This window comes from Stenotrophomonas sp. YJH_SMC_135 (genome assembly GCF_059372355.1).
Genome location: NZ_JCAFVN010000009.1, coordinates 1 through 105,352 on the forward strand (window position 1 = coordinate 1; position 105,352 = coordinate 105,352).

97 protein-coding genes, 1 other RNA gene, 1 pseudogene and 1 riboswitch are annotated in these 105,352 nt (G+C 67.9%); of the genes and pseudogenes, 45 read left to right on the forward strand and 54 right to left on the reverse strand.

Annotated features, from left to right (window positions below; genetic code table 11):
* Window positions 1-3: 3 nt before the first annotated feature.
* From AC5P98_RS20300 to prmC, 3 genes are read right to left on the reverse strand one after another with little or no spacing between them, the layout of a single operon-like run.
* Entirely contained in the window at window positions 4-144 is a 141-nt protein-coding gene (locus AC5P98_RS20300) for a hypothetical protein (protein WP_154583310.1), read from the reverse strand.
* 31 nt (window positions 145-175) lie between these two features.
* On the reverse strand, window positions 176-1,117 hold the full coding sequence (pip, locus tag AC5P98_RS20305) for a prolyl aminopeptidase (protein ID WP_053451487.1): 942 nt from the start codon (window positions 1,115-1,117) through the stop codon (window positions 176-178).
* A gap of 48 nt (window positions 1,118-1,165) precedes the next feature.
* Entirely contained in the window at window positions 1,166-2,023 is an 858-nt protein-coding gene (gene prmC, locus AC5P98_RS20310; RefSeq protein ID WP_046429016.1) for a peptide chain release factor N(5)-glutamine methyltransferase, read from the reverse strand.
* A gap of 322 nt (window positions 2,024-2,345) precedes the next feature.
* On the opposite strand from prmC, the gene ahpC reads away from it, so the two are divergent.
* The 5 genes from ahpC (at window position 2,346) to AC5P98_RS20335 (ending at window position 7,309) form a co-directional block, all read left to right on the forward strand.
* Complete coding sequence (ahpC, locus tag AC5P98_RS20315) at window positions 2,346-2,909, forward strand: alkyl hydroperoxide reductase subunit C (RefSeq protein ID WP_005408159.1); 564 nt, start codon at window positions 2,346-2,348, stop codon at window positions 2,907-2,909.
* A 224-nt stretch (window positions 2,910-3,133) separates the two neighbouring features.
* Window positions 3,134-4,726, forward strand: a complete 1,593-nt coding sequence (ahpF, locus tag AC5P98_RS20320; RefSeq protein WP_049408707.1) for an alkyl hydroperoxide reductase subunit F — start codon at window positions 3,134-3,136, stop codon at window positions 4,724-4,726.
* An 85-nt stretch (window positions 4,727-4,811) separates the two neighbouring features.
* Window positions 4,812-5,774, forward strand: coding sequence for a LysR substrate-binding domain-containing protein (locus AC5P98_RS20325; protein WP_014646003.1), 963 nt, complete (start codon window positions 4,812-4,814; stop codon window positions 5,772-5,774).
* Between the two features lie 123 nt (window positions 5,775-5,897).
* The gene (gene rnk / locus AC5P98_RS20330) at window positions 5,898-6,302 is read left to right on the forward strand and encodes a nucleoside diphosphate kinase regulator (protein WP_014036052.1); all 405 of its coding nucleotides are present in this window, start codon (window positions 5,898-5,900) and stop codon (window positions 6,300-6,302) included.
* 50 nt (window positions 6,303-6,352) lie between these two features.
* Entirely contained in the window at window positions 6,353-7,309 is a 957-nt protein-coding gene (locus AC5P98_RS20335) for a transaldolase (RefSeq protein ID WP_032956985.1), read from the forward strand.
* Window positions 7,310-7,863: 554 nt separating this feature from the next.
* Here the strand turns inward: AC5P98_RS20335 and msrA are convergent.
* Both msrA and AC5P98_RS20345 read right to left on the reverse strand, forming a co-directional pair.
* Window positions 7,864-8,529: a peptide-methionine (S)-S-oxide reductase MsrA gene (msrA, locus tag AC5P98_RS20340; RefSeq protein WP_049404168.1), complete on the reverse strand. Its 666-nt coding sequence runs from the start codon at window positions 8,527-8,529 to the stop codon at window positions 7,864-7,866.
* 30 nt (window positions 8,530-8,559) lie between these two features.
* Window positions 8,560-8,823 (reverse strand): putative signal transducing protein, encoded by a 264-nt coding sequence (locus tag AC5P98_RS20345; RefSeq protein ID WP_049404164.1) that lies wholly within the window; start codon window positions 8,821-8,823, stop codon window positions 8,560-8,562.
* 190 nt (window positions 8,824-9,013) lie between these two features.
* On the opposite strand from AC5P98_RS20345, the gene AC5P98_RS20350 reads away from it, so the two are divergent.
* From AC5P98_RS20350 to AC5P98_RS20375, 6 genes are all read left to right on the forward strand, one after another.
* Complete coding sequence (locus AC5P98_RS20350; RefSeq protein ID WP_014645999.1) at window positions 9,014-10,762, forward strand: glutamine--tRNA ligase/YqeY domain fusion protein; 1,749 nt, start codon at window positions 9,014-9,016, stop codon at window positions 10,760-10,762.
* 43 nt (window positions 10,763-10,805) lie between these two features.
* On the forward strand, window positions 10,806-11,459 hold the full coding sequence (locus AC5P98_RS20355) for a membrane protein (protein WP_049404162.1): 654 nt from the start codon (window positions 10,806-10,808) through the stop codon (window positions 11,457-11,459).
* Window positions 11,460-11,507: 48 nt separating this feature from the next.
* Complete coding sequence (locus AC5P98_RS20360) at window positions 11,508-12,230, forward strand: DUF6348 family protein (RefSeq protein WP_049404160.1); 723 nt, start codon at window positions 11,508-11,510, stop codon at window positions 12,228-12,230.
* Window positions 12,231-12,327: 97 nt separating this feature from the next.
* Window positions 12,328-12,888: a nucleoside deaminase gene (locus AC5P98_RS20365; RefSeq protein WP_004154307.1), complete on the forward strand. Its 561-nt coding sequence runs from the start codon at window positions 12,328-12,330 to the stop codon at window positions 12,886-12,888.
* Entirely contained in the window at window positions 12,872-13,939 is a 1,068-nt protein-coding gene (gene rlmM / locus AC5P98_RS20370; protein WP_046428937.1) for a 23S rRNA (cytidine(2498)-2'-O)-methyltransferase RlmM, read from the forward strand. The genes AC5P98_RS20365 and rlmM overlap by 17 nt, the downstream gene beginning before the upstream one ends.
* A 64-nt stretch (window positions 13,940-14,003) precedes the next feature.
* Entirely contained in the window at window positions 14,004-14,402 is a 399-nt protein-coding gene (locus AC5P98_RS20375) for an EF-hand domain-containing protein (protein ID WP_049404156.1), read from the forward strand.
* Window positions 14,403-14,637: 235 nt separating this feature from the next.
* Here AC5P98_RS20375 and AC5P98_RS20380 read toward each other — a convergent pair whose 3' ends face one another.
* Together AC5P98_RS20380 and ubiH are read right to left on the reverse strand one after the other, a co-directional pair.
* Window positions 14,638-15,819: a UbiH/UbiF family hydroxylase gene (locus AC5P98_RS20380; RefSeq protein ID WP_495230191.1), complete on the reverse strand. Its 1,182-nt coding sequence runs from the start codon at window positions 15,817-15,819 to the stop codon at window positions 14,638-14,640.
* Window positions 15,816-17,024: a 2-octaprenyl-6-methoxyphenyl hydroxylase gene (ubiH, locus tag AC5P98_RS20385; protein WP_049404153.1), complete on the reverse strand. Its 1,209-nt coding sequence runs from the start codon at window positions 17,022-17,024 to the stop codon at window positions 15,816-15,818. Before ubiH ends, AC5P98_RS20380 begins: the two co-directional genes overlap by 4 nt.
* Before the next feature lie 109 nt (window positions 17,025-17,133).
* On the opposite strand from ubiH, the gene AC5P98_RS20390 reads away from it, so the two are divergent.
* The 10 genes from AC5P98_RS20390 (at window position 17,134) to AC5P98_RS20435 (ending at window position 27,047) form a co-directional block, all read left to right on the forward strand.
* The gene (locus AC5P98_RS20390) at window positions 17,134-17,718 is read left to right on the forward strand and encodes a hypothetical protein (RefSeq protein WP_014036042.1); all 585 of its coding nucleotides are present in this window, start codon (window positions 17,134-17,136) and stop codon (window positions 17,716-17,718) included.
* Window positions 17,719-17,726: 8 nt separating this feature from the next.
* Entirely contained in the window at window positions 17,727-18,281 is a 555-nt protein-coding gene (locus AC5P98_RS20395; RefSeq protein ID WP_014645991.1) for a cob(I)yrinic acid a,c-diamide adenosyltransferase, read from the forward strand.
* Window positions 18,282-18,290: 9 nt separating this feature from the next.
* Window positions 18,291-19,229 carry a histone deacetylase family protein gene (locus tag AC5P98_RS20400; protein WP_014645990.1) on the forward strand — a complete coding sequence of 313 codons (939 nt, stop codon included), beginning with the start codon at window positions 18,291-18,293 and terminating at the stop codon, window positions 19,227-19,229.
* An 89-nt stretch (window positions 19,230-19,318) separates the two neighbouring features.
* A complete protein-coding gene (lptD, locus tag AC5P98_RS20405) occupies window positions 19,319-21,826 on the forward strand; it encodes an LPS-assembly protein LptD (RefSeq protein WP_168708230.1) in 2,508 nt (835 codons plus the stop codon).
* The gene (locus AC5P98_RS20410) at window positions 21,823-23,169 is read left to right on the forward strand and encodes a peptidylprolyl isomerase (RefSeq protein WP_032959016.1); all 1,347 of its coding nucleotides are present in this window, start codon (window positions 21,823-21,825) and stop codon (window positions 23,167-23,169) included. Before lptD ends, AC5P98_RS20410 begins: the two co-directional genes overlap by 4 nt.
* 3 nt (window positions 23,170-23,172) lie before the next feature.
* Window positions 23,173-24,153 carry a 4-hydroxythreonine-4-phosphate dehydrogenase PdxA gene (pdxA, locus tag AC5P98_RS20415; protein ID WP_032959015.1) on the forward strand — a complete coding sequence of 327 codons (981 nt, stop codon included), beginning with the start codon at window positions 23,173-23,175 and terminating at the stop codon, window positions 24,151-24,153.
* Window positions 24,150-24,953 carry a 16S rRNA (adenine(1518)-N(6)/adenine(1519)-N(6))-dimethyltransferase RsmA gene (gene rsmA / locus AC5P98_RS20420; RefSeq protein ID WP_014645986.1) on the forward strand — a complete coding sequence of 268 codons (804 nt, stop codon included), beginning with the start codon at window positions 24,150-24,152 and terminating at the stop codon, window positions 24,951-24,953. Before pdxA ends, rsmA begins: the two co-directional genes overlap by 4 nt.
* A 13-nt stretch (window positions 24,954-24,966) precedes the next feature.
* Window positions 24,967-25,350: a Co2+/Mg2+ efflux facilitator ApaG/CorD gene (gene apaG / locus AC5P98_RS20425; RefSeq protein ID WP_008268668.1), complete on the forward strand. Its 384-nt coding sequence runs from the start codon at window positions 24,967-24,969 to the stop codon at window positions 25,348-25,350.
* 15 nt (window positions 25,351-25,365) lie between these two features.
* On the forward strand, window positions 25,366-26,391 hold the full coding sequence (locus AC5P98_RS20430; RefSeq protein ID WP_049404141.1) for a symmetrical bis(5'-nucleosyl)-tetraphosphatase: 1,026 nt from the start codon (window positions 25,366-25,368) through the stop codon (window positions 26,389-26,391).
* Window positions 26,388-27,047, forward strand: coding sequence for a DUF1287 domain-containing protein (locus tag AC5P98_RS20435; protein WP_049404140.1), 660 nt, complete (start codon window positions 26,388-26,390; stop codon window positions 27,045-27,047). Before AC5P98_RS20430 ends, AC5P98_RS20435 begins: the two co-directional genes overlap by 4 nt.
* A 112-nt stretch (window positions 27,048-27,159) precedes the next feature.
* Here AC5P98_RS20435 and AC5P98_RS20440 read toward each other — a convergent pair whose 3' ends face one another.
* From AC5P98_RS20440 to AC5P98_RS20480, 9 genes are all read right to left on the reverse strand, one after another.
* Window positions 27,160-27,651 (reverse strand): dihydrofolate reductase, encoded by a 492-nt coding sequence (locus AC5P98_RS20440; protein WP_049404166.1) that lies wholly within the window; start codon window positions 27,649-27,651, stop codon window positions 27,160-27,162.
* Window positions 27,652-27,656: 5 nt separating this feature from the next.
* Window positions 27,657-28,451, reverse strand: coding sequence for a thymidylate synthase (locus AC5P98_RS20445; protein WP_014645982.1), 795 nt, complete (start codon window positions 28,449-28,451; stop codon window positions 27,657-27,659).
* Window positions 28,448-29,335: a prolipoprotein diacylglyceryl transferase gene (gene lgt / locus AC5P98_RS20450; RefSeq protein WP_014645981.1), complete on the reverse strand. Its 888-nt coding sequence runs from the start codon at window positions 29,333-29,335 to the stop codon at window positions 28,448-28,450. The genes AC5P98_RS20445 and lgt overlap by 4 nt, the downstream gene beginning before the upstream one ends.
* Window positions 29,336-29,430: 95 nt before the next feature.
* Window positions 29,431-29,925, reverse strand: a complete 495-nt coding sequence (locus AC5P98_RS20455) for a TPM domain-containing protein (RefSeq protein WP_049404137.1) — start codon at window positions 29,923-29,925, stop codon at window positions 29,431-29,433.
* The gene (locus AC5P98_RS20460) at window positions 29,925-30,812 is read right to left on the reverse strand and encodes a TPM domain-containing protein (protein WP_049404135.1); all 888 of its coding nucleotides are present in this window, start codon (window positions 30,810-30,812) and stop codon (window positions 29,925-29,927) included. Before AC5P98_RS20460 ends, AC5P98_RS20455 begins: the two co-directional genes overlap by 1 nt.
* A gap of 3 nt (window positions 30,813-30,815) precedes the next feature.
* The gene (locus AC5P98_RS20465) at window positions 30,816-31,436 is read right to left on the reverse strand and encodes a LemA family protein (protein WP_049404134.1); all 621 of its coding nucleotides are present in this window, start codon (window positions 31,434-31,436) and stop codon (window positions 30,816-30,818) included.
* 545 nt (window positions 31,437-31,981) lie between these two features.
* The gene (locus AC5P98_RS20470) at window positions 31,982-33,142 is read right to left on the reverse strand and encodes an MFS transporter (protein WP_014645977.1); all 1,161 of its coding nucleotides are present in this window, start codon (window positions 33,140-33,142) and stop codon (window positions 31,982-31,984) included.
* Window positions 33,143-33,370: 228 nt separating this feature from the next.
* Window positions 33,371-34,120: a TerC family protein gene (locus AC5P98_RS20475; RefSeq protein ID WP_049406113.1), complete on the reverse strand. Its 750-nt coding sequence runs from the start codon at window positions 34,118-34,120 to the stop codon at window positions 33,371-33,373.
* 33 nt (window positions 34,121-34,153) lie between these two features.
* The gene (locus tag AC5P98_RS20480) at window positions 34,154-34,549 is read right to left on the reverse strand and encodes a diacylglycerol kinase (RefSeq protein WP_049406112.1); all 396 of its coding nucleotides are present in this window, start codon (window positions 34,547-34,549) and stop codon (window positions 34,154-34,156) included.
* 213 nt (window positions 34,550-34,762) lie between these two features.
* On the opposite strand from AC5P98_RS20480, the gene AC5P98_RS20485 reads away from it, so the two are divergent.
* On the forward strand, window positions 34,763-35,464 hold the full coding sequence (locus tag AC5P98_RS20485; RefSeq protein WP_014645976.1) for an SGNH/GDSL hydrolase family protein: 702 nt from the start codon (window positions 34,763-34,765) through the stop codon (window positions 35,462-35,464).
* 135 nt (window positions 35,465-35,599) lie between these two features.
* Here the strand turns inward: AC5P98_RS20485 and AC5P98_RS20490 are convergent, their stop codons facing one another.
* The 3 genes from AC5P98_RS20490 to AC5P98_RS20500 form a co-directional block, all read right to left on the reverse strand.
* Complete coding sequence (locus tag AC5P98_RS20490; protein ID WP_014645975.1) at window positions 35,600-36,871, reverse strand: sensor histidine kinase; 1,272 nt, start codon at window positions 36,869-36,871, stop codon at window positions 35,600-35,602.
* A 154-nt stretch (window positions 36,872-37,025) separates the two neighbouring features.
* The gene (locus AC5P98_RS20495; protein ID WP_002811889.1) at window positions 37,026-37,739 is read right to left on the reverse strand and encodes a response regulator transcription factor; all 714 of its coding nucleotides are present in this window, start codon (window positions 37,737-37,739) and stop codon (window positions 37,026-37,028) included.
* Window positions 37,740-37,826: 87 nt separating this feature from the next.
* Window positions 37,827-38,468: an arylesterase gene (locus AC5P98_RS20500; protein ID WP_049406109.1), complete on the reverse strand. Its 642-nt coding sequence runs from the start codon at window positions 38,466-38,468 to the stop codon at window positions 37,827-37,829.
* 75 nt (window positions 38,469-38,543) lie between these two features.
* Here AC5P98_RS20500 and AC5P98_RS20505 point away from each other — a divergent pair, with 75 nt between their 5' ends.
* Complete coding sequence (locus tag AC5P98_RS20505; RefSeq protein ID WP_075076551.1) at window positions 38,544-39,191, forward strand: ABC transporter ATP-binding protein; 648 nt, start codon at window positions 38,544-38,546, stop codon at window positions 39,189-39,191.
* Window positions 39,188-41,701: an ABC transporter permease gene (locus AC5P98_RS20510; RefSeq protein ID WP_088475581.1), complete on the forward strand. Its 2,514-nt coding sequence runs from the start codon at window positions 39,188-39,190 to the stop codon at window positions 41,699-41,701. The genes AC5P98_RS20505 and AC5P98_RS20510 overlap by 4 nt, the downstream gene beginning before the upstream one ends.
* A 103-nt stretch (window positions 41,702-41,804) precedes the next feature.
* On the opposite strand, the gene AC5P98_RS20515 is transcribed toward AC5P98_RS20510, so the two are convergent.
* The 5 genes from AC5P98_RS20515 to AC5P98_RS20535 form a co-directional block, all read right to left on the reverse strand.
* Complete coding sequence (locus AC5P98_RS20515; protein ID WP_032956723.1) at window positions 41,805-42,740, reverse strand: DUF6607 family protein; 936 nt, start codon at window positions 42,738-42,740, stop codon at window positions 41,805-41,807.
* A gap of 73 nt (window positions 42,741-42,813) precedes the next feature.
* The gene (locus AC5P98_RS20520) at window positions 42,814-43,413 is read right to left on the reverse strand and encodes a hypothetical protein (protein ID WP_049406105.1); all 600 of its coding nucleotides are present in this window, start codon (window positions 43,411-43,413) and stop codon (window positions 42,814-42,816) included.
* Between the two features lie 4 nt (window positions 43,414-43,417).
* Window positions 43,418-45,610, reverse strand: coding sequence for a TonB-dependent hemoglobin/transferrin/lactoferrin family receptor (locus AC5P98_RS20525; protein ID WP_425603919.1), 2,193 nt, complete (start codon window positions 45,608-45,610; stop codon window positions 43,418-43,420).
* 152 nt (window positions 45,611-45,762) lie between these two features.
* Window positions 45,763-45,957 (reverse strand): hemin uptake protein HemP, encoded by a 195-nt coding sequence (hemP, locus tag AC5P98_RS20530; RefSeq protein ID WP_005412278.1) that lies wholly within the window; start codon window positions 45,955-45,957, stop codon window positions 45,763-45,765.
* A 193-nt stretch (window positions 45,958-46,150) separates the two neighbouring features.
* Entirely contained in the window at window positions 46,151-47,122 is a 972-nt protein-coding gene (locus tag AC5P98_RS20535) for an aldo/keto reductase (protein ID WP_049406102.1), read from the reverse strand.
* A gap of 193 nt (window positions 47,123-47,315) precedes the next feature.
* Here AC5P98_RS20535 and AC5P98_RS20540 point away from each other — a divergent pair, with 193 nt between their 5' ends.
* From AC5P98_RS20540 to AC5P98_RS20560, 5 genes are all read left to right on the forward strand, one after another.
* Window positions 47,316-48,614 (forward strand): NupC/NupG family nucleoside CNT transporter, encoded by a 1,299-nt coding sequence (locus AC5P98_RS20540; RefSeq protein ID WP_014645968.1) that lies wholly within the window; start codon window positions 47,316-47,318, stop codon window positions 48,612-48,614.
* A gap of 25 nt (window positions 48,615-48,639) precedes the next feature.
* Entirely contained in the window at window positions 48,640-49,605 is a 966-nt protein-coding gene (locus AC5P98_RS20545; RefSeq protein WP_049406099.1) for a ribokinase, read from the forward strand.
* A gap of 149 nt (window positions 49,606-49,754) precedes the next feature.
* Window positions 49,755-50,186 carry a hypothetical protein gene (locus tag AC5P98_RS20550; protein ID WP_049406097.1) on the forward strand — a complete coding sequence of 144 codons (432 nt, stop codon included), beginning with the start codon at window positions 49,755-49,757 and terminating at the stop codon, window positions 50,184-50,186.
* Window positions 50,187-50,333: 147 nt separating this feature from the next.
* Complete coding sequence (gene dusB / locus AC5P98_RS20555; protein ID WP_046428891.1) at window positions 50,334-51,329, forward strand: tRNA dihydrouridine synthase DusB; 996 nt, start codon at window positions 50,334-50,336, stop codon at window positions 51,327-51,329.
* 64 nt (window positions 51,330-51,393) lie between these two features.
* A complete protein-coding gene (locus tag AC5P98_RS20560; RefSeq protein ID WP_005415318.1) occupies window positions 51,394-52,221 on the forward strand; it encodes a class I SAM-dependent methyltransferase in 828 nt (275 codons plus the stop codon).
* A 57-nt stretch (window positions 52,222-52,278) separates the two neighbouring features.
* Here the strand turns inward: AC5P98_RS20560 and AC5P98_RS20565 are convergent, their stop codons facing one another.
* From AC5P98_RS20565 to olsF, 3 genes are all read right to left on the reverse strand, one after another.
* Complete coding sequence (locus AC5P98_RS20565; RefSeq protein ID WP_014645964.1) at window positions 52,279-53,346, reverse strand: metal-dependent hydrolase; 1,068 nt, start codon at window positions 53,344-53,346, stop codon at window positions 52,279-52,281.
* Window positions 53,347-53,465: 119 nt separating this feature from the next.
* Window positions 53,466-54,266: a UDP-2,3-diacylglucosamine diphosphatase gene (locus AC5P98_RS20570; RefSeq protein WP_005412268.1), complete on the reverse strand. Its 801-nt coding sequence runs from the start codon at window positions 54,264-54,266 to the stop codon at window positions 53,466-53,468.
* Window positions 54,263-55,978 carry a bifunctional ornithine lipid synthase OlsF gene (olsF, locus tag AC5P98_RS20575; protein ID WP_049406095.1) on the reverse strand — a complete coding sequence of 572 codons (1,716 nt, stop codon included), beginning with the start codon at window positions 55,976-55,978 and terminating at the stop codon, window positions 54,263-54,265. The genes AC5P98_RS20570 and olsF overlap by 4 nt, the downstream gene beginning before the upstream one ends.
* Before the next feature lie 336 nt (window positions 55,979-56,314).
* Here olsF and metK point away from each other — a divergent pair, with 336 nt between their 5' ends.
* Window positions 56,315-57,526, forward strand: coding sequence for a methionine adenosyltransferase (gene metK, locus AC5P98_RS20580; RefSeq protein WP_010481882.1), 1,212 nt, complete (start codon window positions 56,315-56,317; stop codon window positions 57,524-57,526).
* Window positions 57,527-57,667: 141 nt separating this feature from the next.
* A complete protein-coding gene (locus AC5P98_RS20585) occupies window positions 57,668-58,174 on the forward strand; it encodes an acyl-CoA thioesterase (protein WP_010481883.1) in 507 nt (168 codons plus the stop codon).
* A gap of 116 nt (window positions 58,175-58,290) precedes the next feature.
* Here the strand turns inward: AC5P98_RS20585 and ppc are convergent, their stop codons facing one another.
* Together ppc and AC5P98_RS20595 are read right to left on the reverse strand one after the other, a co-directional pair.
* Window positions 58,291-61,002, reverse strand: a complete 2,712-nt coding sequence (gene ppc / locus AC5P98_RS20590; RefSeq protein WP_049406093.1) for a phosphoenolpyruvate carboxylase — start codon at window positions 61,000-61,002, stop codon at window positions 58,291-58,293.
* Between the two features lie 237 nt (window positions 61,003-61,239).
* On the reverse strand, window positions 61,240-63,756 hold the full coding sequence (locus tag AC5P98_RS20595) for a S9 family peptidase (RefSeq protein WP_495230193.1): 2,517 nt from the start codon (window positions 63,754-63,756) through the stop codon (window positions 61,240-61,242).
* A gap of 120 nt (window positions 63,757-63,876) precedes the next feature.
* Window positions 63,877-63,960: riboswitch (S-adenosyl-L-homocysteine riboswitch) on the forward strand.
* A 36-nt stretch (window positions 63,961-63,996) separates the two neighbouring features.
* On the opposite strand from AC5P98_RS20595, the gene ahcY reads away from it, so the two are divergent.
* The 5 genes from ahcY to AC5P98_RS20620 all read left to right on the forward strand — a co-directional run bounded on the left by ahcY (window position 63,997) and on the right by AC5P98_RS20620 (window position 68,945).
* Window positions 63,997-65,442, forward strand: a complete 1,446-nt coding sequence (gene ahcY, locus AC5P98_RS20600) for an adenosylhomocysteinase (RefSeq protein ID WP_014645960.1) — start codon at window positions 63,997-63,999, stop codon at window positions 65,440-65,442.
* 260 nt (window positions 65,443-65,702) lie between these two features.
* Complete coding sequence (locus AC5P98_RS20605) at window positions 65,703-66,491, forward strand: lysozyme inhibitor LprI family protein (RefSeq protein ID WP_049406088.1); 789 nt, start codon at window positions 65,703-65,705, stop codon at window positions 66,489-66,491.
* A 50-nt stretch (window positions 66,492-66,541) separates the two neighbouring features.
* On the forward strand, window positions 66,542-67,876 hold the full coding sequence (locus tag AC5P98_RS20610; protein ID WP_100449378.1) for a peptidoglycan-binding domain-containing protein: 1,335 nt from the start codon (window positions 66,542-66,544) through the stop codon (window positions 67,874-67,876).
* 110 nt (window positions 67,877-67,986) lie between these two features.
* On the forward strand, window positions 67,987-68,460 hold the full coding sequence (gene ybaK, locus AC5P98_RS20615) for a Cys-tRNA(Pro) deacylase (protein WP_014645957.1): 474 nt from the start codon (window positions 67,987-67,989) through the stop codon (window positions 68,458-68,460).
* Window positions 68,460-68,945 carry a hypothetical protein gene (locus tag AC5P98_RS20620; RefSeq protein WP_100449348.1) on the forward strand — a complete coding sequence of 162 codons (486 nt, stop codon included), beginning with the start codon at window positions 68,460-68,462 and terminating at the stop codon, window positions 68,943-68,945. Before ybaK ends, AC5P98_RS20620 begins: the two co-directional genes overlap by 1 nt.
* Before the next feature lie 70 nt (window positions 68,946-69,015).
* Here the strand turns inward: AC5P98_RS20620 and AC5P98_RS20625 are convergent, their stop codons facing one another.
* From AC5P98_RS20625 to AC5P98_RS20645, 5 genes are all read right to left on the reverse strand, one after another.
* Complete coding sequence (locus AC5P98_RS20625; RefSeq protein ID WP_495230194.1) at window positions 69,016-69,651, reverse strand: energy transducer TonB; 636 nt, start codon at window positions 69,649-69,651, stop codon at window positions 69,016-69,018.
* Between the two features lie 101 nt (window positions 69,652-69,752).
* A complete protein-coding gene (locus AC5P98_RS20630) occupies window positions 69,753-70,337 on the reverse strand; it encodes a DUF3228 family protein (protein WP_014645954.1) in 585 nt (194 codons plus the stop codon).
* Window positions 70,338-70,387: 50 nt separating this feature from the next.
* Complete coding sequence (locus AC5P98_RS20635; RefSeq protein WP_100449346.1) at window positions 70,388-71,119, reverse strand: LytR/AlgR family response regulator transcription factor; 732 nt, start codon at window positions 71,117-71,119, stop codon at window positions 70,388-70,390.
* A complete protein-coding gene (locus tag AC5P98_RS20640) occupies window positions 71,116-72,165 on the reverse strand; it encodes a sensor histidine kinase (RefSeq protein WP_100449345.1) in 1,050 nt (349 codons plus the stop codon). The genes AC5P98_RS20635 and AC5P98_RS20640 overlap by 4 nt, the downstream gene beginning before the upstream one ends.
* 36 nt (window positions 72,166-72,201) lie before the next feature.
* Window positions 72,202-73,128: an alpha/beta fold hydrolase gene (locus AC5P98_RS20645; RefSeq protein ID WP_100449344.1), complete on the reverse strand. Its 927-nt coding sequence runs from the start codon at window positions 73,126-73,128 to the stop codon at window positions 72,202-72,204.
* A 202-nt stretch (window positions 73,129-73,330) separates the two neighbouring features.
* Between AC5P98_RS20645 and metF the strand changes: the two genes are divergently transcribed.
* On the forward strand, window positions 73,331-74,158 hold the full coding sequence (gene metF / locus AC5P98_RS20650; RefSeq protein WP_032956691.1) for a methylenetetrahydrofolate reductase [NAD(P)H]: 828 nt from the start codon (window positions 73,331-73,333) through the stop codon (window positions 74,156-74,158).
* A gap of 40 nt (window positions 74,159-74,198) precedes the next feature.
* Window positions 74,199-74,783: a DUF4124 domain-containing protein gene (locus tag AC5P98_RS20655; protein ID WP_100449343.1), complete on the forward strand. Its 585-nt coding sequence runs from the start codon at window positions 74,199-74,201 to the stop codon at window positions 74,781-74,783.
* Window positions 74,784-74,886: 103 nt separating this feature from the next.
* On the opposite strand, the gene AC5P98_RS20660 is transcribed toward AC5P98_RS20655, so the two are convergent.
* From AC5P98_RS20660 to AC5P98_RS20670, 3 genes are all read right to left on the reverse strand, one after another.
* Window positions 74,887-75,840, reverse strand: a complete 954-nt coding sequence (locus AC5P98_RS20660) for a Nudix family hydrolase (RefSeq protein WP_049406070.1) — start codon at window positions 75,838-75,840, stop codon at window positions 74,887-74,889.
* A gap of 102 nt (window positions 75,841-75,942) precedes the next feature.
* Entirely contained in the window at window positions 75,943-78,675 is a 2,733-nt protein-coding gene (gene secA / locus AC5P98_RS20665) for a preprotein translocase subunit SecA (protein ID WP_014645947.1), read from the reverse strand.
* Window positions 78,676-78,962: 287 nt separating this feature from the next.
* A complete protein-coding gene (locus tag AC5P98_RS20670; protein ID WP_014645946.1) occupies window positions 78,963-79,919 on the reverse strand; it encodes a M23 family metallopeptidase in 957 nt (318 codons plus the stop codon).
* A 12-nt stretch (window positions 79,920-79,931) separates the two neighbouring features.
* Here AC5P98_RS20670 and AC5P98_RS20675 point away from each other — a divergent pair, with 12 nt between their 5' ends.
* Window positions 79,932-80,381 (forward strand): DciA family protein, encoded by a 450-nt coding sequence (locus tag AC5P98_RS20675; RefSeq protein WP_032956682.1) that lies wholly within the window; start codon window positions 79,932-79,934, stop codon window positions 80,379-80,381.
* A gap of 281 nt (window positions 80,382-80,662) precedes the next feature.
* Here the strand turns inward: AC5P98_RS20675 and lpxC are convergent, their stop codons facing one another.
* From lpxC to mraZ, 15 genes and pseudogenes are all read right to left on the reverse strand, one after another.
* Window positions 80,663-81,574 carry a UDP-3-O-acyl-N-acetylglucosamine deacetylase gene (gene lpxC / locus AC5P98_RS20680; protein WP_495230196.1) on the reverse strand — a complete coding sequence of 304 codons (912 nt, stop codon included), beginning with the start codon at window positions 81,572-81,574 and terminating at the stop codon, window positions 80,663-80,665.
* A gap of 205 nt (window positions 81,575-81,779) precedes the next feature.
* Window positions 81,780-83,015 (reverse strand): cell division protein FtsZ, encoded by a 1,236-nt coding sequence (gene ftsZ, locus AC5P98_RS20685; RefSeq protein ID WP_005415297.1) that lies wholly within the window; start codon window positions 83,013-83,015, stop codon window positions 81,780-81,782.
* A 170-nt stretch (window positions 83,016-83,185) separates the two neighbouring features.
* Window positions 83,186-84,421, reverse strand: a complete 1,236-nt coding sequence (gene ftsA / locus AC5P98_RS20690; protein WP_005408083.1) for a cell division protein FtsA — start codon at window positions 84,419-84,421, stop codon at window positions 83,186-83,188.
* A 68-nt stretch (window positions 84,422-84,489) separates the two neighbouring features.
* Window positions 84,490-85,167, reverse strand: a pseudogene (locus AC5P98_RS20695) (cell division protein FtsQ/DivIB); the annotation flags it as partial.
* A complete protein-coding gene (locus AC5P98_RS20700; RefSeq protein WP_495230197.1) occupies window positions 85,164-86,126 on the reverse strand; it encodes a D-alanine--D-alanine ligase in 963 nt (320 codons plus the stop codon). The pseudogene AC5P98_RS20695 and the gene AC5P98_RS20700, both read right to left, overlap by 4 nt.
* Window positions 86,123-87,559, reverse strand: coding sequence for a UDP-N-acetylmuramate--L-alanine ligase (murC, locus tag AC5P98_RS20705; RefSeq protein WP_014645942.1), 1,437 nt, complete (start codon window positions 87,557-87,559; stop codon window positions 86,123-86,125). Before murC ends, AC5P98_RS20700 begins: the two co-directional genes overlap by 4 nt.
* A 40-nt stretch (window positions 87,560-87,599) precedes the next feature.
* Window positions 87,600-88,688 (reverse strand): undecaprenyldiphospho-muramoylpentapeptide beta-N-acetylglucosaminyltransferase, encoded by a 1,089-nt coding sequence (gene murG, locus AC5P98_RS20710; RefSeq protein ID WP_049406067.1) that lies wholly within the window; start codon window positions 88,686-88,688, stop codon window positions 87,600-87,602.
* Window positions 88,685-90,010, reverse strand: coding sequence for a putative lipid II flippase FtsW (ftsW, locus tag AC5P98_RS20715; RefSeq protein ID WP_014645940.1), 1,326 nt, complete (start codon window positions 90,008-90,010; stop codon window positions 88,685-88,687). The genes murG and ftsW overlap by 4 nt, the downstream gene beginning before the upstream one ends.
* A gap of 1 nt (window position 90,011) precedes the next feature.
* Complete coding sequence (gene mraY / locus AC5P98_RS20720) at window positions 90,012-91,097, reverse strand: phospho-N-acetylmuramoyl-pentapeptide-transferase (RefSeq protein WP_004154219.1); 1,086 nt, start codon at window positions 91,095-91,097, stop codon at window positions 90,012-90,014.
* On the reverse strand, window positions 91,087-92,481 hold the full coding sequence (locus AC5P98_RS20725) for a UDP-N-acetylmuramoyl-tripeptide--D-alanyl-D-alanine ligase (protein ID WP_032956672.1): 1,395 nt from the start codon (window positions 92,479-92,481) through the stop codon (window positions 91,087-91,089). The genes mraY and AC5P98_RS20725 overlap by 11 nt, the downstream gene beginning before the upstream one ends.
* Window positions 92,478-93,986 carry a UDP-N-acetylmuramoyl-L-alanyl-D-glutamate--2,6-diaminopimelate ligase gene (locus tag AC5P98_RS20730; protein ID WP_049406062.1) on the reverse strand — a complete coding sequence of 503 codons (1,509 nt, stop codon included), beginning with the start codon at window positions 93,984-93,986 and terminating at the stop codon, window positions 92,478-92,480. The genes AC5P98_RS20725 and AC5P98_RS20730 overlap by 4 nt, the downstream gene beginning before the upstream one ends.
* Window positions 93,983-95,827, reverse strand: a complete 1,845-nt coding sequence (locus tag AC5P98_RS20735) for a peptidoglycan D,D-transpeptidase FtsI family protein (protein ID WP_049406060.1) — start codon at window positions 95,825-95,827, stop codon at window positions 93,983-93,985. Before AC5P98_RS20735 ends, AC5P98_RS20730 begins: the two co-directional genes overlap by 4 nt.
* Window positions 95,824-96,087, reverse strand: coding sequence for a cell division protein FtsL (gene ftsL / locus AC5P98_RS20740; protein WP_005415286.1), 264 nt, complete (start codon window positions 96,085-96,087; stop codon window positions 95,824-95,826). Before ftsL ends, AC5P98_RS20735 begins: the two co-directional genes overlap by 4 nt.
* Complete coding sequence (gene rsmH, locus AC5P98_RS20745) at window positions 96,084-97,052, reverse strand: 16S rRNA (cytosine(1402)-N(4))-methyltransferase RsmH (protein WP_049406058.1); 969 nt, start codon at window positions 97,050-97,052, stop codon at window positions 96,084-96,086. Before rsmH ends, ftsL begins: the two co-directional genes overlap by 4 nt.
* 14 nt (window positions 97,053-97,066) lie before the next feature.
* Entirely contained in the window at window positions 97,067-97,513 is a 447-nt protein-coding gene (gene mraZ / locus AC5P98_RS20750; RefSeq protein ID WP_004143635.1) for a division/cell wall cluster transcriptional repressor MraZ, read from the reverse strand.
* Between the two features lie 324 nt (window positions 97,514-97,837).
* On the opposite strand from mraZ, the gene AC5P98_RS20755 reads away from it, so the two are divergent.
* Window positions 97,838-98,626: an NRDE family protein gene (locus tag AC5P98_RS20755; protein WP_049419225.1), complete on the forward strand. Its 789-nt coding sequence runs from the start codon at window positions 97,838-97,840 to the stop codon at window positions 98,624-98,626.
* Window positions 98,627-98,985: 359 nt separating this feature from the next.
* Window positions 98,986-99,465 (forward strand): DM13 domain-containing protein, encoded by a 480-nt coding sequence (locus AC5P98_RS20760; protein ID WP_049405822.1) that lies wholly within the window; start codon window positions 98,986-98,988, stop codon window positions 99,463-99,465.
* A gap of 88 nt (window positions 99,466-99,553) precedes the next feature.
* Here the strand turns inward: AC5P98_RS20760 and rnpB are convergent.
* Window positions 99,554-99,905, reverse strand: an RNA gene (gene rnpB, locus AC5P98_RS20765) — RNase P RNA component class A.
* Between the two features lie 126 nt (window positions 99,906-100,031).
* Window positions 100,032-100,850 (reverse strand): 16S rRNA (cytidine(1402)-2'-O)-methyltransferase, encoded by an 819-nt coding sequence (gene rsmI, locus AC5P98_RS20770; RefSeq protein WP_014645933.1) that lies wholly within the window; start codon window positions 100,848-100,850, stop codon window positions 100,032-100,034.
* 81 nt (window positions 100,851-100,931) lie between these two features.
* Here rsmI and AC5P98_RS20775 point away from each other — a divergent pair, with 81 nt between their 5' ends.
* The 4 genes from AC5P98_RS20775 to AC5P98_RS20790 all read left to right on the forward strand — a co-directional run bounded on the left by AC5P98_RS20775 (window position 100,932) and on the right by AC5P98_RS20790 (window position 105,190).
* Entirely contained in the window at window positions 100,932-102,653 is a 1,722-nt protein-coding gene (locus tag AC5P98_RS20775; protein ID WP_049405819.1) for a penicillin-binding protein activator, read from the forward strand.
* Entirely contained in the window at window positions 102,643-103,011 is a 369-nt protein-coding gene (locus AC5P98_RS20780) for a YraN family protein (protein ID WP_024957270.1), read from the forward strand. Before AC5P98_RS20775 ends, AC5P98_RS20780 begins: the two co-directional genes overlap by 11 nt.
* Before the next feature lie 110 nt (window positions 103,012-103,121).
* Entirely contained in the window at window positions 103,122-103,808 is a 687-nt protein-coding gene (locus AC5P98_RS20785) for a metal-dependent hydrolase (RefSeq protein ID WP_049419226.1), read from the forward strand.
* On the forward strand, window positions 103,805-105,190 hold the full coding sequence (locus tag AC5P98_RS20790; RefSeq protein WP_049406655.1) for an FAD-binding oxidoreductase: 1,386 nt from the start codon (window positions 103,805-103,807) through the stop codon (window positions 105,188-105,190). The genes AC5P98_RS20785 and AC5P98_RS20790 overlap by 4 nt, the downstream gene beginning before the upstream one ends.
* The last annotated feature ends 162 nt before the right edge of the window (window positions 105,191-105,352 follow it).

Genomic DNA, 105,352 nt, shown 5'->3' on the forward strand with positions numbered 1-105,352 from the left:
CGATCAGGCGAAGCCATCGGTGGCGCGCACCAGCGCGTCCACGTTCTCGGCTTCGAACGCCGAATGGCCCGAGGCCTTGGCTATCCGGTAGCGCCGGCCGCTGGCCGGCGAGCCACATCGGGCGGCGGCGAAACGGACCGGCAAGGCATTGCCGGCCAGCGGCCGGCACTACCGATCAGGCGAAGCTATCGGTGGCGCGCACCAGCGCGTCCACGTTCTCGGCTTCGAACGCCGAATGTCCCGAGGCCGCGGTGATTTCCAGCTTCGCCTTCGGCCACGCCTTGGTCAGGTCCCAGGCGTTGGCCAGCGGGCAGACCACGTCGTAGCGGCCGTGCACGATCACGCCCGGGATGTCGGCGATGCGGTGCGCGTCGCGCAGCAGCTGGTCTTCCACCTCGAAGAAGCCACCGTTGACGAAGTAGTGGTTCTCGATGCGGGCGAAGGCGAGGGCGAAGTGCGGGTCTTCGTGGCTGTTGATGAAGTCGTCATCGACGTGCAGGAAACTGGTCGCGCCTTCCCACACCGCCCAGGCCTTGGCGGCTTCCAGGCGGGTGGTTTCGTCGTCACTGGTCAGGCGGCGGTGGAAGGCCGAGATCAGGTCATGCCGCTCCACCGGCGGGATCGGCTTCAGGTAATGCTCCCACGCATCCGGGAACAGGCGGTTGGCGCCTTCCTGGTAGAACCATTCCAGCTCCCAGCGGCGCAGCATGAAGATGCCGCGCAGGACCAGTTCGGTCACGCGCTGCGGATGGGTCTCGGCATAGGCCAGGGCCAGGGTCGAGCCCCAGCTGCCACCGAACACCTGCCAGCGATCGACCTTCAGGTGCTCGCGCAGCTTCTCGATATCGGCGACCAGGTCCCAGGTGGTGTTGTCCACCAGGTCCGCGTGCGGGGTGGATCGACCCGCACCACGCTGGTCGAACAGGATGATGCGGTACTTGGTCGGGTCGTGGAACTGGCGCATCTTGTCGCTGCAACCACCGCCCGGGCCACCGTGCAGCATCACCACCGGCTTGCCGTCCGGGTTGCCGCACTGTTCGAAATACAGCGTGTGGCGGTCGTCGACCTTCAGGGTGCCGACGTCGTAGGGGGTGATGGCGGGGTACAGCGTACGCATGCTTGCAGCTCCAGGGTGATGCCCTGCCGGGGCAGGAGAACCCCCATTCTAGGCCGGTCGCCGGCCCAGGGTGATGCGGTCGCGCTGCTCCAGGTCCTGCACGGTCTGCACCTCGGCAAAACCGGCGGCGTCGAACAGCGCGCGGATCGCCGCGCCCTGGTCCCATCCGTGCTCGATCAGCAACCAGCCACCGGGCAGCAGATGCGCCTGGCCGCCGTCGATGATGCGGCGGATGTCATCCAGACCGTCCACACCGGACGCCAGCGCGGAGGCCGGTTCGAAGCGCAGGTCGCCCTGTCGCAGGTGCGGGTCGTCGCTGGCGATGTACGGCGGATTGCTCGCAATCAGGTCGAAGCGCATGCCCTGCAACGGCGCGTACCAATCGTGCCCGCCCTCGGCGAAGCGGACGTTGCGCAGTTCATGGCGCGCAGCATTGCGCGCGGCCACGGCCAGCGCACCCGGGCTGGCATCGGTGGCCAGCACCTGTGCCTGTGGCCGCTCGCTGGCCAGCGCCAAGGCGATCGCGCCGCTGCCGGTGCCCAGGTCAGCCAGCCGCAGCGCACGGTCCTGCGGCAGGCGTTCCAGCGCCAGCTCGACCAGCAGTTCGGTCTCCGGGCGCGGGATCAGCGTGGCCGGATCGACCTCCAGATCCAGCGTCCAGAATCCGCGGCGGCCGGTCAGGTAGGCGACCGGCTCGCCGGCCACGCGGCGGGCCAACAGCGTCTCGAAGGCGGCCTGGTCGGCGGCGGCCAGCGGATCGGTGGCATGCGCGAACAGCCAACTGCGTGGGCGTTCCAGCACATGCAGCAGCAGCAGCTCCGCCTCATGGCGGGCTTCGACGCTGCCGAGGCGGACACTGGCCTCGGCCACGATCTGTCGCAGGGTGGGTTCGGTTTGGAAAGACATTCCGCAATTGTAGAGCCGAGCCCGCGCTCGGCTGCTTCTGGAGCAGCCGAGCGCGGGCTCGGCTCTACAAAATCGGAATCCGTTCAGGTTCCGCCGGACGGGATAAGGAGGGGCTATCGGCCCCAGGCAGCGGTCCGGCGAGATTTTCCTTGTCACACAGTCAGTTGCAGGATGAAAGCGGCCGGGTTCAGTGCCTGCTCAGTGCATTTTGATAGACTCCATCTATCAAATAGATGCAATCAATGCATTGTTCTTATCGCCAGCGAATGGGTAACCTAGCTCCTGTCGATTCACCCACTCCCCTTCACCAAGAGGAAAAATGATGTCCCTCATCAACACCCAGATCCAGCCGTTCGAAGCCAACGCTTACCACAACGGCGAGTTCATCAAGGTTTCCGACGCCAGCCTGAAGGGCCAGTGGTCCGTCCTGATCTTCATGCCGGCCGCCTTCACCTTCAACTGCCCGACCGAGATCGAGGACGCAGCTGACCACTACGCCGAGTTCAAGAAGGCCGGCGCCGAGGTCTACATCGTCACCACCGATACCCACTTCTCGCACAAGGTGTGGCACGAGACCTCGCCGGCCGTCGGCAAGGCCCAGTTCCCGCTGGTCGGCGACCCGACCCACCAGCTGACCAACGCTTTCGGCGTGCACATTCCGGAAGAAGGCCTGGCCCTGCGCGGCACCTTCATCATCAATCCGGAAGGCGTGATCAAGACCCTGGAGATCCACTCCAACGAGATCGCCCGTGACGTGTCCGAGACCCTGCGCAAGCTGAAGGCTGCCCAGTTCACCGCCGCCAACCCGAACCAGGTGTGCCCGGCCAAGTGGAAGGAAGGCGAGAAGACCCTGACCCCGTCGCTGGACCTGGTCGGCAAGATCTAAGGCAGTACCGGCCTGCCGTGGCCCCACGCCGCGGCGCGCCCTTCATCCCCGTGCCGGTCCCCCCGCCGGCGTGGGGGTGAACCCAAGACAGCCAACGCTCGCCCGCCTTGGCCAGCCAGCCCCTTCCACGGTCGCTGTCTTGGGTTCACCCCTACCCCCAGCTGGTCCGCTACCTTGTACAGCGGTGCCACGCCCTCTGTTTGCCTGAAGCCAGGAGAAGACCGATGTTGGACGCCAACCTGCAGTCGCAGCTGAAGACCTATCTGGAGCGCGTGACCCGCCCGATCCAGATCACCGCGCACGCCGACGACGGCGCCAAGTCGCAGGAAATGCTGGAACTGCTGCAGACCCTGGACAGCCTGTCGGACAAGATCTCGCTGCAGGTGCTGCGCGATGGGCAGGGCCGCGTGCCGTCCTTCGACCTGGGCACCCCGGGCCAGGACATCCACCTGACCTTCGCCGGCCTGCCGATGGGCCACGAGTTCACCTCGCTGGTGCTGGCGCTGCTGCAGGTCGGCGGGCACCCGTCCAAGGCCACCGCCGAGCTGATCGAGCAGGTGCAGAACCTGGAAGGCGACTACCGGTTCGAGACCTACTTCTCGCTGTCCTGCCAGAACTGCCCGGACGTGGTGCAGGCGCTGAACCTGGCCGCGGTGCTCAACCCGCGCATCCAGCACGTGGCCATCGATGGCGCCCTGTTCCAGGACGAAGTCGAGAAGCGCGAGATCATGTCGGTGCCGACCGTGTACCTCAACGGTGAAATCTTCGACCAGGGCCGCATGACCCTCGAGCAGATCGTGGCCAAGCTGGACACCAACGCCGGCAAGCGCGATGCCGAGAAGATCGCCGCCAAGGACGCCTTCGACGTGCTGGTGGTGGGCGGTGGCCCGGCCGGCGCTGCAGCGGCGATCTACGCCGCACGCAAGGGCATCCGTACCGGCATCGCCGCCGAGCGTTTCGGTGGCCAGGTGCTGGACACCATGGCGATCGAGAATTTCATTTCGGTGAAGGAGACCGAGGGCCCCAAGCTGGCCACGGCGCTGGAGCAGCACGTGCGCGAGTACGAGGTGGACATCATGAACCTGCAGCGCGCCAGTGCGCTGGTGCCGGCCGGCGAGGACGGCCTGGTGCAGGTGCAGCTGGAAAACGGCGCGGTACTGAAGTCGCGTTCGGTGATCCTGTCCACCGGCGCGCGCTGGCGGCAGATGAACGTGCCGGGCGAAGACCAGTACCGCAACAAGGGCGTGGCCTACTGCCCGCACTGCGATGGCCCGCTGTTCAAGGGCAAGCGCGTGGCGGTGATCGGCGGCGGCAACTCCGGCGTGGAAGCAGCCATCGACCTGGCCGGCATCGTGTCGCATGTAACCCTGCTGGAGTTCGATTCCAGCCTGCGCGCCGATGAAGTGCTGCAGAAGAAGCTGCGCACACTGGGCAACGTGACCGTGCTGACCAGCGCGCAGACCACCGAAGTGCTGGGCGACGGCAGCCGCGTCACCGGCCTGGTCTACAAGGACCGCGTCGGCGGCGATGCCCACCGCGTCGAGCTGGAAGGCATCTTCGTGCAGATCGGCCTGCTGCCCAACACCGAGTGGCTGAAGGATGTGGTGGCGCTGTCGCCGCGCGGCGAGATCGTCATCGACGACCGCGGCCAGACCAACCTGCCGGGCGTGTTCGCCGCTGGCGATTGCACGACGGTGCCCTACAAGCAGATCATCATCGCCATGGGCGCCGGCTCGACCGCCGCACTGAGTGCGTTCGACCACCTGATCCGCTCGTCGGTGAGCAACAGCAGCGGTGCCGTTGCTGAAGCAGCCTGATCCACCGTTCCCAGATCACCGGGAACATTGTCTGCCTGTCGGGTAACCACGCCGTCAGCCGGTCCGTTACCCCTGGGGTGTAAGGATGAACCTACGTGATCTGAAGTACCTGGTAGCCCTGGCCGACCACAAGCATTTCGGCCGGGCTGCCGCCTCCTGCTTCGTCAGCCAGCCCACGCTGTCGACGCAGATCCGCAAGCTGGAAGAAGAGCTGGGCCTGCCGCTGGTGGAACGCGCACCGCGCAAGGTGATGCTGACCCCGGCCGGCCAGGAAGCGGCGGCACGGGCGCGGGTGATCGTGTCCGAAGTGGAACAGCTGAAGGAAGCGGCGCGACGCAGCCGCGATCCGGAAGCCGGCACGGTGCGCCTGGGCATCTTCCCGACCCTCGGCCCGTACCTGCTGCCGCATGTGATCCCGCGCATCCGCGAGCGCTTCCCGGAGCTGGAACTGCTGCTGGTCGAGGAAAAGAGCGACGTGCTGCTGGACCGCCTGCGCGAAGGCAAGCTCGACGCCGCACTGCTGGCCCTGCCGGTGATCGACGACCAGCTGCATGCCGAATTCCTGTTCGAGGAACCGTTCCTGCTGGCCGTGTCCGGGCGCCACCCGCTGGCCCGCCGCGAACACCTGGACGTGCAGGAACTGGCCACGCAGAAGCTGCTGCTGCTGGAAGACGGGCATTGCCTGCGCGACCAGGCGCTGGAAGTCTGCCGCCTGTTCGGCGCCAACGAGAAGTCCGAATTCCGCGCCACCAGCCTGGAAACGCTGCGGCAGATGGTCGCCGCCGACGTCGGCATCACCCTGCTGCCGAGCCTGTCGGTGCAGCCGCCGGTGCCGCGCTCGAACAACATCCGCCTGCTCGATTTCACCGGCGAAGGCCGTCCCAGCCGCCGCATCGCCATGATCTGGCGCCGCAGCTCGGCCATGAACGACTTCCTGATGGAGCTGGCCGACCAGTTCAAGCGCCTGCCGCAGGCACTGTTCACGCTGGAGGCGCTCGATGCCGGCAGCGATGCACCGGCCCTGCCCGGCCCCGCGCTGAACGGCTGAGCCCCCGCAGCACCGGCCCGGAATCGGCAGGAGTCGATTCCGGCCGCATTTGTCCCCACAATACAGACAGGCGGCGCCAGCAGGTGCCGCCTTTTGCATGGCTTTCAACCAAGGAGCTTCACCATGAACACCGCCAGCGGCCTGCCGCCGTCGATCACCGTTTCTACCTTCGACATGGACCGCCTGGACGCCATGCTCGAATCCCCTGCGCTGAGCCAGACGCCTGCCGCGCTCGCGCTTGCTGAAGAACTCAACCGGGCCACCGTGCTGGCACCGGACCAGATTCCCGAAGGCATCGTCATGATGCATTCGCGCGTGGAGTGCGAAGATGAAGTGTCCGGCGAAAAGCACGTCCTGACCCTGGTCTTCCCCCGCGAAGCCAATGTCGATGAAGGCAAGGTCTCCGTGCTGGCCCCGGTCGGCAGTGCCCTGCTCGGCCTGGCCATCGGCCAGAGCATCGACTGGAACGCGCCCGGCGGCCGCAAGCTGCGCCTGCGCGTGACCGCGGTCCACAACGACCGCCCCTGATTACCGCTGCGCACCGCGCGCGATTCGATCCCCCTGCACCAGGAGCCGTAATGAGTACCCCGTCCAAACTGTCCCAGCTGCGCGAACTGTCCGTGGTCGTTGCCGATACCGGTGACTACGAGGCGATCAAGCGCCTGCAGCCGGTGGACTGCACCACCAACCCGACCCTGGTGAAGAAGGCGCTGGACCTGCCGGTCTACGCCGAACTGATCGAACGCGAACTGGCCTGGGGCCGCCAGCAGGCGGGCGACCGCGAAGCCGTGGTGCACGCCGTGGCCGACCGCCTGACCATCGGCGTCGGCGCGCTGTTGAGCACGCTGGTGCCGGGCCGCGTGTCCACCGAAGTGGACGCCGACCAGGCCCACGACACCGCCGCCACCGTGGCCAAGGCCCGCCAGTTCATCCAGATGTACGCCGATGCCGGGGTGCCGCGCGAGAAGATCCTGATCAAGATCGCCGCGACCTGGGAAGGCGTGGAAGCCGCGCGCATCCTGCAGGCCGAAGGCATCGACTGCAACCTGACCCTGATCTTCAACCCGACCCAGGCGCTGGCCTGCAGCGAGGCCGGCGCGTTCCTGATCTCCCCGTTCGTCGGCCGCATCCTGGACTGGTACGTGGCCAACGGCCAGACCCCGGCCAGCATCGACGAAGACCCGGGCGTGAAGTTCGTGCGCGGCGTCTATGCCGAATTCAAGCGCCGCGGTTCGAAGACGGTGGTGATGGGCGCCTCGTTCCGTTCGACCGCACAGATCGAAGCGCTGGCCGGCTGCGACCGCCTGACCATTTCGCCGGACCTGCTGGAGAAGCTGGACGCCGACCACGGCGCGCTGCCGCGCAAGCTGGTGGCCGGTGCCGCTGATGGCGCGGCGGTGCCCCCGATCGATGCGGCGAAGTTCGCGGCGGATCTGGCTGCTGATCCGATGGCGACCGAGAAGCTGGCGACCGGTATCGATGCGTTTGCCAAGGATCTGGAAGCACTGCGCGAGCGGATCCGCGCGGCACTGTGAGGATTCTGGCCAACGGCTGAGCCCCTCGTGGCGGGGGGCTCAGAGCAAAAGCCGTGCTGGGTCGGGCGGGTTGGGTTCGCGGGAGACGCCGTGAATCCATCCCTGGAGGCTTGGCCGCCGCATCCATGCGGCGGACACTCCCGCGAACCCAACCCGCCCGCCCTCTGACAGTTTCCGGTGGCCACCCGCCACGGAAGAAAGAAAGAAGAGCAACAGCGGGTCGCGCGCTTCGCTTGCTCGGAGCCGAGCATGGCTCGGCTCTACAAGGACAATGCAGAACCAAATAAAAAGGACGCGGCGAACGCCGCGTCCTTTTTCTTTTCCATCAGTTCGTCACCAACCAATGCTCTTGCCCACCGTCACCGGGAAACTGTCGAAGGTGGGACGGGGGCGGCTGGCAGGACCGTTGGCGCCATGGATGGCGCCATCGAGCCCCCAGGGATGGGTTTACGGCGTGTCCTGCCAGCCGCCCCCGTCCCGCCAAACCGTCAGCAACCCAGAGCCGCTTTGGCTTTGGCTTTGGCTTCTGCCCGCCGCAGGCGGACCACCGCGCGTCAGCGCGGCGCCTCCACATCCAACCCGATCGGGCAGCTCACGCCGGTGCCGCCGATGCCGCAGTAGCCGTTCGGATTCTTCGCCAGGTACTGCTGGTGATAGTCCTCGGCGTAGTAGTACGCCGGTGCCGGGTACACGATCTCGGTGGTGATCGGGCCGTAGCCGGCCGCATCCAGCTGGGCCTGGTAGGCCTCGCGGCTGGCCAGCGCGGCAGCGTACTGTGTCTCGTCGGTGGCGTGGATCGCCGAACGGTACTGGGTGCCGGTGTCGTTGCCCTGGCGCATGCCCTGGGTCGGGTCGTGGCTTTCCCAGAACAGCTGCAGCAGCCGTTCCAGGCTCACCACCGCCGGGTCGAACACCACCTGCACCACTTCGGTGTGCCCGGTCAGGCCCGAGCACACTTCTTCATAGGTCGGGTTCGGGGTGATGCCGCCGGCGTAGCCGACCGAGGTGCTGTACACGCCCGGCTCGGTCCAGAACTTGCGCTCGGCGCCCCAGAAACAGCCCAGCGCGAAGCGGATCTGCTGCAGGCCGGCGAAGCGGTCCTTCAGCGGATGGCTGTTCACGAAGTGCTGGTTGCTGTGCAGCGGCAATGGCTGCTCGCGCCCCGGCAGTGCCTCTTCCGGGCGCGGCAGGCGCTGCTTGAAGGCCCCGATGCCGAGGATGCCCTGGCCAATTCCCAACATGATGCGCTCCTACGCCGGCAGTCCGGCCATATCGTCTGCATCGGAAATGGGGTCGGCGGCGGCCTGGCCCAAGCCCAGCGCCGCGATGATGTCCTCCGCCTGCGGCCGCGCCGCGTCGGGGATGCCGACCCGCAACACGCCGAACAACGGCAGCTCGCCCATGCCCCCCAGCAGCTGCTCGCCGAACACGAAGGCGGGGATGCCGGCGTTTTCCAGCGCGTGCTTGACCAGATGGGCGTCGAACAGGTTGTCGGCCTTGTACACGATGTGCATGCGGCGGCTCCTCGGGGCAGGGGTTCAGCATACGCCCGGGGGCTGAATGGTGCCGGGGGCGGGATCGGAGAGTTGCCGGCCAACGGCCGGCACTACCAGAGGGCGGGGCCGGCATCCCCACACCCCACCGGGCAGCCCTGCCCCGTACGCGCTAGACTGTTGGTCTTTCTGCCTTTCTTTTCGCCGACTCATGTCCGAGCACACCCCCGCCAGCCCCGAGACCCCCGCCGACAGCCACGAAAAGCGCGATTTCATCCGCCAGATCGTGCGCGAGGACCTGGCCAGCGGAAAGCACCAGGCGATCAAGACCCGCTTCCCGCCGGAGCCGAACGGCTATCTGCACATCGGCCATGCCAAGTCGATCTGTCTGAACTTCGGCATCGCCGGTGAGTTCAGCGGCGTCTGCAACCTGCGCTTCGACGACACCAACCCGGCCAAGGAAGATCCGGAATACGTGGCCGCGATCCAGGACGACGTGCGCTGGCTGGGCTTCGAGTGGAACGAGCTGCGCCACGCCTCGGACTATTTCCAGGCCTATTACCTGGCCGCCGAGAAGCTGATCGAACAGGGCAAGGCCTATGTCTGCGACCTGTCGGCCGAGGAAGTGCGCGCCTACCGCGGCACCCTGACCGAACCGGGCCGCCCGTCGCCTTGGCGCGACCGCAGCGTCGAGGAAAACCTCGACCTGTTCCGCCGCATGCGCGCCGGTGAATTCCCGGATGGCGCGCGCACCTTGCGCGCCAAGATCGACATGGCCAGCGGCAACATCAACCTGCGCGATCCGGCGCTGTACCGCATCAAGCACGTCGAGCACCAGAACACCGGCAACGCGTGGCCGATCTACCCGATGTACGACTTCGCCCACGCCCTGGGTGATTCGATCGAGGGCATCACCCACTCGCTGTGCACGCTGGAATTCGAAGACCACCGCCCGCTGTACGACTGGTGCGTGGACAACGTCGATTTCGCCCATGACGATGCGCTGACCCAGCCGCTGGTCGACGCCGGCCTGCCACGCGAAGCGGCCAAGCCGCGCCAGATCGAGTTCTCGCGCCTGAACATCAACTACACGGTGATGAGCAAGCGCAAGCTGATGGCGCTGGTCACCGAGCAGCTGGTGGATGGCTGGGAAGACCCGCGCATGCCGACCCTGCAGGGCCTGCGTCGCCGTGGCTACACCCCGGCCGCGATGCGCCTGTTCGCCGAGCGCGTGGGCATCAGCAAGCAGAACTCGCTGATCGACTTCAGCGTGCTGGAAGGCGCGCTGCGCGAGGACCTGGACAGTGCCGCACCGCGCCGCATGGCAGTGGTCGATCCGGTCAAGCTGGTGCTGACCAACCTGCCGGAAGGCCACGAAGAGCAGCTGACCTTCAGCAACCACCCGAAGGACGAAAGCTTCGGCAGCCGCGAAGTACCGTTCGCACGCGAAGTGTGGATCGACCGCGAGGACTTCGCCGAAGTGCCGCCGAAGGGCTGGAAGCGCCTGGTCCCGGGGGGCGAAGTCCGCCTGCGCGGCGCCGGCATCATCCGCTGCGACGAAGTGATCAAGGATGCCGACGGCACCATCACCGAGCTGCGCGGCTGGCTGGATCCGGAATCGCGTCCGGGCATGGAAGGCGCCAACCGCAAGGTCAAGGGCACCATCCACTGGGTCAGCGCCGTGCACGGCGTACCGGCCGAGATCCGCCTGTACGACCGCCTGTTCTCGGTGCCGAACCCGGACGACGAATCGGAAGGCAAGACCTACCGCGATTACCTCAACCCGGAATCGCGCCGCACTGTCACCGGCTATGTCGAGCCGGCCGCGGCCAGCGCCGCGCCGGAGCAGTCGTTCCAGTTCGAGCGTACCGGCTACTTCGTGGCCGACCGCCGCGACCATACCGCAGCCACGCCGGTATTCAACCGCAGCGTGACCCTGCGCGATACCTGGTCGGCCTGAGGGCCTGCGCGGGCGCCTGGATGGCGCCCGCACGACCGCGACGATGATCACCGCCCTTTCCGTCCTGCTCTGGTTCATCTCGCAGCATCCGCTGCTGACGTTCTTTGCAGCAATGGTGCTGGCCGGGCTGGTCTCGTGGTGGCGGCGCTTTCCGGGCTACGCCATCGTGGTGTTCCCGCTGGCGATGCTCAACATGTTCCTCGGCCACTTCCTCAACGCCGCCTTCCTCAACGTGGTGGGCGAGCGTGGTGAAGCGGTGATCGTCAAGGCCGAGCGAACCAGCTCCACGCTCAACGAACAGTACATCTGGCGCTACGAAGCGGTGCTGCGCACGGCCGAGGGCCGCGACGTGGACGTGGTGTTCCACACCAACACGGCTTCGCTGTGGCCGCTGGAAAACGCCATCCGCATCCCGGCGCGCGACCAGCCGTTCGTGGTGAAGTACACGCCGGGCTTCCCGCGCAACATCGTCATCCTCACCAACGAGTCACCGCACGGCATCGCCCAGGCCCGGGCCAGCGCGCGCGAGCGGGTGGAAGTGGCGGCGCGCAAGCTGCACTTCAGCCCGGGCAATGCCGAGTTCCGCGCCGACTATCGCCGCGAGCTGGAAACCTGGCTGCGCAACCACGGCAGCGACCCGCAGCAGCAGCCCGACGCGCAGCGATATCGCGCCGAGCTCGACGCACTCGACCGCTAGCCCCAGGCCCTGCCTGGATGTTCCGCCCCATCCATCCACAGGCCTGACATGACCACGAGCGCCACCGCCCTCCTCCCGCTGCTGCAGCAGGCCCTGCAGGACACCGGCACCGCCAGCCGCATCGACGGCAACGCGCTGCTGCTCGACAGCGGCCTGCGCCTGACCCCGCATGCGATGGCCGCGCAGCCGCGCGACAACGGCGGCTGGCAGACCTCCACCGTCATTGAAAGCCAGCATCCGCAGTTGTTCGCCGATGGCCTGTTCGAGTACCAGCACGCAAATGGTGCCGATGAGCAGGCATCGCTGTTGTCCGGCTTCCAGGCCTGGGCCCGGGTGGACCTGGTGACCCTGCAGACCGCGATCGGCGCCCAAGACGCACAGGGCCTGCCGATGATGGGCCTGACCTATCCGGCCGGTGACAATGGCGAGGAACACGAGCGCACTGTGGTGCTGGGGCCGTTGGCGCACTACCGTGCACAGGACGTGGATGCCTCCACCTGCAGCGAAGACGATCATGGCTCCTGCCCCTGCTGCCTGTTCACCCGCAGCATGGAGGCCTTCGACGAGCTGCTGAAAGCCCGCCAATTCCTGGCCATCCGCCTGTTCGCCTCGCGCGATACCGATGGTCTGTGCGAGGCCGATTGCCGGGTCAACGGCCACGACTTCGCCGCCGCCCTGCCCCTGCTGCGCGCCTATGCCGCCAGTTGGCCGCAGGCCGGGCTGGAATTCCGCAAGCAGTACGTGGTGATCCGCACCGGCTCGCCGGGCTGAGCCACGCCCACACCCGGTACAGGCCGGTGCGGCTACACTGCGCGCCGGTTTCCCAAGCAACCGCACTTTCTTCCATCCACTACGAGGCACCACCGCGATGCTGTACGCGCAAGTCCACCTGACCCTTCCCGCCTGGATCCACGACCAGATCGACCTGGATCGTCGATATCCGGGCGATGAGGCCAAGGTCGCGCTGGCGATCGAGCTGTCGCGGCTGAACGTCGAGCACGCCAGTGGCGGTCCGTTCGGTGCGGTGGTGTTCGGACCGGACGACAAGGTCATCGCCGCCGGCGTGAACCGGGTGATGCCGCACGCGACCTCGCTGGCGCACGCCGAGAACATGGCCTACATGCTGGCCCAGCAGCGCCTGCAGACCCCGCGCCTGAACGCGGTGCTGTCGCCGGTCACCCTGGCCACCAGCTCGCAGCCGTGCTGCCAGTGCTACGGCGCCACCGTGTGGGCCGGCATCGACCGCCTGCTGATCGGTGCCAACTCGGCCGACGTCGAGGAACTGACCCCATTCGATGAAGGCCCGCTGCCGGCCGACTGGGTGGGTGAACTCAACAAGCGCGGCATCGAAGTGGTGCAAGGCCTGAACCGCGACGCCGCGCGCAGCGTGCTGCGTGCCTATGGGGAAAGCGATGGCGCCCGTTACTGAAACTGGCATCGGCCTGCTGTGCCTGTGCCGGCAGGGCTTCGAGCCCGAGCTGGCCGGCGAGCTGCAGTTCCGCGCCGGTGAAGCCGGTTTCGCCGGCTATGCGCGCACCCAGCGCAATGACGGCTACGTGCTTTTCATGTGCGACGAAGCCGCCGCGCTGGCGCCGCGCCTGCGCTGGCGCGAGCTGATCTTCGCGCGGCAGAAGCTGGTGGTGCTGGCCGAACTGCCGCAGCTGGACCCGGCGGACCGGATCACCCCGATGCTGGAAGTGCTGGCCGATGCGCCGCGCTTCGGCGACCTGTGGGTGGAACACCCCGATTCGGACGCCGGCAAGCCACTGTCCGGTCTGGCCCGTGCCTTCGGCAATGCACTGCGCCCGGCGCTGCGCAAGGCCGGCAAGCTCACTGATAAGCCGAACAACCGCCTGCCGCGCCTGCACGTGGTGTTCGTCGACGGCACCCATGCCTTCGTCTGCGTGGCCGACCCGGCCGACAGCGCGCCGTGGGCACTGGGCATCCCGCGCCTGAAGCTGCTGCCCGAGGCGCCTTCGCGTTCGGCACTGAAGCTGGACGAAGCACTGCTGACCCTGCTGACGCCGGAAGAACGCGAAGCACTGGCCAAGCCCGGCATGCGTGCGGCCGACCTGGGCGCCGCCCCCGGCGGCTGGACCTGGGTGCTGACGCGCCAACACATGCATGTTCTGAGCATCGACAACGGCCCGTTGCGCCAGCATGTGCTGGACACCGGCCTGGTCGAGCACCTGCGCGCCGATGGCTTCCACTGGCACCCGGAACAGCCGCTGGACTGGATGGTCTGCGACATGGTCGAGCAGCCGCGCCGCGTGGCCGAACGCATGGCCACCTGGTTCCGCGAGGGCTGGTGCCGGCATGCGATCTTCAATCTGAAACTGCCGATGAAGAAGCGCTGGGACGAAACCCGGCTGTGCCTGGACCTGTTCCAGGACCAGGCCGGCAAGCCGCTGGTGGTCCGCGCCAAGCAGCTCTATCACGACCGTGAAGAGATCACCGTGCTGGCTTCGCCGCTGCGCTGATCCGTCATCGGCGGCACAGGTTGCCGGGAGTACGCTCCCGGTACCCTCTGGCAAGGAGCCTGTCATGAACCTTCCGCGTGCTGCCCTGCTGTTGACCATCCTGCTGGCCTCGGTACCGGCCATCGCCCAGCACGGCCCGTCCACGCCGGCGCAGAGCCAGCCGCTGGGCCCCACCGGCGGCGCGATCCGCCAGCAACCGCTGGATGCCGGCCGGGTCAGCGGCAGCGTCGAGATTCCGCAGCCGGCCGGCGTGGCGCAGGTGACCGTGCGTTCGCTGGAACCGAGCAGCGTGGTCGGCCAGTACCGCATCCGCTTCAGCGACCTCGACGTGAACGGCGACGGTTTCATCAGCCGCGAGGAAGCACAGGCCAATCCGGCGCTGGCCGACGAATTCAATTCGCTGGACCGCAGGCACCGCGGCAAGCTGGACCGCACCGACCTGGCCGGCTGGCTGGTGGATTGAATCCACCCGCGGTCTTCATCCACGCATGGCGTGGATTCACTGGATCAACGGCGGTAGCAGCGCCCGCTTTCGGTAGGTGCCAACCTTGGTTGGCACAACGTCGGAACGCCGTCGCCCCATCTGGGCCGACGTGACCTGGCAGACGTGCCAACCAAGGTTGGCACCTACCAGAGCGGGATCCCGTGGTTGCTAACGCGCCAGCGGTGCCCGCAGCATCGTGCGGTTTGCGTTCCGGCTACACCCCGGCGGCGCGCTTCCAGAACGCCTGTACCAGCGGCGGCCATTTGCCGACACAGCCCAGCGCGCGGCCACGGGCCAGGGTCAAGTGCATCTCGTCGTTGGAGAACAGGCGGTTGATCGCATCGAAGCTGTAGGCGGCGATCTGGTTGTCGCTGCGCCGTTCGCGTGCCCAGCGCTGCAGGCGCTGCGGCGACAGCCGCGGCTGGCCACGGCGCTCGGCCGACGGCGCCAGCCACTGCTGCAGGGCGGCGACATCGCGCAGGCCCAGGTTCACGCCCTGCCCGGCCAGCGGATGCACCACATGCGCGGCATCACCCAATGCCAGTACTCGGCCGGCCACGTAGTGACGGGCCAGTTGGCGACGCAGCGGGAAGGCCGCACGCGGTGACGCCAGCCGCAGCTCACCCAGCCGCGCCGCGAAGGCGCGGGTCAGTTCGCGGTTGAAGCTGTCTTCGTCAAGCGCCAGCACGCGCGCCGCCTCGTCCTCGGGCAGGGTCCAGACGATCGAGCTGCGGCGCTCGGCCACCGGCAGCAGCGCCAGCGGCCCGCTCGGCAGGAAACGCTGCCAGGCGGTGGCCTGGTTGGGAAGATCGCTGTCCACGTAGGCCACCACGCCACGCTGGTGGTAGTCATGCTTTTCAACCTCGATCCCGGCCAGTTGGCGCAGGGTCGATTCGGCGCCGTCGGCGGCCACGGCCAACGCCGCTTCCAGGCGACGCCCGTCATCCAGGCGCAGGCGCACGCCGTCGTCGTCCTGCTCCAGCGCGTCCACCCGCGCCGGGCAGTGCAGCTGCACGCCCGCCGCCGGCAACGCCGCCCACAGGCGATCCTGCAGCAGGCCGTTCTCGACGATGTAGCCCAGCTCGCGCCGACCGAAGCGATCGGCGTCGAACAGCAGATCCTCGCCACCGGCCGCGTCCCACACCTGCATGCGCCGGTAGGGCCAGGCGCGGGCCTGCGCGATCGCCGGCCACACGCCCAGGCGGCTCAACAGTTGTACGTTGTCAGCAGCGAAGGCGAACACGCGCAGGTCAGGCTGTGCGGCCTGCCACGGCGCGGGCTCACGACCTTCCACCAGCGCAACCGACAGGCCGGCATCGGCCAACGCCAGCGCACAGGCAGCGCCGACCACGCCACCTCCGACGATGGCCACGTCCAGGCGCACACGCCGGCTCATGCCGCTTCTCCACGGCACAGCCGCGGCACTTCGCCACGGAAGCCCATCGCACCACCGACCAGCATCGACTGCACCGAGGCGCGTTGCGCGGCCACCAGGCCGAGGCTGCGCAGCGGCCGCATCAGCGGTGCCGGATTGCTGGTCAGCCGTGCCAGGCCACCCGAGAACGCCACCGTCTGCCGTCGGTCTTCCTGGCGGCGCGCAACATAGGCCTGCAGCAGCACATCGCTGCCGGCATCCTCGTGCGCATCCTCCAGCAGTTCGGCCAGGGTCAGCGCATCGCGCAGGCCCAGGTTGAAGCCCTGCGCACCCAGCGGATGGATGGTCTGCGCGGCATTGCCCAGCAGCACCGTGCGTTCACCGGCCAATGCGCGCGCCAGCACCTGGATGAGCGGGTAAGCGCTGCGCGGGCCGGATTCGAGCAGCCGACCGGCACGCCAGCCGATCGCATCCTGCAGGCGCTGCAGCCAGGCCGCATCGTCCAGCGCCATCACCGCATCGGCCTGGTCCCGCGCCACGCCGTGCACGGTGCCGAAGTGGCGGTCGCCGCGCGGCAGCAGGGCGGTCGGGCCGGTATCGGTGAAGCGCTCCCAGGCCGTGCCATCCGGCGCACGCTGGCTGCGCACGCGGGCCACGAACAGGGTCTGCTGGAAATCATGCCGGTCGACCTCGATGCCCAGCGCGCCACGCACACCGCTGGTCGTGCCATCGGCACCGACCACCAGCCGTGCCAGCAGTACGCGCTCGCCGGTCTCGTCGGCCACCCGCACCTGGCGGTAGCCGTCGACCACCTCGCCCAGGCCCAGGAACCGCATCGGCCGGTAGCGCCGCAGCTGCGGCAGCTCCTGCAGGCGCGCTTCCAGCGCCTGGCCGAAGTCACGCGCGACAACCACCTGGCCGAACCACGGCCGGTCGTAGCCGGAAGCCTCCAGCTGCACGCGGCCGAAATCGCCGGCGCGGCTGACATGGATGCGGCGGATCGGGCCCGGCGCCATCGCCAGCTTCTGCATGACCCCCAACGCGGTCAGCGCGTTGACGGTCGCCGCGGCGAAACTGAGGTTGCGCTGGTCGAACACCGCCGGCAGCTCGCCGGCCGGGCTGGCTTCGAGCAGGCCCACGTCGCGGCCCAACCGGTCCAGGGCAATGGCCAGGCTGGCACCGACCAGGCCGCCACCGACGATCAGCACGTCATGTCGTTCACTCATGGTGTTCATGATACGCGCTCGCCCCGCCCGAACACCCAACAGCCCCCGACCTGCGCCAACCGGCGCGGCGGGCTAGAATGAAACCTGAATCCGCTCCGGGCCCGCTGCCATGTCCGCCACCGCCAACCGTGCCTTCGTCCTGTCCGTACTCGTGCTGTTGCTGGCGGCGACCCGGGTCAACCACTTCGCGGCGATCCCGGATGCCTCCTGGGCGGTGTTCTTCATCGGCGGCTTCTACCTGGCTGGCTGGACCCGCTGGGCGTTCCCGCTGCTGATGGTGTTCGCGGTGCTGGTGGACTGGATCGTGATCCGCAGCAGCGGCCTGGATTTCTGGCAGCACTACTGCGTGTCGCCGGGTTACTGGCTGCTGCTGCCGGCGTATTTCTCGCTGTGGGCCGGCGGCATGCTGCTGGGCCGCAACTACCAGGGGGCACGCTGGCCGGTACTGGCCAAGGGCGCGCTGCTGCTGGTGGCCTCGGTGGCGGTCTGTCACCTGCTCGCGCAGGGCGGCTTCTACTGGACCAGCCGCAACGTGGCCGAGCCGACGCTGGCCGGCTGGGCACAGAACTACGCACAGTGGTTCGGGCCGTACCTGCGCACCACCGCCATCTACGTGGCGCTCGGCGCCGCCCTGCAGCTGGCCGTGGAGCAGGTGCTGAAGCTCCAGCAGGCCCGCCGCGACATCCGGCACTGAGCCGCGCCATGGGTCATCGCCTCTCGCGCATCTATACCCGCACCGGCGACGACGGCAGTACCGGCCTTGGCGACGGCCAGCGCGTGGCCAAGGATGATGCCCGCGTGGCGTCCTACGGCACTGTCGACGAAGCCAATGCCGCACTCGGCCTGCTGCTGGCCACGGCGCTGCCCGACGACGTGCGCGCGCTGGTGGTGCATCTGCAGCACCAGCTGTTCGACCTGGGCGCCGAACTGTGCATCCCCGGCCACGCCGCGATCCACGCCGCCGATGTGTCGGCACTGGAACAGCAGCTGGACCACTACAACGCCAGCCTGCCGATGTTGAAGGAATTCATCCTGCCAGCCGGTGGCGAGGCCGCCGCACGCTGCCACCTGGCGCGCACCATCGTCCGCCGGGCCGAGCGCGAGACGGTCACCCTGGCCCGCCACGACGCCGTGCGCAGCGAGGCGCTGCAGTACCTCAACCGGCTGTCGGACCTGTTGTTCGTGCTGGCCCGGGTGCTGGCCCGTGCCGATGGCCATGGCGAAGCGCTGTGGCAGCCACAGCAGCGCCAGCGCTGAGTCGGCACGATGCTGGTCTTCACCCATCCGTCCTGCCTGCTGCATGACCCCGGCCCTGGCCATCCGGAGTGCCCGCAACGCCTGCAGCATGTGCTCGATGCCCTGCACGCCGCCTTCCCCGGCCAGCTGGACTGGCGCGAGGCGCCGCCGGCCAAGTTCGGCGAACTGACCCGGGTCCACGACAGCGCCCTGCTCGACTTCGTGCTGCAGCCGCAGACCGCGCCGCTGCGCCAGCTGGACATGGACACCTGGACCTCGCCCGGCTCGGCCAGTGCCGCCGTGCATGCCGCCGGCGCCGGCGTGGCGGCGGTAGATGCGGTGATGCTGGGCGAGGACCCGCTGGCGTTCTGCGCGGTGCGGCCACCGGGCCACCACGCCACCAGCAGCACTGCGATGGGCTTCTGCCTGCTCAACAACATCGCCATCGCCGCCGCCTACGCCCGTGACCGTCATGGCCTGGAGCGCATCGCGGTGGTCGATTTCGATGTCCACCATGGCAACGGCACCCAGGACATCTTCCAGCACGACGCCCGGGTCTCGTACTACAGCACCCACCAGGCCGGGCTGTTCCCCAACTCCGGCCTGCGCCGCGACCGCGGTGCCGGCAACCTGATGAACATCCTGCTGCCCCCCGGCAGCGGCGGTTTCCGCTTCCGCAATGTGTGGGCCGACGAGATGCTGCCGGCCATCGACGACTTCCGCCCGCAGCTGCTGCTGATTTCGGCCGGCTTCGATGCCCACCTGCGCGATCCGCAGGCCGATCTGATGCTGGAAACCGACGATTTCGCCTGGATCACCCGCGAACTGCATGCGCTGGCGCGCCGCCATGCGGCCGGCCGGGTGGTCTCGATGCTGGAAGGCGGCTATGACCTGCAGGCCCTTGCCGAGTGCAGCGTGGCCCATGTCCGGGCCCTGCTGCCCCCCCCACCGGGCAGCGTCTCCGGATGAACCCGAACCGGCAGGATCCGACGCCCTTCATTGCCCCTATGCAAGGGATGGGGCAAGCTACCGTCCGTTTTCGCCCGAATCCGAACCGCGTGCGCCGAGCCCTCCGCCTGCTTCCCCTGCCTCTGAGCATCGCCATCTGCCTGCCGGCAATGGCCGATGAAAAGCCGCTCAACTGGGGCCTGTGCCCGGCTACCGACGTGATTCCCGCGTTCACCGATGCCCCTGTCCCTGTCCCGGTCCCAGGGCAGGACAAGGCCGCCGCCAGCGCCGCGCGCGAGCAGCAGCCGACCGACATCGAGGGTGACCAGCTGCTGGGCACCACCACCGTGCCGCAGTACGAAGGCAACGTGGCCCTGCGCCGTGGCGACCAGTTCGTCGGCACCGACAAGCTCAGCTTCGATACCGAGACCGGCAACTACATCGCCGACGGCAATGTCCGCTACCAGGACTCCTCGATCCGCATGGTCGCCAAGCGCGCCGAGGGCAACCAGGAAAGCGACACCCACAAGATCACCGACATCAAGTACCAGCTGGTGTCGCGCCGCGGCAACGGCGATGCCGAATCGGTCGACCTGCAGGGTGCGGTCGGCCAGATGCACCGCTCCACCTACACCACCTGCGACCCGTCGCAGCCGGTGTGGAAGCTGTCGGCGCCGCAGATCGAAGTGGACAACGACGAAGGCTTCGGTACCGCCCGCAACGCCGTGCTGCGCATCGGCAAGGTGCCGGTGCTGTGGGCGCCGTACTTCAAGTTCCCGATCGACGACCGCCGCAAGACCGGCCTGCTGTTCCCGCAGCTGGGCATGTCCGGCCGCAACGGTTTCGATTACGCACAGCCGATCTACTTCAACCTGGCGCCGAACTACGACGACACGTTGACCCCGCGCTACATGAGCCGGCGCGGCCTGATGCTCGACAACGAATTCCGCTACCTCTACAACGGCGGCCGCGGCGAACTGCTGACCGCGTTCATGCCCAACGACAAACTGCGCGACCGCGACCGCGGCCGGGTGATGTTCGGCGGCTACCACAACCTCGACGACCACTGGCAGGCCCGCGCCAACCTGGCCTGGGTCAGCGACGAACGCTATGTGGAAGACTTCGCCAACCGCCTGGTGGGGGTCACCGCGTCGAACCTGCAGAGCACCATCGGCCTGTACGGCACTGGCAGGAACTGGACGGCCGGCATCATGGCCGACCGCTGGCAGCTGACCGACTACACCCTCAACGAGGGTGCGCTGGCCTACAACCGCCAGCCGCGCCTGTATTTCAACTGGGACAAGCCGGTCCTGCCGTGGCTGGAAACCGGCATCTACGCCGAAGCCGTGCGTTTCACCCACGACGACATCAACTTCAAGTACGGCGCTGATGCGGGACCGGACCTGCAGTACACCCGCAACGGCAGCCGTCAGACCGACGGCATCGGTGTCAGCGGCGGCTCGCGGCTGGATGTCAAACCCTACGTGTCGTTCCCGATCAGCGGCGCGGCCTGGTATGTCACGCCGACCCTGGCCTACCGCTATACCGGTTACCAGCTGGACCGTGGCCTGGTTGATGGCGTGAACGGCATCCGCGGCCAGATCCTGCGTTCGCAGGGCATCGACCCGAACACCGCCACACCGGAACAGCTGCGCGGCAACACCTCGCCCAGCCGCAGCCTGCCGATCGGCAGCATCGACGCCGGCCTGTTCTTCGATCGCGAGACCCGCATCGGTGGCAAGTCCTTCCTGCAGACCCTGGAACCGCGCCTGTTCTACCTGCGCACGCCCTACCGCGATCAGGACGAGCTGCCGATCTTCGACACCCGCGACTTCACCTTCAGCTGGGGCCAGCTGTTCCGCGATTCTCGCTATACCGGCGCCGATCGCCAGAACGACGCCAACCAGCTGACCATGGCGCTGAGCACCCGCTTCATCGACCAGACCACCGGCAAGGAACGCTTCTCGGCCTCCATCGGCCAGATCCAGTACTTCGACGAATCGCGGGTGACCGTCACCCCGGGTGGCGCGCCGGTGGAGAAGGGCAAGTCGGCGTGGATCGCTGACGGCAACTACATGATCAACGACCGCTGGACCCTGGGTGCCACCTACCAGTGGGACCCCAAGTACAAGCGCGAGGATCTGGCCAGCGTCCGCGCCCGCTACCTGATGCCCAACGATGGCGTGATCAACCTCAGCTACCGTTACCGCATCAACTCCGGCGCCCCGGCCACCGCCAACAAGCATGACCGCACGCTGCTGGAACAGGCCGACCTGTCGTTCCTGTACCCGCTGAATGCGCGCTGGAGCCTGGTCGGCCGCTACTACTACTCGCTGCAGGACAAGGAACCGCTGGAGATCATCGCCGGCGTCCAGTGGGACAGCTGCTGCCTGGCCGTGCGTGCGGTCGCCCGCCGCTACGTCCGCAACCGCGAAGGCGAGATGAACAACGCCATCCAGCTGGAGTTCGTGCTCAAGGGCCTGAGCTCCCTGGGCCAGGACACGGACCGTACCCTGCGCCGTGCTATCCTCGGCTACAACCGCGACGACCTCTATCTCGTGCCGCCGAGCAACACCGGGGCGACCCGGGATGACTACGATCCGAACCTGATCCCATGACCAAGCGCTTCCCCGTTCTTCTCGCCTCGCTGCTGGCGGTGTCCAGCGTGTCCGCCCCCCTGCAGGTGCTTGCCCAGGAGGCGCAGCCGCTTGACCGCATCGCCGCCGTCGTCGATGAGGACGTGATCCTGCAGAGCGAGCTCCAGCGTGCGATCGCCAACATCAAGGCGCAGTACGCCGGCCGTGAAAACCAGCTGCCGCCGGAAGACGTGCTCAGCCGCCAGGTGCTGGAGCGCCTGGTGCTGGTCAAGCTGCAGGTGGCCCGCGCCCAGGGCAGCGGCATCCGGGTCAGCGACCAGGAGCTGAACCAGGCGATGAACTCCATCGCCCAGCAGAACGGTTCGAACCTGGACGCCCTGCGCCAGCGCCTGGCCCATGACGGCATCGACTTCAACGATTTCCGCGCCTCGGTGCGTGACGAGATCACCGTGCAGCGCCTGCGCCAGAGCTTCGCGCAGAGCCGCATCAGCGTCAGCGAGGGTGAAGTCGACGCCGCGCTGAAGCAGCAGGCCACGGTGGGCAACCAGTACCACCTGGCGCACATCCTGATCGCCCTGCCCGACGGCGCCAACGCTGACCAGATCGCCACCGGCCAGAAGAAGGCCGATGGTGTGAAGACCCTGCTGGACAAGGGCGAGCTGGACTTCAACGCAGCGGCCGTGCGCTATTCGGATAGCCCGAATGCACTGGAAGGCGGCGACCTGGGCTGGCGCAGCCTGGATGAAATCCCGCAGGCCTTTGCCCAGATGATGGAAAAGATGAAGCCCGGCGAAGTGGTCGGCCCGATCCGTGGCCCGAGCGGCTTCCAGCTGCTGAAGCTGGTGGAAGTGCGTGACGCCAGCTCCGCCGCCGCCGGTGAGCATACGGTCACCGAATTCCACGGCCGCCACATCCTGGTGCGCGTGGACGACCACCAGACCGACGCCGCCGCCAAGGCCAAGATCGACACCCTGCGTGCCCGCATCGCCGGTGGTGCCGAGTTCCAGACCGTTGCCAAGGAATCCTCCGAGGACAACAACAGCAAGGGCCAGGGCGGTGACCTGGGCTGGTTCCCGGCCGACGCGTTCGGTCCGGCCTTCGGCCAGCAGGTGGAAGGTCTCCAGGACGGTGGCGTCAGCCAGCCGTTCCGTACCGATGCCGGTTGGCACATCGTGCAGCGCGTGGCGACCCGCCAGACCGACGTGACCACCGACAACCAGCGTGCCCAGGTCCGCGAGACCATCGGCCGCCGCAAGCTGGAAGACGAGTACAACCGCTTCCTGCAGGAACTGCGTGGCGAAGCCTACGTCAGCTTCCGCAGCGGCGACCGCGCGGAAAACACCGCCACCCCGCCGCAGTCCTGACCGATGCGCCCCGAGCTCGCTCTGGTACCGGGCGAGCCCGCCGGGATCGGCCCGGAGCTATGTGTCCGCCTCGTCCAGCAGCCGCGTGAAGATTGCCGGCTGCTGGCCTTCGCCGATCCGGACACCCTGCACGCGGCCGCGGCCGCGCTGAACCTGCCCCTGCAGCTGCTGCCCGAGGACGCCGAAGCACGCGCCCCCGGCGATCTGCGCCTGCGCGCTGTCCGCAACGCTGCGCCCAGCCGCTTCGGCCAGGCCGATCCGGCCAATGCCGGCGCGGTCATCGGCGCCCTGCTCGGCGCCGGCCAGGCCTGCCTGTCCGGCGAACTGCACGGTGTTGTGACCGGCCCGGTGCACAAGGCGGTCATCAATGAAGGCGGCATCGCCTACAGCGGCACCACTGAACTGCTGGCCGACCAGGCCGGGGTGAAGGTGGTGATGATGCTGGCCAACCACATCGTGCGCGTGGCCCTGGCCACCACCCACCTGCCGCTGCGCGAGGTGGCCGATGCGATCACCGCGCCCGGCCTGGAGCACGCGCTGCGCACGGTGCACGCCGCACTGCGCCGTGAGTTCGGCCTGCCTGCGCCGCGCATCGCCGTGCTCGGCCTGAACCCGCACGCCGGCGAAGATGGCCACCTGGGCCGCGAAGAACTGGATCTGGTCATCCCGCTGCTGCAGCGCCTGCGCGCGGAGGGCATGGACCTGGTCGGGCCGCTGCCGGCCGATACCGCCTTCCTGCCCGCCAAGCTGGCCGGCTTCGACACCGTGCTGGCGATGTACCACGACCAGGGCCTGCCGGTACTGAAGTATTCCGGCTTCGAACAGGCGGTGAACCTGACCCTGGGCCTGCCCTATCCGCGCGTGGCGGTGGACCATGGCACCGCGCTGGAGCTGGCCGGCCGCGGCATCGCCGATCCCTCCAGCCTGCAGGCGGCAACGACGCTGTGTGCGCAGCTTGCGCGGCAACGTACACTGGGCGCATGAATTCCCCGCATTCCCCCTCCGGCCCGGTGTTCACCGCACCGGCCAAGAAGCAGCTTGGCCAACATTTCCTGGCCGACCGCCACTACATCGACAAGATCGTGATGGCGGTCAACCCGAAAGACGGCGACCGCCTGGTCGAGATCGGCCCTGGCCAGGGCGCGATCACCCTGCCGCTGCTGCGCGTGCACCCCACGCTGACGGTGATCGAGTTCGACCGCGATCTGATCGCGCCGCTGACCGCCGCCGCCGAGCCGCTGGGCGAGCTGACCATCGTTCATCGCGACGTGCTGCGCGTGGACTTCACCGAACTGGCCGCCGGCCAGCCGATCCGCCTGGTCGGCAACCTGCCCTACAACATCTCCTCGCCGATCCTGTTCCATGCGCTTGAGCATGCCGCGGTCATCCGCGACATGCACTTCATGCTGCAGAAGGAAGTGGTCGACCGCATGGCGGCCGGCCCCGGCAGCAAGGTGTATGGCCGCCTCAGCGTGATGCTGCAGGCCTACTGCCAGGTGACCTCGCTGTTCGTGGTGCCGCCGGGCGCGTTCCGGCCGCCGCCGAAGGTCGATTCGGCCGTGGTGCGTCTGGTGCCGCGTGACCCGGCCGCGATCAACATCAACGACCACAAGCGCTTCGCCGAGGTGGTCAAGGCCGCCTTCGGGCAGCGCCGCAAGACCCTGCGCAATGCCCTGAACAACGTGGTGTCCGCCGAGCAGTTCATCGCCGCCGGCGTGCGTCCCGATGCCCGCGCCGAACAGCTGGACGTGGCCGAATTCATCGCTTTGGCCAATGCCTCCTGATTACACTGCCGGTATGGAAGACGCTGACGTTTATGCCATCTCCGTCGAAGTCGCGCCGCGCTTCCTCGACGATCAATCCGCGCCGGAAGACGGTCGCTTTGCGTTCGCCTACACGATCCGCATCCACAACCAGGGGCGGGTCGCGGCACGCCTGGTCGCGCGCCACTGGCGCATCACCGATGCCAATGGCCGTGTCGAGCATGTCGATGGCGACGGGGTGATCGGCGAGCAGCCGCGGCTGCGCCCCGGTGAAGACTTCCGTTACACGTCCGGTGTCATGCTGGGGACCGATCACGGGACCATGCAGGGGCACTACGACATGGTCGCCGACGATGGCACCGAATTTGCCGCGCCGGTCGCACCCTTCGTGCTGGCCGTGCCGCGTACCCTGCACTGACACGGAGGCCGAACGATGAGTGTGTGGGCGATCGGCGACCTGCAGGGCTGCTATGACGTCACCCAGCGATTGCTGGAGAAGATCCGCTTCGACCCGGCGCAGGACACCCTATGGTTCTGCGGCGACCTGGTCAACCGCGGCGGGCAGTCGCTGGAAACGCTGCGGCTGGTGCACTCGCTGCGCGAGCACAGCGTGGTGGTGCTGGGCAACCATGATCTTTCGCTGCTGGCCGTCGGTTCGCGTACCGAAGAGGAACAGCGCAAGGTCAACCCGGACCTGCTGCGCATCGTGCAGGCCGAGGACCGCGACGAACTGCTGGACTGGCTGCGCCTGCAGAAGCTGGTGCACGTGGACCGCGAGCTGGGCTGGATGATGGTGCACGCCGGCCTGGCGCCGAAGTGGACCACGCAGATGGCCGAGAAGCATGCCGCCGAGGTCGAGGTGCAACTGCATGGCGCCGGCTACCGCAAGCTGTTCCGCAACATGTACGGCGACAAGCCGAGCTGGGCCCCGAACCTGTCCGGTTACGACCGCTCGCGCGCGATCATCAACGTGCTCACCCGCATGCGCTACTGCACCCCGCGGGGGCGCATCGGCATCGAGGACAAGGGCACGCCGGGCACGCAGGAACAGGGGCTTTATCCCTGGTTCGAAGTGCCCGGCCGGGTCGAGCGCGACCTCAAGGTCGTCTGCGGCCACTGGTCGGCGCTGGGCTTGACCATCACCCAGGGCGTGCACGCCATCGACACCGGTGCGGTCTGGGGCGGCAAGCTGACCGCGCTCCAGCTTGATACCGACGAGCTGCGCGTGGTGCAGGTCCCGGGCCGCGACGTACCGGCACCCGTGCCCAACGCCCGCCCGCCGGCGCGACCGGCGCACGAGCGCCCCGGCGCCGCGACGCAGGGCAAGGAACAGGGCGGCAACGCCGCTGCCAGCCCGGGCAACCGTGGCCCACGCCGCCGTCGCCGTCGTGGTGGCGGAGGGGGCGGCGCGGGTGGCGCGGGTGGCGGCACCCACAACAGTCCCCCGCCGCAGGCGTGACGCGGCGCGGCTGGGCACCAGGGACGGTGCTGCTGACGCTGGCCCTGGCCAGCGGCTGCCAGCCCGGCTCGCCGCCTGCTCCCACGGCTGCGGATGGTGCTGCACATGCGCCGACGCAGCCGCAGGCCCCTTCGCCGCCACTGGTGGCCGCAGCCCGCGCGCAGGTCGGCGTCACCACCCGTTACGATCCTGCTTACCAGGTACTGGCCTATCCTGGCGGCGACGTGCCACTGGATCGGGGCGTGTGCACGGACGTGGTGGTGCGCGCCCTGCGCGATCTGGGCCTGGACCTGCAGGCACGCGTGCATGAGGACATGCGCGGCAGTTTCAGTGCCTATCCGGCGATCTGGGGCCTGTCACGGCCGGACCGCAACATCGATCATCGTCGTGTACCGAACCTGATGCGCTGGTTCGAGCGCCAGGGCTGGCAGCAACCGGTCACGGCCCTCGCCGCCGACTACGCGGCCGGCGACATCGTTGCCTGGAAGCTCAATGGCAACGGCCTGCTGCACGTGGGTATCGTTTCTGACCGGCGCCTGGCCAACGGCACACCGCTGGTGCTGCACAACATCGCGCGCGGCACGCGCGAAGAGAACCTGCTGTTCCAGCACGCGATCATCGGGCATTACCGGATGCCGTTGCGACAGTCCCGGTAGAGTCGACTGTTAGTCGACTGCTCCTGACGCCCCCTGAAAACCCCGCGCTGCGCGCGATAGTCGACCAACAGTCGACTCTACCCCGTCGGTGTTTTCGTTGGTATTTCCGCGATCAGCGGCGCACGTAGTGCACGAAGCGGAACGCGTAGGCGTGCCGTTCGTCGGCCGGGTGCGGCTCGCTGCTCACTTCCTGCCAGTCCTGCACGTCCACGCCGGGGAAATGGGTATCGGCGGGGACTTCGGCATCGACCCAGGTCAGGTACAGGTCACTGGCCTGGTCCAGCAACTGGTGGAAGATCTCGCCGCCGCCGATGATGCACAGCTCGCTGGCGCCCTCGCCTTCGGCAATCGCCTTCGCCTCGTCCAGCGACGCCACCGCACGCATGCCCTCGAACGGCACCTGGCCGCTGCGGGTCAGTACGAGGTTGGTCCGCCCCGGCAGCACGCGGCCGATCGACTCGGCCGTCTTGCGCCCCATCAGGATCGGCTTGCCCAGGGTGAGCGCCTTGAAGTGCTTGAAGTCATCCGGCAGGTGCCAGGGCATGGCATTGTCCTGGCCGATGCCACGGTTGCGGTCCAGCGCCACGATCATCGACAGCTTCAGGGCGCTCATACCGCCACCGGCGCCTTGATCGCCGGGTGCGGGTCGTAGCCGTCGATGCGGATGTCGTCGAACTGGAAGCCGAACAGGTCGGTCACCTCCGGGTTCAACCACAGCTTCGGCAGCGCGCGCGGCGCGCGCGACAGCTGCTCGCGGGCCTGCTCGAAGTGGTTCGAGTACAGGTGCGCATCGCCCAGCGTATGCACGAAGTCGCCCACGCCCAGGCCGGTGGCCTGCGCCACCATGTGGGTCAGCAGCGCGTAGCTGGCGATGTTGAACGGCACGCCGAGGAAGATGTCACCGCTGCGCTGGTAGAGCTGGCAGCTGAGCTTGCCGTCCACCACGTAGAACTGGAACAGGTTATGGCATGGCATCAACGCCATCTGCGAAAGCTCGCCCACGTTCCAGGCACTGACCACCAGCCGGCGCGAATCGGGGTTGCGCTTGATCTCGTCCACAAGCCACTGCATCTGGTCGATCTGGCGGCCGTCGGCGGTGGCCCAGCTGCGCCACTGCTTGCCGTAGACCGGGCCGAGGTCGCCGTTCTCGTCGGCCCACTCGTCCCAGATGCGCACCTGGTTGTCCTTCAGGTAGCCGATGTTGGTGTCGCCCTTCAGGAACCACAGCAGCTCGTGGATGATCGAGCGCAGGTGCAGTTTCTTGGTGGTGACCAGCGGGAAGCCTTCGTTGAGGTCGAAGCGCATCTGCCAGCCGAACACGCTGCGGGTGCCGGTACCGGTGCGATCACTCTTCTCGGCGCCGTGCTCGAGCACGTGCGCCAGCAGGTCCAGGTAGGGCTTCATGCCTTGCCCTCGGCAGCCACCGGCAACTGCGGCTGCAATACCGGCGCGCGGCGCGACATCACCAGCAGCACCAGGCCGAAGGCGATCAGCGGCAGGCTGAGGATCTGGCCACGGGTCAGCCAGTCGAAGGCCACGTAGACGCCGTTGTCCGGCATGCGCACGAACTCCACCGCGAAGCGGAACAGGCCGTACATCAACGCGAACAGGCCACCCACCAGGTAGCGGTGGCGCGGCTTGGCCGACACCGCCCACAGCACCACGAACATCACCAGGCCTTCCAGGAACGCTTCATACAGCTGCGACGGATGGCGGGCGTACGGGTTCAATGCGCCGGTGGCGAACTGCGCCTGCAGCGTCGCGTGGTCGAGCTGGTTCAGCGGGGCCGGCAGGCCGGACGGGAACACCACGCCCCAGGTCCCGTCGGTGTACTTGCCCCAAAGCTCGGCGCCGATGAAGTTGCCGATGCGGCCGAAGCCCAGGCCCAGTGGCACCAGCGGCGCCATGAAATCCATGGTGTCGAAGAAATGCAGCTTGTGCTTGCGCGACCACCACCAGCAGGCGCCCAGCACGCCGAGCAGGCCACCGTGGAAGCTCATGCCGCCGTCCCACACCTTGAACAGCAGCAGCGGGTTGTGCAGGAAATCGCCCAGCGCGTAGAACAGCATGTAGCCGATGCGCCCGCCCAGCACCACGCCGAGCATGGCGTAGAACAGCAGGTCGGAGAAGCCGTTGGCATCGACGCCCGGCAGGCGCCCCGCGGCAATGCGCGTGCGGCCCAGCAGCCACGCTGCGGTGAAGCCGAGCAGGTACATGATGCCGTACCAGTGCACCTTGATCGGCCCCAGCGAAAGGGCGATGGGGTCGATGTCGTGGAAATAGATCATGGAAAACGCCTGGCGGGAGTACGGGTATTTTAGCGTCCCTGCCCCGCCCGGGGCCGGGGCCGGCACGGGCGGAGGACCACGCCGCAGATCAGGGTTCAGTCCAGGATCTGGGGCGCGTCAGGCAACGCGTCATGCTCGGACCGCATCGAGGCCGGAAAGTGCCCTTCGATCAGGCTGGAGACCTCGTCGACGGCATCCTGCAATGCCTCGACCGGATGGGCGCCGCGCAGGCCCTCGCGCAGGTGGGTGCAGACCCGCTGCCACTGCGCCGGGCTGACCCGGCCGTGCAGGCCACGGTCGGCAACGATCTCGATCGCGTGATCGGCCAGCAGCAGGTAGATCAGTACGCCGTTGTTGTGGGCGGTATCCCAGGTTCGCAGGCGCGCAAAGGCATGCTCGGCGGCCTGGCGCGGGGTCACCCTGTGCCACAGCGCCCCCAGCGGCAGGTCCGCTTCCACCGCGAACATCACCTGCCCGCCGTGGCGCTGCTCACCGGCCGCGATGGCCCCGGTGATCGCCTGCAATGTGGCAGGTGGGAACGCACGCCGCACCGAGGGCGAGAATACATGGCGGAACAGACGTTGGATCATCACCAGCCTCCCGAAGCGCCACCGCCACCGGAACGGCCGCCGCCACCGCCCCAGCCACCACCACCACCGAATCCACCGCCCCCGCCGAAACCGCCTCCGCCACCCCAGCTGCCACCGCCCCAACCGCCACCGCCGGCAAAGCGGCCCGGGTGGCCGGACAGCATCGCCACGATCAGGCCGACCACGCCGGCCAGGCCACTGGCCAGCAGCGTGGAGGTGAACAGGAATGCTGCCAGCGCCGCACCCGCGCCGCCGAGCAGGCCGCGCAGCGGACGCGGCACGCGCGAGAAGACCCCGCGCAGGATGCTGCCAGCGAACACGCCGATGAACAGCGCCAGGAACCAGGTATCGCCACCACCACCGGGTTCGCGCCCGCGATGACCGCTGACCGGTGCCGGCAGCGGTTCGCCGTCGATCAGCTTGACCAGCACCGCCGTGGCATCGGTGATGCCGCCGGCATAGTCGCCGCTGCGGAAGCGCGGGACCAGGTATTCCTGGATGACCCGGTTGGCGATGGCATCGGGAATCGCGCCTTCAAGGCCGTAGCCCGGCTCGATGCGCACGCGCCGGTCATCCTTGGCCACCACCAGCAGCACGCCGTCATCCACGCCCTTGCGGCCGATCTGCCATTGATCGAAGACCCGCGTGGTGTACTGCGCGATGTCCTCCGGCTGGGTGGTGGGCACCACCAGCACCTGCAGCTGGCTGCCCTTGCGCTGCTGCAGCTCGATCGCCTGCTGCACCAGCGCCTGCTTCTGCGTGGCGTCCAGCGTGCCGGTGGTATCGACCACCGGCGAGTCCAGCGCAGGAATCGGCGCCAGCGGCTGTGCCTGCGTTGCCAACGGCAGCCACAGCAGCAGGGCCAGCAGCGCAGTGGCCAGGCGCATCGGTCAGTGACCCGGCTGCGGCGCCGGCTGCTGCTGCGGCGCGTTGCCGAAATCGACCGCTGGCGCGTTGGAAATCTGCGCTTCGTTGTCCACCGTGAAGTTCGGCTTGGTCTTGTAGCCGAAGATCTTGGCGGTGACCACCTGCGGGAACGAACGGATGTAGGTGTTGTAGTCCTGCACCTGCTGGATGTAGCGGCCGCGCGCAACCGTGATGCGGTTTTCGGTGCCTTCCAGCTGGGCCTGCAGGTCGCGGAAGTTCTGGTCGGACTTCAGCACCGGGTAGTTCTCGGTGACCACCAGCAGCCGCGACAGTGCGCTGCCGAGTTCACCCTGGGCCTGCTGGAACTGCTTGAGCGAGGCTTCGTCGTCGGCGTTGACGTTGATCTGGCCGACGCGCGAACGGGCGTTGGTGACTTCGGTCAGCACGCGCTCTTCCTGGCTGGCAAAGCCCTTCACCGTCTGCACCAGGTTGGGCACCAGATCGGCGCGGCGCTTGTACTGGTTGAGCACCTCAGACCAGCTGGCCTTGACCGCCTCATCCTTCTGCTGGATGGCGTTGTAGCCGCAGCCGGACAGCAGGGAGGCCAGCAGCATCAGGGGCAGGACACGGGTAAACAGGCGCATGGCGGAGGTTCCGGGTGGGCTTGGCACCGAGCATGCCACGGTTCGGGTGAAAGACCGGCCATCGGGCACCGCCCCCTCCGCGGTGGGTGGCGAGGAAGCGTTATCGGGGTCGGTCAGGAGGGTGGGTTGGCTGGGGGGCGCTGCCAGTACGTCCGTGTAAGCTCGGTCGCCGCATCCATGCGGCTCACGCCCCCAGCCAACCCACCCTCCCGGCCACGGACAATTTCCTGCACACCGCGGGAAGATCAAAAGAAAAAATCAAAAGCAAAAGCCGGTTCTTCAGGCATTCGTGTCGACCAAGGTCGACACCTACCAGAGCGGAACGCCGTTACGACAGATCGCGGGAATCTGTCGAAGGCGGGGTGGGTCCGGTTGAGGGGGCGTGAGCCGCATGGATGCGGCGACCGAGCTTACATGGACGTACTTGCAGCGTCCCCCTCAACCGGACCCACCCCGCCAACCCACGGAATGCAGGCTTTTGCCGTTGACGTTGACGTTGATTCGGCGGGTGCAGGGCTGCAAGCCCTGCCGGAATCCAACACCCCTCAGCAGGCCTCAGCCACCGCGGTGCGGGGACGCCCCAGCCACGCCAGCAGCAGGCCCGATGCCGCCAGCAGGCCACCGGCCACCGGAATCGCGGCATAGCCCAGGCCCGAGCTGATCACCGCACCGCCCAGCGCCGCACCCACCGCATTGCCCAGGTTGAACGCACCGACGTTGATCGACGACGCCAGGCCCGGCGCCTCGCTGGCCGCCTGCATCACCCGGATCTGCAGCGGCGGTACGAGGGCGAAGGTCGCCGCGCCGAACAGCAGCACACCGAGGGCGGCGGTGGCGTGGCTCATGAAGGCCAGCGGCAGCACGAACATCAGCACCGCCAGGACGGCCAGCAGGATCCGTGTGGCGCCATCCAGCGACCAGTCGGCCATGCGCCCACCGATGCCGTTGCCGAGGGTGAAGCCGATGCCGATCAGCGCCAGCGAGATCGCGATGAAGGTATTGGAGGCGCCGGTCAATTCGGTCAGCACCGGTGCGACGTAGGTATAGAGGGTGAACATCGCACCTGCGCCAAGCACGGTGGTGGCCATCGCCAGCAGCACCGGCGGCTGCAGGATCGCCTTCAGTTCGCGGCGCACGTCCGGGCGCGGCCCCGGTGCAGATGCCGGCAGCGCGAAACCCAGCGCGGTGATTGCGATCAGGCCCAGCGCCGCAGTACCGGCAAAGGACAGGCGCCAGCCCAGCTGCTGGCCGACCCAGGTCGCCAGCGGCACGCCGCCGATGTTGGCGATGGTCAGGCCCATGAACATGGTGGCCACGGCCGCAGCCTGCTTTTCCTTCGGCACCAGGCTGGCGGCGACCACCGCACCGATGCCGAAGAAGGCACCGTGGTTGAGGCTGGTGACCAGGCGCGACAGCAGCAGCAGCCCGTAGTTCGGCGCCAGCGCGGACAGCAGGTTGCCGACCACGAAGATGGACATCAGCAGCATCAGCGCGGTGCGCTTGCCGAAACGGCCCATCAGCAGGGTCATCACCGGCGCGCCCAGCATCACGCCCACGGCGTAGGCGGTGATCAGCATGCCGGCGGTGGGGATGCCAACCCCCACGCCGTCGGCGATGACCGGCAACAGGCCCATCGGGGCAAATTCGGTGGTTCCAATGGCGAAGGCGCCAACGGCAAGCGCCAGCAAGGCGGCTCTGGAATTCATGGGGGTTTCCTGGGGGGCGGGAATCGGGAGTGCGTAGCCTGCGCGCTTTGCTGCGCCGGATTAAGCCTCGGCCCGGGAAAACACTGTTGATCCTGATTCACAAGTGAAGGCCGGAACGCCGCCGCAAGTGCAAAAACCGCAGCGCCGTTCGTTGTAGAGCCGCGCCCCACAACGCAGAACCCCCGGCCAGGCCGGGGGTTCTGGGTGACACACGTGCCAATGGCGCGCTTACCAGTTGCCGGCGCCCGGCACGTTGTGTTCGCGGGCGCGGCGGCGCATCAGCAGGTTCAGCCACTCCACCAGCACCGAGAAGCCCATCGCGGCGTAGATGTAGGGCTTGGGCACGTGCACGTCCAGGCCGTCCAGGATCAGCACCGCACCGATCATCAGGATGAAGGCCAGGGCCAGCATCTTCACGGTCGGGTTGGCGTCGATGAAGCGGCCCAGCGGGTTGGCGGCCAGCAGCATCACCAGCACCGACAGCAGGATGGCAGCCACCATCACCGGGATGTGGTCGGCGATGCCCACGGCGGTGATCACCGAGTCAAGCGAGAACACGATGTCGATCACCGCGATCTGGGCGATCACGTAGCCGAACACGGCCGACGCCTTGGTGGTGGTGGGGTCTTCGTCCTCGCCACCGCTGATCAGTTCCTTGATCTCCATGCAGCCCTTGATGATCAGGAACAGGCCACCAACGATCAGTACCAGGTCGCGGATGGAAATGCCCATGCCGGCCACGGTGAACAGGTTGGCCGCCATGTGCGCCAGGTAGGCCAGCGAGACCAGCAGGCCGATGCGGGTGATGCAGGCCACCGCGATGCCCAGCTTGCGTGCGAACGGACGACGCTCTTCCGGCAGCTTGCTGACCGCGATGGAAATGAACACCAGGTTGTCGATGCCGAGCACGATTTCCAGCGCGCTGAGCGTGAACAGGGTCACCCAGGCATTGGGGTCGGCGAGGAACTCAAAGGACATGGAAACTCTTCAAGGCAGTGGGGGAATGGGGTTTCAGCCGTAGCTGCCGGCCAGCGCGTGCGGAACCACGACCAGCGCCCAGCACAGCAGCACGTTCATCATCAGCACGAACACCGCTGCCGAGCCCATGTCCTTGGCGCGGCCAGCCAGCTCGTGGATCTCGCTGCCGTAGCGTTCGATCACCGCTTCGATGGCCGAGTTGGCAAGCTCCATCGCCAGCACCAGCAGCATCGAGCCGATCAGCAGCGCGCGTTCGACCGGGGTCTGGCCCAGCCAGATCGCGACCGGGGTCAGCAGGATCAGCAGGTAGACCTCCAGCCGGAACGAGGACTCGTGCAGCCAGGCGGCGCGCAGGCCCTGCCAGGACCAGCGGGCGGCCTGGAAGATGCGGCGCGGGCCGCGGGGCAGATGGCCGAACTGATCAGCCACGGATGGAACATCCAGCAACAGGGGCGCGGCGCAGCGACCGCTCAGACGCACGGCAGGGAATCATGGGTGCACAGGAATAGGCAGATGGCCGCCATTTTGCCACAAGGCCGCCAACCGCACCCCGCACCGGCCCGCTGAACGGCCTGCCAGGGGCAAGCACCGGGCTGGGCCGTGCTTCTATGATGGAGCTCCCCTTGCCTGCTGGAGCGCCTGATGTCCCGTCGCCGTACCTGCCTGCTGATGCTGGGCCTGCTGACTGCCGCACCGCTTGCCCAGGCCCTGAGCCCGGCCAGGCCGCCGCAGGTGCCCGAACAGGTCTCCAATGTGGCTTGGGCCGGCGACATGGCCCGCTTCGCCAGCGCCGACCAGGCCAACCCGCCGCCGCGTGGTGGCATCGAGTTCATCGGCAGCTCCTCGATCCGCTTCTGGGAGAGCCTGGCCACCGACTTCCCCGGCCAGCCGGTGTTCAACCGCGGCTTCGGCGGTTCGGAAGTGCGCGACAGCACCTGGTATGCCGGCCAGATCGTGGTGCCGTATGCGCCGTGTAAGGTGTTCTTCTACGCCGGTGACAACGACCTCAACAGCGGCCGCAGCGCCATGCAGGTGCGAGATGACGTGGTCGCCTTCGTGCAGCGCGTGCACCGCGACCTGCCGAAGACCAGGGTCGAGTACCTGTCGATCAAGCCGAGCCCGTCGCGTGCGCACCTGCTGCCGGCGATCAACGAAGCCAACGCGCTGATCAAGGCTGCGCTGGCCAGGCTGCCCAACACCGGCTTCACCGACATCTACACGCCGATGCTCGGCGCCGATGGACAGCCGGACGCGACGCTGTTCCGCGAGGACATGCTGCACATGACCCCGGCCGGCTATGCGATCTGGACCAAGGCGCTGGCGCCGAAGGTCAACTGCAACTGAGGCACTGTGGACGTCGGGCATGGCCCGGCGCTACCGCACCCCATCCACGCATGGCCTGGATCTACCGACATTTCAGCGGGATGGGGTCAGAGCCGGTTGCGCCGCAACGGGATCCGACCCCGGCAGGTCGCCGCGTTACCGGAAGACCACCGTGGCCTCGGTGCCCTTGCCCGGCTGGCTGGCCAGGCTGACCTTCCAGCCGAAGCGGTCGCACAGCCGGCGCACGATCGACAGGCCCAGGCCGGTGCCCTGCGGGCGGCTCGGCTCGGCGCGGTAGAAGGGTTCAAACGCGCGCGACAGCGCCTCGGCGGACATGCCGATGCCGGTGTCGCGCACCACCACCCGGTCATTGAGCACGTGCACGTCGATACGCCCTTCGTCGGTGTAGCTGCAGGCGTTGCGCACCAGGTTGCTGACCACCACCTGCAGCACCCGCGGCGGCGCGTGCAGCTGCACCGGGCCTTCGCTGTGCAGGTGCACTGACACCAGACGCGTACCCAGCAGTTCGTTGGCGTTGTCCACCTCGTAGCGGACGATGTCGTTGACGTCGAACAGCTCGATCTGGGGTTCGACGTCGGCCTCGCGGGCCAGGATCAGGAACGCGTCGATCACCGCTTCCATGTCACGGCCGGCGCGCTGGATGCGCTGCAGGCTGCGGCGCAGGCGCGGCTGCAGGGTTTCATCGCCCAGGGCCATGTCGCTGGCCACGCGGATGACGGTCAACGGCGTGCGCAGCTCGTGGCTCGCATCGCGGGTGAAGTTGCGCTCGCGGGCCACGTGCGCGCTGACCCGGTTGGCCAGCGAATGCAGCGCGGCCGCCAGCTGCCGGGTCTCGCCCTGCATGTCCGCGGGCAGCTTGTTCGGTTCCAGGTCGGCCGCCTCCGGGTGGCCCGGGTCCCAGCGCGAGACGCGCCGTGCCAACCAGTTCACCGGCGACACCAGGCGCTTGGAGGCCCGGTAGGTGACCCAGCTGGCGCCATACACCGCCAACAGGGTCAGCAGCACCGGCACGATGCCGAACCAGAACGCCAGCATCTCCGCACGCGAACGCAGGAACACCAGGTACAGGCGGCCGGCCGGACGCACATCGACCAGTACCAGCTGGTCATCCTTGGGCAGCTCGTGGAAACCGGGTTCCAGGTTGCGCAGGTTGGCCGGCAACGACAGCGCCGACTGCCCGCTTTCCAGCAGGTAGCCGCGGATGTTCTGGGTGTTGGGCGGTGGCTGCACCGGCGAGGCCTCGTGCAGCGTCCAGTAATAGGCCGCTTCCTCGCGCAGGGCGGCGCCGACCAGGCTGTGCTTGATCACCAGCGAAACCAGCCAGGCACCGAGCAGGATGCCCAGGCTGGCCAGGACTGCCTGCAGGATGAAGGCGATACGGATCTTGCGCGGCAGGCCGTGCGGCATTGCGGGGTCCCGGTCAGAGCGCTGCGATTATAGGCAGCGCGCTGCGCCGTAGTCGTGCACGGAGGATGACCGGCGGCAGTGCCGGCCGGTCATCCGTGCCCGGTGCGGGGGTCGTTGCCCGGCCGGGCCTGATGCTGCACCGGCCTGGCCCCGATCAGGCCATCGGCTGGGCGATATCGGCAATGCGGTAACCGGCGCTCTGCACGGTGTGCAGCAGCGGACGGTCGAACGGCTTGTCGATGATCTTGCGCAGGTTGTACAGATGGCTGCGCAGGGTGTCCGAATCCGGCAGGCCATTGCCCCAGATCTCGCGTTCGATCTCCTGGCGGGTGACCACGCGCGGCGATTCGCGCATCAGGATGGTCAGCAGGCGCAGGCCGATCGGCGACAGCTGCAGTTCGGTACCGGCACGGGTGGCCCGCATGCTGACCGGATCGAGCACCAGGTCGGCGACCTTCAGCACTTCCGAACCCACCTGGCGGCGTTCACGGCGGATCAGCGCGCGCAGGCGGGCTTCCAGCTCCTGGATCGCGAACGGCTTGGTCAGGTAGTCATCGGCGCCGAAACCGAGGCCGGTGAGCTTGTCGTCCAGCGTGTCGCGTGCCGTGAGCATCAGCACCGGGGTGGACTTGCGCGCATCGTTGCGCAGGCGACGGCATACTTCGATGCCATCCAGGCGCGGCAACATGAGGTCGAGCACCACGACGTCATAGCTGTTCTCCGCCGCAAGGCGGTAGCCATCCAGGCCGTCCTGTGCATAGTCGACTTCGAAGCCGCGACCTTCCAGGTATTCCCCGATCATCTCGGAGATGTTGCGGTTGTCTTCGACCACCAGCACCAAGCCGGAGGTCTCCTTCGTCTGACGCATGTGATTCCCTCTAACTTCAGCTTTGTGAAACATGCCGGATCGACGGTGGACGCGATGTGAAGTTCCGTCAAGAGGGTTGTAAATCGTTCAGAGCAGGGGCCGCAGCAGTGGCCAGACGTTGTCCAGCACCCTCGATTGCGCCTGCGCCGTGGGGTGCAGTCCATCGGGCTGCATCATGCCCGGCTGCAGGGCCACGCCCTCCAGCAGGAACGGCAGCAGCGGCACCTTGTACTGCGTGGCCAGCGCCTTGTAGGCCGCCGCCAGGCGCTGGCGGTAAGCGGGCCCATAGTTGGGCGGCACGTCGATGCCCAGCAGCAGCACCCTGGCGCCGGCCTTCTGGCTGGCCTGTACCATCTTTTCCAGGTTGCCCTGCACCTGTGCCGGGGTCAGCCCGCGCAGCGCGTCGTTGCCGCCCAGCGCGATCACCACCACCGTCGGCTTTTCCTTCGCCAACAGGCCCGGCAGGCGAGTCAGCGCGCCGGCCGTGGTTTCCCCGCTCATGCTGGCATTGACGATGCGCGCCGGTGTTTTCGACTGTTGCCTGACCCGCTGCTGCAACAGGCTGACCCAGCCGGCGTCGGCAGGGATATTGTGGGCAGCACTGAGGCTGTCGCCGAGCACCAGCACCGTGCCTGCCGGGTCTTTGGCTCCGGCCAGCCCGGGCAGCAGCAATCCCAGCAGCAGCACCATCATCGCGCCGGCTCGCCGGCTCCATCCCGTCTTGCGCATTGGAGTCTCCTCATCGACAGCCTGTCCCCCCGCAGCACGCCCGTCGCCATCGCCGTCGACCAGGTCGGCAAGTCCGTGCAGGGCCCGGAGGGTGAAGTCCACATACTGGACAACATCACCCTGACCGTCCATGAAGGCACCAGTGTGGCCATCGTCGGCGCTTCGGGGTCCGGCAAGACCACCCTGCTCGGCCTGCTGGCCGGACTGGACCTGCCCAGCCGCGGCCACGTCGCGCTGGCGGGCCAGAACCTGGGCGACCTGGATGAAGAAGCACGGGCCCAGCTGCGCGCGCGTGCGGTCGGCTTCGTGTTCCAGAGCTTCCACCTGCTGCCGGCGCTGACTGCCGCCGAGAATGTCGCGCTGCCGTTGGAACTGGCCGGACGCGAGGACCGCGCGCGGGTGGACGAGGTGCTGGCGCAGGTCGGCCTGGCCCATCGCGCCCGCCACTACCCGCGCCAGCTGTCCGGCGGCGAGCAGCAGCGCGTGGCGCTGGCACGTGCCTTCGTCACCCGCCCGCGCATCCTGTTCGCCGACGAACCGACCGGCTCGCTGGACCACGCCACCGGCCAGCACATCAGCGACCTGCTGTTCGAACTCAACGCCGGCAGCGGCACCACCCTGGTCCTGGTCACCCACGACCTGCGCCTGGCCCAGCGTTGCCAGTACATCCACCGCATCGATGACGGCCGCCTGCTGCCGGTCGAGCGTGGGGCACAGGCATGAACGTGCTGCGCCACGCGTGGCGCGCGCTGCGCCGCGAGGCGCTGGCCGGCGACCTGCTGACCGTGTTCGCCGCGCTGGTGCTGGGCGTGGCGGTGATGACTGCGGTGGGCACGCTGGTGAACCGGGTCAACCTGGCGCTGACCGGCAGCGCGGCGGAAATGCTCGGCGGCGACCTCGGCATCGCCGGGCGCGATGATCCGCCGCAGGCATTCGCCGACGAGGCGCAACAGCGCGGCCTGGCGCATACCCGCATCGCCAGCTTCGGCAGCGTGCTGTTCAACGGCGATGCCAGCCAGATGGCCAGCATCAAGGCGGTACAGGCAGGTTATCCGCTGCGCGGCACGCTGCGGGTCCGGGCCACGCCCGGCGGTGCGTTGATCGCCGATGCCGGCATGCCGCCCAAGGGCCAGGCCTATGCCGACCCACGCCTGCTGCAGGGGTTGGGGCTGAAGGCCGGCGATGACCTCGAGTTCGGCGCCGGCACGCTGCGCATCGCCGGCATCATCGAGGCCGAGCCGGACAGCGGTGGCGACCTGCTGACACTCTCGCCCACCCTGCTGGTCAACCGCGCTGATGTGGAGGGCACCGGCCTGCTCGGCCCGGGCAGCCGTATCAACTACCGGCTGATGTTCGCCGGCGCAGCGGAGCCGATCGCGGCGCTGCGCCAGTGGCTGCTGCCGCAGGTGAAAGGCCTGCGCCTGCTGAGCGTGGACGACACCCAGCGTGGCGTGCGCCAGGCATTCGATCTGGCCGGGCGCTTCCTCGGCCTGAGCGCGCTGCTGGCGGTACTGCTGGCCGGTGTGGCCACCGCGCTGGCGGCCAACCGCTTCGCCCTGCGTCGCATCGACCAGGTGGCGATCCTGCGCTGCCTGGGCGCACGCCAGCGCGACATCCTGCTGGGCCTGGCGCTGCAGCTGCTGATGCTGGCGGTGCCAGCCTGTGCGCTCGGCATCGGCCTGGGCATGGCCGCGCAGGAAGGCCTGGTGCAGGTGCTGGGCAGCCTGGTGCCGCAGCGCCTGCCGCTGCCGGAAGCGATGCCGGCGCTGACCGGTGCCGGCATCGGCCTGCTGCTGCTGTTCGGCTTCGGCCTGCCACCGCTGCTGCGCCTGCGCGGGGTGCCGCCGATGCGGGTGCTCAACCGTTCCTTCGCCGCCCTGCCGCCGGCGTCGCTGCTGGCCTATGTGGCGGCGCTGGCGGCCAGCCTGCTGCTGGCGGTGCAGGTCACCGGCGATCTGAAACTGGCGCTGTGGGTGCTGGGCGGCCTGGCCGCGCTGGCGCTGGCGGCCGGTGCGGTCGGCTTCGTGCTGCTGCAGCTGCTGCGCGGCCTGCAGCACCGCCTGCATGGCAACTGGCGGTTGGGCCTGGCCGCGCTGACCCGGCGCCGGCTGCTGGCGGTGATGCAGCTGGTGGGGCTGTCGCTGTCGCTGTGCGCGTTGTTGCTGCTGGCGGTGACCGGACCCGGCCTGCTGCAGCAGTGGCGCGAGCGCCTGCCTGCGGATACGCCGAACTACTTCCTGATCAACATCCAACCCGAACAGCGTGACAGCGTGCTGGCCGCGCTGCGCGGACTGGGGGCCAACGACGCCAGCATCGAACCGATGGCGACCGGCCGCCTGATCGCCATCAACGGCAAGCCGCCGTTGCGCGTGGACCGCGAGCCCGTTCAGGACGGGCAACCGGCGCAGGGCGGCCAGCGCGATGACGATGACGAGAACCGGCCGCTGAATTTCAGCTGGCGCAGCAGCTTCCCGCCGGCCAATACGCTGATGAACGGCACCTTCTGGACGCCCGACAGCACGGCGCCGGAGGCGTCGGTTGAAATCGGCTGGGCCAAGCGCTACGGCGTGTATCCGGGCGACCGCATCACCATTGCAGTCGGCGAGCAGGAGCGCGAGTTCACCGTCACCAGTGTGCGCAAGGCCGACTGGAACACCTTCCGGCCGAACTTCTTCGTGCTGCTCAATCCCAATGCGGTGGGCGATACCCCGCACAACCTGCTGTCGGCCTTCCATCTGCCGTCCGGCAACGCGGCCGGGCTGGGCGAGCTGGTGCGCGCGCAGCCGAACCTGTCGCTGCTGGACGTGGACGCGGTGATCTCGCAGGTGCGCGATGTGATGGAGCGCGTGGCGCAGGCAGTGCAGCTGGTGATGGTGTTCAGCCTGCTGGCCGGCGTGCTGGTGCTGCTGGCGGCGCTGCAGGCCACCGCCGGCGAGCGCCGCTACGACAGCGCGGTGCTGCGCACGCTGGGCGCGACCCGGCGCCAGCTGCGCGGCGCGGTGCTGGTGGAGTTCGGCGCGCTGGGCACGCTGGCGGCGTTGCTGGCGGTGGGCGCGGCCGCAGCGATCGGCGTGGCGGTGTCGCAGAAGGTGTTCGAGCTGCCCTTGCTGCCACCGTGGCCGGGCCTGCTGATCGGCGGCGTGGTCGGCATCGGCTTGAGCCTGCTGGCGGGCTGGTGGGGTACGCGGGCGATCCTGCATACGCCGCCGGCATTGGCGCTGCGCGAGGCCTGAATCGGTTGCGCCTCCGGATGGCGTGCCGAGCAAGCCCGGCCCCCCACCGGCAGCCGGTGAATGCGGTGCCGGGTACCCCCGGCACCCCTCTCCATCGCGGCGATCAGCCTTCCTTCGGCGCCTTTTCCACGTACTTGGCGAACACCTCGTCGATCTGCTTGTCCTTCACCTTTTTGCCGGACTGGATCGCTTCGGCCTGGGTGAACAGCGGAATGATCATCGCCATGCCATCGATCTTGGTCTTCAGGTGCACGCCCGGGGCCTGGCCGAGGAAGCCGTCCCAACGCTGGCGCACCTTGGCCCAGTAGCCGGCAGTGGCCTTCCAGTAGTCACGCGCCGGGGTGAAGTCGACCTCGGTGGTCTTCACGTAGTCGTTGAAGCCGAACTCGCGTGCGATCTCCACCTGGCTGCCGTCGGCGTTGCGCTGCACCTTGGTGTTGAACTGCTCGTGGGTCCAGCCATTGGGCGTGAGCGTGTGGCGGTTGACGACGGCCAGCGCGTTGTAGTCGCTGCGCTTGGTGTACTCACGGCGCGGCAACGGGCGCCAGCTGAGGTCGCTGGTCCAGCTCGGCACGTTGTTGGTGTAGGTCCATTTGCCGGTGCCGCAGTAGCGCGGTGCGTCGCTCACTTCGTACACGCACTGGGTCCAGGCGCCCTGGTTCACCGCTGCGGGAATGCGGCGTACCTGCCAGGTCTGGTCGGCGCTGAACTCGAATCGGTTCGGTGCTTCGTAGACCCAGTCCTGGCGCCAGTGCTTGGTGATGTGGCCGCTCTTCTCGTCCAGCAGCAGGTGCTGCAGCACGATGCGCTTCGGCGTGTCCTCGACCACGATCACCAGTTCGTTGCCGCCGCTGCGCATCGCCGGGGCGCGCTCGTAGCCGGGCTTCAGCAGCACGGTCTCGTCGAATGCGAAATCGACGGTGTACTCGCCCTGCATGGCAAGGATGCTGTCGTGGTCGCGGGCGATGCCGGAGGGCTGCGCGCTGGCCACGCCGCTGGTGGCGAGCAGCAGCAGGACGCTGGCTGTCTGGAGCTTCATCGGGGTCTTCCTTCGGGGTTGCAGATGCAGTGAGAGGCCGTCCGTGGCCGACAGGCGTTCCATCGGGAAAGGGTTACAGCCGGATCAGCGGCAGGTCGCCGGGAACCCGCGGCGCCGAGCGACGTGCAGCATCGGCGCAGCAGCAATCGTCGATCGCCAGCTCGCCTTCGGCACCTTCCAGCCGCGCGATGCGACGCGCGGTGGCTGCGCCCAGCGAGGACAACGTCGACAGGCTTGCAGCCAGGGTGCGGCCGTCGTCGGCGGCATGCAGGCGCAGCGCGCACAGTCGCCAGCGCTGGCCACCGAGATGGCCGGCCAGGCGCCGCCACAGGCGTTCGCCGACACTGCCCTCGCTGTCATGCTCCGGGCCCGGCGGCAGCGCCGCGACCAGCCGGTCCCAGGCCAGGAAATCGCTGTCGGGCAGCAGGTACAGCCGCCACACGCAGCGGCCGCGGCCATCGAGGAAACACAGGCTTTCGCGCACGCCCTCGCTGTCCACGCCCTGGCAGGCATGCACGCGTACTGCCTGGCGCCAGCCACCGAGCTCGTTGCCGTCGGCGCGGTACAGGCACAACACGGTGCCGAGCGTGGCCAGCTGTGCCGGCGTCGGCCAGGCCGCGCTGCCCTGCGCGGCGATGGCGTCGTTCCTGCGTGCGGACAAGGCTCGGCTCATGAGGTCACCAGGAAACGGCAAGGCTGGCGGAGAGGGTGCGGCCCGGGCTGGTATAGCGGTCCAGCACGCGGCTGCCCGGCGACAGCGTCGAACCCACGTTGGACCAGTCGATGTAACGCTTGTCGCCCAGGTTGAACACGCCGACGTTGAAGGTGGCGCCCGGGGCGAAGTTCCAGTGCGCCATCAGGTCGGCCACGCCGTAGCCGGCCGGGCGGTACAGCGTGGCGGCGGTGACGCGGTCCTTGCGCTTGACGAAGGTACCGGCCAGTTCGACGCCCCAGGTGTCGGTGTCGTACATCAGGCCGACGGTGCCACGCAGCGGGTCGACCGAATCCAGCGGGGTGTCTTCGGTCCTGTTGTCGCCGCGCGACCAGGCCACCGAGCTGCGCAGCGCCCAGCCCTGCAGCGCCGGGCTGATCTGGCCGAAGTCGACGCCGGCCTTCATTTCGGCACCGTAGATGCGCGCATCCGCGATGTTGCGCGACTGGAACACCATCAGGCCCTGGGCGTTGGTGCCGACCAGCGATTGCGACTCGATGAAGTCCTTGTACTCGTTGTAGTAGCCGCTGAGGCTGACGTAGGCCGCTGGCGACAGGAAGCGCAGTCCCAGCTCCATGCCGTCACTGGTTTCCGGCTTCAGGTCCGGATTGGGAATGGCGGTGTAGCCGAAGGCGAAGTTGGTGAAGCCCAGGTTGACGTCGTTGTACGGCGGCGAGCGGAAGCCATGCGAATAGCCGGCAAACAGCGACCATTCGTCGGTGAAGCGATAGACCATGCCCAGCTTCGGCGAGACGCTGGTCTTGGTCAGCCTGGCCACCGCAACGCCGGGATTGTCGTCGGCGAAGATGCTGTCCACCTCCGGCTTCAGCTCGTAGCGGTCCACGCGCACGCCCGGCACCAGCGACAGCTTGCCGTTGGCCATGCGCATTTCGTCCTGTGCGTACAGGCCCAGCTCGGTGGTCTTGCTGATCGGGAAATCGCGCACCGGGAAGGCGTCGGGCAGGATGGTGGTGCTGGTCTGGCCATTGGCCAACACCTGGTAGCCGTCGCGCTTCTGGCGGATCTCGGTATGCGCGCCCTCGAAACCGTAGGTCAGCGCGTGTTCGACGCTGCCGGTGCTGAACGCCTTGTTGAACTGCGCCTGCAGGCCGTAGACGCGCTGGTCGAAGTTGAACGCGCGGTGGCGGCGGCTGCGGTTGGCGCGGTCCTCATCCGTGATCTGGGTGGTTTCGCTGTACTGGGTATACAGCTGCCAATACAGGCTGTCGGCGAAGCCCTTGTCCAGCGCATCCATTTCATGGGCGAACGACACGCGGGTGCGGTTCTGCGTATCGCGCGCCTTCATGCCGGTGGTGGTGGTGCGGTCGATCGAGGACAGCACGTTGGTATCGGTGTTGTCTTCGTTGCCTTCCACGGTCAGCCGGAAGCGCTGGTCCTCGCTGGGTGCATAGACCAGCTTGGCCAGGCCACTGCGACCATCGCGGTCCTGCGGGTTGGGCGCGGTGCGGGTATTGTCGAGGCTGCGTACATCACCCTTGTTGCCGGTTTCCTGGCCCTGGCGATGGTTGATGTTGACCATGCCGCTCCAGTGTTCGCCGCCGAACGCGCTGGTCACGCCGCCGAGCAGGCCCTTCCACTCACCGTCGTAGCCGAACTTCAGGCCGACGTAGCTGTCCTTGCCATCCTTCAGATAATCGGCCGGATCCTTGGTGACGAAGGCCACCACACCCCCGAGCGCGTCGGACCCATACAGCGAGCTGGCCGGGCCGCGCACGATCTCCACGCGCTTGAGCGTATCCAGATCGGTGAAGTTGCGGTTGGCGTTGGAGAACGAGCCGATGCTGAAGCTGGTGGGCATGGCGATGCCGTCGGTCTGCACGCGCACGCGGTTGCCGTCCAGGCCACGGATGCGGATGCTGCCAAGGCCGAAGCGCGCGGCGCTGCGGCTGACCGACAGGCCCGGCTCGTAGCGCAGCAGATCCTTGATGTCCTGCACCAGGTGCCGGTCCATCTGCTCGCGGTCGATGACGTCCACGGTGGCCGCCACATCGCTCACCGCCCGCTCGGTGCGGGTGGCGGTGACCTGCACACGGTCGAATTCGCGCGCATCGGGCGCGGCGGTGGCCGCGGCAGCAGCATGGGCGGACAGCGGCAGGGCCATCCAGACGGCAAGGCAAAGGGCGGTAGGGCGGGTCATCGGGTTCGTTCGTCAGGCAGGGGAACCCCCGGTTACCGGCACACCCGGAGGGTGCACGCGGTAGACCGAGGGGGAGAGAGCGGGAGCGGACGGGTCGCCCACCCTGCCGGCGCGGCCGGCAGGAGGGAGGGGGGCGGGCGACCAGGCCGCGATTACTTGGTCAGGATCAGCTTGTCGTTGCTGGTGTGCCGCAGGCGATAGAAGCGGTCGCCGTGCTGGATCAGGATTTCACGACGGCCCTTGAGCAGGGCTTCGCTGTCGATGACCTCTTCCGGCGGAACGACACGGACCGGACGATCGCGGAGGGTCAGCGTTTCGGGGCGCAGCAGTACAGGTTGAGCATTCATGAGCATCTGGACTCGTGCGAGGGACGAGTCAAATGATAATGATTCTCAGTTGACAATCAACAACCATTCTCAATTTGATTGATGAGATTAATGATCGAATTCTGAAATTCGATAGATCATGTCAATCAAATGGCGACGCAGCCGTGTAGAGTCGACTCTACCGAGGCCCCCGAGGCCCGGTCGGCCCCCGGGTTCAGGCGAAGGCGGCTTCGACGTCGGCCCAGCCGGCGGCGTCGACCTGCTCCAGCACCTCCAGCGCCTGCAGGTTCTGCAGCAGCTGGCTGACCCGGCTGGCACCGAGGATCACGCTGGAGACGTTCGGGTTGCGCAGGCACCAGGCGATGGCCAGCGTGGCCGGCGTCTGCCCCAGCGCACGCGCCACCTCGCTGAAGCGGCGCACCTGGGCCAGGCGGGCCCCGGCGTCGTCACCCAGCACCAGCGCCTGCAGCCATTCCATGCCCTCGCGGCCCAGCCGCGCATCGGCCGGAATGCCCTGGTCGTACTTGCCACTCAGCAGGCCCGAGGCCAGCGGCGAGAAGATGGTGGTGCCCAGGCCGGCACCGGCATACAGCGGCGCGTACTCGACCTCGACCCGTTCGCGGTGCAGCAGGTTGTACTGCGGCTGCTCCATCGACGGGCCCTGCAGGTTGCGCGCCTCGGCGATGTCCAGCGCCTGCTGGATCTGCACTGCCGACCACTCCGAGGTCCCCCAGTAGAGGATCTTGCCTTGCCGCACCAGGGTATCCATGGCATGCACGGTCTCGGCGACCGGCGCGTCCGGATCCGGGCGATGGCAGTAGTAAAGGTCCAGGTAGTCCACCCGCAGGCGCTTGAGCGCCGCATGGCAGGCGTCGGTCACATGCTTGCGCGACAGGCCGCGCTGGGTCGGCCGTGGGTCCTTGGCGCTGCCGAAGAACACCTTGCTGGAGACGCAGATGCCGTCGCGCGGCAGCCGCAGGTCGGCGATCACATCGCCCATCACCTGTTCGGCGCGGCCGTTGGCATAGCCCTCGGCGTTGTCGAAGAAGTTGACGCCGTGGTCCCAGGCGGCGGCCACCAGGTTGCGGGCCTCGTCGCGCGGGATCTGGTCACCGAAGGTCACCCATGCGCCGAAGGACAGGGCGGAAATCGGCAGGCCGGTGGAGCCCAGGCGACGGTATTGCATGCGAATCTCCTGCTGCGGGCCCGCATCCGGGCCGGGATCGAGCCCCATTCTACCTGCCGCCGCCGGCCGCAAGCCCTTGCCGTTGCTGGCCTGATCGGTACCGATAGATGCGCGCACGCTGCTTTTTCTTGCCCCGGCCCCTGCCCTGCACTAGGCTTCCCGTTTTTCGCGACGCCCCAGGGGAGTCACTCACATGGTCGAAGGTTTGGGCAGGATCGGCTTCGGCCTGTTCGGGTTGGCGGTGCTGATCGGCATCACCTGGTTGTTTTCCAACAACAAGCGTGCGGTTGACTGGAAGCTGGTTGCCACCGGTATCACCCTGCAGATCGCGTTCGCGGCGCTGGTGATCCTGGTGCCGGGCGGCCGCGACGTGTTCGATGCGCTGGGCAAGGGCTTCGTCAAGGTTCTCAGCTTCGTCAACGAAGGCTCGGGCTTCATCTTCGGCTCGTTGATGGACACCAAGAACTACGGCTTCATCTTCGCCTTCCAGGTGCTGCCGACCATCATCTTCTTCTCGGCGCTGATGGGGGTGATGTACCACCTCAACGTCATGCAGGCGATCGTGCGCGTGATGGCGTGGTCGATCACCAAGGTGATGCGCGTGTCCGGCGCGGAAACCACCAGCGTCTGCGCCAGCGTCTTCATCGGCCAGACCGAGGCGCCGCTGACCGTGCGCCCGTACATCGCCAGGATGACCCAGTCCGAGCTGCTGACCATGATGATCGGCGGCATGGCCCACATCGCCGGCGGCGTGCTGGCGGCCTATGTGGGCATGCTCGGCGGTGGCGACCCGGCGCAGCAGGCCTTCTACGCCAAGCACCTGCTGGCAGCGAGCATCATGGCCGCACCGGCCACCCTGGTCGTGGCCAAGCTGCTGATTCCGGAAACCGGCACCCCGCTGACCCGCGGCACGGTGAAGATGGAAGTCGAAAAGACCTCCAGCAACATCATCGACGCGGCCGCTGCCGGTGCCGGTGACGGCCTGAAGCTGGCGCTGAACATCGGCGCGATGCTGCTGGCCTTCATCGCCCTGATCGCGCTGCTGAACGCCCCGTTGACCTGGATCGGCGAGGTGACCGGCCTGGCCGCTGCCATCGGCAAGCCGACCAACCTGTCGACCATCTTCGGTTACGTGCTGGCCCCGATCGCCTGGGTGATCGGTACCCCGTGGGCTGATGCCACCACCGTCGGTTCGCTGATCGGCCAGAAGGTCGTGATCAACGAATTCGTCGCCTACACCGAACTGTCGCAGATCGTGAACGGCCAGGTGGCCGGCGTGAGCCTGTCCGAGGAAGGTCGCCTGATCGCCACCTACGCGCTGTGCGGCTTTGCCAACTTCAGCTCGATCGCGATCCAGATCGGCGGCATCGGCGGCCTGGCCCCAGAACGTCGCCACGACCTGGCCAAGTTCGGCCTGCGCGCCGTGCTGGGCGGTACCATTGCCACCTTCATGACGGCGACCATCGCCGGCGTGCTGACGCACTTCAGTTGAACCCTTGGTTGAGAAAAGATTCCCTATGAGCAGCAGTGTCGTTGTCGTCGGTTCCTTCAATGTCGATCACGTGTGGCGGTGTGAGTCGCTGCCGGCACCGGGTGCGACCATTGCCGGCCGCTACAGCACCGGCCCCGGGGGCAAGGGCTTCAACCAGGCGGTGGCGGCCTGCCGCGCCGGTGCCGACACGCACTTCGTGTGCGCGTTGGGCGATGACGCCGGTGGCGCCACCGCGCGTGAACTGGCTGCGCAGGATGGCTTCGCGCTGATCGCCGAGGCCAGCAGCGAACCGACCGGCACCGCGGGCATCTACGTGGACGCGCGTGGCCGCAACACCATCGTGATCGGCCCGGGTGCCAACGCCGCGCTGGGCACCGATTTCCTGCAACAGCAGCAGGCCCTGCTGACCCGCGCCAAGGTGGTGCTGGTGCAGCTGGAATCGCCGGTGCAGACCATCGAAGCGGCGCTGGCCACGGCCCGCGAGGCCGGTGTCACCACCGTACTCAATACCGCACCGGCCGATGCGCCCTCGACCATCGGCCTGCTCAAGCTGGCCGATGTGATCACCCCGAACGAAACCGAGTTCGCTGCCCTGCTCGGCCGCCATGTCGGTGAGCGCGTGGATGCCAACGACGTCGCCGCGCTGGATGGCGCCAGCCTGCACGCGCTGTGCCGCAAGCTGGTCGGCAACGGCACCGTGGTGGTGACCCTGGGTTCGGTGGGCGTGTTCGTGTCGCATGCCGACGAGAACCTGCGCGGCGATACCCAGCCGTACTACCGCGTGGGTGCCGAACAGGTGCAGGCGATCGACACCACCGGTGCCGGTGACGCCTTCAACGGTGCGCTGGCCGCGTCGCTGGCGCAGGTGGCCGACGCCCCGTTCGCCCGCCACGTGCGCTTCGCCAACCAGTTCGCCGGCCGTTCGACCGAGAAGGAAGGCGCCGCTGCGGCGATGCCGCGCTTCACCCCGGCCGACGCTGAAACCAAGTAATTCCACGCCACGCGTGGATGACGAGGCCCGGGTGTGCAGACACCCGGGCCTTTCTTTTGCCCATTGCCCAGCCCCTGCGACCGCCTGTCGCATTGCCCACATCCTGCCCCTCGCCCACCATCCGCGCAGCTTCCTCGCACGGGCAGGACATGGACGGATTCCCCTGGCTGCTGGTCGCGGCCGCCGGCAGCGCCGTGGCGGCGCTGCTGCATATCGGCTGCATCGCCTTCGGCGCCGCGTGGTACAGGTACTTCGGTGCCGGCCAGCGCGTGGTCCGGTTGGCGCATGCGGGGCACTGGTGGCCACCGCTGATGACCGCCGGCATCACTGCCGTGCTGGTGGCCTGGACCCTGTACGCACTGGCCGCCGCGGGCTGGCATTCGCCGCTGCCGGCCAGCCGCCTGGTCCTGCCCGGCATCGCCGCGCTGCTGTTGCTGCGTGCCGCGATGGGCTTCGGCCTGGCGCTGTTCCGGCCGGGGTACAACGGCACGCGCTTCTGGGCGGTCAGCTCGCTGGTCTGCCTGGGCCTGGGGCTGGCCTTCGCGCTGGGTACCCGCCAGGCCTGGCAGAGCCTGGGTTAGCCGCCCACCATCGCCCGCCCGTGGGGGCGGCGAAAGCAACCGTCAAGCATCTGCTGATGCCGGTACGGCATGAGGTCGGTGCCGATCGGCCTGAACCGGACCGCGTCCGGCACGGCCGTACCGCCGCCCGCACCCTACAATGGGCGCATGCAGATCGGCCCGTACACCATTGCCCCCAACGTCGTGCTGGCACCCATGGCCGGCGTCACCGACAAGCCCTTCCGCCTGCTGTGCAAACGGCTGGGTGCGGGACTGGCCGCCTCGGAAATGACCATCAGCGACCCGCGCTTCTGGAACACGCGAAAGTCGATCCACCGCATGGACCATGACGGCGAGCCAGCCCCGATCAGCGTGCAGATCGCCGGCACCGAGCCGCAGCAGCTGGCCGAGGCCGCGCGCTACAACGTCGACCACGGCGCGCAGATCATCGACATCAACATGGGCTGCCCGGCCAAGAAGGTGTGCAACGCCTGGGCGGGCTCGGCGCTGATGCGCGACGAGCAGCTGGTGGCGCGCATCCTCGAAGCCGTGGTCAACGCAGTGGACGTGCCGGTCACGCTGAAGATCCGCACCGGTTGGGACTGCGACCATCGCAATGGCCCGGTGATCGCCCGCATCGCCGAGGCGAGTGGCATCGCCGCGCTGGCCGTGCATGGCCGCACCCGCGACCAGCATTACACCGGCCAGGCCGAGTACGCCACCATCGGCGAGATCAAGGCTGCGCTGCGCATCCCGGTGATCGCCAACGGTGACATCGATTCACCGCAGAAGGCCGCCCACGTGCTGCAGCAGACCGGGGTGGATGCAGTGATGATCGGCCGCTCCGCGCAGGGCCGGCCGTGGATCTTCCGCGAAGTGGCGCACTACCTGGCCACCGGCGAGGAACTGCCACCGCCGTCGCTGGCGGAAGTGCGCGACATCCTGCTTGGCCACCTGCACGCGCTGCATGCGTTCTATGGCGAGCCGCAGGGCGTGCGCATCGCGCGCAAGCACCTGGGCTGGTACGCCAAGGATCGTCCGGAGAACGCCGCGTTCCGCGCGGTGGTCAACCGTGCCGAAGACCCACAGGGCCAGATCGCGCTGACCACCGAGTACTTCGACCGCCTGATCGCCGGGGAACCGGCGCTGTCTTCGGCCGCCTGACCGCCCCCGCCGCGTCGCAACGTCGAGCCTGCTCGACCGAATTGAACTCCGAGAGCCCGCCTCCATGACCCCGCCGATCTCCTCTCCGACCTACCTGCACGGATTTTCCGGCACCGAACAGCAGCGCCTGATGACCCAGGCCCGGCTGCTGGAATCGAGCATCTTCGGCCAGATCGACTACAGCGGCGCGCGGCGCCTGCTGGAAGTCGGCAGTGGCGTCGGTGCGCAGACCGAGATCCTGCTGCGCCGCTTCCCCGAGCTGCACGTGACCGGCGTGGACCTGAGCGAAACGCAGCTGGCCACCGCGCGCGAGAACCTGGCGCGCACGCCGTGGTGCAGCGACCGATACACCCTGCAGCAGGCCGACGCCGGCGAGCTGCCGTTCGAGGCACGCAGCTTCGACTCGGCGTTCCTGTGCTGGGTGCTGGAACACGTGCCTTCACCGGCGCGGGTGCTGAGCGAAGTGCGCCGCGTGCTGGCACCGGGTTCGCCGGTCTACATCACCGAAGTGATGAATGCCTCGTTCCTGCTCGACCCGTACTCGCCGCACATCTGGCGCTACTGGATGGCCTTCAACGACTTCCAGTACGACCATGGCGGTGACCCGTTCGTCGGTGCAAAGCTGGGCAACCTGCTGCTGGCCGGCGGCTTCCGCGACGTGCACACCGAGATCAAGACCATCCACCTGGACAACCGCGAACCGGCGCGTCGCAAGACGATGATCGCGTTCTGGGAACAGCTCCTGCTGTCGGCCGCCGACCAGCTGCTGCAGGCCGGCTCGGTGGACGAGGAAACCGTGGAAGGCATGCGCCGCGAGTTCCGCCTGGTGCAGAACGACCCGAACGCCGTGTTCTTCTACTCGTTCGTCCAGGGCCGCGCCACGGTGTATTGATCCGGTGTTCTGCTGTCGATCGGGGCCGTAGAGCCACGCCATGCGTGGATCCACTGATCAATGCACGGCGGTGTGGTCGGCCGCGCCCGGCGCCGCCGCCGGCTCCTGCCAGATCCGCTGCCACATCGCCGCCAGGCGGCGACCGGCGTCGGCACGCGCGGCGGGACTGCTGTAATCCACCCGCACCTGCTCGGGAACGATCGCCCGCCACTGCCCGTCGGCCTGCCCGGCCACGACGAAGTTGAAGGTGTAGTCCGGCTCCAGCCCCATGCGCAGGTCACTCAGCACCAACCGGCCGTCAACCACCTGCGCACGCATGAAACCGCGGTTGAACCACGTCAGCTGCTGCACCGCCGGGATGGCCTGCGCTTCGCGCAAGGCCTGTACGTTGGACGCATGGCCTTCGAACCGCATCGGCCCGTGGTCGGCCACCAGCGAGCGGTCACCCACCACGTAGCCATTGGGCGTCATCGCCACCACCCGCCACAGCAGGGTGTTGAACGGCATCGGTACCGAGAAGCGCGGCGCATCGCCCAGGCCCATCGCGGCCAGGCTCTGCTGTGCGGCACGGTCGACCTGTGACTTGGCGATCAGGCCCCAGCCCAGGTAGCCACTGCTGAGCAGCAGGGCCACGCCCAGCACCTTGCCCGCCCAGGGCCGGGCGCGGCCGAACCAGGCCAGCACGCAGCCCAGCAGAAGCCACACCGTATACCCCGGGTCGATGATGAAGACACTGGATCCCATGGTCGGATGCGGGCGCAGCGGCCACCACAACTGGGTGCCATACACGGTGAACGCATCCAGCACCGGATGGGTGACCAGCGCCAGCTGGATCGCCCAGAACCAGCGCAGAGGTGACTGCGCGACGCGGCCATTGCCGAAGCGCTTGAACAGCCACCAGATCAATGCCGCCACCCATGGCAGTACCAGCAGCGAATGACTGAAACTGCGGTGCTCGATCATGTTCGCCACCGGATCGGCTGCGGTGAAACCGAGCCACAGCGCGTCGAGGTCCGGCAGGGTGCCAAGCGCGGCACCAGCGAGCAGGGCCGCGCGGCGATGTCCGGGCGGGGCGATGGCAGCGGCGACGGCGCCACCGAGCACGATCTGGGTCAGGGAGTCCATGGGCCGATGCTAGCGGCTTGCGGGCGGTGCATGTAGAGCCGAGCCCATGCTCGGCTGCGCTTCGTTCGGCGCCACGTCAGCCGAGCATGGGCTCGGCTCTACAGTAGGACAGACGCGCGTTATGCCGCCTGCGACAACCGCGCGCCTGGCAGTTCCACCAGGGTCTGGCCGTTGTGGTCGAGCAGGCGCAGCGCACCATCATGGTCCTCGGCCAGTGCGGTCAGGCTCTCCACCCAGTCGCCGTCGTTGGCGTAGACCAGGCCATCGCGTTCGACCAGCGCCGCGCGGTGGATGTGGCCGCAGACGATGCCATCCAGGCCGCGCCGGCGCACGTCGTCCAGCCCGGCCTGCACGAAGCGCTCGATGTAGCGTTCGGCGGCCCCGCTGCGCTTCTTCAGGAACTCCGACAGCGACCAGTAGCGCATGCCAAGCCGGCGCCGTACCGCGTTCAGCGCCTGGTTGCCGGTCAGGATGCGGTAGTACAGCCAGTCGCCGAACTTTTCCTGCAGGCCACCGAAATGGGTAACGCCGTCGTAGTCGTCGCCATGCGCGACCAGCAGCCGGCGGCCATCGGCGGTCACGTGGATGGCACGGCGGCGCACCTGCATGGCCGGCAACATCAGCCCGCACACCTGGCGCAGCGAGGCATCGTGGTTGCCGGGAATGTAGATGATCTCGGTCCCTGCACGGCGCAGCGCGTGCAGGGCCTGGATGACTTCGCTGTGCGACTGCCGCCAGTTGGCGCGGCGATGCGCCATCCACCACAGGTCGATGATGTCGCCGACCAGGTACAACCGCTCGCAGCGCAGCTGCGAGAGGAACCGCGCCAGCTCGGTGGCGTGGCAATGACGTGAGCCCAGGTGCACGTCGGAGACGAACACTGCGCGCCGGTGCGGCGACAGGTTCGCCAGCGTGCTCATGCCGGCGCACCCGCGTCGCGCAGATAGCGTTTGCGCTTGTTCGGCCGGATCGCGCACAGGTCCACTTCGATCAGGCCGTCGATCGAATCGCTGAAGTCCGGGTCCACGCCGAAGGCGAGGAAGCGCGCGCCGCCGGGTTCGCACAGATCGGTGTACTGGCGGTACAGCGTCGGCACGCCGGTACCCAGTGCGGCCAGGTTGGCCTTGAGCACATCGAACGCGGCACCCGCATCCAGCTCGCCGAAACTTGGCGGTGCGGCGAAGTACTGGAAGGGGCGGTTCGATTCGGCCAGCCCGGCGGTTCCGCCGTAGTAGCGCTGGTAGTAGGCCACCAGCTGCTCGCGCGCATCGCGCGGTAGCGCTGCGCTGATCGAGACCGCGCCGAACAGGTAGCGGATGCCCGGTCGGCACTGCAGGTAGGCGCCGATGCCCTGCCACAGGTAGTCCAGGCTGCGGCTGCCCCAGTAATCGGGCACCACGAAGCTGCGGCCCAGCTCCAGGCCCTCGGCAATGTGGGTGATGGCATCGTCGGAATAGCGGAACAGCGACGCGCTGTAGAGCCCGGACAGGCCGTGCCGGGCCAGGGCCTGGGCGCCGCGCATGATGCGGTAGGCACCGGCAATGCGCTGCGCCGCCGCGTCCCAGATCACGATGTGCTCGTACTGCGGATCGTAGGCGTCCAGGTCGCGGCTGCGCCCGGTGCCCTCGCCCACCTGGCGGAAGGTCAGCTCGCGCAGGCGGCCCAGTTCCAGCAGCAGCGGTGAATCGGCGGTACAGGTCGCCAACAGGATCTGCTTGCCATCGGCGGTCTGGCCCAGCTGGGTGGCCGCGGCAATGCCGGCGGCGACCTGCGAAGGCGGCACCGGAGACGCCAATGGCTCGGGGCCTGCGCACGCAGCGGCATTGCCGGCCGCGCCGTTGCGGCCCAGCGCGTACAGCGCGCGGCGCACCGCCAGCAGCTGTGCGCCCGGGTCACCGCCCTTGCCCAGCTGCATCGGCTCGCCGATGCTCAGCCGCAGCGGGCGGCCACGACGGGCGAACATTTCGCGCGCCAGTAGCGCGGTGCCGGCCGGCTTGAACAGGGTCGAGGCGCCGTAGAACAGCGCCGAGTTGCGCGCTTCCACCCGCACCGGCAGCACCGGCGCAGCGGCCGCGCGGGCAAAGCGGACGAATCCCCGCTGCCAGCGGCCATCACGGATGCCGCGCAGCGACAGCCGCGAGACCTCGCCGGCCGGGAACACGATCACGCACTGCTCGGCGTTCAACGCTTCCTCCACGGCATGCAGGCTGCCGCGCCGGGCCTTGCCGCCGAGGATGCGCACCGGCAGCAGCAGGTCCTGCAGCGGCGCGATCGCCCCCAGCAGATCGTTGGCCACGATCCGCACGTCGCGGCGGATACGGCCAACCGCGTCCAGCAGTGCGAGGGCATCCAGTGCCCCGGAGGGGTGGTTGGCGACGATCAGCAGGCGGCCGGTGGCCGGGATCCTGGCCAGCGCGGCCGGATCCACCTGGTACTGGCCGCCGATGAATTCCAGGCCGGCGGCGACGAAACCGAAGCCGCGCAGTCCTGAGCTGCGCTGCAGGAAGGCTTCGATCTGGTCCAGGCGCGACCAGCGCCCGACGCTGCGCAGCAGCGGCCGCGCCAGTTGGCCGCGACGGCCATGGAACCAATCGGGGAAACGTTGCTGGAGACGCTGTTCGAGTTCCTGCATGGCGGATCCACTGATGCCCGGCGGCCGGATTGGCCGACAGCCTGCGCCCGGCAGGCGGCAGCCAGATGGCGGTTTCGGGGCAGAACGATGACGGCCGGCCCGCCTTCGCGGCGAGGTCGCTGCCTGCGCGGTCGGGGCCGGCAGCCGTCCCGTCTGTTGTCACGCTGGTGGAACACTGGGCCTCGGGGCTGGGCCCCAATCACGGCCGGGCGGCCCCTGTCGGGCCTACGCGGGCTTAACCACCGGCAACCGGTACAGGTTCACAATGCACAGGCGGCGCACCCCGTGTATCATGCGCGCCCATCTTTCCATCCGAATCAAGGGATATTACGCCTGATGTCCAGCTATCTCTTCACCTCCGAGTCGGTCTCCGAAGGCCATCCGGACAAGGTTGCCGACCAGATCTCCGATGCGGTGCTGGACGCGATCCTGACCCAGGACCAGCGCGCCCGCGTGGCCTGCGAGACCATGGTCAAGACCGGCGTTGCCATCGTGGCCGGTGAAATCACCACCAGCGCCTGGATCGACCTGGAAGCGCTGACCCGCAAGGTCATCACGGACATCGGCTACGACAGCTCCGACGTCGGTTTCGACGGCGCCACCTGCGGCGTGCTGAACCTGATCGGCAAGCAGTCGCCGCACATCGCCCAGGGCGTGGATCGCAAGAAGCCGGAAGAAATGGGCGCTGGCGACCAGGGCCTGATGTTCGGCTATGCCACCAACGAGACCGACAGCTACATGCCGGCCGCGATCCACCTGTCGCACCGCCTGGTCGAGCAGCAGGCCAAGATCCGCAAGAAGAAGAACTCGCCGCTGTCGTGGCTGCGTCCGGACGCCAAGAGCCAGGTCACCCTGCGCTATGAAAACGGCGTGGTCTCGGCCATCGACGCCGTGGTCCTGTCGACCCAGCACGCCCCCGGCATCAAGCAGAAGGACCTCATCGAGGCCGTCCGCGAAGAGATCATCAAGCCGGTGCTGCCGGCCAAGTGGCTGCACAAGGGCACCAAGTTCCACATCAACCCGACCGGCAAGTTCGAGATCGGTGGCCCGGTGGGCGACTGCGGCCTGACCGGCCGCAAGATCATCGTCGACACTTACGGCGGCTGGGCCCGTCACGGTGGTGGTGCCTTCTCCGGCAAGGACCCGTCCAAGGTCGACCGTTCGGCAGCCTACGCGGCCCGCTACGTCGCCAAGAACGTGGTGGCCGCCGGCCTGGCCGACCGTTGCGAAGTGCAGGTCTCCTACGCCATCGGCGTGGCTGAGCCGACCTCGATCTCGGTCACCACCTTCGGCACCGGCAAGATCAGCGACGACAAGATCGAGAAGCTGATCCGCAAGCACTTCGACCTGCGCCCGTACGGCATCATCAAGATGCTGGACCTGGTGCACCCGATGTACCAGCAGACCGCGGCCTACGGCCACTTCGGCCGCAAGCCGAAGGAGTTCAGCTACCTCAACGGCGAAGGCGAGACCGTCAACGCCACGGCCTTCTCCTGGGAGAAGACCGACCGCGCCGCCGCCCTGCGCGCCGATGCGAAGCTGAAGTAAGAAACACGAAGGGCTGCTCACGCGGCCCTTCTGCTTTCTGGTAGAGCCGGCCGCTGGCCGGCTTTTTCATGGCCTTCGGGAAACAATCGCGTGATTGCCGGCCAGCGGCCGGCACTACCCGGTTGCCGATACAATCGCCGCATGTCGACCGAACTGAAAACCCACCAGCTGTCCATGACCGTGCTGATGTCGCCGGAGATGGCCAATTTCTCCGGCAAGGTCCACGGCGGCGCCATCCTGCGCCTGCTCGACCAGGTTGCCTACGCCTGCGCCAGCCGTTACGCCGGCAGCTACGTGGTCACCCTGTCGGTGGACCAGGTGATGTTCCGCCAGCCGATCGCGGTGGGCGAGCTGGTCACCTTCCTGGCCTCGGTGAACCATACCGGCACCTCGTCGATGGAGATCGGCATCAAGGTGGTGGCCGAGGACATCCTCAAGCGCAGCGTGCGCCACGCCAACAGCTGCTTCTTCACCATGGTGGCGGTGGATGAGGAAGGCCGGCCGACGCCCGTCCCGCCCCTGCAGCCGGCGACGTCCGACGAGAAGCGCCGCCAGGCCGCCGCGCAGATCCGCCGCCAGCTGCGCCAGGAAATGGAACAGCGCCATCTGGAACTGCTGGCATCGAATCCGCCGTCACCGGAGGAATGAGGTAGTGCCGGCCGCTGGCCGGCAACCTCGCGCGTGCTGCCGGACATCATGAGGTTGCCGGCCAGCGGCCGGCACTACCATTGCGAATTCGCCGGGCCATGCCCGGCGGATGCGGATCAACCGGTGTTCTGCACGCCCTGCGCAACACCGTTCACGCAGGCCACCAGCGCGCGCAGCAACCCGTCATCCTCGCGCCCGCTGGCCCGCCAGCGCTGCAACAGGTCCACCTGCAGCACGCTGATCGGATCGACGTAGGGATTGCGCAGGCGGATCGACAGCGCCAGCCGCGCATCGTGGTCGAGCAGCGTCCGCTGGTCCATCAGCGCCAGCAGCCAGTGCCGGGTGAGTTCCAGTTCGCGCTGCACCTGCGGGAAGAAGTGCCCGTGCAGTTCACCCGACAACAGCGAAAACTGCTCGGCGATGGTGATATCGCCCTTGGACAGCACCATCGCGATGTCGTCCAGGAAGGTGCGGAAGAACGGCCAGTCCCGCGCCATCTCGCGCAGGGTCTGTTCGTGGCCGGCAGCAACCGCCGCCTGCAGGCCACTGCCCACGCCGTACCAACCGGGAATCACCGCGCGCGCCTGGCTCCAGGCGAACACCCAGGGAATCGCACGCAGGTTGCCCAGCGCGGCGTCCTGGCCGAGCCGGCGCGATGGCCGCGAGCCCAGCGTCATGCGTTCGATCACGTCGATCGGCGTGGCGGTGCGGAAGTAGTCCATGAAACCGGCCTGGCCAACGAACGCGCGATACACCTCGCTGCTGGCCGATGCCACCGCGTCCATCACCGGTCGCCACTCATCCTCGCGCGGCTCGGCGGCACGCGGGCGCAGGCTGGCACGCAGCACCGCACCGGTGGCCTGCTCCAGCGAGCGCAGGGCCAGCGCACGGATGCCGTACTTGCGATGGATCACCTCGCCCTGCTCGGTCACCCGCAGGCGGCCATCGATGCTGCCGCGCGGCGATGCGTCCACCGCGTGCGTGGTCTTGCCGCCACCGCGGCTGATCGAGCCGCCACGGCCATGGAAGAAGGTCAGGCGGATGCCGGCCTCGGCCGCCACCTCCAGCAGTTCCACCTGTGCACGCTGCAGGCCCCAGCGCGATGCGGCGATGCCACCGTCCTTGCTGCTGTCCGAATAGCCCAGCATCACCATCTGCACGTCATCGCGTGCTTGCAGGTGCGCGCGATAGATCGGGTCGGCCAGCAGATCACGCAGGGTCGCGGTGCCGCGCTTGAGGTCCTCCACCGTCTCGAACAGCGGCGCGATATCCAGCGGTACTGATCCGTTCTCTTCCACCAGGCCGCCACGGCGCGCCAGCGCCAGCACCGCCAGCACGTCGCTGCGGTCATGTGCCATCGAGATGATGTAGCTGCCCAGTGCATCGCCACCATGCCGCGCACGGGCATCGGCCAGCGCGGCGAACACGGCGTCCAGTCGCCGGTTGCCTTCGTCGTCGCCCTTCGGCAACGGCGCGTCACCACTGGCATGCGGCGCCAGCAGGCGTGCGCGGCCCAAGGCATCCAGACCGTCCCACGCTGCGTCGCCGCCCAGCACCGTGGCCAGCGCGCGCGCGTGCACGCTCGATTCCTGGCGCACGTCCAACCGCGCCAGGTGGAAGCCGAAGGTCTTCACCCGCCACAGCAGGCGCTGCACGGCGAAGCCACCGGCATGTTCGCCGCGGTTGGCGCGCAGGCTGTCGAGGATCAGCTGCAGGTCGTCGATCAGTTCGTCCGGACCGGCGTAGGCGCCTTCGCCGTCATCCAACGTGGCCTGCAGGCGTGCACGCATGCGGTCGTTGAGCAGGCGGTACGGCATGTCGGCATGGCGCGGGCGCGACTGCACCTGCGGCAGCAGCTGCTGGTAGTGCGCCACGCGCGCCTGCAGCGCCTCGCTCACGCCCACCCGCTCGGTGGACTGGCTGAGCAGGCTGGCCAGCTGCAGCAGTTCCTTCTGGTAGCGACCCAGCACGGCCTGCCGTTGCGCGTCCAGCGTAGTGCGGATGGTGTGGGCATCCACGTTCGGGTTGCCGTCCATGTCGCCGCCCACCCACGTACCGAAGCGCAGCAGGCGCGGCAGCGGCAGTTCTTCGCCGTAGGTATCGCGCAGCGCCTGCTGCAGCGATTCGTACAGCACCGGGATCACCCGGTACAGCACCTGCACCAGATAGAAGCCGACGTGCTCGCGCTCGTCATCGACGGTAGGCCGCACCGGCGAGGAATCGGTGGTCTGCCACGAAGCGGTCAGCGCCATGCGGAAGCGCGCAGCATCGGCGGCCGCTTCCCCCGGCGTGCGCTGGCCGTCGAGGTTGTCGACCAGGCTGGCCACCATCAGCTGCTCTTTCTCCAGCAGCGCGCGGCGCACCGCTTCGGTCGGGTGCGCGGTGAACACCGGTTCGATGTCGATGCGCGGCAGCCACTGCGCCAGCTCATCCAGGCCCACGCCCTGCGCCTTCAGGTGCTGCAGCGCATCCTGCAGGCCGTCGGGCTGCGCCCCGGCGGTACCGGCACGCTGGTAATCACGGCGGCGGCGGATGCGATGCACGCGCTCGGCGATGTTGACCACCTGGAAGTAGGTGCTGAAGGCCCGCACCATGGTCTCGGCCTGCTGCGGCGTGCGCCCGGCCAGCCCTTCGGCCAGCTCCGACAGCGGCGCCTGGTTCTCGCGGCGGGCAATGGCGCGGGTGCGCACGTCCTCGACATCGTCGAGAAAAGCGGCCGAAACCTGTTCGACCAGCAGGTCACCCACCAGTGCGCCGAGCCGGCGCACGTCATCGCGAAGCGGAAGATCGGGGGAAGCAAACTCGATGCTGCTGCGGTACTCGTTCATCGGCGACGCACAGGCCTCGGTCAACGGATCCAGACCCCAAGCCTATCCCAGATCGGGCGTCGTGCTGCGATGCAAGAATGGTTTCATCTGCACGTATCCATGGCGGACGCAGCCGAGCATGGGCTCGGCTCTACAAGCGTCATGGCGCGTGACACCGTGTAGCGCCCGAGCCCATGCTCGGGCGGCGGCGCAGCCGCACAGGCGGCCGCTGTTGCAGCGGCCACCCTCATGCACGTATCAGCGCTTCTTCTTCGCCGTGCCCTGCTCGGCCGGGCCGATGGTCTGCTCCAGCCAGCGCTCGCTCTCGGCCAGCATGGTCATGATCGATTCGCGTGCGCGGTAGGCATGCGATTCGTTGGGCAGCATCACCAGCCGCGCGGTGCCACCCAGGCCCTTCACTGCGGCGAACATGCGCTCGCTCTGGATCGGGAACGTGCCGGAGTTGTTGTCGTCCACGCCGTGGATGAACAGGATCGGATCCTTGATCCTGTCGGCGTAGTTGAACGGCGCCATCTTCTGGTAGACGTCCTGCGCCTGCCAGTAGTTGCGCTCCTCGGCCTGGAAGCCGAACGGCGTGAGCGTGCGGTTGTAGGCGCCGCTGCGCGCGATGCCGGCCTTGAACAGGCGGGTGTGTGCCAGCAGGTTGGCCGTCATGAACGCACCGTAGGAGTGGCCACCGATGGCGATGTGATCGCGGTCGGTCACGCCACGCCGCACCACTTCATCCACGGCCGCCTGCGCATTGGCCACCAGCTGTTCGATGTAGGTGTCGTTCGGCTCCTTGTCGCCCTCGCCGATGATCGGCATCGACGGGCTGGCCAGCACCACGTAACCCTTGGCCAGGAACGCCTGCGGGCCCCAGTAGCTGACCGCATTGAAGCGATACGGCGAATCGGTCACCTGGCTGGCCGCGGCCGCGCTCTTGAACTCGCCCGGGTAGGCCCACATCAGCAGCGGGCGCGGGCCGTCGCGCTTCGGGTCGTACCCCGGCGGCAGCAGCAGGGTCGCGGTCAGGTCGACGCCGTCCTTGCGCTTGTAGCGGATCTGCTCCTTCTGTACACCCTTCAGCTGCGGCAGCGGATGCGCGAAATGGGTCAGCGCACGCGGCGCAGCACCGGCATCGGCCAGCGACTGCACGTAGAAGTTGGCCGGCTCGTCCGGGCTTTCGCGGCTCAGCAGCAGCGAGCTGCCCTGCTTGTCAAGCAATGCCACCGGCAGCGCATAGCTCGGCGCCTGCGAGTGGAACAGGCGCGTTGCCTTGCCCGTGGCGATGTCGAAGCGGTCCACGAACGGACGGTCGCCTTCCGGCGAAGCACCGGCGCCGGCCAGGTACAGGCTGCCGCCATCGGCGCTGGTCTGCAGCAGCGAACGGCCGCGCTCGTTGCTGGCCCGCAGCGGCCGGCCCGGATCGGCGTAGCGGTCCTGCGCATCGCGATCCCACAGCAGGCGCGGTTCGGCGCTGGCATTGTCCGGGGCGATCAGCCAGGTCTTGGTCCTGCGGGTCTTCCACCACGATTCGGTCAGCAGGGCCAGGTCGCCACGGCCCCAGCTGATACCGGCCAGGCGGCTACCCAGCTGGGCCAGCGTCACCGGCGGCGTGTCGAACGGCGCGGCCTGCATCAGCACCGCATCGCGCACCTTGGCATCCCTGTTCGGGTCGCCACCATCCTGCGCTTCGGCCCAGACCAGGGTCGCGTCGGCATCACCACGCCAGCCGATGTCACGCACGCCGGTCACTTCGGCGTCGTTGCCGGTCGGCAGGCCTTCCACCAGTGGACGCACGGCCACGGTATGCACCAGCTTGCCGCTGGCACGGTCGATCACTTCAATGCGGCGCGGGAAACTGCTCACCGGCACCACGTAGGAATACGGGCGCTGCACCGGCTGGCGCAGCACGAAGCGGCCGTCCGGCGACACGGAGAAGCCCATGAAGATGCCGGCCGCGCCGATCGGGCTGGTGCTGCCATCCAGGCTGACTTCCACCGGCTGTGTGGTGGCGTAGTAGTCGAACTGGCGCGCGTCAGCCTCGTTCTTCAGCAGGTCCTGGTAGGTACGGATCGACACCACGCCATCGCCCCGGCGGGTCTGCTGCACGGCCGGGCCGGTCGGGATGCCGTCGGTGGCCGGGGCCGCACCGAGGTTGGCCGGGCGGGTGAACACCACCAGCCCGCGGCTGTCCGGCAGCCACTGGTAACCGCTGCCGATCACCGTGTTCAAGCCGGCAACCAGGCGGCGGGCGCTGCCGGCGGCCACGTCCACCAGCCACAGTTCGTTGGCGCCGCTGGTGGCGTCGACCTGGTTGAAAGCGAGCCACTTCTGATCCGGAGACCACATCAGGCTGGCGATCGACAGCGTGGCCGGCAGGCCGCTGATCTGCCGTTCCTTGCCATCGGCCACGTTCATCAGCCACAGCTTCTCGCCGAAGCTGAAACGGCTGTCGGAGAACGTGCGCGGGTTGATGCGCAGGCCGGCCAGCTTCAGTTCCGGCTGCGCCACCACCCGGATCGACGGCAGCGACGGCATCTGCATCAACGCGGCCATGTCGCGGCGAGGCGACAGGTGCAGCGACGGCGCGCGCGGTGCGTCGACCACCGCCTGCAGCGCCGCCGAGGGCAGTTCGTAGCCATTGGCACCCTGGGCCTGTGCTGCAGCGGGCTGTGGGGCCAGCGCCCAGGCTAGCGGGGCCACGGCCAGCAGTCCCATCGACAGGACCAGGCCGGTCCAGCGCCGCGTACGGCGCGCGTGCATGCTCATCGTTCTACCTGCGTGATGCGTGAAAGCATCGACCTTAACAGGCCGTGCACGCGCCCCCATCTGCCGATGGTTGGGTCATCCGGATGTCATGCCGGGGCCGCGATATAATGGGGGTTCTCCCCTGCCGAGGGGCGCTGCGACCGGATCCGATGAGGCCCGGCCAGGCTCGGTAAGGTGGCTTTGTAACAACGGCGCCCGGCTAGATGCGAGCACCCGCTCGCCCACAACCGGAGCACACGAATGAACGCTGTTGCCAAGACCTTCTCCACCGAAGGTGATTACAAGATCCGCGACATCACGCTGGCCGACTGGGGCCGCAAGGAACTGGACATCGCCGAGCACGAAATGCCGGGCCTGATGTCGATCCGCCGCAAGTACCAGGCCGAGCTGCCGCTGAAGGGCGTGCGCGTGACCGGCTCGCTGCACATGACCATCCAGACCGCGGTGCTGATCGAGACCCTGAAGGACATCGGCGCCGACGTGCGCTGGGCCTCGTGCAACATCTTCTCGACCCAGGACCACGCGGCTGCCGCCATCGCCGCCACCGGCACCCCGGTGTTCGCCTGGAAGGGCGAGACCCTGGAAGAGTACTGGGACTGCACCTTGGACGCGCTGACCTTCACCCTGGCCGACGGCACCCTGACCGGCCCGGAACTGGTGGTGGACGACGGCGGTGACGTGACCCTGCTGATCCACAAGGGCTACGAACTGGAAAACGGCAGCGACTGGGTCAACACCGCGTCCGCCTCGCACGAAGAACAGGTCATCAAGAACCTGCTCAAGCGCGTCGCCAAGGAGCGCCCGGGTTACTGGGGCCGCGTGGTCAAGGACTGGAAGGGCGTCTCCGAAGAGACCACCACCGGCGTGCATCGCCTGTACCAGCTGGCCCAGGCCGGCACCCTGCTGATCCCGGCGATCAACGTCAACGACTCGGTCACCAAGAGCAAGTTCGACAATCTGTATGGCTGCCGCGAGTCGCTGGCCGACGGCCTGAAGCGCGCGATGGACGTGATGCTGGCCGGCAAGGTAGCCGTGGTCTGCGGCTACGGCGATGTCGGCAAGGGCTGCGCCGCGTCGCTGCGTGCCTACGGCGCGCGCGTGATCGTCACCGAGATCGACCCGATCTGCGCCCTGCAGGCGGCGATGGAAGGCTATGAAGTCAACACCATCGAATCGACCCTGGGCCGTGCCGACCTGTACGTCACCACCACCGGCAACAGGGACATCATCCGCATCGAGCACCTGAGCGCGATGAAGGACCAGGCCATTGTCTGCAACATCGGCCACTTCGACAACGAGATCCAGGTCGACGCACTGGTGTCCTTCGCCGGCATCAAGCACGTCAACATCAAGCCGCAGGTCGACAAGTACATCTTCCCGAACGGCAATGCGATCTTCCTGCTGGCCGAAGGCCGCCTGGTGAACCTGGGCTGCGCCACCGGCCACCCGAGCTTCGTGATGTCCAACAGCTTCGCCAACCAGACCCTGGCACAGATCGACCTGTGGGCGAACAAGGACAGCTACGAGAAGAAGGTGTACCTGCTGCCGAAGAAGCTGGACGAAGAAGTGGCTCGCCTGCACCTGGAAAAGATCGGCGTGAAGCTGACCACCCTGAGCCAGGAACAGGCCGACTACATCGGCGTGCCGGTGGAAGGCCCGTTCAAGCCGGACCACTACCGCTACTGATGCCGTGCGCGGTGCCGGTCAGCGGCCGGCACTACCGGCGCAGGCGGGGTCGGATCCCTTTCCGCAGGAAAGGGCGCTGACCCCGGCAACAGATGCAGACAGAACGGGCGCCTTCGGGCGCCCGTTCTGCGTTGCGTCGCCCCGCAGCAGATCCGCGCGCCCTGTCACAGTGCCCTAAGAAGCCGCTTGCTAGTCTCTATGCCCCCATGGACTGCCAACTGCAGGCCATGCGCCGGGACGCAGACAGCAAAGGACAGGACATGCCGCGCAACAATGACCGAGTGACCCGGGCGATGAAGCCCCTGATGATCCTGTGCTGGGTGGCCCTGCTGGCCGCCTGCAGCCCGCCTGGCAGCGATGCCGGTGCCAGCGCGCCGGCAGCGAACACCGGCCAGGCAAGCACCGACGGCAAGGCAATCAGCACCCCGGCAGCGGCCACGGGCAGCAGCGCTGCCTGCGCCGAGGGGGCATCACAGGTGCAGACCCTGATCTGCAACGACCCCGCCCTGTTGCAGCAGGAAGCTGAGCTGGCCAAGGCTGAAGCCTCCGCACGCGACACCCTCGATGCCGCCGGCAAGGCCAAGCTGCAGGCCGAGCAGCAGCGCTGGATCCAGCATACGCGCGACCTGTGCGGTGACGCGCACTGCCTGCAACAGGTATTTGCCGATCGCCTCAAGGTGCTCTCGGCCACGCGCGACGGCCTGGTCGACCAGGACGCCTGCGAAGTGCCCGACGGCCAGCAGCAGTGCGTGGACCTGCTGGTGCTGCGCGACCCCAACAGCCAGTTGGCGAACTTCAACACGCTGCTGGGAGAAAACGGCCAGGAAGGCCGCCTGCTGGGCTGTACGGCCGCCACCAACGTGGGCGGTGGCCCCAACGCCGTGCTGGCGGCCAACTGCATCCAGGAAACCACCGCCGGCAAGCGCAACGTGCAGTTGTGCAGCAACCAGATGGTCGGCCAGTTCGCCCTCGAACCGGCATCGGCCGCCTACGGCACCCAGGCCGTCCGCCAGCTGCTCGGCTTCACGCAGCAGCACTGCGCCGGCTGACATCCGCTGGGTGCGCCCGGCGCTTTTTCCCACATTGAAGGACGATGACCATGGCAAAGGATTCCACCCTTACCCGCGAACAGCTGTCCACGCTGTTCCTCAACACGGAGCTGGGCGGCAACACCCGCCACCTGGACCACTTCTCATACGCGCAGAAAGGCGCAAGCACCTACTCGTTCGGACTGGTGCAGTTCGATGTCGGCGGCAATCCACAGGCCAGGCGTTTCCTGCGCGACAACGGCTTCACCGCCGCTGACATCGAACTGCTGTCCCAGCAGGGCGGATTGAGCACCCGGCAGCTGGCGGCGCTTGACGCCAAGTTGCAGGCCATTCCGCAGGCGAAGATGGACCAGCTCACCAACGACAAGCTGGACAGCGCCATCGAGCGCGTCGATGAAGCCATCGCCAAGGTGCGTGCCACCAACCCGGCCGCCGCCGATGCCATCGCGGCCAACCCCGAACTGCAGCTGGCCATGGCCGACTATGACAACCAGTTCGGCGGCATGGGCCCGCAGTTCATCAGCTATCTGGCCGGCAACGCGGAAAAGCTGCAGGGCGGTACGGTCCAGGCCGGCAATCCGCCGACCCGCGGCGACGTGCAGAACTTCGTCGATGCCACCAAGTACGGCATCCAGTCGCCGGCCGCGGTGACCAGCCGCGATGAGCGCTTCGACCGGGCGATGACCCAGCTGGGCATCACCCCCACCCATGCCCCCTCGCACGGGTCGCCCGGCGGCAACGGCGTACTGGTCAGCGGCGCCAGGGGCGATGAGGTAAAGGCGATGCAGCAGAAGCTGGCCGACCTGGGCTATCTGGGCAAGGACGGCAAGCCACTGGTAGCCGATGGCGATTTCGGGCCCGGCACCCTGGAAGCGGTCAAGCAGTTCCAGCGTGAGCACCAGCTCACCGTCGATGGCAAGGTCGGTGCCACCACCCTGGGTGCGCTCGACAAGGCCATCGCGCAACAGCAACAGCAGGCCGCCGAACCGACCATGGCCACCCCCGGCCACGCCGACAACCCGCGTTACCAGCAGGTCGTGGAAAAGCTGGAAACGCTGGAAGAACAACGCCGCCAGGGTGGCCTGGCGCCACTGTTCAATGACCGCAGCCAGCTCGAGAACGCCGCAGGCCTGGTGGCTTACGAGTCCAAGCTGGCCGGCATGAGCCAGGTCGATACCGTGCTGGCGCGGCCGGACAACCAGGGCGTGTTCGCCGTGCAGGGCCAGCTTGGCGATCCCGCCATGCACCGCACTTACGTCGACCTGTCGCAGGCGGCGAACCACACGCTGCAGGACAGCACGCGGCATAGCCAGGCGCTGGACAACGAACTGTCGCAGCGACAGACCCAGGAACAGATTCAGACGCAGCAGTCGATGTCGCGCTGACGCGGGATGCCGACGATCACAGCCGGGACGGGCGCCTTCGGGGGCCCGTCCTGCGTTGATGCGCGAGTTTCGGTCAAGGCAATATCCCTACCTCGCGCTAGGATGCGCCCATGACCCCGGCCATCAACCTGCTCAAGCGCGAGAAGATCGCCCACACCGTGCGCAGCTACGTGCACGACGCCCACGCCGAATCGTATGGCGGCGAAGCCGTCGACAAGCTCGGCCTCGACCCGGCCCAGGTGTTCAAGACCCTGCTGGCCAGCACGGAAGCACACGAACTGCTGGTGGCGATCGTGCCGGTCGCCGGTCAGCTTGACCTGAAGGCGCTGGCCGAAGCCGCCGGCTGCAAGAAGTGCGAGATGGCCGCCGCCGATGCCGCACAGCGCGCGACCGGCTACCTGGTCGGTGGCATCAGCCCGCTGGGGCAGAAGAAGCGCCTGCGCACGTTCCTGGACGCCAGTGCCGAAGCGCTGCCCGCGCTGCATGTCAGCGCCGGGCGCCGCGGCCTCGAGGTAGAACTGGCACCGGCCGACCTTCTGCGCCTCACCGCCGGCCACTACGCTGCCATCGGCAAGTCACGCTGATGCGCTGGCCGTGGTCTGCAGCGCCGGTACCCCGGCTCGACGATGCACAGGCCGACGTGCTGCTGCAGGACCTGCTGTCGCGCGATGCCACGCGCATCACCGATGCCGCACGCACGGTGGCACGGCTGTTCAGCACCGCGTCGTTGGACGCGTTGGTCGCACATGTGGATACGATCGAACGCAGCTGCGAGGGCATCGCCCTGGGCGGCATGCTGATCAGCAACCAGGCGCACCTGAAGGCGGCCCTGCAACGGCTGCGCTACTGGCAGGCGCGTGAGGGGTGCCTGTGCGCACTCTACCCTTCTTATGTGTTCTTCAACCCTGCACCGCTGCTGGAACAGGGCCACGTGCTGCTGCTCGGACGAGGCGAGGCCGAGGATGGCTGGGGTGAGTGCTACCGGGTGACGTGCACGTCCTGCACGCAGCCGTGGAGCGCCACCGAGCGCGAATACCACTACCCGTGGTGGGAGTGGAAGCGCCTCTGACAGTGATGCAGCCACGCACGGCGTGGCTCCGCTGCGGTACGTCCAGATCCATGCCATGCATGGATGACGCTCACTCCACGAATTCATACCGCATCGGCATGCGCACGAGGGTCAACGCCGACACCGTACCCTTCGCATCGGCGCGGCTGAAACGCCAGCCCTGCAGCTCCTCCGCTGCAGCGTCATCCAGCAACGCATGACCGCTGGAGGTCTCCACGATCACGGCCGCAACGCTCCCCCGCGCATCGACCAACGCCTTCAGCATGCTGCGGCCGGACAGCCCCTGCCGCATGGCCTCCACCGGATAGCGCGGCGACACGCCGTGTGGAGGCAGCCAGGGAATACCTTCACCCGCGAACAGATCCCGGTTGCTGCGTGCCGTGCAGGGCGTCGGCAGGCGCAGCTGCAGGGATACCTGCACCTCATTCACGGTCACGTGCGCCGGCGCGGCGCAGGCATGCTGCACCAGCGCCTCCAGCATTCGTTGCTGCCGACGCAGCGCGTTGCCATTGGCCGCCGCCACTTCAATCACGCAGCGGCCGTCCTGCGGCTGCATCGACAGCGCGGTCACGCCTGCATCGCGCAGCCCGGGAAGGCGTGCCATGGGTTCGCAGGCCATCCCGGCAGAGGGCTTCGCGGCCAGTACCGGGGTGGCGGGCAGCGTGCCCGCCAGCAACATCAGGATCATCCTTGCCCAGACCGCCATGCCCTGCCCTCCTTGGGTTTGCCTGGCCCGATCATAGCGCGCGCCTGGGGTCGGATCCCGTCCTCAGGAAAAGGCTTCGACCGGGGGCTCGAATGATCGGGTCAGAGCCCTGCGATGCGGGGATCCGACCCCGGCCGCCAGTTGGCGTTGTTCTCCCAGAACTCCACCGAGCGCCGGTAGGCCTCCTTGTCCAATGGCACGCCGGAACCGCCCTCCTCCACGCCCAGCGCATTGCGCATCATGGTGATCGGCGCCATCGGCACTTCTTCCGGTTCGGCGGTGTAGATGCAGCCGACGATGCCCCAGTCGGCTTCGATCGGTGAGCCTTCCCTGGCCAGCTGCTCGGCGTTGTACAGGATCACCACCAGGTAGTTCGCGCGCGGCGACTCCACGCCCTCGAACCAGCGCACCAGTACCGGCAGTTCCTCGCGGTTGCGCGCTTCGTAGCCGCTGCGCAGCTGGTGGCGGTTGGCCTCGGTGACCGGCACCGTCAGGCAGCGCGTGCTGGTCCAGTTCTCGTAGACGAACAACTTGCAGAACGGGGCGTAGCCGTCGAGCACCTTCAGCGGCGCGTGCGCATTGAGGTGTGCCTCGAACTGCTCGGCAGTGCAGTCCTGGATGGTATTGCCGCGTGGCACGCGCGGGAACAGGCGGGGACGGGCGAAATCGGTGAGGACGATGGACATGGCGCGGCGTGATCTGGGAATCCGCTGCACAGGGTAACCGCTGGCAGCACCTACAACGCCATCCGCTCGCGCAGCTCGCGTGCCTGCCGCCGCGATACCTCCACCTCGCTGCCATCATCCAGCGTCAGGTCATAGCCGTCGCCGATGCTGGGCGACACCCCACGGATACGGCGCAGGTTGACCAGTGTGTTGCGGTTGGCGCGGAAGAACAACTCCGGCGGCAGGCGTGCTTCCAGCGCGCTCAGGCTGCGGGTCAGCAGGGCGTTCTGGTCGCGGAACCATAGCCGTGTGTAGTTGCCATCCACCACCAGCCGACGGATCTCCGAGACCGCGACGAACCAGCAGCGTTCACCCTCGCGCACGAACACCTGGTCGTGCGCGCCCAGCGTGCCGCGCGATTCCGGCACGTCGGCCGCAACCGCCTCGCACTGCCGCGCCCGCTCGAGCGCTTCCAGCAGCCGCGGCGCCTCCACCGGCTTCACCAGGTAGTCCAGCGCGTTGGCCTGGAACGCACGCACCGCATAGGTGTCGTAGGCGGTGACGAAGACCACGGCCGGCACCGTGTCCAGGCCGTCCAGCACGTCGAAACCACTGCCGGAGGGCATCTGCACATCCAGCAGCACCAGGTCCGGTGCCAGCGTGGTGATCGCCTCGCGTGCGGCGGGCACGTCGTCGGCCTCGCCCACGCACTGCACCCACGGCAGCGCCGACAGCAGCGTGCGCAGCTCCTGCCGGGCCAGCCGTGCGTCATCGACGATCAACACGCGCAGCATGCCAGTCATTGCGGAATCTCCAGCAGGGCCTGCATGCGGTCACCGGCCGGTTGCAGCACGAATCGGCCACACATGCCCAGCTGCGCACGCAGGTAGGCCAGGCCGACGCCATGGCCATGGGTGGGTTCGCTGCCGGTTGGAAGTGGATTGTCCACCTGCAACCGCAGCACGTCATTGTCCAGCGTGGCGCGGATCTGCACCTCGCCGCCGCCGGGTCGGCTGGCGATACCGTGCTTGATCGCGTTCTCCACCAGCAACTGCAACGCCATCGCCGGCAGCTGCGCCTGCGTGGCATCGGCATCAATCTGCTGCCGCACCTGCAGGCGCTGTTCGAAATGGACCGCCTCGATGGCCAGGTAATCATCGACCACCGCCAGTTCCTCGGCCAGCGTGACCTGCTCGCTGCGGTTGTGGGCGAGCGCCTGGCGCAGCGTGCGCGACAGGCGGGTGACCATGTCACGGGCCCGTTCCGGGTCTTCCAGGATCAGCGCACGCAGGTTGTTCAGCGCATTGAACATGAAATGCGGATTGAGCCGCGCACGCAGTGCGTCACGTTCCAGCGCACTGCGTTCGGCTTCGGCGCGCAGGCGTGCCAGCTCGCTGTGGCGTGCCCGCCGCAGGCCGTGCAGGCCCGCCCACAAACCGGTCCACACCAGCAGGAACAACGCGGTGTTCATCCAATACAGCAGCACCGAAGACCACTGGTAATCCGCATGGCCGCCAGGCAGCTGCACCCAACCCAGCGCCAGCGCCGGCAGCAGCAGCGCCGCCGTTACCGCCTGTGCGACGCTGGCCCCGAGCACCACGCCGGCAGCCAGTTTCAGCACCAGGCTGCCCAGGCTGCCCTCCCACCAGCGCTGGCGCAGTGCAACCGAACGCAATGCGCCGCTGCACAGCCAGAGTGAGACCGCGACGCTGACGGTGATCAGCACGATGCCACTGAACACGATGCCGCCACCGATCCGCATGCCGACCCACAGCCCGTACAGCGCATAGCCGGCCCATGCCAGTGCATTGAGCGTCCAGAAACGGCGGGAAGGCGTGGTGGCGTCCATGCGGGCTCTCGGCGGTGGCAGGAGGGCGGACAAGGGTCAGGGATGCGCGGCGAGGAAACGCTGCACCTGTTCCTGCAACCAGCGCGGATCATCCCACATCAGGAAGTGGAAACCCTGCGCGCTCATCGCGATCTGCACGCCCTGCAGTTTCGCGTACTGGGCCTGGAACACCGCACGCGTGCCGTCCTCGGTGCCGCCCAACGGCTGGTAGCCGGCCCAGCTGCCGAGCACCAGCGTCGGCGCGGTGATCGAAGCGATGCTGTCGCGCAGGTCGGTGGTCATCACCGCATGCATCGCATCGGCCGTGGTCCGGCGGTCGCTGGCTTCGCCCCAGCGGCCCAGCTCGGCCTGGCGCTGCGGATCGCGGGTCATGCCCGGCAGGCCCGCCTTCAACTGCGCCTGCCATTGCACGGCATCGGCGGCCAGCATGCCGCTGCGCAGACGGTCGGCCATCGGCCGCACGCTGTCAGCGGTGGCACTCGGGTCGCGCGCCGCCGGCAGGAACGGCAGGGCATCGACCACCACCAGTGCGCTGATCGCCTTCGGCTCGGCCTGCGCCATCTGCAGGCCCAGCACGCCACCGAGGCTGTGGCCGACCACCACCACCGGCCCCAGGTGCTGGTCATGCAGGTAGGCCAGCAGCTGCCCGCGCATCGCCGGCAGGAAGCCGGCCGGGCGCGGGTCGGCCGCTGCCGCGCCAGCAAAGCCCGGCAACTGCACCAGGTGGCACTGCACGTCCTTCAGGGCCAGGCAGGTCTCGCGCCAGGCCTCGGCGCTGCTGTTGAGGCCGGGGATCATCAGCAGCGGTCGCCCCATGCCGACCACCTCGACCTGTACCTTGCCAGCGGTCGAGCCGGTGGCGGCATGCGCGGAACCGGAGCCGAGCACGGCCATCGCCATGCCGATCATCGCCAGCCGGGCGAGGGCCTTCATCGCGTACCAGAGTGCCAGGAAGATCTTCATCGTCTGCTCCTTCATCAGGTGGGGGTGCCGGGATGGGAGCAGCGTGCGCCCGGCTACGGCAGCCAGGTTGCGATTCCGGAGCAACGGCCGCAGACCCGGGCAAACGGTCGCCGGCGGCGGACGGTGCCAGTCCATGCAGCCAACTAACATCCATCTTGATGAAGCGATATACTGACCCGCACCCGCCGCTGCCGCCCGTGCCATGACCGCCATCAGCTTCGAGTTCTATCCGCCCAAGACCGACGAACAGCGCAGCCAGCTGGACCGCGCCGCGGCCAGGCTGAAGGACTACGGCCCCGAGTACGTGTCCTGTACCTTCGGCGCCGGTGGCTCGACCCTGAGCTATACCTCCGAGACCGTGCGCCACCTCAACCAGCACCACGGCTTCGAGGCTGCACCGCACCTGTCCTGTGTCGGCGGCACCCGCCAGGAAATCCGCGAACTGCTCAAGCTGTACCGCGCCATCGGCTGCCATCGCCTGGTCGCGCTGCGTGGCGACCTGCCCTCCGGCATGGGCTTCCCCGGTGACATGCGCTACGCCGCCGAGCTGATCGACTTCATCCGCGCCGAACACGGCACCGCCTTCCGCATCGAAGTCGGTGCCTATCCGGAGACCCATCCACAGGCCTCCGATGCACTGGCCGACCTGAAGCACTTCAAGGCCAAGATCGATGCCGGCGCCGACGCGGCGATCACCCAGTATTTCTACAACCCGGATGCGTACTTCCACTTCGTCGATGCCGTGCGCCGGCTCGGCGTGCAGGTGCCGATCACGCCCGGCATCATGCCGATCGCCAACTTCAGCCAGCTGCGCCGCTTCTCCGAGCAATGCGGTGCGGAGATCCCGCGCTGGATCAGCCGCAAGATGCAGGCCTATGGCGATGACGCCGAATCGGTGCGGGCGTTCGGTACCGAAGTGGTGGCCAAACTATGCCAGCGCCTGATCGAGGGCGGCGCGCCGGGCCTGCACTTCTACACCTTGAACCTGGCCAAGCCGACCACGTCGGTGTTGAAGCTGCTGCACGGCTGAAAGCACGCCATGCCACCGCGATCGGCGCTACCCTGCGCCGATGAACCGGTTTTCCTTCCTGCTGTTACTGCTGTTGTTGTGTTCGGTATCGAGCATTGTCCATGCGCAGTCCCCGCGCTTGAACCGCTGCACCGATGCGCAGGGGCAGAGCGTGTATACCGACCGCCCCTGCGACAGCGTTGGCGCCCAGTCGCGATTGCCACCGCCCGCGCCCACCGGCAGCACCCTGCCACGCGACACCCTGGGTGCGCGCTGCCCACGACGCCTGAGCGAGCTGGTGGAGGCACTGCGCACCGGCATCGTCAGCAACGATGTGAACCGGCTGTCCTCGCTGTACCTGTGGGGTGCGGTCTCCGATGCCGGCGCGCAGCGCATCCTCGGCCAGTTGGAATCCTTGGCACGGCGGCCACTGGTGGACGTGGTGCCGGTGTATCCGCCACAGGGGCTGGCGTCCTCGCAGGAAGAGGGTCAGAGCCCTGCGGCGCAGGAATCCGACCCTGAGCCGCCAGCGCCACGGCATCCGGTCGGCCTGCGCCTGGAGCAGACGCTGCCCGGCAGCGCGTCGCGAGCGTCCACGGTGCTGGGATTGCGGCGGCAATACGGATGCTTCTGGATCACGCTGTGATCGGGAGGGGTCGGATCCCTTTCCAGCGGAAAGGGCTCCGACCCCGGATTGCCGCGATGGGGTCAGAGCCCTGCTGCGCAGGGATCTGACCCCGCATGCCGGCTCACGCCGGCCACAGCCCACGAATCGCAGCGATGCCCTGCCCGCCATGCCGACGCGCTTCGGCGATATGGCCGGCGGCCATGCCGCCCAACGCGTAGATCGGCAGCGATACCTGCGCGCGCAGCGCAGCGAAGGCCTCCCAGCCCAGCGGCACCGCCCCGGGATGGCTGGCCGTGGCCTGCACCGGGCCGAGCACCGCGAAGTCGCAGCCCAGCTGCTGCGCCGCCTGCAGCTGCTCCAGGTCGTGGCAGGACGCGGCGACCAGCTGTCCTTCCGGCAAGGGCCGCTCCTGCAGGGCCAGCAACTGCTCGCTGCCCAGGTGCACGCCCACGCCCAGTGTGCGGGCCAACGCGACATCGCGGTTGAGCAGCCACTGCACGCCGCGACGATGCGCGCGCACGGCCTGTTCGATCATCGCCTGCCGTTGCGGATGCTCCGGCGGCAGGCGCAGCTGGATGCGCTGCTGGCCCGCCGCCACTGCCTGCTGCAGCCGTTCATGCCAGTGCTGCACGCCGCCGGCATCTTCGGCCGGCGCCGGCGTGATGAGGTAGCGATCCGGTTGGCGCAGTGCGGCCACCACCGGCAGGTCGGCCGGCGGCATGGAATAGCGGCCCAGCTTGTCCTGCGCCACCCAGGTGATCGCCTGGCCCTCGCGCCCGCGCGGTGTGCCCTTCCAGCTGCGCACGTGGCGCACTTCCAGGGTCAGGTGCTTGTCCGGATAGCGCTGCGGCACATCCATCAGCCAGGGCCCGACATCGGCCTCGATGCCCAGCTCTTCGCGCAGTTCACGCACCAGCGCCTGTTCGGAGGTCTCGCCGGATTCGCGCTTGCCGCCGGGGAACTCCCACAGGCCAGCCATGTCGCGGTTCTCGGTACGGCGGTTGAGCAGCACGCGGCCACGGGCGTCGGTGATGACGGCGGCCACGACATGGATCGATCGGGTGGGAGAAACCATGGGGCCAGCATGCCCAGAACAGGGCGGCCAGCGCAATCACGAATCCGCGCCGGATCGCCCGCGCCAAAGCAGAAGGCCCCGCTTGCGCGGGGCCTTCCGGGGTCAGCTCAGCTGGCCGTGGCAGTGCTTGTACTTCTTGCCACTGCCGCACGGGCACGGATCATTGCGGCCGATCTTCGGCTCGTCGCGCTGCAGCGTGGCCACGCCCTGCTGGGCGGCTTCGACCTGCGCGGCTTCCTCGTCGGCGCTGTAACCGCCGGCATCCTGGTGCTGGAACTGCGACTGGCTCAGGCGCGCCTGCGCCTGCTGGCGCTCGGCCGCTTCCAGCGCCTGCACTTCCTCGTCGCTGCGGATGCGCACGCGGGCCAGCAGGGTCACCACTTCGCGCTTGACGTTCTCCAGCATGTCCGAGAACAGCTCGAAGGCTTCCTTCTTGTATTCCTGCTTCGGCTGCTTCTGCGCGTAACCACGCAGGTAGATGCCCTGGCGCAGGTAATCCATGCGCGCCAGGTGTTCCTTCCAGCTCTGGTCCAGCACGGTCAGCATCACGTGCTTCTCCAGCGCGCGCATGGTTTCTTCGCCCAGGCCGGCTTCCTTCTCGGCGAAGTGCTGGTTGACGCGCTCCTGGACCTTGGTGGCGATGGCCTCGGCGTCCAGCTCTTCGTGTTCCTTGACCAGGTCGGTCAGCGACATCTGCAGGCCGAAGTCCGACTCCAGGGTCGCTTCCAGGCCGCGCAGGTCCCACTGCTCGTCGATCGAGTTCGGCGGCACGAAGCGCGCCACGATGTCGAAGATCACGTCGTCGCGGATGCCATCGACATTCGCCTTCACAGACTCGGCATCCAGCAGCTCGTCGCGCTGGGCGTAGATCACCTTGCGCTGGTCGTTGTTGACGTCGTCGAAGTCCAGCAGGTTCTTGCGGATGTCGAAGTTGTGGGCCTCGACCTTGCGCTGCGCCTTTTCGATCTGGCGGCTGACCAGGCGGTCCTCGATGACGTCGTCTTCCTTCATGCCCATCATGCGCATGGCCTTCTGCACCCAGTCGGAGGCGAAGATGCGCATCAGGTTGTCTTCCAGCGACAGGTAGAAGCGGGACGAACCCGGGTCACCCTGGCGGCCCGAACGGCCGCGCAACTGGTTGTCGATACGACGCGATTCGTGGCGCTCGGTGCCGACGATGTGCAGGCCGCCCGCCGCCTTCACTGCCTCGTGGCGCTTCTGCCATTCGGCCTTGACCGCTGCCTTCTGCTCGTCGGTCGCGTCCTCGCCCAGGGCGTGGATCTCGGCTTCCAGCGAACCGCCCAGCACGATGTCGGTACCGCGGCCGGCCATGTTGGTGGCGATGGTCACTGCGCCCGGGCGGCCAGCGTTGGCGACGATGGTCGCTTCGCGGTCATGCTGCTTGGCGTTGAGCACTTCGTGCTTCACGCCGGCCTTGCTCAGGTGCTCGGACAGCATTTCCGAGGTTTCGATCGAGGTGGTACCCACCAGCACCGGCTGGCCGCGCTTGGCGCACTCTTCGATGTCGGCCAGCACCGCATTGAACTTGCCCTTGCGGTTGAGGAACACCTGGTCCGGACTGTCCTTGCGGATGGTCGGGCGGTTGGTCGGGATCACCACCACTTCCAGGCCGTAGATGCTCTGGAATTCAAACGCTTCAGTGTCGGCCGTACCGGTCATGCCGGACAGCTTCTTGTACATGCGGAACAGGTTCTGGAAGGTGATGCTGGCCAGCGTCTGGTTTTCGCGCTGGACCGGCACGCCTTCCTTCGCTTCCACCGCCTGGTGCAGGCCGTCGGACCAGCGGCGGCCGGCCAGGGTACGGCCGGTGAACTCATCGACGATGACCACTTCGCCGTCGCGCACGATGTAGTCCACGTCACGCTGGTAGATCGCGTGCGCGCGCAGGGCGGCGTTGAGGTGGTGGACCACGGTCAGGTTCTGCGCCGCGTACAGGCCTTCGGTCTCGCCGTCGAGGATGCCGGCTTCAACCAGCAGCTGCTCGGCGTGCTCCATGCCCGCTTCGGACAGGTGCACCTGCTTGCCCTTCTCGTCGACCCAGAAATCGCCTTCGCCGTCTTCCGCTTCCTGCTTGACCAGGTGCGGCACGACGCGGTTGACGCGGATGTACAGCTCCGGGGAATCATCGGCCGGACCGGAGATGATCAGCGGGGTACGCGCTTCGTCGATCAGGATGGAGTCGACTTCGTCGACGATGGCGTAGTGCAGGCCGCGCTGGTAACGGTCGGCCTTGGACAGCGCCATGTTGTCGCGCAGGTAGTCGAAGCCGAATTCGTTGTTGGTGCCGTAGGTGATGTCGGCCGCGTAGGCTTCGCGCTTGTCGCTGTGCGGCATGCCCGGGTACACCACGCCCACGCTCAGGCCCAGCCAGTTGTACAGCTTGCCCATCTGCGCGGCGTCGCGGCGAGCCAGGTAGTCGTTCACGGTGACCACGTGCACGCCCTTGCCTTCCAGCGCGTTGAGGTACACCGGCAGGGTCGCCACCAGGGTCTTGCCTTCACCGGTGCGCATTTCTGCGATCTTGCCCAGGTGAAGCACCATGCCGCCGATCAGCTGCACGTCGTAGTGGCGCATGCCCAGCACGCGGCGGCCGGCTTCGCGGCAGACCGCGAACGCTTCCGGCAGCACCTTGTCCAGGGCTTCACCGCCGGCGATGCGCTGCTTGAACTCCGGCGTCTTGGCCTGAAGCTGCTCGTCGGAAAGCTTCTCGATCTCCGGCTCCAGCGCATTGATCTTGGCGACGATGCGGTTGAGCTGGCGCAGCTGTCGTTCGTTACGACTGCCAAAGACGCGGGTAAGCAGGCTGTTGATCATTGAAGGAACCGGGTTGGATGGACACGACGCCCGGCCTCCCCCTTGGGATCCGTCCGCCGCAAACGAAACAGGGCGCCTGGCGCCCTGTCGATGGCAACACCCATTGTAGCTTGGGACGGGCGGCTGAGGTTTCAAGCGCCAATCCGGTCGCAATCGCCCCGGATTCGGCAAAGAAACACGGATGCGGGGTCGGACCCCTTTCGCCATGGCGAAAGGGCTCTGACCCCAGCCCTCAACCGAATCGGGTCAGAGCCCTTCCGCGGCGCGGAAGGAATCCGACCCGGGCATCAGCCGCGGCTGACGCGGCCGACCGGCGTGTTGCCGCCGTCGCCGAGGAACTTGCGCGGGTTGACCACGTTGCCGTTCTCCCACACCTCGAAGTGCACGTGGGCACCGGTCGAACGGCCGGTGGAACCGGCCTTGGCCACTTCCTGGCCGGCGCGGACCAGGTCACCGGCCTTCACCACCAGGCGCGAATTGTGCGCGTAGCGGGTGACATAGCCGTTACCGTGGTCGACATCGACGACGTTGCCATAGCCGCCCTTCACACCAGCGAAGCTGACCACGCCTTCGGCCACGGCCATCACCGGGTCACCGACCTTGGCGTGGAAGTCCATGCCCTTGTGGGTGGCGGCGCCGCGGCCGAACGGGTCGGCACGGGTGCCGAAGCCGGAGGTCACGTAGCTGTTGCGGATCGGCATGCGCGACGGCACGGCGTTCTGCTGCAGCTGGTGGTCGAACATCAGCGATTCCATCACCGACAACTGGCGGCCTGAAGCAGCGAAGCGCTGCTCCAGCACCTGTAAGTCGGCGTTGACGTCCTTGACCGGAATGTCGCTGGTCGGGCCGCCGGCGTCGCCATCGCCGAGGCCGGGGGTCTCGTTGAAGTCGAATTCGCCATCTTCCAGCTTGCCCATCTGGGTCAGCCGTTCGCCGAGGGCGTTCAGGCGGGTGGCCTGCGCCTGCAGCTCGCCGAGGCGGGCGGCCAGCGCGTTGACCTGGGTCTGCGCATCGCGCTTGACCTTGGCCAGCTCCGCATCCTGGCGCTCGACCTTGGCCTGCAGGCGCGAATCATTCAGCGCACTGGCGCCAATGCCGCCGGCAAGGCCGATAATGCAGCCTACCCCGAGCACGCTGCCCAGCAGGGCGCGGGGGCGGTCCTCGAAATAGAACCGCAAACGCGTGATCGGCGACGCCTTGGCCTGTCCTTCACGCGTTTTGATTACGATCTTTTTGAATGCCATCAGTGAGTTTTCATGTCTGAGCCGAAATCCAGCGTTCGCCCCGCGTCAGTGCCGAAACCGGCGCTGGATGCGGTAATGGCGGACAAAAGCGGGAACCCGCTGCGTCGGGCCTTGTGGCTCGACGCGCTGGACCGGCAGTTGCGCCCCCAGTTGCCGCCACCTCTGCGCAGCCGCTGCCGGCTGGCCAATGTGGACGGGGAACACCTCGTTTTTCTCGTCGAGTCCCCGGTCTGGCATGCCAAGTTGCGGCTTGCCGAAGCCCAGTTGCTCGACGCGGCCCGTTCCATCGGGCTGAAGGCCACCAGGGTGACCATCAAGACTGCGTCCACCACTCCCTCACGCTCCCCAGCGATCGACAACCGGAATGGCCCCCACGCAGTTTCAGCCGCCACGCACAAAGGGCTACGCGACGCCTTGGCTTGCCTGCAGGACGTTCCCTCGAAGCCGAAGAAGCGGTCCTGATGGCAACGGAGCATCCGGCTCCGCTCCCCGTCGCGCGTGTCACCACGGCGTGAAACATCTCGGGGGCCGGGTCGCATCCTAGCGGCCAACCGGGGGCCTGTCGTTAGATTGAAGTTAAAACTTCGTTAAATTCAGGCTTCCGATCCAACAGGTTCACAAAACCGTGACCTTGAACCGGCCTTGACGCCTTTCAAGCACGCTGAATGCGTCGCCAGCGCCGGAAACAACGACGCCGCCCTGGAAGGCGGCGTTTTTATCTTGAAATTCAACGATCTATGGAATCAGGCGTAGGCCGGGGTGGCATATTCCACCGGATCCGGGCTGGTCGGCGAGTCGAAGCTGACCCATTCCCAGGCGCTGGCGTCGGCCATCAGGGCCCGCACCAGCTTGTTGTTGAGCGCGTGGCCGGACTTGAAGCCCTCGTAGGCGCCCAGCACCTGGCCACCGGCCAGGTAGAGGTCGCCAATGGCGTCAAGGATCTTGTGGCGCACGAATTCGTCGGCGTAGCGCAGGCCGTCTTCGTTGAGCACGCGGAACTCGTCCAGCACGATGGCGTTGTCCATCGAACCGCCCAGGCCCAGGTTGCGCTCGCGCATGTATTCCAGGTCGCGCATGAAACCGAAGGTGCGCGCGCGGGAGATTTCCTTGGTGTAGGCCAGCGTCGAGAACTCGATTTCCTGCCGCGACTGCTTGGCCGGGATCATCGGGTGGTCGAACTGGATGGTGAAGCCCAGCTTGTAGCCCTCGTACGGGGTGAAGCGGGCCACCTTGTCGCCCTCGGTCACCTCCACGGTCTTGAGCACGCGGATGAAGCGCTTGGGCGCATCCTGTTCGACGATGCCCGCCGACTGCAGCAGGAACACGAACGGGCCGGCCGAACCGTCCATGATCGGCAGCTCGGCCGAGGACAGTTCGACGATGATGTTGTCGACACCCAGGCCGGCCAGCGCCGACATCAGGTGTTCGACGGTCTGGATCTTTGCGTCGTTGCAGGTCAGGCCGGTGCACAGGGTCACTTCGGTGACCAGTTCGGCCTTGGCCGGCACCTCCACCACCGGGTCCAGGTCCACGCGGCGGAACACGATGCCATGGTTGACCGGTGCCGGGCGCAGGGTCATGTAGACCTTGTCACCACTGTGCAGGCCAACGCCGGTGGCGCGGATCGTGTTCTTGAGGGTGCGTTGCTTGATCATGGGGGATGGACCGGAAGTGACACATTAGATTAACACGCGCACTCCCCTACCCCGGCTGAAACGCCAGTTGCAGCCACCGGCAGGATCCACCGGCACGCCGCTGGAAAGCGCGTGAAGCAGGGCGGCCGGGCCCATCCTGGCCCGGCGCCCGCGTTTTCAGGACATGGTGGCGCAACCCGGGGAGGACAACCCCGGGCCGCCCCGCTTAGTCCGCCTGGCGGCGCAGGAACGCCGGGATGTCCAGGTAATCGTTCGGCAGTTCCGCCGCCGCCGGGGCCGAAGCGGCCGGGGCCGAAGGGGCGGAGGCCGCTGCGGTATCGCTGCTGGCGCGACGCAGGCCCAGGCCCATGCCACCCACCGCCTTGGAGACGGCATCGCCGCCGTTGTCGAACTCGCCGAACTCCGGCTGGCCGGTGGTGGCGTTGCGGACCAGCTTGATCGGCGCACGCTCGCCCGGACGCTGGGTCTTGCTGGCCGAGACGCGGTTCAGGCCGGTGGCCACCACGGTCACGCGCACTTCGTCCTGCATGTCCGGATCGAGCACGGTGCCGACCACCACGGTGGCGTCTTCCGAAGCGAAGCCGTCGATGGTGCGGCCGATCTCGTCGAACTCGGCCATGGTGAAGTCCGCACCGGCGGTGATGTTGACCAGGATGCCGTTGGCACCGGCCAGGTTCACGTCGTCCAGCAGCGGGTTCTGGATGGCCGATTCGGCAGCGGCCTGGGCGCGGTCATCGCCACGGGCAGTGCCGGTACCCATCATCGCCAGGCCCATTTCGGACATGACGGTGCGCACGTCGGCGAAGTCGACGTTGATCAGGCCCGGACGCACGATCAGGTCGGCGATGCCCTGCACGGCGCCCTGCAGCACATCGTTGGCGGCGCGGAATGCCTGGATCATGGTCGCGTTGCGGCCCAGCACGGTGATCAGCTTCTCGTTCGGGATGGTGATCAGCGAGTCGCAGTGCTGGCTCAGTTCCTCGATGCCCTTCAGCGCCACCTGCATGCGGCGACGGCCTTCGAACGGGAACGGCTTGGTGACCACGGCCACGGTCAGGATGCCCATCTCCTTGGCCAGCTGCGCCACCACCGGTGCAGCGCCGGTGCCGGTGCCGCCGCCCATGCCGGCGGTGATGAACACCATGTCCGCGCCCTGCAGGGCGTCCATGATGCGCTCACGGTCTTCCAGCGCGGCCTGGCGGCCGACTTCCGGGTTCGCGCCTGCGCCCAGGCCCTTGGTCACGTTGGTACCCAGCTGCAGCTGCAGCTTGGCACCGCAATTCTTGATGGCCTGCGAGTCGGTGTTGGCAGTGATGAATTCCACGCCATCCACCGCCGAGTTGACCATGTGCGCCACGGCATTGCCGCCGCCGCCGCCCACGCCAACCACCTTGATCACCGCATTGGGTGCCATCTTTTCGATCAGTTCAAAATGCGCCATGTCCGTGTCCTCGTTGTATCCGCTTTGGCTGGCATGGGCATTCGGGCATCCTGCCGTCCTGCTGCATGCCGACGTTGCGGCTGTGTGGGTTGTGTGTAGCCGGTATTGCGTTGTGATGCGGGTACTGCGGGTGTTGCGCCCGGGCGAGGCCCGGGTTTTCGGTTTCCGCGTCAGAACTCGCCGCGGAACCAGGTCTTGAGTTTCTTGAACATGCTTCCGGCGCGCCCGGTGGGCAGCGACGGCCGCCGCGGGTGCTCGATCTGGCTGCCCATCAGCAGCAGGCCCACGCCGGTGGCGTGTACCGGGTTGCCGACCACTTCGCCCAGGCCGGTGACGTGCTGCGGGATACCCACGCGCACCGGCATCTGCAGCATTTCCTCGGCCAGTTCGACCACGCCTTCCATCTTCGACGCGCCACCGGTCAGCACCATGCCGGCGCGCACCAGCTCCTCGAAGCCGGAGCGGCGCAGTTCGGCCTGCACCATCTCGAAGATTTCCTCGTAGCGGCCCTGCACGGCCTGCGCCAGCGAATGGCGCGGCATGCGGCGCGGCGGGCGGTCGCCCACCGACGGCACCTGGATGCTCTCCTCGGCCGTGGCCAGCTGGGCCAGGGCGCAGGCATAGCGCACCTTGATCTGCTCGGCTTCCGGGGTCGGCGTGCGCAGCATGTGCGCGATGTCGTTGGTCACGTGGTCGCCGGCGATCGGCAGCGAGGCGGTGTGGCAGATCGCACCCTGCACGAACACCGCGATGTCGGTGGTGCCGGCGCCCATGTCGACCAGCACCACGCCCAGCTCGCGCTCGTCGGCGGTCAGCACCGCCACGCTGGAGGCCAGCGAGGACAGCACCAGGTCGTCCACCTGCAGGCCGCAGCGCTGCACGCACTTGCTGATGTTGGCCGCCGCCGACTGCGCGCACACCACCAGGTGCGCATGCACTTCCAGGCGCACGCCGGTCATGCCGACCGGGTTGCGGATGCCTTCCTGCGAATCGTCCAGCACGTACTCGCGCGGGATCGCGTGGAGGATCTTCTGGTCGGCCGGGATCGCCACCGCCTTGGCCGCGTCGAGCACGCGATCCAGGTCGCCCCAGGTCACTTCACCGTCGCGGATCGGCACGATGCCCGGCGAGTTCTTGCACTGCACGTGGTTGCCGGAGATCGAGGCGTACACCGAACGGATCTCGCAGCCGGCCATCAGCTCGGCTTCTTCCACCGCGCGCTGGATCGACTGCACGGTCGATTCGATGTCCACCACCACGCCGCGCTTCAGCCCGCGCGATTCGTGCGAGCCGATGCCGATCACTTCGATCGGGTTGCCCGGCGAATACTCGCCCACCAGCGCCACCACCTTGGAGGTGCCGATGTCCAGGCCAACGATCAGCGATTTGTCACCCTTGCGATTCATGTCCTTTCCTGCGTGCTTCTGGCCGGGGTCGCCGGCGTTTTCGCCGGCGTGGCCGGGGTACCCCAGCTCAGCGTGAAACCATTGGTGTAACGGAGGTCGGCGCGCTCGATCGGCGCGTCCTGGCGGTTGAGCTGCGGCAGTACCTTGACGAAGCGCTGCATGCGCGAGCGCGCGTCGTCGCGGCCGACCACCACTTCGGTGCCGTTGCTCAGCACCAGCGACCAGCTGCCGCGTGCGTCCATCGTCACCCGGCGCACATCGACGCCGGCCGGTGCGAACAATGCACGCGAGTCGCTGTACAGCTTCATCACTTCCGCGGTCTGGCTGTCCGGGCCATCCAGCTCCGGCAGCGCCAGGTCGGACAGCTTCTTCGGCGTGGGGAACAGCTTGCCCTGCTCGGACACCAGGCGGTCGGTACCCCAGCGGGCGAACGGCTTGTGCTCGACCAGGGTCACTTCCAGCACGTCCGGCCACTGCTTGCGGACCTGCGCGCTTTCCACCCACGGCAGCTTCTCCAGGGCGTCCTGCGCGTCCTGCAGCTTGACCGCGAAGAAACCGGCGCGCGCATACGGCAGCAGCACCTGCTGCAGCTGTTCGGCCGGCACCCGCTTGAACTCACCATGCACGCGCAGCTTCGCCAGTGGCCAGCGCTCGGCGCCGACCCAGCCATTGACCACGGCCACCACCGGCAGTGCAACCACCGACAGCGCCAACAGCCAGACGAAGATGCGCAGCACCGCGTTCATGCGTGCGAGGCCTCCAGGGTCTGTTCCAGCACGCGCCACACCAGTTCCTCGAAACCGATGCCGGCCTGGCGGGCCGCCTTGGGCACCAGCGAATGGCTGGTCATGCCCGGCGCGGTGTTCACTTCCAGCAGGAAGAAACGGCCGCTGTCGCGATCGCGCATCACGTCCACGCGGCCCCAGCCACGGCACCCGGCGGCACGGAACGCGGCCAGCGCGATGCGCCGGATGTCCTCTTCGTCGCCACCGTCCAGGCCCGGGCACAGGTACTGGGTGTCCTCGGCGATGTACTTGGCGTTGTAGTCGTACCACTGGCCCTTGGGCACGATGCGGATCGACGGCAGTGCGACGTCGCCAAGGATGGCCACGGTCAATTCGTCGCCGACCACCATCTGCTCCATCAGCAGCTGGCCGTCGTAGCGCGCGGCCAGGGCCACCGCTTCATCCAGCCCGGCGTCATCGGTGACCCGGCTGATGCCCACGCTGGAACCTTCGTTGGCCGGCTTCACCACCACCGGCAGGCCGAGTTCGGCGGCATTGGCGTGCACGTCCTCGGCAGTGACCTTGCGGTACTGCGGGGTCGGCAGGCCCAGCGACAGCCACACCTGCTTGGTACGGATCTTGTCCATGCTCAGCGCCGAACCCAGCACGTTCGAGCCGGTGTACGGCACGCCGAAGGCGTCCATCAGGCCCTGCACGATGCCGTCCTCACCGCCACCGTTGTGGCCGTGCAGGATGTTGAAGACGCGATCGATGCCACCGGCGGCGAGCGCGCTGGCGAGCGCCGGAATGCCGTCCACCGCGAACGCATCGACGCCACGCGACTGCAGGGCTTCGAGCACGTTGCGGCCCGAATCCAGCGACACCTCGCGTTCGCTGGAACTGCCGCCCAGCAGCACGGCGACGCGGCCGAACTCGGCCGAGTCGGTCACGCGCAGCGGCGGGAAGGTCAGCGTGCTCACGCCTGGCCCTCCCCCTTGAAACCTTCCACCGCGATATGGGTGGCCACGGCACCGATGTCGCCGGCGCCCATCATCAGCAGCAGGTCACCGTCCTGCAGCACGTCCGGCAGCACGCTGGCCAGCTCGGCGGCCTTGCCCACCACCACCGGCTCACTGCGGCCACGCGCACGGATGGCACGGGCCAGCGCGTGCGAGTCGGCGCCGGCAATCGGTTCTTCACCGGCCGGGTAGACCTCGCTCAGCACCAGCGCATCAACGCTCGACAGCACGGCGGCGAACTTGTCGAACTGGTCGCGGGTACGGCTGTAGCGGTGCGGCTGGAAGGCAACCACCAGGCGCTTGTCGGCCCAGCCACCACGAGCGGCGGCGAACACTGCCTCCAGCTCGCTGGGGTGATGGCCATAGTCGTCGATGATGCGGACCTTGGCGCCACTGGCGGTGGTCACCTCGCCCAGATCGTTGAAGCGACGGCCGACACCGGCGAAGCCCTCCAGCGCGCGTGCGATCGCGTCCGGGGCCACGCCCAGCTGCCAGCCCACCGCAGCGGCGGCCAGCGCGTTGAGCACGTTGTGCCTGCCCGGCAGCGCCAGCACCACTTCCTGGCTGGTGCCCTGCGGCAGGCGCAGGGTGAAGCGCATGCGCGACCCTTCCTGCACCACGTTCTCGGCGCGCACGTCGGCCTGCGGGCTCATGCCGTAGCTCATCACGTGGCGCGGGGTCCTGGCGGCCAGCGCGGCGACTTCCGGATCATCGATGCACAGTACCGCCAGGCCGTAGAACGGCAGGCGCTGCAGGAACTCGGCAAACGCCGCCTGCACGCGGGCGAAATCGTTGCCGTAGTTTTCCAGGTGGTCGGCATCGATGTTCGTGATGATCGACATCAGCGGGTTCAGGCGCAGGAAGCTGCCATCGCTTTCATCGGCCTCGGCCACCAGCCACTGCCCGCCACCCAGCTTGGCGTTGGCACCGGCGGCCAGCAGCTGGCCACCGATCACGAACGTCGGGTCCAGGCCACCTTCGCTCAGCACCGCAGCGGTCAGGCTGGTGGTGGTGGTCTTGCCATGGGTACCGGCCACGGCGATGCCGCGGCGGAAGCGCATCAGCTCGGCCAGCATCGCCGCACGCGGCATGATCGGAATGCGCTGGCTGCGTGCTTCCATCAGTTCCGGGTTGTCTTCGCGGATGGCACTGGAGACCACCACGCAGTCGGTGCCCAGCACGTTGGCCGCGGAGTGGCCGCGCATGATGCGCGCCCCCAGGCTGGCCAGGCGGCGGGTCGCCACGTTGTCGGCGTTGTCCGAGCCGGACACTTCATAGCCCAGCGTCAGCATCACTTCGGCGATACCGCTCATGCCGGTGCCGCCGATGCCGACGAAATGCACGCGCGGGAACGCGCGCACCAGGTCGTTGGTGTCGTGCAGGCGGCGGATCATGCGCGGCCTCGCGCAGGGCAGGCGCGGTGGCATGCCTTCTTCATACAGCTTCCTCGAGAATGATATCGGCGATGCGCTCGGCGGCATCGACCTTGGCCAGGGCACGCGCGGCTTGCGCCATCTGCATGCGGCGGGCGGGATTTTCGGACAGATCGCGCAGCAGTGCGGCAATGCCGTCGGCCAGCGTTCCGTCCTGCTTCAGCAACACCGCCGCGCCGCGCTCGACCAGGTACTCCGCGTTGCGGGTCTGGTGATCGTCGACGGCAGCGGGGAATGGCACCAGCACGCTGCCGACACCGACCGCGCACAGCTCGGCCAGCGTGGACGCGCCGGCGCGGCAGACAACCAGGTCAGCCCAGGCAAAGGCTTCGGCCATGTCGGCGATGAACGGCGTGATTTCCGCCTGCACACCGGCCTTGGCGTAAGCCTCCACCGCTTCGGCATGCATCTTCTCGCCGCTCTGGTGGCGCACCTGCACCGGCAGGCCGGCGCCCAGCGCGGCAATCGCCTGCGGCACGCCGGTATTGAGGGCACGCGCGCCCTGGCTGCCGCCCACCACCAGCACCCGCAGCGGGCCCTGCCGGTCGGCGAAGCGCTGTTCCGGCGGCGCGATGGCAGCGATTTCCGCGCGCACCGGGTTACCGACGAACTCCTCGCCCTTGGCGAAGGTGCCCGGGAAACCGGTCAGCAGGCGACGCGCATAACGCGACAGGATGCGGTTGGTCAGGCCCGGCGCACGGTTCTGCTCATGCACGATCAGCGGCAGGCCATGCAGGCGCGTGGCCATGCCACCGGGGCCGGAGGCAAAGCCACCGAAGGCGACCACCGCGCGCGGCTGGCGCTGGCGGATGATGAGCCCGGCCGCGCGCAGCGCGCGCATCAGCCGCCACGGCGCCGCCAGCAGGGCCAGCTTGCCCTTGCCGCGCAGGCCAGTGATGGCCAGCGTATCGATGGCGATGTCGTGCTGCGGCACCAGGCGGGTTTCCATCGCACCGTCGGCGCCCATCCAGGTCACCGGCACGCCGCGCTGGCGCAGCACGCGGGCCACGGCCAGGCCGGGGAAGATGTGACCGCCGGTGCCTCCGGCCAGGATCATCACCGGGCGCCCACTCTCGGTGGCTGCACTCATGACAGCCTCCCGAAGGTCGGTTCGATGCGCGACTGCAGGCGGCTGGTGCCACGTGCGGCGCTCGCTGCAGCGGACGCGGGTGCGACCGGCTCGGCACGCATCGGCACGCTGGCGTCCACCGCTGCGGCGGGCTTGTCCATCGGTTCGGCCGCGGCGTCTTCGGCGCCACCGATGCGCACGGCCTGGCGGCGCTCGGCGCGCTTGAGTTCATACGACACGCGCAGCAGCAGGCCCATCGCCACGCAGGTCATCAGCACCGACGAACCGCCGGAGGAGATCAGCGGCAGGGTCAGGCCCTTGGTCGGCAGGATGCCCAGGTTCACGCCGATCGAGACGAAGGTCTGCATGCTGATCCACAGGCCGATGCCGAAGGCGATGTAGCCGGAGAAGTGGCGCTTCATTTCCACGCAGCGCATGCCCAGCCAGAAGGTGCGGCCGACCAGCAGCGCATACAGCGCCACGATCACGCAGGTACCCAGGAAACCGAATTCCTCGGCGGTGACCGAGAAGATGAAGTCGGTGTGCGCTTCGGGCAGGTAGTACAGCTTCTGCACGGAGTTGCCCAGGCCGACGCCGGTCCATTCACCACGGCCCACCGCCATCAGCGCGTTGGACAGCTGGTAGCCGTCGCCCTGCTGGTCGGCCCACGGGTCCAGGAAGGAGGTGATGCGGCGCATGCGGTACGGCTCGATGATCGCCAGCGCGCTCATGCCGACCAGGCCGATGATCACCGGCATCGACATGCGCGGCATGTTCACCCCGCCCAGCACCAGCATGCCGGCGGTGATCGCCAGCAGCAGGGTCGAGGAACCGAAGTCCGGCTGCAGCAGCAGCAGCACCACCAGCGCACCGGCCACGCCCAGCGGCTTGAGCATTGCCGGCCAGGTCGCATTGACCTCGTCGCGGAAACGCACCAGGTAGCTCGACAGCCAGACGATGTAGAGCACTTTCACCGCTTCGACCGTCTGGAACTTGGAAATGCCCAGGTTGATCCAGCGGCGCGCACCGTTGACCGTGCTGCCCAGTCCCGGTGCGAACACCGCCAGCAGCAGTACGAAGCAGCCCAGCAGCAGCATCTGGTTGTACTGCTCGATCGACTTCAGCTCGGTGCGGGCGGCAATGACCGCCAGCACGATACCCACCGCCAGGAAGATCAGGTGGCGGTTGAGGTAATAGAACGGGCTGCTCATCAGCGCGATCGAGCTGGAGGCCACCATCACCACGCCGACACCGGTGAGCGCGATGATCGCGCCCAGCAGCCACTTGTCGTAGCTGCCCTCGATGGCTTCAAGGCGTGTTGCCTGGCGGGACAGGTCGTTCATCTCAGCGCACCTTCAACGTGGCCAGGCCGATCAGCACGAGCACGACGGAGATGATCCAGAAACGCACGATCACGCGCGGCTCCGGCCAGCCCTTCAGTTCGAAATGGTGGTGGATCGGCGCCATGCGGAACACGCGCTTGCCAGTCAGCTTGAACGAGGCGACCTGGATCATCACCGACAGCGTTTCGATGACGAACACGCCGCCCATGATCACCAGCACCAGCTCCTGGCGGGTGATCACCGCGATCGTGCCCAGCACCGCACCCAGTGCCAGTGCGCCGATGTCGCCCATGAAGACCATGGCCGGGTAGGTGTTGAACCAGAGGAAGCCCAGGCCCGCGCCGGCGATGGCCGCACAGATGATGACCAGCTCGCCGGCGCCCGGGATCTGCGGGATCTGCAGGTAGTTGGCGAACACCACGTTGCCCGAGGCGTAGGCGAACACGCCCAGCGCGCAGGCCACCAGCACGGTCGGCATGATCGCCAGGCCGTCCAGGCCGTCGGTCAGGTTCACCGCGTTGGAGAAACCGACGATCCAGAAGTAGGCGATGGCCACGAAGCCGATGCCGGCCAGCGGCAGCGCGACCGACTTGAACATCGGGATGTAGAAGGTCAGCGCTGCCGGCACGTCGGCCGTGTAGAACAGGAACAGGCCCGCAGCCAGGCCGAAGATCGACTGCAGCAGGTACTTCCAGCGCGACTTCAGGCCGTTCGGGTCACGGCGGACGATCTTGATCCAGTCGTCATACCAGCCGATGGCGCCGAAGCACAGCATCACCGCCAGCACCAGCCACACGTAGCGGTTGCGCAGGTCGGCCCACATCAGCACCGACAGGGTGATGGTGAGCAGGATCAGCGAACCGCCCATGGTCGGCGTGCCGGCCTTGGAGAAATGGGTCTGCGGACCGTCCTTGCGGATCGGCTGGCCGCCCTTGAACTGGGCAAGCTTGCGGATCATCGCCGGGCCCAGCCACAGCGACAGGAACAGGGCCGTCAGCGCGGCAAGGATGGCGCGGAACGTCTGGTAGTTGAACAGCCCGAACAGGCTCTCCAACTGCTGCAACCATCGAGCCAGTTCATACAACATGCGGGGATTCCTCTCCTTGCGCCAGCAGCGCTTTGACAATCGTGTCCATGGCGCTGCCACGGGAACCCTTGACCAGGCAGCGCACGCCGGCGTGCAGCTCGTCCTTCAGCGCCTGCGACAGCGCGTCGTGGGTGGCGAAATGGCGGCCGCCTTCGCCGAAGGCGGAGGCGGCAGCGGCGCTGAGCGGGCCCAGTGCATACAGGCGCTTCAGGCCGGCAGCACGTGCGCGGAGGCCGGCCTGCGCATGCAGCGCTTCCGCGTCCGGGCCCAGCTCGCGCATGTCGCCCAGCACCAGCCAGCCCTCTTCCGGCGCCGCGGCCAGGGCATCGATGGCCGCGGCCAGCGACCCGGGGTTGGCGTTGTAGCTGTCATCCACCAGCACCGCGCCATTGCGCAGCTGATGGGCGATCTGGCGACCCGGCACCGGCTGCGCTTCGGCCAGACCGGCGGCAATCAGCGCCAGATCGACACCGGCGGCCAGCGCCAGACTGGCGGCGGCCAGCGCATTGCTGACGTTGTGGCGACCCGGCAGGCCCAGCACCACGCGGGCTTCGCCGGCCGGTGCGACCAGAGTGAACTGGCTGCCCTGCGCACCGGCGCGGATATCGCGCGCGGTCACGTCCGCCGAGTGTTCCAGGCCATAGCGCAGCACGCGGCAACGCGCCGGGGTGCTGATGAAATGCTGTTCGAACCAGCGGCCATAGGCATCGTCGGCGTTGATCACCGCCACGCCATCGGCCGGCAGCGCGGCGTAGATCGCGCCCTTGGTCACCGCCACGCCGAGCAGGCTGCCCATGCGTTCCAGGTGCGCCGGGGCGATGTTGTTGACCAGCGCATAACGCGGGCGGGCGACGTCGGTCAGGTAGGCGATGTCGCCCGGCTTGCCGGCGCCCATCTCGTAGACGGCGTAGTCGGCATCTTCCGGCGCATCGATCACCGCCAGCGGCAGGCCGATCTCGTTGTTGCGGTTGCCCGGGTTGGCGTAGACCACCTTGTGCGCGTGCTGGGCCACCTGCTGCAGGATCGACAGCAGCAGGCTCTTCACGCTGGTCTTGCCATTGCTGCCGGTGATCGCGAACACCTCGGTGCCACGGTCACGCTGCATGCCGGTGGCGATCTTCGCCAGCGCCAGTTCGCTGTCGGCCACCAGCACCTGCGGCAGTTCGACCGGCAGCAGGCGCTCGACCAGCAGCGCACTGGCACCGCGCGCCTGCGCGTCGGCCGCGAAGTCATGGCCGTCGAACCGCTCGCCGCGCAGCGCCACATACAGACTGCCCGGACCGAGATTGCGGGTGTCATTGCTGACCGCATCGATGGCCACGTCGTCGCCGTGGATCTCGCCGCCGGCCCAGTGTGCGATCAGCGAAAGCAGGGTGCGCTTCATGCGGCGCCCTCCCCGGCCTGCGCGCTGAGCACACCAGCCTTGGCCGCCAGTGCGGCGGCGGCCACTTCGGTGTCGTCGAAGTCATGGCGCACGCCATTCACTTCCTGGTACGGCTCGTGACCCTTGCCGGCGATCAGGATGATGTCGCCTGCACCGGCACGCCTCACCGCCAGGCCGATCGCACGCGCGCGACTGCGCTGCACGGTCACGGCATCGGCGTTCTGGAAGCCGGCCAGGATGTCAGCCACGATCACATCGCCATCTTCGCCGCGCGGGTTGTCGTCGGTGACGATGACCTGGTTGGCCAGGCGCTCGGCAATCGCCGCCATCTGCGGGCGCTTGCCGGTGTCGCGCTCGCCGCCGCAGCCGAACACGCAGAACAGCGTGCCCTGCAGGTGCCCGTGGAGGCTGTCCAGCGCCTGTTCCAGCGCATCCGGGGTGTGCGCGTAGTCGACCACCACCGTCGGCAGGCCGTCTTCACCGCCCAGGCGGTTCATGCGGCCGCGGATCGGCTGCAGCGCCGACAGCACCTCGGCAATACGCGGCAGCGGCTGGCCCTGCGCATGCAGGGTACCGGCCACGGCCAGCAGGTTGTCCACGTTGAAGCGGCCCAGCAGCGGCGACTGCACCGCCGCGCGCTGGCCGTCGATGACCAGCTCGAAGGCAATGCCACGCCCATCCAGCTGCAGCGCCTCGGCGCGCACGCTGGCGTCGATGGCACCTCGCGAGCTCAGCCCGATCGCCTGCACGCCGGCCGGCAGGCCCGCGAACAGCTGCCGGCCGAAGGCATCGTCCAGATTGATCACCGCGGCCTTCAGGCCCGGGCGATGGAACAGCCGCGCCTTGGCCGCGCCGTAGCTGGCCATGTCGCCGTGGTAGTCCAGATGGTCGCGGGTGAGGTTGGTGAACACCGCCACGTCGTAGTGCACGGCGTCCACGCGGCCCTGGTCCAGCGCATGCGAGCTGACTTCCATCGCCACCGCGCGCGCACCGGCGTCGCGCAGCTGCGCCAGAAGCGCATGCATCTGCAGCACCAGCGGCGTGGTGAAGCCGGTCGGCTCGACCGCACCATAAAGTCCGGCACCCAGCGTGCCGATACTGCCACTGGGCGTTCCGAGCAGATGCCAGGCCTGGGCCAGCAGCTGCACGGTGGAGGTCTTGCCGTTGGTGCCGGTCACGCCGACCATCGCCATCGCCCGCGATGGCGCGCCATGGAACTGGTCGGCCATCGCGCCCATGCGCGCGCGCAGGCCCGGCACGGCGATCGCATCAGCCGGGGCCGGCAGATCGGCCGGTGCCGGCGGTTCGAACAGGATGGCACTGGCACCGGCAGCGCGCGCCTGCTCGACAAAGCCCAGGCCATGCGCGCCGAAACCGGCGATGGCGACGAAGGCGTTACCGGGGCGCACGGCACGGCTGTCCAGCACCAGGCCGGTCAGAACGGGATCATGACCCGCCAGGGCCACGTCCGGAAGCAACTGCGAAAGCAACATCGAAGGACTCATTGCGTGCCTCCCGTAGCGGGCGGCGTCTGGGCTTGCGCGCTTGGCAGCGCAGCGTCGAATTCAGCGGCGGCATCGACCGGCAGCGCGGTCTCGGCCGGCGGCGCAGGCAGGATCGAGGCCGAATGGCCGACCTTGCCCGACTGCTGTGCGGCCAGCCACGACTGCAGGTCGTCCAGCGGCACGTCCATCAGGCGCAGGGTGCCTTCCATCACGTTGTGGTAGACCGGCGCCGACACCAGGCCGCCGTAGAACTTGCCGGCCTGCGGGTCGTTGATGACGATGACGGTAGCGAAACGCGGGTTGGTGGCCGGCACCACGCCGGCGAACAGCGCGTTGTAATGGCCGCGCTCATAACCGCCCGGGCCGGCCTTGCGCGCGGTGCCGGTCTTGCCGGCCACGCGGTAACCCAGCACCGCCGCCTGCTTGGCGCCGCCCTGGGTGACCACCGTTTCCATCATCGCTACCACCTGCCGGGCGACGTTCTCGTCGATGATCTGCTGGCCTTCATTGCGCTGGCCCTTGACGAAGGTCGGCGCGATCAGGCGCCCGCCGTTGGCCAGCGCCGAGTACGCGGTGGCAATCTGCAGCGGCGTGACCGACAGGCCATAGCCATAGGACATGGTGGTCTTGGTGGTACCCGACCAGCGTGCCGGACGCATCACCACGCCGGCCGATTCACCCGGGAAACCACTGTGCGGCGCCGAGCCATAGCCGAAGCGGCGCACGCCGTCGTAGAAGGTCTGGTCCGGCATCTTCGCCGCAACCTTGGCCGCACCCACGTTCGAACTGCGGGTGATCACGCCGGTCACGTTGAGCACACCGTTGTTGCGCGGCACGTCGCGGATGGTGAAGCGGCCCAGGGTCATGTAGCCCGGGTTGGTGTCGATGATGGTGTCCTTGGTCACCGCACCGGCCTGCAGCGCGGTGGCGATGGTCAGCGGCTTCATCGTCGAACCCGGCTCGACCAGGTCGGTCACCGCGCGGTTGCGGCGCGTATCGGGGATCGCGCCGGTCAGCGAGTTCGGGTTGTAGGTCGGCAGGTTGACCATGGCCAGGATCTCGCCGGTGGTCACGTCCATGATCACCATCGAACCGCCGGCCGCCTTGTTGGCCACCAGCGCGTTGCGCAGTTCCTTGAAGGCCAGGTACTGGATGCGGCGGTCGATGCTGAGGGTCAGGTCCTTGCCCGGCTCGGCGGCGCGCAGCAGATCGCTTTCGACGGTCTCGCCCTTGCGGTTGCGGATCACCCGCTTCGCACCCGGCTTGCCGCGCAGCCATTCGTCGAACGCCAGCTCCAGGCCTTCCTGGCCGCGGTCGTCGATGTTGGTGAAGCCCAGCACGTGCGCCATCGCCTCACCCTGCGGGTAGAAGCGGCGGAACTCGCGCTGTGCGGCCACGCCCGGAATCTTCAGCGCGACCACCTTCTCTGCCTCGTCCGGATTGATCCGGCGGCGCAGGTACATGAATTCCTTGTCCGACTTCTGCGACAGGCGACTGCTCAGCTCATCCACCGACATGCCGACCGCCTGGGCCAGCTCCGGGATGCGTTCGGGCGAACGCAGCAGGTCCTGCGGGTTGACCCAGATCGAGGCGACCGGCGTGGACACCGCCAGCGGCTCGCCGTTGCGGTCGGTGATCATGCCGCGCGAAGTCTTGATCGGCAGCTCGCGCAGGTAGCGGGCCTCGCCCTGGCGCTGGTAGAAATCGCTGTTGATGATCTGCACGTAGGCCGCGCGGCCGACCAGCGACACCGAGCACAGGCCGAGCGCAAGGGCGACCCAGCGCAGGCGCTGGCGCAGGTTGAAGGCGTTGCGCGGGCGGTTGCGGCCGGTCTTGCTCATGGGCGCACCACCACGATGTCAGCGGCCTCGGGGAACTTCATGCCCAGCTTCTCGCGGGCAATGCGGTCCACGCGGTTGGCTTCGGCCAGGGTGGCCTGTTCCAGCTGCAGGCGGCCGAACTCAAGGTTGATGTCATCGCGCTTGCGCTCGGCACGCGACAGCTCGATGAAGGTCTGCCGGTGGCGGTGGCGCACGAACACCACGCCGATCGCCGAGGCGACGGTGCAGGCCAGCAGGATGATCAGCAGCAGCCGGCTCATGCATCGGCCCCCCGCTTCTGTGCCACGCGCAGCACGGCGCTGCGGGCACGCGGGTTGGCGGCCAGCTCTTCGTCGGTGGCCTTGATGGCGCCGCCGATCAGGTCCAGCGTCGGCACGAACGCAACCGCCTCGGGCAGTCGGCGGTTGGCCGGCGGCGCCTTGGCCAGGCGGTTCATGTACTGCTTGACGATGCGGTCTTCCAGCGAGTGGAAGCTGATCACCGCCAGGCGGCCACCGGGCTTGAGCCGTTCCACCGCCGCATCGAGCCCGGCTTCCAGATCGGCCAGCTCGCGGTTGATGTGGATGCGGATGGCCTGGAAGCTGCGCGTGGCCGGGTGAATCTTGTCCTTCCCACGCGGCATCACCGAGGCGATCAGCTCGGCCAGTTCGGCGGTGCGGGAGAACGGCTGCTTCTCGCGGCGGGCCAAGATGGCGCGGGCGATGCGCCGGCTCTGGCGCTCTTCGCCGTAGGTCCACAGCACATCAGCGATCTCGCGCTCTTCGACGCGGTTGATCCACTGCGCGGCGCTTTCACCGCTGTCCGGATCCATGCGCATGTCCAGCGGGCCGTCCTTGCCGAAGCTGAAGCCACGTTCGGCCACGTCCAGCTGCGGCGACGACACGCCGAGGTCGAACAGCACGCCGTCCAGGCCTTCGGCCGTCGCGTTCCACTGCAGCAGCTGGGCGAAGCTGCCCCGGAAAATGGACACGCGCGGGTCCGGCGCGAAATCGCGCTCGGCAACGGCGATGGCTTCCGGATCCTTGTCCATGACCAGCAGGCGCCCCTCGGGACCGAGCTGGGTGAGCACGCCACGCGCATGACCGCCACGACCGAACGTGCCATCCAGATAACGTCCGTTTTCGATCACCCTCAGGCCTTCAAGGACCTGGGTGTACAGGACCGGCAGGTGCACCGCCGGCGACTGCGACACCGGAAGGTGACCGGCCTGCGCTTCTGGGCGCATCCGGGCACCCCGGCTCACAACTTCAGGTCGAGCAACCCATCACCCAGATCCTCGTCAGACAACGTCTGCTGGATCAGGGCCCGATGCGCCTGCTCGCTCCACAATTCGAACTTGTCGCCCATACCGAGCAATACCGCCTTCTTCTCAATGCCCACCGCACCGCGGTGGCTGGCGGGGATGCTGATGCGACCGTTGCCGTCCAGTTCCAGATGGGCGGCCGAGCCGACCAGCTTCTGCTGCAACAGGCGCACGACGCGCTGGGTGTTGGGCTTGGACATCACATCGTCGCGGACCCGCTCCCATTCCGACTCTGCATACAGCCACAGGCAGCCGGCTTCGAACGGGTTGTAGGTCAGCACGAGACGGTTGTTGCTGGCGCGCGCGACGAGGTCGCGGTAAGCGGTGGGAACCGCCATGCGCCCTTTGTCGTCAACTGTGATGGCCGTCTCGCCCTGGAACACGACGCCTGCACCTTGTCCTTCGCCCGGTGAAACATTGAACCACGAAAACCCACAAAACACCCGGATTTCCCTCTGATGCCCACCTTAGCAGCGGGCCGAGGGTTGTCAACAACTTTTCAGCGGGGAAATCGCCAGCCGCATCAATGGCTTGCAACAACCTTTAGACAATTGTTCAAGGCTTATCCACAAGTTGCTGATCCGTCTCAATTTTTGAGATTGAACGGAAGTTCAGGGGCGTGGAGAGGGCGTGAAACATCGGCCGCGCATTCATCCGGAACGGGCCGGAAACGGCGCCGGACTGCGCAAACCGTGCACAATGAGGCCATGTGCCTGCTCGCTCTTGGCTGGATGCACCACCCGCGCTGGCGGCTGGTGATGACCGGCAACCGTGATGAGTTCCACGCCCGCCCGACGGCGGCGCTGGCCCCCTGGCAGGATGAGACGTCCGTCATCGGCGGGCGCGATCTGCGCTCCGGCGGTGGCTGGGCCGGGGTTGGCGCCTCGGGCCGGATGGCGGTGGTCACCAACGTCCGCGACCCGCTGGCGGCCCAGACCGGCCCGTCGCGGGGCGCGCTGGTGGCCGACTTCCTGCGCGGCCGCGACCCGGCCGCTGTGCATATCGACCGATTGGCGACCGTGGCTGGCGCCTATGCCCCGTTCAATCTGTTGCTGGCCGATAGCGACAGCCTGGAGTACCTCGGCAACCATCCCGCCGAACGGCAGACCCTCGGCCCGGGCGTGCACGGCATGTCCAACGGCGCGCTGGACACGCCCTGGCCGAAGACCCGGCGGCTGATGGCGGCCCTTGAAGCCTGGCTGCAAAAGGACGGGGTCAGATCCCTTTCGCACGGCGAAAGGGATCTGACCCCGGACCTGACCCCGCTCTGGAATGCTCTGGCCGACGAACACCGCCCTGCCGACAGCGACCTGCCCGACACCGGCATCGGCCTGGAACGCGAGCGCTGGCTGAGCCCGGCCTTCATCCGTGGCGATGACTACGGCACCCGCGCCAGCACCGTGCTGCTGATCGACGCCGACGGCCATGGCGAGATCCACGAACGCCGCTTCGGCCCGCAGGGCGCTCCCAGCGGCCAGAGCCACGTCATTTTCTGACCCGGTCATGACGGCCCTTGGCCGGATGCTCTTGGCGGGGGGGGGTAGTGCCGGCCGCTGGCCGGCAACCTCTGGATCTTCGGATGCAGCATGAAGTTGCCGGCCAGCGGCCGGCACTACCCGCAGCGTGCTGTCGCGATCCACGCGACGGCAGTCGTCATCGCAGCGGGCCTGAAACGTCATTCAGCTTCCAGCCGCGACCGCGATCCGTCCGCGCCACAGCGGTTTCAGCATCACAGCCAGCCGACTGTGCCCTTTTCGCAATCGACACTGTGTCTATAAATGTCGCCCCTGACCTCCCAGGGTGGTCGCGCCCGGCATCGCGCCGCGCAATCGACCACAACCCTCAAGGAGGCCCCATGCGTCGCATTCTCATCCTGTTCGCCACCCACCTGCTTGCTCTCGGCCTGGGCTTCGGCCTGGGCATCTATCTGCTGCCGATCCTGATCGCCCCCGATGACCCGCCGGTCACGCAGGTGCAGGCCGCGATGAACGACGCCACCTATCGCACCACCTTCCGTCGCGACCTCAAAGGCAGCGACGCGGTGCACTGGGCCGAAGGCAAGGTCAGCGTCAGCGCCACCCAGGTTGCCTTCGACGGCAAGATGGGACCGGGCCCGGACTACAAGGTCTACCTGGTCCGCGACTTCGTCGACAACAAGGCCGACTTCCTGAAGATCAAGGCGCAGGCCCAGCGCATCGGCGAGGTGAAGACCTTCAACCGCTTCCTGGTGGATGTGCCCGCGAACGTGGACGTGGACGACTACACCACGGTGGTGGTGTGGTGCGAGCGCTTCTCGCAGTTCATTTCCGCCGGGCAGTACCGCACGCCGGGCTGAGGACAGCATGGGGTCGGATCCCTTTCCTCCGGAAAGGGATCCGACCCCGCAATCACGGTAGCTCCACGCCATGCGTGGAAGAAGAAGGAGGCGGAGCCGGCCGATAAGCCGGGTTCTGTCGTGGACAGTCATTCCTCTAGGCGTTACGTCACCGCAACGCTCAAGCAACCTACCCGGATCCAACGCGGGCCGCGCCAAAGGATCCCTATTTGGTCTTGCTCCAGGTGGGGTTTGCCGTGCCGGTCTGTTGCCAGACTCGCGGTGCGCTCTTACCGCACCATTTCACCCTTACCGGCCTTCCGAAGAAGACGTAGGCGGTATCTTTCTGTTGCACTTTCCGTCGGCTTGCGCCGCCCAGGCGTTACCTGGCACCTTGCCCTATGGAGCCCGGACTTTCCTCGGCACCCCCGAAGGGATGACGCGACTGTCTGGCCGGCTCCGCCAGCGCATATTCTAGCGTACGCAGGTCCTTCCTGCCGTGCTGATCGCGGCGTCCGGTTCATCCATCCACGCATGGCGTGGATCTACTGCAGTAGCGCCACGCCATGCGTGGCTGCAGCAATCCATCAACTACCGTACAACGCCTTGCGCGGCGCGCCGGTCAGTTCCGCGGCCAGTTTGGCGGCGGTGGACGGTGGCAGGTGCTCGCTCAGCTTCGCGTAGACGCGGCGGCCATGTGCCAGCTGCGCTTGTTCGTCATCACCCGCGCCCTGCACCATCACCACGAACTCGCCCTTGCGCTGGTTGTCGTCGGCCTCGACCTTGGCCAGCAGGCCCGCCAGGTCACCATCGAGCACGGTCTCGAACAGCTTGGTCAGCTCGCGGGCCAGCACCGCCGGGCGTTCGCCACCGAAGATCGCCGCCATGTCGGCCAGCGATTCGGCGATGCGGTGCGACGATTCGTAGAACACCATCGTGCGCACTTCGCCGGCCAGCGCCTGCAGGCGGTCGCGGCGGCCGCTGGCCTTGGCCGGCAGGAAGCCCTCGAAACTGAAACGGTCGCTGGGCAGGCCGGCCACGCTCAGCGCGGCGATGGCGGCACAGGCACCGGGTACCGGGCTGACCTTGATGCCCGCCGCGCGCGCGGCACGCACCAGGCGGAACCCGGGGTCACTGACCAGCGGGGTACCGGCATCGCTGACCAGCGCCAGCGACTCGCCGGCCTGCAGGCGCGAGACCAGGCGCTGCGCCAGGGCCTCTTCATTGTGTTCGTGCAGGGCCACCAGTGGTTGCTGGATGCCGAAATGGGACAGCAGCTGGCCACTGCGGCGGGTGTCCTCGGCACAGATGGCCGCCACCGAACGCAGCACCTCCTGCGCGCGCGGGCTCAGATCGGCCAGGTTGCCGATCGGGGTGGCGACGACGTACAGGGTTGGGACACTCATTTCAGCGGTACTCACGGGGCAAGGGTAGAATCGTAGCGTGTACCCGGCCAAGGCCGCTGCCCTCATCGCATGGACCCGATCATGAACAAGCCCGCCGCACGGTTCTCCGCCCTGTCGTTGTCGCTGATGCTGCTGGCCGGTTGTGCCACCACCAGCCTGACCAGCACCCCCGATTCGCCGGCCCAGGGCCAGGCGCTGGCGCTGATCGAACAGGGCAAGCCGCGCGACGCCGCACTGCAGCTGGAAGGCCTGGCCGCCACGCTGCGTGGCGGCGCCCGCAGCAACGCACTGGCCGACGCGGCCTGGGCCTGGCACCTGGCCGGCGACAGTGCCCGCGCGCGCAGCCTGCTGGGCCAGCTCACCGCCCGCCAGCTGTCCGGCGCCAGCCTGCAGCGCTACCAGCTGACCGGTGCCGAGCTGGCGCTGGCCGACAAGCAGCCTGCGCAGGCGCTGGCGCTGCTGAAGGATCATGCCGACAGTGTTGCGGTCGGCCTGCGCACCCGCTGGCTGCTGGCCCGCGCCCAGGCCCTGCAGGGCACCGGCGATGCCTTCGGTGCCGCCAACGAGCGCGCCCGTGCCCATGCCGGCCTGACCGGCAGCGCGCGCAGCGAGAACCAGGCCGCCATCGCCGGCCTGCTCGGCACCCTCGACGACGCCACCCTGCGCAGCCGTGCCGCCGCGCTGCCGGCCAACGACCCGCTGTACAACTTCGCCGGCCGTGCGCTGATCGCGCGCGGCCTGCCGCTGCCGCGCCCGTTCGACCGCGATGGCGCGGCCCAGTTCGACACCAGCAAGCGCCCGCCGGCGATGAGCGACGGTTACCGCCCGCCGGCCAAGCTGGCCGTGCTGCTGCCGCTCAGCGGCCGCCTGGCCACCGCCGCGCAGCCGGTGCGCGATGGCCTGTTGAGCGCCTACTACGGTGAAAGCCGCCGCCGCCCGGACATCAACTTCTTCGACACCGCGGGCACCCCGGCCGGTGCCCTCGCCGCCTATGACAAGGCGGTCGCCTCCGGTGCCGACTTCGTGGTCGGACCGCTGGGCCGCGACGAAGTGGACGCCGTGTACGGCCGCCAGCAGCTGCAGGTGCCGGTGCTGGCCCTGAACCGTGGCAAGGACGCACCGCCGGCCGGCAGCGCCGGTTTCTCGCTGGCACCGGAAGACGACGGCATCGTCGCCGCCGAATACCTGCGTGGCCGCGAACGCAACCGCGCACTGGTGATCAGCAGCAATGACGACACCGGCCGCCGTTCCGCCGCCGCCTTCGCGCAGCGCTTCGCACAGCGCGGTGGGCAGGTGGTGGCCACCTTCAACGTCAGCGATGCCGTTGGCGATGTCGGCGCGCAGGTGCGCAATGCCGGCCAGGTCGACGCGGTGTTCCTCGCCGTGCGTGCACCGCAGGCCCGCCTGCTGGCGCCGCAGCTGGCGCTGGCCGGTGCCGGTGGCGCCACCCGCGTCGGCACCTCGCAGCTGACCATCGGCAGCGGCAAGGTGGAAGAAGACGTGGCGCTGGACGGCATCGTCTACCCGAATGAAGCCTGGAACGTGCGCAGCGTGTCCGGCCTGCCCTCGGCCAGCCAGGTCGCCAGCACCCTGCCCAGCGCACGCGGTGCAGCCGGCCGCCTGTTCGCGTTCGGCGCCGATGCCTGGAAGATCACCGCCTATCTGGACAAGCTGTCCAACGAAGGCGGCCTGGACGGTGCCACCGGCACCCTGTTCCTGGACAGCAACGGCAACATCCTGCGCCAGCCGGCATGGTCCACCTTCAATGGCGGCCGGCCGATGCCGATCGTCGGTGGTCGCTGAGCGCAGCCAACGTGGCTCGGCGGTGGAGGCCGCCGCCGAGCAGCATCTGCAGCAGGCCGGACTGCAGCCGCGTGCGCGCAACGTGCGCTATCGCGGCGGTGAACTGGACCTGGTGATGGACGATGCCGGCACCGTGGTGTTCGTGGAAGTGCGCTATCGCGCGCGATCGGATTTCGGTGGCGGTGCCGCTTCGGTGGATGTGCGCAAGTGCCGACGCCTGGCGCACGCCGCGCAGCTGTACCTGCAGGACAACCCGGCGCTGGCCAATGCACCCTGCCGTTTTGATGTGGTCGACGCCACCGGCGAGCCGCCGCAGCTGCGGTGGCTGCGTGATGCATTCCGGCTGGATGACTGCTGATGGGTACCGTCCGCTCTGGTAGAGGCCGACCTTGGTCGGCGCTTCTGTGCCAACCAAGGTTGGCACCTGCCAGAGCGCAGCCAGGCCGGCACGACCACGGTGTGTGACTGATGCCTTCGATCATCACCCATGCTGCTGTGCCGCTGGCGCTGTGGTGCGCCGCTGATCGCGGCCGCATCCCGCCGCGCCTGCTGGTTGCAGGCGTGATCGCCGCGATGCTGCCCGATGCCGATGTACTGGCCTTTGCGCTGCACATTCCCTATGCGGATGCCTTCGGCCATCGCGGTGCCAGCCATTCGCTGCTGTTTGCCGGAGTGCTGGCGGCATTGGCGGCGGCGTTGGCGTTGGCGTTCTTTGGTAGTCGCCGACCTTGGTCGGCACCACACAGCCCCGGTAGTCGCCGACCTTGGTCGGAGCAGCACAGCCCCGGTAGTCGCCGACCTTGGTCGGCGGTTTCGTGCCAACCAAGGTTGGCACCTACCAAGGCAGGGCCAACGGTGGCATCGACCGTACAAGCCGCTGTATTCGTCTTCGTCTGCGCCGCCAGCCATCCACTGCTGGATGCGATGACCTCCGGTGGCCTCGGCGTCGCGCTGGCCTGGCCGTGGAGCGAACACCGCTTCTTCGCGCCGTGGCGACCGATCCGCGTTTCACCCTTCGCCCCACAGTTCTTCAGCGCACGCGGCGCGGCTACCCTGCTCTCCGAACTGCGCTGGGTGTGGCTGCCACTGGCCGGCGCCGTTGTCGCCTGGAAACTGATCCAACCCGCTCCTGCTGCCTCTCGAGATCCGTCATGAGTCCTGCCCTGCCTGCTGCCCTGGTCGCCGAACTGTCCACCCTGCTGGGCGCGGAGGGCTGGCGCATGGATGACAGCGCGCTGGAGGCCAACGCGCAGGACAATTCATGGCGCCGCCAGCGTCCGGCAGCCGTGGCGCTGCCCGCCGACGTCGAACAGGTGCAGGCGCTGGTGCGCGCCTGCCGCGCGCACGGCGTGGCACTGGTCGCGCGCGGTGCCGGTACCGGCACTACCGGCGCCGCCGTCCCACAGCCGGGCAGCATCGTGCTGTCGTTCACCCGCATGGATCGCATCGTCGAGATCCGCGCCGGCGATCGTTGCGCGGTGGTGCAGCCGGGCGTTCTCAATGGCACCCTGCAGCAGGCACTGGCCCCGCATGGCCTGTTCTGGGCACCGGATCCCTCAAGCGCCGAGATCTGCAGCATCGGAGGCAACCTGGCCTGCAATGCGGGTGGTCCGCGCGCGGTGAAGTACGGCACCAGCCGCGACAACGTGCTGGGCCTGGTGGCGGTGACCGGAACCGGCGATGTGATCCGCTGCGGCGGCGCCTACACCAAGGATGCCACCGGCTACGACCTCACCCACCTGCTGGTGGGCAGCGAGGGCACGCTGGCACTGATCGTGGAAGCCACCTTGAAGCTCACCCCGCTGCCGGTCAGCCAGGCCGGCCTGCGCGTGCTGTACCGCGATGCCGATGCCGCCGCATCCGCCGTATCGCGATTGATGTCGCAGCCGGTGGTGCCCACCCGCCTGGAGTTCATGGACGCGCGCAGCCTGGAGCTACTGCGGCTCAATGGCGCCGATGTTCCGGAGGCTGGTGCGATGCTGCTGGTGGAAGCCGATGGTGACCACGACACCCTGCCCTATCTGCTGCAGGCGCTGGCCAGCGCCGCTGAAGGCGACGGCATGATTGAACTGGACGTGGCGATGGAAGGGCGCGCGCGCGACCAACTGTGGGCCGCACGCAAGGCGCTGTCGCCCGCGCTGCGCAGTGTTGCGCCGGGCAAGATCAATGAAGACGTGGTGGTGCCGGTGTCGCGCATTCCGGAACTGGTGGCCGGTGTGCAGGCCCTGGCACGCGACTACACGCTGACCATCGTCACCTTCGGTCATGCCGGCAACGGCAACCTGCACGTCAACATCCTCTACCACCCAGACGATGCCGACGAGAACGCACGCGCACATGCCGCGCTGCCAAGGATCTTCGAGCTGACGCTGGCATTGGGCGGCACGTTGTCGGGCGAACACGGCATTGGCCTGGCCAAGCGCGATTTCATGGCGGAGGCCTTCACCCCGGAAACGCTGGCAACGATGCGCGCGATCAAGGCCGCGCTGGACCCGGACGGCATCCTCAACCCGGGCAAGGTGCTGCCGCCGGCATAGACTGCGCGCACTCCTTCGCGCTCCTGTAGAGCCGAGCCATGCTCGGCTGCTCTTCGACCAGATTGCGATGACGCCCGCGCTGTGTGCGCAAGCCGAGCGTGGGCTCGGCTCTACAACAACGTGTCGTTCACCTTCGCGCTCCTGTGGAGCCGAGCCATGCTC

Bases quoted from the DNA above. Each gene is read 5' to 3' on its own strand.
- pip (WP_053451487.1), bottom strand. From the start codon at position 1,117: ATGCGTACGCTGTACCCCGCCATCACCCCCTACGACGTCGGCACCCTG.
- prmC (WP_046429016.1), bottom strand. From the start codon at position 2,023: ATGTCTTTCCAAACCGAACCCACCCTGCGACAGATCGTGGCCGAGGCC.
- ahpC (WP_005408159.1), top strand. From the start codon at position 2,346: ATGTCCCTCATCAACACCCAGATCCAGCCGTTCGAAGCCAACGCTTAC.
- ahpF (WP_049408707.1), top strand. From the start codon at position 3,134: ATGTTGGACGCCAACCTGCAGTCGCAGCTGAAGACCTATCTGGAGCGC.
- AC5P98_RS20325 (WP_014646003.1), top strand. From the start codon at position 4,812: ATGAACCTACGTGATCTGAAGTACCTGGTAGCCCTGGCCGACCACAAG.
- rnk (WP_014036052.1), top strand. From the start codon at position 5,898: ATGAACACCGCCAGCGGCCTGCCGCCGTCGATCACCGTTTCTACCTTC.
- AC5P98_RS20335 (WP_032956985.1), top strand. From the start codon at position 6,353: ATGAGTACCCCGTCCAAACTGTCCCAGCTGCGCGAACTGTCCGTGGTC.
- AC5P98_RS20345 (WP_049404164.1), bottom strand. From the start codon at position 8,823: ATGCACATCGTGTACAAGGCCGACAACCTGTTCGACGCCCATCTGGTC.
- AC5P98_RS20350 (WP_014645999.1), top strand. From the start codon at position 9,014: ATGTCCGAGCACACCCCCGCCAGCCCCGAGACCCCCGCCGACAGCCAC.
- AC5P98_RS20355 (WP_049404162.1), top strand. From the start codon at position 10,806: ATGATCACCGCCCTTTCCGTCCTGCTCTGGTTCATCTCGCAGCATCCG.
- AC5P98_RS20360 (WP_049404160.1), top strand. From the start codon at position 11,508: ATGACCACGAGCGCCACCGCCCTCCTCCCGCTGCTGCAGCAGGCCCTG.
- AC5P98_RS20365 (WP_004154307.1), top strand. From the start codon at position 12,328: ATGCTGTACGCGCAAGTCCACCTGACCCTTCCCGCCTGGATCCACGAC.
- rlmM (WP_046428937.1), top strand. From the start codon at position 12,872: ATGGCGCCCGTTACTGAAACTGGCATCGGCCTGCTGTGCCTGTGCCGG.
- AC5P98_RS20375 (WP_049404156.1), top strand. From the start codon at position 14,004: ATGAACCTTCCGCGTGCTGCCCTGCTGTTGACCATCCTGCTGGCCTCG.
- AC5P98_RS20380 (WP_495230191.1), bottom strand. From the start codon at position 15,819: ATGAGCCGGCGTGTGCGCCTGGACGTGGCCATCGTCGGAGGTGGCGTG.
- ubiH (WP_049404153.1), bottom strand. From the start codon at position 17,024: ATGAGTGAACGACATGACGTGCTGATCGTCGGTGGCGGCCTGGTCGGT.
- AC5P98_RS20390 (WP_014036042.1), top strand. From the start codon at position 17,134: ATGTCCGCCACCGCCAACCGTGCCTTCGTCCTGTCCGTACTCGTGCTG.
- AC5P98_RS20395 (WP_014645991.1), top strand. From the start codon at position 17,727: ATGGGTCATCGCCTCTCGCGCATCTATACCCGCACCGGCGACGACGGC.
- AC5P98_RS20400 (WP_014645990.1), top strand. From the start codon at position 18,291: ATGCTGGTCTTCACCCATCCGTCCTGCCTGCTGCATGACCCCGGCCCT.
- AC5P98_RS20410 (WP_032959016.1), top strand. From the start codon at position 21,823: ATGACCAAGCGCTTCCCCGTTCTTCTCGCCTCGCTGCTGGCGGTGTCC.
- pdxA (WP_032959015.1), top strand. From the start codon at position 23,173: ATGCGCCCCGAGCTCGCTCTGGTACCGGGCGAGCCCGCCGGGATCGGC.
- rsmA (WP_014645986.1), top strand. From the start codon at position 24,150: ATGAATTCCCCGCATTCCCCCTCCGGCCCGGTGTTCACCGCACCGGCC.
- apaG (WP_008268668.1), top strand. From the start codon at position 24,967: ATGGAAGACGCTGACGTTTATGCCATCTCCGTCGAAGTCGCGCCGCGC.
- AC5P98_RS20430 (WP_049404141.1), top strand. From the start codon at position 25,366: ATGAGTGTGTGGGCGATCGGCGACCTGCAGGGCTGCTATGACGTCACC.
- AC5P98_RS20445 (WP_014645982.1), bottom strand. From the start codon at position 28,451: ATGAAGCCCTACCTGGACCTGCTGGCGCACGTGCTCGAGCACGGCGCC.
- lgt (WP_014645981.1), bottom strand. From the start codon at position 29,335: ATGATCTATTTCCACGACATCGACCCCATCGCCCTTTCGCTGGGGCCG.
- AC5P98_RS20455 (WP_049404137.1), bottom strand. From the start codon at position 29,925: ATGATCCAACGTCTGTTCCGCCATGTATTCTCGCCCTCGGTGCGGCGT.
- AC5P98_RS20460 (WP_049404135.1), bottom strand. From the start codon at position 30,812: ATGCGCCTGGCCACTGCGCTGCTGGCCCTGCTGCTGTGGCTGCCGTTG.
- AC5P98_RS20465 (WP_049404134.1), bottom strand. From the start codon at position 31,436: ATGCGCCTGTTTACCCGTGTCCTGCCCCTGATGCTGCTGGCCTCCCTG.
- AC5P98_RS20470 (WP_014645977.1), bottom strand. From the start codon at position 33,142: ATGAATTCCAGAGCCGCCTTGCTGGCGCTTGCCGTTGGCGCCTTCGCC.
- AC5P98_RS20475 (WP_049406113.1), bottom strand. From the start codon at position 34,120: ATGTCCTTTGAGTTCCTCGCCGACCCCAATGCCTGGGTGACCCTGTTC.
- AC5P98_RS20485 (WP_014645976.1), top strand. From the start codon at position 34,763: ATGTCCCGTCGCCGTACCTGCCTGCTGATGCTGGGCCTGCTGACTGCC.
- AC5P98_RS20490 (WP_014645975.1), bottom strand. From the start codon at position 36,871: ATGCCGCACGGCCTGCCGCGCAAGATCCGTATCGCCTTCATCCTGCAG.
- AC5P98_RS20495 (WP_002811889.1), bottom strand. From the start codon at position 37,739: ATGCGTCAGACGAAGGAGACCTCCGGCTTGGTGCTGGTGGTCGAAGAC.
- AC5P98_RS20500 (WP_049406109.1), bottom strand. From the start codon at position 38,468: ATGCGCAAGACGGGATGGAGCCGGCGAGCCGGCGCGATGATGGTGCTG.
- AC5P98_RS20510 (WP_088475581.1), top strand. From the start codon at position 39,188: ATGAACGTGCTGCGCCACGCGTGGCGCGCGCTGCGCCGCGAGGCGCTG.
- AC5P98_RS20515 (WP_032956723.1), bottom strand. From the start codon at position 42,740: ATGAAGCTCCAGACAGCCAGCGTCCTGCTGCTGCTCGCCACCAGCGGC.
- AC5P98_RS20520 (WP_049406105.1), bottom strand. From the start codon at position 43,413: ATGAGCCGAGCCTTGTCCGCACGCAGGAACGACGCCATCGCCGCGCAG.
- AC5P98_RS20525 (WP_425603919.1), bottom strand. From the start codon at position 45,610: ATGACCCGCCCTACCGCCCTTTGCCTTGCCGTCTGGATGGCCCTGCCG.
- hemP (WP_005412278.1), bottom strand. From the start codon at position 45,957: ATGAATGCTCAACCTGTACTGCTGCGCCCCGAAACGCTGACCCTCCGC.
- AC5P98_RS20535 (WP_049406102.1), bottom strand. From the start codon at position 47,122: ATGCAATACCGTCGCCTGGGCTCCACCGGCCTGCCGATTTCCGCCCTG.
- AC5P98_RS20540 (WP_014645968.1), top strand. From the start codon at position 47,316: ATGGTCGAAGGTTTGGGCAGGATCGGCTTCGGCCTGTTCGGGTTGGCG.
- AC5P98_RS20545 (WP_049406099.1), top strand. From the start codon at position 48,640: ATGAGCAGCAGTGTCGTTGTCGTCGGTTCCTTCAATGTCGATCACGTG.
- AC5P98_RS20550 (WP_049406097.1), top strand. From the start codon at position 49,755: ATGGACGGATTCCCCTGGCTGCTGGTCGCGGCCGCCGGCAGCGCCGTG.
- dusB (WP_046428891.1), top strand. From the start codon at position 50,334: ATGCAGATCGGCCCGTACACCATTGCCCCCAACGTCGTGCTGGCACCC.
- AC5P98_RS20560 (WP_005415318.1), top strand. From the start codon at position 51,394: ATGACCCCGCCGATCTCCTCTCCGACCTACCTGCACGGATTTTCCGGC.
- AC5P98_RS20565 (WP_014645964.1), bottom strand. From the start codon at position 53,346: ATGGACTCCCTGACCCAGATCGTGCTCGGTGGCGCCGTCGCCGCTGCC.
- AC5P98_RS20570 (WP_005412268.1), bottom strand. From the start codon at position 54,266: ATGAGCACGCTGGCGAACCTGTCGCCGCACCGGCGCGCAGTGTTCGTC.
- olsF (WP_049406095.1), bottom strand. From the start codon at position 55,978: ATGCAGGAACTCGAACAGCGTCTCCAGCAACGTTTCCCCGATTGGTTC.
- metK (WP_010481882.1), top strand. From the start codon at position 56,315: ATGTCCAGCTATCTCTTCACCTCCGAGTCGGTCTCCGAAGGCCATCCG.
- AC5P98_RS20585 (WP_010481883.1), top strand. From the start codon at position 57,668: ATGTCGACCGAACTGAAAACCCACCAGCTGTCCATGACCGTGCTGATG.
- ppc (WP_049406093.1), bottom strand. From the start codon at position 61,002: ATGAACGAGTACCGCAGCAGCATCGAGTTTGCTTCCCCCGATCTTCCG.
- AC5P98_RS20595 (WP_495230193.1), bottom strand. From the start codon at position 63,756: ATGAGCATGCACGCGCGCCGTACGCGGCGCTGGACCGGCCTGGTCCTG.
- ahcY (WP_014645960.1), top strand. From the start codon at position 63,997: ATGAACGCTGTTGCCAAGACCTTCTCCACCGAAGGTGATTACAAGATC.
- AC5P98_RS20605 (WP_049406088.1), top strand. From the start codon at position 65,703: ATGCCGCGCAACAATGACCGAGTGACCCGGGCGATGAAGCCCCTGATG.
- AC5P98_RS20610 (WP_100449378.1), top strand. From the start codon at position 66,542: ATGGCAAAGGATTCCACCCTTACCCGCGAACAGCTGTCCACGCTGTTC.
- ybaK (WP_014645957.1), top strand. From the start codon at position 67,987: ATGACCCCGGCCATCAACCTGCTCAAGCGCGAGAAGATCGCCCACACC.
- AC5P98_RS20620 (WP_100449348.1), top strand. From the start codon at position 68,460: ATGCGCTGGCCGTGGTCTGCAGCGCCGGTACCCCGGCTCGACGATGCA.
- AC5P98_RS20625 (WP_495230194.1), bottom strand. From the start codon at position 69,651: ATGGCGGTCTGGGCAAGGATGATCCTGATGTTGCTGGCGGGCACGCTG.
- AC5P98_RS20630 (WP_014645954.1), bottom strand. From the start codon at position 70,337: ATGTCCATCGTCCTCACCGATTTCGCCCGTCCCCGCCTGTTCCCGCGC.
- AC5P98_RS20635 (WP_100449346.1), bottom strand. From the start codon at position 71,119: ATGACTGGCATGCTGCGCGTGTTGATCGTCGATGACGCACGGCTGGCC.
- AC5P98_RS20640 (WP_100449345.1), bottom strand. From the start codon at position 72,165: ATGGACGCCACCACGCCTTCCCGCCGTTTCTGGACGCTCAATGCACTG.
- AC5P98_RS20645 (WP_100449344.1), bottom strand. From the start codon at position 73,128: ATGAAGATCTTCCTGGCACTCTGGTACGCGATGAAGGCCCTCGCCCGG.
- metF (WP_032956691.1), top strand. From the start codon at position 73,331: ATGACCGCCATCAGCTTCGAGTTCTATCCGCCCAAGACCGACGAACAG.
- AC5P98_RS20655 (WP_100449343.1), top strand. From the start codon at position 74,199: ATGAACCGGTTTTCCTTCCTGCTGTTACTGCTGTTGTTGTGTTCGGTA.
- AC5P98_RS20660 (WP_049406070.1), bottom strand. From the start codon at position 75,840: ATGGTTTCTCCCACCCGATCGATCCATGTCGTGGCCGCCGTCATCACC.
- secA (WP_014645947.1), bottom strand. From the start codon at position 78,675: ATGATCAACAGCCTGCTTACCCGCGTCTTTGGCAGTCGTAACGAACGA.
- AC5P98_RS20670 (WP_014645946.1), bottom strand. From the start codon at position 79,919: ATGGCATTCAAAAAGATCGTAATCAAAACGCGTGAAGGACAGGCCAAG.
- AC5P98_RS20675 (WP_032956682.1), top strand. From the start codon at position 79,932: ATGTCTGAGCCGAAATCCAGCGTTCGCCCCGCGTCAGTGCCGAAACCG.
- lpxC (WP_495230196.1), bottom strand. From the start codon at position 81,574: ATGATCAAGCAACGCACCCTCAAGAACACGATCCGCGCCACCGGCGTT.
- ftsZ (WP_005415297.1), bottom strand. From the start codon at position 83,015: ATGGCGCATTTTGAACTGATCGAAAAGATGGCACCCAATGCGGTGATC.
- ftsA (WP_005408083.1), bottom strand. From the start codon at position 84,421: ATGAATCGCAAGGGTGACAAATCGCTGATCGTTGGCCTGGACATCGGC.
- murC (WP_014645942.1), bottom strand. From the start codon at position 87,559: ATGATCCGCCGCCTGCACGACACCAACGACCTGGTGCGCGCGTTCCCG.
- murG (WP_049406067.1), bottom strand. From the start codon at position 88,688: ATGAGTGCAGCCACCGAGAGTGGGCGCCCGGTGATGATCCTGGCCGGA.
- ftsW (WP_014645940.1), bottom strand. From the start codon at position 90,010: ATGAACGACCTGTCCCGCCAGGCAACACGCCTTGAAGCCATCGAGGGC.
- mraY (WP_004154219.1), bottom strand. From the start codon at position 91,097: ATGTTGTATGAACTGGCTCGATGGTTGCAGCAGTTGGAGAGCCTGTTC.
- AC5P98_RS20725 (WP_032956672.1), bottom strand. From the start codon at position 92,481: ATGAAGCGCACCCTGCTTTCGCTGATCGCACACTGGGCCGGCGGCGAG.
- AC5P98_RS20730 (WP_049406062.1), bottom strand. From the start codon at position 93,986: ATGAGTCCTTCGATGTTGCTTTCGCAGTTGCTTCCGGACGTGGCCCTG.
- AC5P98_RS20735 (WP_049406060.1), bottom strand. From the start codon at position 95,827: ATGAGCAAGACCGGCCGCAACCGCCCGCGCAACGCCTTCAACCTGCGC.
- ftsL (WP_005415286.1), bottom strand. From the start codon at position 96,087: ATGAGCCGGCTGCTGCTGATCATCCTGCTGGCCTGCACCGTCGCCTCG.
- rsmH (WP_049406058.1), bottom strand. From the start codon at position 97,052: ATGCGCCCAGAAGCGCAGGCCGGTCACCTTCCGGTGTCGCAGTCGCCG.
- AC5P98_RS20755 (WP_049419225.1), top strand. From the start codon at position 97,838: ATGTGCCTGCTCGCTCTTGGCTGGATGCACCACCCGCGCTGGCGGCTG.
- AC5P98_RS20760 (WP_049405822.1), top strand. From the start codon at position 98,986: ATGCGTCGCATTCTCATCCTGTTCGCCACCCACCTGCTTGCTCTCGGC.
- rsmI (WP_014645933.1), bottom strand. From the start codon at position 100,850: ATGAGTGTCCCAACCCTGTACGTCGTCGCCACCCCGATCGGCAACCTG.
- AC5P98_RS20775 (WP_049405819.1), top strand. From the start codon at position 100,932: ATGAACAAGCCCGCCGCACGGTTCTCCGCCCTGTCGTTGTCGCTGATG.
- AC5P98_RS20785 (WP_049419226.1), top strand. From the start codon at position 103,122: ATGCCTTCGATCATCACCCATGCTGCTGTGCCGCTGGCGCTGTGGTGC.
- AC5P98_RS20790 (WP_049406655.1), top strand. From the start codon at position 103,805: ATGAGTCCTGCCCTGCCTGCTGCCCTGGTCGCCGAACTGTCCACCCTG.